Raw genomic sequence first — 113,267 nt, forward strand, 5'->3', positions numbered from 1 at the left:
GGCGGCGGGGCACGTCACGGTCGCCGCCGGCGGCCTCACCGTGGGCGCGCTGGTCGCCGACGTGCTCGCCCGGTGGTACGGCGAGCGCCGGGTGTCCGTCGCGTCGGCGGGCGTCTCCGTGGTCGGCCTGGTGGTGCTCGTGTGGGCGGTGGCGGCCGGCGCGGACGGCTCGCGCGACCTCGCCTTCACCGGCGGGCTGCTCCTCGTCGGGCTCGGCACCGGCGTCTTCCACCCGATCAACGTCAGCACCCTGATGCGCGGCGTCCCGGCGGACCGGGCGGGGTCGGTCAACGCGGTGCGGGTGACCCTCCAGAGCACCAGCCTGGCGCTGGCGTCGGCGGCGGCGCTCGCCTCGGCGGTGGCCTTCGTGGGGCCGGCCGCGGCGGAGGCGTTCGTCTCCGGTGACCCGGGCGGGCTCTCCCCGTCGGACGTCGACGGCATCGTGCTGGGCCACCAGGTCCTCTTCGCGACCTTCGCCGTACTCGTGGTGGCCGGCGCCGCGGTGACCGTCTCCGGGCGGCGCCCGGCGGCCACGCGGGCCGCCCTCGGGCCTCAGCCCCGGTAGTCGCGCCCGATCGCCTCGGCCGCGCGGCGGACCTCGGCCACCACGGTGCCGGGGTTGAACCGGGTCGCGGGGCCCGAGGCGGACACGGCGGCCACGGCGCGCCCGTCCGCGTCGAGCACGGGGACGGCCGCGCACACCAGCCCGAGCTGGATCTCCTCGCGGTCGTAGGCCACGCCCTCGGTGCGCACGCGGGACAGCTCCTGCAGGAAGCGCGCGGGGTCGGCGACCGAGTAGCGGGTGCGTCGCACCAGGCCGCCCTCGAGCACGGCGCGGATCGCGTCGCGGCCGCTGAACGCCAGCATCGCCTTGCCCAGCGCCGAGCAGCTCGCGGGCATCCGCCCGCCGACCGTGCTCGCGACCTGGATCGGGTCCTGGCCGTGGATCTTCTCCAGGTACACCACCTCGGTCCCCTCCAGGACCGCGAGGTTGACCAGGCGCTGGGTGCGCACGAGCAGCTGGCCCAGGTGCGGGGCGGCGACGTCGCGCAGGCCGCTCGGGCGGCAGATCGGCACGCTGTTGCCGAGCTCGAAGAGGTGGCGGCCCAGGCAGTAGTCGCGGCCGATCCGCTCGACGTACCCGCCCTGCTCGAGGTGGGTGAGCAGGCGGAAGGCGGTCGACTTGGGCACGCCGGCCCGACGGGCGATCTCGCTGACGCCCAGGATCCCGCCGCCCACGCCGCCGAAGGCGTCGAGCAGGTGGAGCGCCTTCATCACCGAGGGCGTGGCGGCCTGCTGGTCGCCGGTGTCCGCCTCGGGAGCGAGCGTGGTGGTCATGGGCCCTCCTGCCTCGCGGTCGTGACCGCGATCACCGTGTGGTTGCGATCACTGTAGTGATCACTACGGAGATCGTCCAGCGTTTCGCTCGGGTTGGGTGGCGTCGCTCCAACGGCGGTCTCCGAGTGCGTAGTGATCACTCCACGACGGTGGTCCTTCTGGCGTCCGGCCTGCCGACGCGGCGAGGGGCCCGGGGAGCGGCCGAGAGGGGCCGGGGGCGTCCGGGGCTAGGAGCCGAGGGCCGCGGCGGCGGCCTCGGCGCAGGCGACGTCCTGGTCGGGGTGCGCGCCGCTCACGCCGACGGCGCCGACGCTCCGGCCGCCGAGCGCCAGCGGCACGCCGCCGGGCAGGGTGGTGAACCGCTGGGGGAGCTGGTCGTCGACGAGGTCGGCGAGCTCGGGGTACGCCGTGCGGAGCTCGCGGAGGGCGGCGGTGGGCGCGCCCATCGCGGCCGCGGTGGCCGCCTTGGCGCGGGCGACACCGGGGGTGAACCACGCGGCGCCGTCGTCGCGGAGCACGACGACGTCGGCGCCCCGCTCGTCGACGACGGCCACGCTGACCCGGACCCCGGCGGCCCGCGCGGCGTCGAGCGCCGCGGCCGCGACCGCCTCCGCAGCGGCCCGGTCGAGCCGGGTCACCCGGCGCTCGCGGGCGTCGAGGCGGGGGAGACGTCCGGCGGGGAGGTCGAGGCGGCGTCGAGCATCGTGACGAGCAGCTCGGTGAAGACCTCGGCGTCCCAGGTCGGCTCGTCGAGCTGGTAGGAGAAGAACAGCCCGTCGGAGAGCGCCATGGTCAGCAGCGCCAGCGTGTCGGCCGTCCCCGCGGGGGCGTCGGCGCCGAGCACCTGGGCGAACCACTGCTCCTGGACCAGGCGCGCCTGTCGCCGCACGCCGACGAAGCGGACGCGGGCGGCGGGCGGCTGGTCGCGCCGCAGCAGCAGGAGCATGTGGCCGATGCGGAGGAAGAGCGGCCGCTCGGCCAGGCTGCGCAGGCTGACCGCGAAGTGGTCGCGCAGCTCGTCCTGCCAGCGGGTCCCGTCGGCCGGCGGCAGCCAGGCCGGCTGGGCGACGTACCACTCCTGGTAGGAGTGCTCGATGGCCGAGGCGAGCAGGTCGTCCTTGTCCTTGAAGTGCCAGTAGAGCGAGCTCGGCGGCAGGCCGGCCTGCTCGCAGATGCGCGAGATGCTGGCGCCGTCGTAGCCGCTGGCCGCGGCGACGTCGGCGGCCGCGCGCAGCAGCTTCTCCCGGCCGGAGTCGGGCTCGGCGACGACGAGGCGGACGGGCGGCACGCGCCGGCCGGTACGTCGTGGGCGCGGCGTGTCCGCGACCAGGTGGCGAGCCGCGGCGGCGAGGCCGTGGGCGAGCGCCCGGACCATCGGCTCGAGGTCCTCCTGGACGTCGGACTGGTGAGCCAGGAAGACGCCGTCGGTGCCGGAGACGGTGAGCAGGGCGAGGGTGCGTGCGTGGGCGCCAGTCGGGTCGTCCGCGCCGAGCTCGTGGCGCCACCACGTCTCGAGCCGCGCGATGGCCTGGCCGCGGACGTCGAGGAACCGCTCGCGCGGCGCGTTGCCCACGGCCGGGCCGGTCTCGAGCGCGATCAGCAGGCCCATCCGCCAGAAGCCGGGCTCCTCGTCGAGGGCCCGGGTGGTGGCGAGCAGGTGGTCGAGGACGCCCTCCTCGAGCGGCCGCTCGTCGGCGTGGTGCAGCCAGCGGGGCTGCTCCTCGGCGTAGCGGCGGTACCCGTGGTCGAGCGCCTCGGCCAGCAGCTCGTCCTTGTTGCGGAAGTGCCAGTAGACCGAGCTCGCGGGCAGGCCGCTGGCCTTGGTCACCTTGGCCATCGTGGTGCCGACGTAGCCGCGCTCGCCCGCGATCTGGAGCGTCGCGTCGAGGATCGTGCGCCGGGAGGCGTCGCCCTGCGAGTGCTGACGGGTGGTCTTGCGTGCCATGGCTCCGCTCCGGGTGGGGGCTGCCGCGCGGCGGCGGCGCCAGTCTAGTGAGCGCCGGCCGGCCGGGCGTCGGCGGCGAGGCGGGGCAGGATGACCAGGACCAGCGCCAGCAGCGCGCTGACGCCGGCGGTCGCCATGGTCGCGCCCATGAGCGTCCCCGACACCCCGCCGACCGACACGAGCGGCGGGACGGCCGCGCCGAGGAGGAACTGGCTCGCCCCCAGCAGGGCCGCGGCGGACCCCGCGTCGGCGGCGTGCGGCACCAGCGCCAGCGCGGTGCTGTTGCCCATCGACATGCCGAGCCCGGCGAGCACCAGCCACAACGGGACCGCCACGACCGCCAGCGGCGCCTCGAGGGCGAGGGCCACCGCGGACGCGACGGACGCGCCGGCGACGAGCAGCACCCCGGCGCGCAGCAGGGCGGCGGGGCCGACCTGCCCGACCAGCCGGGCGCTCACCTGGCTGCCGACGACCATGCCGGCGGCGTTCGCGCCGAAGACCCAGGCGTAGGCGACCGGGCCGAGGCTGTAGTCGCCGCGCAGCACGAACGAGCTCATCGAGATGTAGCCGAACAGCACGACCCCGAGCAGCGCGCTCATCACCATGAAGCCGCGGAACCGGGTGTCCGCCACGAGCCGGCGCAGCGCCCGCCGGCGCACCGGGGCCTGGCTGCGGACGTCCTCCGGCCGGGTCTCGTGCAGCACGAGCCAGCACGCCGCGGCCAGCAGCGCGCCGACGAGGCCGAGGAAGACGAAGATGCCGCGCCAGTCGGTCACCGCGAGCAGCTGCCCGCCGAGCAGCGGGCCGAGCACGGGCGCCAGGCCCATGACCAGCATCAGCTCGGAGAAGACCTTCGCGGCCCGCGCCCCGTCGTACACGTCGCGCACGATCGCGCGGGCGACCACCATCGCGGCGGCGCCGGCGAGCCCCTGGACCAGGCGCAGCGCCAGGAGGACCCAGACGTTCGTGGCGACCGCGCACAGCAGCGAGGTGACCGTCAGGACGACCACGCCCCAGCGCAGCGGACGCATCCTCCCGACCCGGTCGCTCCAGGGCCCCGCGACCAGCTGGCCCAGCGCCAGGCCCACCAGGCACACCGACATCGTCAGCTGCGCCATCGCCTCGGAGGTGCCCAGCGAGCGGGCGAGGTCGGGCAGCCCGGGCAGGTAGAGGTCGGTCACCAGCGGCGCCACCGCGGTGAGCGCGCCGAGGGTCACCAGCACGGTGCGGGACAGCTCGGCCGCAGGTGTCGTGGTGTCCCGGGAGGCGGAGTCGGTGGGAGAGACGGTCACGGCCGCATCGTCCCGGCTCGCCCGGCGACGTACGACGGCGGTGTGCCTGTCCGCGGCACGGGTCGGCGCGCGTGGCGGGCGGTCCGCAGAGCGGCACGCCGCGCTGTGTGACGCGTGCCACGACGATCCAAGGTCGGCAGGTCTCGGACGACCACCACCCACCGGCCCACGAGGCCGATGCACGGCAAAGGACTACCCCATGTCACCTCATCGTCACACCGCACGGCGGGGCGCGGCGCTGCTCGCGTCCGCGGCGCTCGTGAGCATGCTCGGCGCCTGCGCCCAGGACAGCGTCAAGGCGGAGACCGGCGGCAGCGCGGAGGACAGCGCGAGCGGCATCGCGCAGGCGAAGGAGGCCGTCGAGGCCCTGCGCGCGGCGGTCACGGAGTATCCCGAGGAGCCGGCGCTGTCCTCGACCCCGGACCTCGCGGGCAAGAAGGTCACCGTCATCCCGCTCGGCGACAACATCCCGGTCATCCACGGGGTCGCGGTCGGCATCCAGGACGCGATGGAGGCCGTCGGCGCGACCGCCACGATCTGCGACGGCAAGTTCACCCCGACCGCCGTGGCCGACTGCCTCAAGCAGGCCGGCGACCAGGGCGCGGACGCGGTCGTCTCGCTGTTCATCGACTACGCGATGGCCGGGACCGCGTTCGACGCGCTGGCCGACCGGGGCGTCCCGGTCCTCATCGGCGGCGTCGAGCCGACCGGCGGCCGCGAGTCCGACGAGACGCTCGCCTTCTACGACAACACCGGTCGCGTCGGGAAGCTGTACGACGCGATGTCGATGTCCGCGCTCGCCCAGGGCGGCGAGGACACCAACGTCCTCTGGCTGCGCCTGATGGACTCCACCACGACCCGCGAGGCCAGCGAGCAGGGCGTGGCGACGTTCGAGGAGCTGTGCCCGACCTGCGGCATCGCGACCGCAGACTTCACCACGGCCAACCTCGACAAGCTCCCCTCCGCGGTGAGCGCCGCGATGGTCGCCAACCCCGACACCAACACGCTGATCGTGCCGGTCGACAGCTTCGTGCCGCCGGCGATGCAGGGCCTGCAGAGCTCCGGCAAGGCCGACCAGGTGCGGGTCTTCTCCTCCAGCTCCGACCTCGCCGGCCTGCAGCGGGTCCGCGACGGCCAGCAGGCCTCCGACCTCGGCACCCCGGTGATCTACGAGGGCTGGAAGTACGCCAACGGCCTGATGCAGCTGCTCGCCGGCGACGAGGTCCGGCCCGCCGACGCGATGGTCACCCGCGACTTCGTCGCCGACAACGTCGGGGACCTCGAGCTCACCGACGACGCCTACTTCACTCCCGACTGGTTCGGCGACGACCGGTTCAAGGACGCCTTCCTCGAGGCCTGGGGCGTGGAGCAACGATGACCGACCTCCCTCGGCTGGAAGCCCGCGGCGCCAGCAAGACCTTCGGCCCCAGCACGGTGCTGCAGGACGCCCACCTCGTCGTCCGGCCCGGGGAGATCCACTCGCTGGTGGGTCAGAACGGGTCCGGGAAGTCGACGCTGGTCAAGATCCTCACCGGCTACCACTCGCCCGATCCCGGGATGACCCTCGAGGTGGACGGGCAGCCGTTGGCGCTGCCCGTCCGCTGGCAGGCCGCGCAGGCGGCCGGGCTGTCGGTGGTCCACCAGGACATGGGCCTGCTCGACCACCTCACGGTCAGCGAGAACGTCGGCATCGGCGGCTTCGTCCGGTCCCGGCTCACCGGGCGGATCGACTGGCGCCGGCAGGACGAGGTCGCGGCCGAGATCCTCGCCCGCCTCGAGATCCCGGTCCACCCGCGCACGCTCGTCGGCGACCTGGCCCCGGCCCACCGGGCGGGCGTCGCGATCGCCCGCGCGCTGCGCGGCACGGTGCCGGGGGAGGGCGTGATGATCCTCGACGAGGCGACCCGCGCCCTGCCCCGCGAGGACCTGGCCCGCATGCACGACCTCCTCGGCCGCGTCGTCGGCTCGGGCACGGCGGTGCTGATGGTCAGCCACAACCTCGAGGAGGTGCTGACCCTCAGCCACCGGGTGACGGTGCTGCGCGACGGCCGGGTCGCCGGCGCCGGGCTGCCCACCGCCGAGCTGGGGGAGGCCGACCTCGCCCGGCTGACGCTCGGCAAGACCGTCGACGCGGTCACGCGTACGCCGTCGGTGCACCCGCCGACCGACGAGCCGGCCGCCGTGGTCAGCGACCTCGCGGTCGACGGCCGGCCGTTCTCGGTCACGGTCCGCCGCGGCGAGGTCGTCGGCCTGACCGGCCTGCCGGGCACGGGCTTCGAGAAGGTGCCGTACCTCCTGGCGGGCGCCACGCCCGCCGCCTCCGGCACCGTCGTGACCCCGACCAGCCGGGTGGACCTGACCCGCGCAGGCGTCGCGGAGACGCTGCGTGCCGGCATCGCGCTGGTGCCCGAGCGGCGGGTGCGCGACGGGCTCGCGGTCGACCTCAGCGTGCGCGACAACCTGGCGCTGCCGAGCCTGCGGCGCCGGGGGAGTGCGTGGCTGGTGCGCCGCGGCTGGCAGGACGAGCTGACCGCCGAGTCCGTGCGCCGGCTCGGGATCAAGGCCCGCTCCGGCGACGACCTGGTCAAGGAGCTCAGCGGCGGCAACCAGCAGAAGGTCCTGTTCGCCAAGTGGCTCTCGACCGACCCGGACCTGCTCGTGCTCCACGAGCCGACCCAGGCCGTCGACGTCGGTGCCCGCGCGGACCTGCTGCGCGCGATCGGTGACGCGGCCGCCGCCGGCCGCGGCGTGCTGCTCGTGAGCACCGAGCCCACCGACCTCGTCGAGATCTGCGACCGGGTCCTCGTGCTCCACCCGGGCCTCGAGCCGCGGGAGATGCACACCGACGACCCCGACGCCCTGCTCGAGGCCGTCTATTCCGTCCCCACGACCACCGGAGCCACGCATGCCTGAGACCACCGTCGACCACCTCGTCAGCGACGACGAGACCGCGCAGCGGATCCTCGCCGACGACGGCTCGGTCGCCCCCGCGCCCGTCCAGGGGGAGTCACCGCGACCCGGCGGCGCCGGCGGCCTGTTGCGCACGCTCGCCTCGAAGTACGCCCTCATCGGCGTCTGGGCGCTGATGGCGCTCTACTTCTACTCCCAGGTGCCGGACACCTTCGGCACGAGCGGCACCTTCTCCTCCATCTTCGGCTCCCAGCAGGTGCTGGTGTTCCTGGCGATGTCGGCGCTCGTGACGCTCGTGGTCGGCGAGTTCGACCTGTCGGTCGCGGCGATGATGGGCATCACGGCCACCGTCATCCCCGTCCTCGCCGGCGTGCACGGGATGGACATCGTGCTGGCCTGCCTCCTCGGCGTCGGCGCCGCCGTCCTCGCGGGTGCGGTCAACGCGTTCTTCGTGGTGGTGCTCGACGTCTCCTCGTTCGTGGTCACGCTCGGCATGGCGACCCTGCTCACCGGTGTCGCCCAGCTCGTCTCGGGCTCGACGATCGTCTCGGTCAGCAGCCCCGGCCTGGCGAAGATCGCGATCGGCGACGTGCTCGGCATGCCCGTGTCGTTCTGGTACGGCATCGCGCTGGCCCTCGTCATCGCCTACGTCCTCGCGTGGACCCCGCTGGGGCGCGCGATGGTCTTCGTCGGCGCCAACGCCGAGGTCGCCCGCCTGGCCGGCATCCGCGTCCACCGCGTCCGGTTCGGCGCCTACGTGACCGCTGGCCTGCTCGCCGGCCTCGCCGGCCTGGTCCTGGTCGCGACCGTCGGCGGGTTCGACTCCTCGACGTCCAACAGCTACCTGCTGCCGGCGCTGGCCGCTGTCTTCCTCGGCACCGCCGTCGTCCAGCCGGGCGCGTTCAACCCGATCGGCACCATGGTGGCGATCTACTTCCTGACCACCGGCATCTTCGGCCTCCAGCTGCTCGGGTACGCCGGCTGGATCCAGAACGTCTTCTACGGCGCCGGCCTCGTCGTCGCCGTCGCCCTCGCGAAGGTCGTCCGCGACCGCTCGCGCGCCAGCTGACGGCCGGTCCGACGAGCCGGCCCCCGCCTCCGCCGCCGCGTGCCGGTCCCCGGCACGCGGCGGTGGTGGCTCAAGTCACACCTTCCTACCGTTCCCGTAGTGATCGCTACAGCGAAGGCGAGCGGTCGCCCCCGAACCCCGCGGCCCCGGCCGCGCAGCAGAGATGAGGAACCCATGCACGAGGTGGTGGAGAGAGTCCACAAGGCCGCCGACGTCCTCCGCGAGGAGGCCGTGCCGAGCGACCGGCTGGGCCGGCTGACCGACCGCACCGTCGAGGCGATGAAGGAGTCGGGCCTGGTCCGGCTGCTCCAGCCCGTCGAGCACGGCGGTCACGAGGCCACGCTGGCCGACTTCCTCGAGGCGGCCATGTCGGTCGGCGCGGCGTCGCCGTCGGCCGGCTGGGTCGCGGGCGTCGTGGGCGTCCACCCGTGGGAGATCGCGATGATGGACCCGCGCGTCCAGGACGAGATCTGGGGCGAGGACCAGGACACGTGGACCGCGTCGCCGTACGCCCCGATCGGGCGCGCCACCCGCGTCGACGGCGGCTTCCTGTTCACCGGCCGCTGGCCGTACTCCACCGGCACCGACCACGCCGGCTGGGTGATCCTCGGCGGCATCGTCGTCGGCGAGGACGGCCAGCCGGGCATGCCGCCGGACGTGCGCCACTTCGTGATCCCGCGCGCGGACTACGAGATCATCGAGGACTCCTGGAACGTCATGGGCCTGCTCGGCACCGGCTCCAAGGACGTCGCGATGACCGACGTGTTCATCCCCGAGCACCGTGTCGTGGAGGCCGGCACGATGTCGGCCGGCGGCTACGAGCACCGGCAGGAGGGCAAGCCGCTCTACCGCCTGAAGTTCCCCGTGGTGTTCTCCGCCGCGGTCGCGGCCGCCACCCAGGGCATCGCCCAGGGCGCGCTCGGGGCGTACCGCGACTACCTCGCCGGCCGTGTCTCCGCCGACGGCATCGTCGGCAGGACCGACCCGACCCAGCTCACGACGTACGCCGAGGCGGCCGCCGACATCGCCGCCAGCCGCTGCCACCTGCTGACCTCCGCGGTCGAGCTCCAGGAGCACGTCACCAAGGGCGGCGAGATCAGCCGCGCCCAGCGGCTGACCTTCCGCCGCGACCAGGTCCGAGCCTCGCGGCGGGCAGCCGACGCGATCGACCGGCTGTTCAAGATCAGCGGCGCGAGCGGCATCCGCACCGACTTCCCGAACGAGCGCTACTGGCGCGACCTGCAGGTGGGGCTCAGCCACATCTGCAACGTCGCGGAGAACGTCTACACCGGCTGGTCGACCGACGACCTCGGCGGCGAGGCCAGCCCGGCCCTGTTCGTCTGACCCCAGCGTCCACCTGGCTGCACCCACTCAACACATCAGGAGAACCAGCATGATCACTTCGCTCGCCTACCTCGGGGTGAACTCTCCCCGGTCGGAGGACTGGCGCAGGTTCGGGGAGGGCTTCCTCGGCGCCGAGCTCGCCGCGGACGGCCCCGACGGCTCGGTGCGGCTGCGCGTCGACGACGCCGCCTGGCGGATCCAGGTCCACCCCGCCGAGCAGGACTCGGTGGCCTACTTCGGCTGGGCGGTGGACCACGAGGAGGACCTCGACGTCGTCCTCGAGCGGCTCGCCGCCGCCGGCGTGGCCGCCGAGCGCGGCTCAGCGGAGCTGGCCGAGGCCCGCTCGGTCAACCAGCTCGTCACCTTCACCGACCCGTGGGGGTTCCCGCACGAGGTCAGCTGGGGCCAGCACTTCTACCCCGCGACGTTCCGCCCCGGCCGCGCCATCTCCGGCTTCGTGACCGGCACCCAGGGCCTGGGCCACGTGCTGCTGATGATGCCCGACATCGAGGCGGGCCACCGGTTCTTCCACGACGTCCTGGGCTTCAAGCTGTCGGACAAGATCATCGTCCCGGGCTCGCTGAACGCGCGGTTCTACCACGTCAACGAGCGCCACCACACGCTCGCGCTGGGCCAGTGCCCTCCCGGCGTCGCGGTCTTCAACCACCTGATGCTGCAGATGGGCTCGATCGACGACGTGGGCTCGGCCTACGACATGCTCGAGGAGTACGACGTCCCGATCACGCTCAGCCTGGGTCGCCACACCAACGACAAGACGTTCAGCTTCTACTGCGCCACCCCGTCGCTGTTCAACGTCGAGGTCGGCTTCGACGGCATCGAGGTCGACGAGGAGTGGGTGCCCTACACCTACGGCGCCGCCGCCATCTGGGGCCACAAGCTCGACCCCGAGGCGAAGAACCGTCCGCCGGGCATCGTGCACCCCCTGGCCGACTGATCCTCGGCTCCGCTGCTCGACCGGCAGGCATCGGCCGGTCGGGCAGCGAGCGTCGTCGAGACGTGCCTCGCTCGCGCGGTCACGTCGGACGCCGCAGGCGGAGCAGCGTCAGCGCCGCGATCGACTTCGCGTCGACCAGCCGACCGGACCGGACCATCTCCACGACCTCGGCCTCGCTGAACCACGCCGACCGCATGTCCTGCTCGCCGGCGTCGCGCTGCGTCGCGCCGGCCGAGAGACCGGTGGCGAGGAAGACGGTGCAGCGGTGGGCGACCAGGCTGGGCGTCACCTCGAGCGTCCCGAGGACCACCAGCTCGGCCGCCTGCAGGCCGGTCTCCTCCCGCAGCTCCCGGCGGGCCACGGTCTCCGGGTCCGAGCCGTCGGACGCCTCGGCGCTCCCGGACGGGAGCTCCCACCGGCGGCCCGCGACCGGGTGCCGATACTGCTCGACGAGGTGGAGCCGCTCTCCGTCCCACGGCACGACCACCGCGATGTCGGCGGTGTCCACGACGGCGTACCGGCCGGTCGAGCCGTCGGCGCGACGTACGACGTCCTCGCGCACCGACAGCAACGGGTTGTCGTACACGCGCTTGCTGGCGAGCGTCTCCATCGCACGAGTGTGCTGCAGCGCGGCCACGACGTGCCTGCATCGAGGTACGGCGGCTCTCGACGATCGGAAATGCTGGCGACGGCTGTCGGCGCGGCAGGGGAGAATCAGCCGCGATGCTCACCGCACTCCGCACCTACGTCACGCCCCCGTCCACCCTCGCCGGCCGCCTGTCGGTCCAGTCGCTGCTCTTCGCCACGGGGGAGGGCGCCTTCCTGGCGGGCTCCGCCGTCTACTTCGGCGTCATCCTCGGGCTGTCGCTGGGCCAGGTCGGCATCGGTCTGACGGTGGCGGCGATCGCCAGCTTCCTCGTCGCGGTGCCGGCCGGGAAGCTCGTCGACCGGTTCGGCCCCAAGCGGATGTGGTCGCTGAGCGCCGTGCTCCAGGGCGCGCTGTTCCTCGCCTGGCCCTGGATCGACAGCTTCCCGCAGTTCATCGCGCTCGCGGTCGTGATGGAGCTGGCGGGCAGCCTGGGCGGGGCGGCCCACGCGGCGTACGTCCTCGACGTGCTGCCGCCTGCCGAGCGCGTGGAGTCCCGGGCCTACATGTACTCCGCGCTCAACGTGGGCTTCAGCATCGGGGCGTTCCTGAGCGGCGGTGCCATCGCCTTCGGCTCCGACGTGCTGCGCTGGGCGCCGATCCTCACCGCGGTCCTCTTCCTGGTGAACGCGGCGGCGATCCTCCGGCTGCCGAACGCTTCCCACGACGTCCGCTCGAGCGAGCCCCGCCGCAAGCCCGAGGGGCCACCGGCGATCCGCAACCGGAGCTGGCTGGCGGTGACCTTCCTGACCGGCGTGCTGTGGTCGAACCAGGTGCTGCTGCACACGGTGATCCCGCTGTGGCTGGTCATCGAGACCGACGCTCCCCACGAGCTCGTGGCGCTGCTCTTCGCCACCAACACCGTGATGTGCATCGTGCTGCCCCGGCTCACCTCGCGCGGCATCCGCGACGTCGACACCGCCCTGCGTGCCGTACGCCTCTCCGCGATCTTCTTCGCGCTCACCTGCCTCGTCACGCTGGCCACCCACGAGACCGTCGGATGGGTCACGATCGTCCTCTTCTTCGTCGGCCACATCGTCCTGACCTGGGCCGAGCTCTACCTCTCCGCCTCGGGGTGGACCTTCGAGGCCGAGCTGATGGACCCCCGCCGCCGCGGCGACTACCAGGGCGTCTCCGAGCTCGGGAACACCCTCGGCCGGTTCTGGGCGCCGGCCGTCTACGGCTTCCTGGCGATGGAGTGGGGCGCCTTCGGCTGGCTCACCATCGCCGCCATCGTGGGCGCCGCGGCCGCGGCCATGCACCCGGCGACCCGCGCCGGCCGGCGCTACCTCGAGCAGCACGTCCCGGCCGACGTCCTCGCCGACGCCCGCGCCGGTGCCCCCGAGGACGCGCCCCCGCCCCCGACCACCCTGACCGAACCGCTCGACCCCGGCACCACCGTCACCGACACCCCGATGCCGCGCTGAGCCGTCCCTGATGGTCACCGTGGGCGCCCGCGCGCCATCCGTTCACTGCGTCGGCGGCGAACCAAGGACATGAGCCAGCCCGACACCATGTTCGCCAGCCGCACCGTCGGCCGGCACCTCGTCCGGGGAGCGCTGGGCCTGCCGATGATGGTGGCGGCGTTCGTGCTCGTGCCGTGGGTCGGGCCCCTGGCGCTCCTGCTCGTCGTCCCGGCCGCGGTGCTGCTGCGCGGTTGCCCGACCTGCTGGGCCCTCGGTCTCGCCCAGACCTGCGCGCTCAACCCTCGTACGTCCGCGGGTGGGCCGCCCGCTCGGCGCTGAGCGTGCGCAGCGACCGAACAATTGCGGAGCGCGCAGCGCGGAAGATCCGGTCGTCGCCAGCGTCCAGTGAAGCCGGTATGACGCGCCGTTTCCACGCGTCGTTTCGGGTCAGCCGTTTCAGGTGCGTCGCTACGGGTGCGTTGCCTTGGATGATCCTTCACTGCTCACGGGCGCGTGAAGGTCACAGGGACGAAGACTTCCAATCTGAACAGTAACTTCGCTAGCGAAGCCAATGTGGTGCCGCCCAGGTGATCACGAGCGTAAGGAAGGCAGCCACGCCGAAGGTGCTGAGTCCCCAAGCCCACGTTCGGAAGCCGGGCAGATATCGGAGCGGCTCGAATGCACCGGCATCAGCAGGCTGTCTGTTGCGGCGCGCCTGCCACGTCGTTCCATGCACAATATCAATGCCGTCGCTGGAGCTAGCCTCGAACTCAGCCAGCCACTGAGCGTCTGTGATCTCCGCTTGCCTATGCCGAGTGAAGATCTGCACCGTTAGGAAGCTGGTCACCATCGACAGCAGACAAGCCACGCTGCGCGAGTACTTGGTGCCCCCGTCGCTAAGGGCGATGGTGAACAAGAACGCCTGAGCAGTGAGGCTTAGGACGGGAACCTGCCACAGCAGATTGTCAAACTGTGTGCGGCGGGCTGCTAGGGCAGCGTACACAGCGTCGACGCTGACCGATGGTTTGGCCGAGTGCGCCTCGGGATCTGAGGAGCGGTCGCCAGTCATGCCTCGACTTTAGAAGATCACAACCGACCTTCCGCGCGCCGCTGACCACTTGAACTTGGGGCGTGCGACCTGTTCGCGGCGGCGCGACCGCCATGCGAACGCGGCCGACGCCTATTCAACACGGGTCGCGAATGCGGACACGTCGGGAAGGCTCGAGATCACCACCGGGCGGGAAGGGCGCCGGGCCAACTAACTGATGCGCATGCGGCGGAAAGAAGCACCCGCCGCGGGTCCGCACGAGGTCGCTTGCTGGCGTTGTGCGGGGGACCGGTGTTCCTGACACAGTCAGTCAGGAGCACCGGTATTTGTCCTAGGTGGTGGGTGTCGTTCCGCCGTCGATGACGTATTCGGCGCCCAGGATCGAGGACGCGCGATCAGAGACCAGGAAGCCGATGAGGTCCGCGACCTCCTCGGTGGTGGCGAACCGCCCGAGCGGAACCCCTCCCAAGGAGTCGAAGATCATCTGCTTCGCCTGCTCGGGCGTGACGTCGTTGCCGCCGGCAAGCCGGTCGACGAAGTCGTCGTACCCCTCGGTCTCGATGCCACCGGGGCTGACGGTGTTCACCCGGATGCCGCGGGGCGCGAGCTCGTTGGCCAGTCCCTTGCTGTAGGTGCGCAACGCGCCCTTGGCGGACGCGTAGGGCAACGTCGCGTCGTGCAGCGGCATCTGGCCTTGGATCGAGGTGACGTGGACGACGGCTCCGGCGCCGGCCTCGACCATGGCCGGCAGCAGGGCTCGGTCCAGTCGGACGGCCCCGAGGAGATTGAGGTCGAGCTCGGCAAGCCAGTGTTCGTCGGATGCTGCGGTGAAGCCGCCGGGTGGGGTCGAGGAGCCGCCGGTGACGTGCACCAGGATGTTCAGCGGGCCTTCCTCGGCGATCCTGGCGGCGATGGTCTTCACGCCGTCGATGGTGGAGGTGTCGGCCTGGATGAAGCGGTCGGGGAGCTCGTAGCCGGCCGGCATCGTGCGGGCTGTGGTCCACACGTCAGCGCCCATCTCGCGCAACCGCCGCACCACCGCCTTGCCGGTACCTCTCGACCCGCCTGTCACGAGTGCGCGCCGGCCGTCGAGGCGGTCGCGGTCTTGCATGGTCATGTTGTCCTCCTGCCGACGTTGTGTCGGGCTTCTTGGCGTCGGACGTCAGGGCCTCGTGCACGGGCACTAGGGAGTCAAACGGTGATCTCCAGCTTCCGGATCGCGCCGTCAGCGAGGGTGAAGCGCATGCGGAGATCAACCTCACCGCCGGGGAAGTTCCCCGAGAGGTGGGTGCCCACCTCCCACACGTCGGCGGCCGGCCTGGACACCGCCATCAGCCTGGTCTCGACGTCGTAGTCATTCGCTGACTTGTCGAAGGCCTTGAGCGTCTCCTCGCGCCCCTCGAGCACGTGACCGTCGTCGATGACGATGACGTCCTCGGACAGGTGGGTCATGGCGGTGGCGTATTCCTGGACGATGTGGGCGCGGAGGTACTGCGCCACAATCTTCGGGAGCTCGTCCCAGGGGAAGGTGGGGTTCTCTTCTGTCGTGGTGTTGGTGGTCATGCCCTCACGATGTGGCGTTCCTCCGCGGCAGGGTCAAGGACGGGACTCTCCCCCAGGGGGAGGGGGCAGACTGCCGCCATGCTGGCCATCGGTGAGTTCTCGCGCCTGACGCACCTGAGCGTGAAGACCCTGCGTCGCTATCACGAGGCGGGTTTGCTCGTCCCTGCCGCGGTCGACCGAGCCACGGGTTACCGCTCCTACGACGCAAGTCAGATCCCGACCGCACAAGTGATCCACCGCCTGCGAGAGCTCGACGTCCCCCTGGCGGACGTCCGACGCATCATCGAGTCGACCGACGCCGGCAGCCGTGCCGCGCTCGTGTCTGACCACCTGGCGCGGCTGGAGGCCGAGCTGGACCGCACCCGCGCTGCCGTCGTGTCGCTGCGCCGACTGCTCGATCCCGATCCAGTGCCGCTGCGCGTCGAGCTGAGGGCGGTGCCCGAGGTGACGGTGGCTGCGATCGAGGCTGATGTCGACAGCGACGCGATGGGCGCGTGGTACGCCGGTGCGCTGGCCGAGCTCGAGGCCGCGGTCGACGTCCGCATGGGCCCCGCGGGAGGGGTCTACGACAACGTCCTCTTCGAGGAGGGCCGGGGCCACGTGATGCTGCACGTGCCGACCCCGGACCCGCCCCGCCGGGGACGCGTGCACCCCGTGACCCTGCCACCGGTCGAACTGGCCGTCGCGACCCACGTCGGACCGCACGACGACGCCGACGTCACCTACGGCGAGCTCGGATCGTGGGTCGTTGCCAACGCCCTCGCCGTCTCGGGCCCCGTCCGTGAGACCTACCTCGTCACACCCACCGAAGACCCCGACCCGTCCGCCTGGCGCACGGAGATCGGATGGCCCATCTTCAGGATGTCCTAAGCACGCGGGCGGCCGCCCGGTCGTTACCCGGACCACCACCCATCGACAATTTTGGGGTGCCCCCGACTTGCGGCGGGGTGTCGCGCGTAGCACGTCAGCTCGAATCCCGCAGATGTGCTTCCGTGCCTCCACAGCACCGGTCGCGACGCGAGCGGGTGCTGTGTGGGACGTGGAGGGGCGCTCCAGTCAGTGACGGGGCCAAGCGAACCGCCTGCGAACTAGGTCGCGTGCCTGTTCCGGCGTCTCCTCCGCAGGCGGATCGCGAGCTCCGCGCAAGCGAGCGCGACGCAGGCGCCTGCGAGAGCGAGAACTGCGACAACCATCCCGGCCAGACCGGCGAGGTCGCACTCGCCGTCAGGCGCTTCCTCGGCGCACCTGCTCGCCTCGGTGTTGAAGCCGTACGCGTAGGCGAGCAGTCCGACGACCGCGAGGATGACGGCGTAGACGACAGCGCGGCGCGCATCCGCAGGCTAGGACCCGCGAAGCGGCCGGCCCCGAGCGCCTCGCCCGTGCGGCGGGCCGGCGTTGCGCTTTCGCTGGTCGGCAGGCGACAGCCAGTCTCAGGCCGGTGACGCCTTGTCCTCAGCGGATCGCACCCCGTCACATCGGGAAGTCGGCCTCGTACCAAGCGCGGTAGTCCGAGGCGCGGTCGGCGCCGCCGCCGGTGGCGAGGTCGCGCTCGACGCAGCGCGCGGCGGTGCGGACCCTGTCGATCCAGCCGGTGACGACGCGGCCGGGGACGCCGGTGGGGAGCTGGGTGGCACGCAGGACCATCGCGACCCGGCCGTCGGGGCCGTGGACGGGGACGACGACCGCGCCGACGTCGTACGTCTCGTCGGGCAGGACCTCGACGTCGTCGAAGAAGTGGCGGGTCTGGGCGAGGACGGAGCGGACGGCGCGCTCGCGGGCAGGGGTGAGCTCGCCGGAGGCGTACTCCGCCAGGGCGTCGTGCATCCGGTCGTAGTCGGCCCGGGCGCCGGGGCCGACCATGCTGAGGGCGACGCCGTTGGCGGCGACGGTGTCCAGGCGCTTGCGGTAGCAGGCGACGAGCTCGGGGTCGTGCGGGGTGACCTTGGCCAGCCAGCGCTCGACGACGTCGGGGGCCGCGCCGGCGACGTACGCCTCACCGATCGGGGGGATGAGCGGGATCCGCTGGCCGAGCGGCTCGACCATGGTGGCGGTGCCGCCGTACGCGCTCACCGCCGTGGTCAGCTCGTCCGGGCTCACCGCGACCAGCGCCGCCGCCTCGCAGCCGAGGGAGGTCGCGAGCCGCTCGACCTGGGTGCGCGCCCGGTCGCCGAGCCGGACGGCGGCGATGAGGTCGCCGTCGCCGCGGGCGGCCATGCCGGTGGGGGAGAACCCGCCGTACCCGCCCTGGAAGAACAGCAGCGGCGTCGCCGGCCGGGTCACCTCCATCGCGTCGACCGCGCACAGCACGATCCAGTGGTCGCCGGCCTCCATGACCGACGCGGTGCGGCAGTGCACGTGCGCGACGGCGTCGGCCAGCACGGGGGCACCGGTGGCGGAGGGGGACCACGCGACGTCGTCGAACTTGTCCGGCTTCGAGACCGCCATCGTCCGGCACAGCGCGAGCTGGTCGTGGGCCAGGACGTTGACGCAGAGGGCGTCCGCGCCGGCCAGCCGGTCCCAGGTGCGCGACCCGACCTGCGGCATGAACGCCACCAGCGGCGGGTCGATGGAGACGCTGCTGAACGTCCCGACGACCATCCCGACCGGTTCGCCGTCGACCGTGCCGGTCACGACCGCCACGCCGGTGGGGTAGTGGCCCATGACCTCGCGGTAGTGGGCGGGGTCGATGACGGTGCGCTCTGCGGTGTCCACCACCTCACGGTGCGCCCGCGCGGGCCGGTTGCTCAAGGAGGGCATGCCGCACCCCGGCACACGAGGACGCCGCCGCCTCGGGGAGCGTCAACCGGTGCGCAGGGCACCGCCGCGTCGACGCGCGAGCGTGCTGGCCAGGGCGGTGGCGGCGGCGCGGAGGGCGGTCTCGTGCGCATCGGGCCGGAACCGCCCGACCGGCCCGGTGACGCTGATCGCCGCGAGCGCGGTGCGGCCGTCCGGGTCGAGGACGGGCGCTGCGATGCACAGCAGCCCGACGGTCGACTCCTCGCGCTCGTGGGCGATGCCGGTCTCGAGCACCCTGGACAGCTGGCGGCGCAGCAGGCCGGGTGCGACCACCGTGTGGGGCGTACGCCGCTCGAGCTCGCCGCCGAGCACGTCGTCGCGGACCTCGTGGACCGCGTGCGCGAGCAGCACCTTGCCGATCGCCGTGCAGTGCATCGGCATCCGCCCGCCGGTCCGCGAGGGAGACCGGGCCTGCCGGTGGCCGCCGATCTTGGCGACGTACACGACCTCGCTGCCCTCCTGGACGCCGAGGTGCACGGTCTCGTGCGTGCGCTCGTAGAGGTCCTGGAGGAACGGCATCGCCAGCTCCAGCAGGGTGCGCTCGGTCGCCGCGCGCATGCCGAGCTCGAACAGCCCGCCGGAGAGCCGGTAGCCGTGGGGCGTCTTGTCCAGCAGCCGGTGCTCCACCAGGTCGCCGGCGACGCGGTGGGCGGTGCCCTTCGGCAGTCCCGTGCGGCGTACCAGCTCGGCCAGCGGCAGCACCGTGTCCTCGACGCGGAACGCGCGCAGCAGGGCGACCGCCTTGCCGAGCACGGTGTCGAGGGCGACGCCGGGCCCGGGGTCGGTCACCCGCGACAGCGTACCGGTGAGTGGAACGCCGGCATGGGCCACGGACGCCCCGCGGGCCGAGGGTGGTGCCATGACCGAGACCGTCACCAGCGTGAGCACCGCGGCCCTCGACGCCGCCGCGGAACGGCTGCGCACCGCCGACCGCTCCGGCGTACCGGGTGTCCCCGTGCGCGACCTGATCGGCCGCGACGACGTCGCCGCGGCGTACGCCGTCCAGCAGCGGCTGGTCGCCGAGCGCGTCGCCGCCGGCGCCCGGGTCGTCGGCCGCAAGATCGGGCTGACCTCGGCCGCCGTGCAGGCCCAGCTCGGGGTGGACCAGCCCGACTTCGGCGTCCTCCTCGACGACATGGCGTACGCCGACGGCGACACCGTCCCCGTCACGAGCGTGCTCCAGCCGCGCGTCGAGGCGGAGGTCGCCTTCGTGCTCGGCGCCGACCTCGCCGACGGCCCCCTGGACCGCGAGCAGGTCCGCGGCGCGATCGCGTCGGCCGTCGCGGCGCTCGAGATCTGCGGCAGCCGCGTCGCCGACTGGGACATCAGCTTCGCCGACACCGTCGCCGACAACGCCTCGGCCGGCGCCTACGTGCTCGGCAGCGAGCCGCTCACCCTCGAGCAGGTCGAGCCGCGCGAGGTCACCATGAGCATGACGATCAACGACGAGGTCGTCTCGACCGGGTCCGGCGAGGCCTGCCTCGGCGACCCGCTCGAGGCGGTCGTGTGGCTGGCGCGGCAGGCCCGCGACTTCGGCGAGCCGCTGCGCGCCGGCCAGGTCGTGCTCTCCGGCGCGCTCGGCCCGATGCGGCCGGTCGGCCCGGGCGACCGCGTCACCGCCACCATCACCGGCCTCGGCGCCGTCAGCGCCACCTTCAGCGAGCAGTGAGGACTTCTCCCATGACCAGGACCAAGGTCGCCGTCATCGGGTCGGGCAACATCGGCACCGACCTGATGATCAAGGTGATGCGCACCAGCAAGCACCTCGAGATGGGGGCGATGGTCGGCATCGACCCCGACTCCGACGGGCTCGCCCGCGCGAAGCGCTTCGGGTTCGCCACCACCCACGAGGGCGTGCAGGGGCTCGTCGACCTGCCCGGCTTCGACGAGATCGAGATCGTCTTCGACGCCACCTCGGCCAAGGCCCACCAGCACAACGCGGCGCTGCTCCAGCCGCTCGGCAAGCGGATGATCGACCTGACGCCCGCGGCCATCGGCCCGTACGTCGTCCCGGCCGTCAACATCGACGACCACCTCGACGCCCCGAACGTCAACATGGTGACCTGCGGCGGCCAGGCGACGATCCCGATCGTGGCCGCCGTCTCCCGCGTCGTGCCCGTGGCGTACGCCGAGATCGTCGCGTCCATCGCCTCGAGGTCGGCCGGACCCGGCACGCGCGCGAACATCGACGAGTTCACCGAGACCACCTCCGCGGCGATCGTCGAGGTCGGCGGCGCGGCCGCAGGCAAGGCGATCATCATCCTCAACCCGGCCGAGCCGCCGCTGATCATGCGCGACACGGTCTTCGCGCTGGTCCAGGCGCCCGACCCGGCCGTGCACGACGAGATCCGCGCGTCGGTGGAGAAGATGGTGGCCGACGTGGCGGCGTACGTGCCGGGCTACCGGCTCAAGCAGCAGGTGCAGGTCACCGAGCTGCCCGCCGACCAGCCGGTCCGCACGCTCGTCGGCGAGACCGCCGGCCGCCCGACCCACCAGGTCTCGGTGTTCCTCGAGGTCGAGGGCGCCGCGCACTACCTCCCGGCGTACGCCGGCAACCTCGACATCATGACGTCCGCGGCCCTCCAGATGGCCGAGCGGATCGCGGCCTCGAAGGCAGGGAGCTGACCCATGACCACCTCCATCTTCGTCCAGGACGTGACCCTGCGCGACGGCATGCACGCCGTGCGCCACCGGATCACCCCCGAGGACGTCACGCGGATCGTCGCCGCCCTCGACGCCGCCGGTGTCGACGCCATCGAGGTCGCGCACGGCGACGGCCTCGCCGGCTCGTCGGTGAACTACGGCCCCGGCTCCCACACCGACTGGGAGTGGATCGAGGCCGCGGCCTCGGTGCTCCAGCGGGCCCGGCTGACCACGCTGCTGCTGCCCGGCGTCGGCACGATCCACGAGCTGAAGCGGGCCCACGACCTCGGCGTCCGGTCGGTGCGCGTGGCGACCCACTGCACCGAGGCCGACGTGTCCGCCCAGCACATCGCGGCCGCCCGCGAGCTCGGCATGGACGTCTCGGGCTTCCTCATGCTCTCCCACATGTCCTCGCCCGAGGACCTCGCCCAGCAGGCGCGGCTGATGGAGTCCTACGGGGCGCACTGCGTCTACGTCACCGACTCCGGCGGCCGGCTCACGATGAACGACGTCGCCGCCCGCGTCCGCGCCTACCGCGACGTGCTCGACGCCGACACCGAGATCGGCATCCACGCCCACGAGAACCTCTCGCTCTCGGTCGCCAACTCCGTGGTCGCGGTCGAGAACGGGGTACGCCGTGTCGACGCCTCGCTCGCCGGCCACGGCGCCGGCGCGGGCAACTGCCCGCTCGAGGCGTTCATCGCCGTCGCGGACCTGTCCGGCTTCGAGCACGGCTGCGACCTGTTCGCGCTCCAGGACGCCGCCGACGACATCGTCCGCCCGCTCCAGGACCGGCCGGTCCGGGTCGACCGCGAGACGCTCACCCTCGGGTACGCCGGGGTCTACTCCAGCTTCCTGCGGCACGCCGAGGCCGCCTCGGAGCGGTACGGCGTCGACGTACGCCAGATCCTGATGGAGTGCGGCCGTCGCCGGCTCGTCGGCGGCCAGGAGGACATGATCATCGACATCGCGCTCTCCCTGCAGGAGCCCGCTGCCTGAGGCCGGCTGCGCTGCGGGCCTTCCGTTTCCTGCGCCACGAAGCCCCGACCGCGGTGCGGTCGGGGCTTCGTGCTGCTCGAGAGGTGTCAGCGGAGGACGGGGAGCTTCTCGACGAGGCCGGTGCTGGCCCAGGCCTTGCCGAGGCCCCAGGTGTCGCCGGCGGCGAGGGCGCCGAGGACGACGAGGGTGGCGGCGCCGAGGAGGTGCTCGTCGAGGAAGGGGTGGTTCTCCGGGGGCAGCACGACGGTCCACATCAGCACGTAGAGCAGGGCGCCGGACGCGGCGGCGACGCGCATCCCGATGCCGAGGGTGAGCGCGAGGCCGATGCCGAGGAGGCCGACCATGAAGAGGGTGTCGGCCCACCATGCGCCGGCGATGCTGTTGTAGAAGCCCTGGAAGGGGCCGTCGGCGCCGAAGGCGAGGAATCCCTCGGTGGGGCTGCCGCCGTTGATCCAGGCCGCGTCGCCGAAGCGGTCGAGGTGGCCGGCCTGGTCGTAGCCGGTGTGGAAGCCGAGCGCCAGGAGCTTGTCGAGGAAGGCCCACAGGAAGGTGAGGCCGAAGCCGATGCGGGTCACGGCGAGGGCGCGGGCGGCGAAGGTGGTCACCGTGACCGGGCCCTCGGGCCGCTCGGCGACGTCGTGACGGGTGTGGGTCGGGCGGTGCGCGATGGTGGTCATGTCGGTGACCTCCTTGTCTGTCGGTGGTGCTGGTCTGGTTGACGTCTCCAGACTGTCGTCCGCCGACGGGCGGGTGCAGAGTCCGCGGTCCCGACTGTGCGCGGGCCTTTGGTCCCGACCTCCCTGCCTCGAGTGAGGCGTCCTGCACGGTCAGGCGGCCGGACCCTCCGCGGCGTCGACGGCGGGGTCGATGAAGAAGTTGTCGCGGAACAGACCGCTGGGGTCGTACCGACGCTTCAGCTCCCGCAGCCGCGCGAGGTGCGCGGGCGGGAAGGCACGCTCGAGCCAGAGCGGGCCGGTGCCGGTCTCGAAGCTGAGGTAGCTGCCGGACAGGTGGGGGACGAGCCGCTCCCAGGCGGCGTCGAACGACGAGCCGGCGCCGAAGCCCGCGAGGGCGAACGCCGCGCTGCGACCGGCGTACGCCGTGGCGGCGCTCGGCACGTCGGCGACGGCGCCGCCGACCGCGCGCACGGAGAAGAAGTGCGACGTGCCGGTGTCCAGCAGCGCCGCGACCTCGGCCGCGAGGGCGGGGGAGAGGTGGTCGGCCAGACCGGAGTGCGAGCGCGGCTCGCCACGGCCGCGCTGCGGCTCGTCGCTGCTGAACGCGCCCATGACCTGGTCGAAGGTGGTGAGCACGACCTGCTGCTGGAGGAGCGGCGCCACCTCCGCGATCGGCTGCAGGCGCTCGACGACGGTGTCGGGCTCGTCGGCGTCGACCACCAGCATCGCCTGCGCGGTGCGGGCCCCGCCCCGACCGCCCCCGAGGATCACCTGGCCGGTGACGCTCCGGTCGGCGGCCTCCAGCTCGCGTCCCCAGCGCTCCAGGAAGGCGGCCGTGTCCGCGACCTCGAAGGCGAGCTGGGCGAAGGCGATGGTGCCGACGCGGGCGGCGGTCAGCTCGAAGGACGTCGCGACGCCGAAGTTGGCACCGGCGCCCCGGACGGCCCAGAACAGGTCCGGCTCCTCCTCGGCGCTCGTGCGCACCACCCGGCCGTCGGCCAGCACCACCTCGACCGCGGTCAGGTGGTCGATCGTGAGCCCGTGGCTGCGCGCGAACCAGCCGACGCCGCCGGCCGTCGCGAGCCCGCCCACGCCCACACCGCCGTAGTCGCCGCTGCTGATCGCCAGCCCGTGGGGCGCGAGCGCGCGGGCGACGTCGACCCACCGGGCGCCAGGCCCGAGCCGGACCCGGCCCGTGGCGGCGTCGACCACCTCGACGGTGTCGAGCGCGCTGACGTCGAGCACGAGCCCGCCCCGGTTCAGCGACCGGCCGGAGATGCCGTGACCCGCGCTGAGGACGCCGAGCGGCAGGTGGCGGTGCTCGCGGGCGACCGCCACCGCGGCCTGCACCTCGGCGACGGACCGCGGCCGCAGCACCAGGCCGGGCGCGCCGCCGCGCAGGTAGCTCGAGGTGTAGCGGCCGTACGCCGGGTCGCCCGGCTCGACCGCACGCTCGGCGAGGGCCGCGGGCAGCGCGTCGTAGCCGATCCCCGGGAGCCGCCGCGCGAGCGCCGACGGGCCGCGCACCCGTCCTCGCTCCGGCACACCGGCACCCTCGCGGGCCTCGGCGACCCGTGCGCGCACCTCGTGGGCCAGGCCGGCGAAGCGGCGCAGCCCGCCCTCGTCGTCGCCCATCACGACGAAGGTGCTGACGCCGTCCTCGACCGCGAGGCGCACCAGCTCGTCGACGCCGGTGTCGGGCGTGACGTTGAGCAGCCGGACGACCTCGGCCGGGTCGCGGCCGGCACCGCGGGCGGCCTCGTCGATCACGCGCATCCCGCGCTGCAGGTCGCCCGGCTGGAGGTAGGGCAACGAGGGCAGCCACCCGTCGGCCGCCCGGCCGACGAGGCGGAGCATCCGCGGCTTGAGCGCCCCGAGCCAGATCGGCACCTCGTGGGCGGGGGCGGGACCGCGCTTGGCCCCGTGGACGCGGTGGTGGTCGCCGTCGACGGCGAGCAGCGACCGGTCGGAGGCGTCCCAGACACCACGGATGATCGCGATCGCCTCGTCCAGCGCGTCGACGGCCTCACCGGGCTGCAGGCGGGTGCCGCCGTAGGCCTCGATCGCGTCCCAGAACCCCCCGGCGCCGAGCCCGAGCGCGACGCGGCCGCCCGAGAGCAGGTCGAGGCTGGCCACCGCCTTCGCGAGGACGGCCGGCGGGCGCAGGGGCAGGTTGAGCACGTTGCCGGCCAGGTGGATCCGCTCCGTGCGCGCGGCGGCGTACGACATCAGCGTCCAGGTGTCGAGGAACGACGGCTGGTAGGGATGGTCCTGGAACGTCGCGAGGTCCAGGCCGAGCTCCTCGCTGAGGGCCGTGAGGGCGACCGGCCGCTGGGGCGAGGCGGCCGACGGCGTGATGAAGGATCCGAAGCGCAGGGGGTGGCCGTAGTCGGGCATGCCTCCAGCATCCGCCGGTCGGTGGCCGCGTGCCAACCGTGAGTAAGCAGGTTACGATGAGTAAGTGACCACCCATGACGCCCGCCCCGCTCGTCAGGCTCGGCACGAGGTCATCGACGACGCCACCTGTCGCGAGGCGACCGTCGGCCTGGAGTTCGTCGGTCGCCGCTGGACGGGCGCCATCATGCTCGCGATCGGCCGGGGTGCCTCCCGGTTCGGTGAGATCCAGGCGGCCGTCGACGGCCTGTCCGCGCGGCTGCTCACCGCCCGGCTCCGGGAGCTCGAGGAGCACGGCGTCGTGGAGCGCGAGGTCATCCCGACCACGCCGGTCTCGGTCCGCTACCGCCTGACGCCTCGCGGCCGCGACCTGCTCGGGGCCATCCAGCCGCTCGTCGCCTACCACCTGCGCTGGGAAGCCTGACAGGGAGCGGACCCTGGCCACCGTCGCCGCCGGCGGTGCTCGCGGTCGATGCCCGGAGGGTCGGTGCAGCCCCCGGTCGCGTGCATGGCGCTGAGGGCTGCACCCGGCGCCGGCGGGAGTCGCATCCCCGACGAGCGGTCCCTGCACGGGCGCCGAGAGCAGTTCGGAGGCGGCGCCCGGCCGGATGGGTGGAAATGGGACCGCCCCCGACGCGAGGCGCGTCGGGGGCGGTCGAGTGGAGCTGAGGCGGTCAGGCCTGGCGGGCGCTCCGGTCGGTCTGGTCGTCGTCGTAGAAGTCGCGGCTGCCGGACTTCGCGAGACCGCGGCTGACCATGTAGCCGATCGTCAGCAGCGTGACGTAGAACCACGCCTCCTGCGTGCCGAAGTCCGAGGTGTCGGTGACGGCGGACGCGATCAGCACGCCGATCACGACGACGACGTAGGCGATGAGCTCCGTCGTCTTGACCGACGCCTTGGTCTCGGTGCTGATCCGGCGGCGGGTCGGGTGGACGACATCGTGGTCGTGGTGTGCAGACATGCGTGTGTGCTCCTTCAGGGTGTGCCTCGGTCCGCTGACCCCATGCACGTTCAGCGGGCGGCGGGCACTCGGGGGAAGCCGCGCAGGCGCGGCTTCTCGTCCAATGCCCCTTGCCGATCGGCCCAGCCACACCCGTTCGGGTGTAGTTGCTCGACACGGTCGTCTGCGGCGACGGCCCGGGTCGCTGCAGGTGGCTGAGGGTCCGTGTGACGCAGGCGTCCTGGTCCGCCGGCTGTCGGCGCCCGGGTGGCAGGATCGCGGCATGGCGATCAACCCGCGCGGCTCGGACCTCAAGCGATACCTGCAGGAGGACCCCGGAGGTCCGGTGGTGATGCTGAACCTCCTGCGCTTCGCCGAGGACGGGCGCGCGTCCTACGAGCAGTACGCCCGCGCCCTCGAGGAGACGTTCCTGCCCCGGTACGGCGCCGAGGTGCTGTACGCCGGCGACGGGTCGACCTCGCTCGTCGCCGAGCACGGCCAGGACTGGGACGCCGTGCTCCTCGTGCGCTACCCCTCGCGCCAGGCGTTCAGCAAGATGGTCGCCGACCCGGAGTACCAGGAGGTCACCGCGTTGCGCACCGCCGCGCTGACGGAGGCCGTCCTCCAGGCCACCGTTCCCTGGACCTGACGGCCGTCGGGCGCCCGCGCCCGCGGCTCAGGCGGTGTGCCGGTAGCCGGGGTAGTCGAGGTAGCCCGCGCTGCCGCCGCCGTAGAAGGTCGCGGGGTCGGCCTCGGCGAGCGGCAGGCGGAGGCGGAGCCGCTCGACGAGGTCGGGGTTGGCCAGGTAGGCGCGGCCGAAGCTGACCAGGTCGGCGCCGAGGCCGAGCCAGTGCTCGGCGGACTCGCGGTTGGTGGGCACGGGGCCGTAGGGGGACTCGCCGCGCTGCAGCCAGGTGCTTGGGTTGACCATGAAGGTGCCGCTCCAGCGCCGGCGCAGACCGACCATGGTGGGCTCGTCGGTGGTGGCCTCGAGGTGGACGTAGGCCAGGTCCAGGCGGTCGAGCTCGTCGAGCAGGGCGCCGTAGACGGCGGGCACGTCCTCCTCGACGACGCCCCAGAGTCCGGCGCCGGGGGAGAGGCGGATGCCGGTCCGGTCGGCGCCGATCGCGTCGGCGGTGGCCTCGACGGCCTCGACCGCGAAGCGGATGCGGTTGCGGATCGAGCCGCCGTAGGAGTCGGTGCGCAGGTTGGCGTTGGACGACAGGAACTGGCCGATGAGGTAGCCGTTGGCGCCGTGGAGCTCGACGCCGTCGAAGCCCGCGTCGACGGCGCGGGAGGCCGCCTCGGCGTACGACCTGGCCTGCTCGGGGACCTCGGCGGTCTCCAGGGCGCGGGGCACCGGCGCGGACTGGGGCCCGGCGGGGGTGAAGACCGTGGCGTCGACGGCCACGGCGGAGGGGCCGACCGGCTGCAGGCCGCTGACGGACTCGTGCCCGACCCGCCCGCCGTGCATCAGCTGGGCGAAGATCCTCCCGCCGTTGGTGTGCACGGCATCGGTGACCGGCCGCCAGGACGCGGCCTCCGCATCGGTGCGCAGACCGGCCGCGCCGGGGTTGGCGGTGCCGACGCGGTTGGGCTGGATGGCGTCGGAGATGAGGAGCCCGGCGGTGGCGCGCTGGGCGAAGTACGTCGCCATCAGGTCGGTGGCGTACCCGTCGGCGGTGCCGCGGATGCGCGACATCGGTGCCATCACGACCCGGTTCGGGAGGAGGAGCTTGCCGAGCTGGTGGGTGTCGAAGAGCGAGGTGGTCATGCCGCGACGGTAGGACCTACCATTGACGTCAGAGGCAAGTCGACGACCGTCGGTGTGAGCCGGTTCACGAGGGGTGCGGATGAGGATCGGCGAGCTGGCCGAGCGGTCGGGGGCGAGCGTCCGGTCGCTTCGCTACTACGAGGAGCAGGGGCTGCTGACCTCCGAGCGCAGCGCGTCGGGTCAGCGCCACTACGACGAGGACGCGGTCGAGCGGGTGGCGCTGCTGCGGAAGCTGTACGCCGCCGGCCTCACCAGCCGGGTGATCACCGAGCTGATGCCGTGCGTCCACGCGCCGAGCCTCGAGACCAGCGACGTGGCGTTCGCCCGGATGCTCGCCGAGCGCGAGCGGCTCGAGGCCCACATCGCCGAGCTGACCGCGACGCTGCGCGCCCTCGACGACGTCATCGCGATCAACCGCCGCTGGCGTGCGCTGGAGGCCGACGGGGCCGGCGCGACGACCTGAACGGCGGGGTCCCGGTCCGGTGCGTCACCCGTTGGGGTGCGGCTGGATCCGCGAGGTGGGAGCACCGGTGCGGGACGACGCTCAGCAAGCGGCGTCACCGACCCGTTGTCGCAGAGGTGCTCGACCATGCGCCGATCCCAGCCCCTTCCGCTCGCCGGTCTCGATGGCCAGTGCGCCACCCACCAGTTCATCCGGGTCCACGGCCGTCGCCCGACACCCGAGGAGCTCGCTCGCTGCCGGCAGCTGTCCCCGTCAGCCGCGGCTCGACCGCCGGGCCGCCCCGTCCCGGCATGGTCGCCCGGCGGGGTCGCCGGACTGGTGCGCCGGGAGGTGGCTCGCCTCGTCGCTCGCCTGTAGCGCGCGCCGGCCCCGCGACGCCGGCCCACCGGAGGACCGCCGGGCTCCCTCGACCACGGTCCGGCGGCCGACGCCGGCGGCGTCAGGAGTCGACCGGGAGGCTGACGGTGACCGTGGTGCCGACGCCGGGGGCCGACACCAGCTCCACGGTGCCGCCGTGGGCCCGGGTGAGCTGCTGCACCAGCGTCAGACCCAGGCCGGATCCCTGGATGGCCCGTTGCTGGGCCTCGTGGGCTCGGAAGAACGGCTCGAAGACCCGCTCCTGCTCGTCGCGGCCGATGCCGATGCCGGTGTCGCGGACGACCACCTGCACCCCGCCCGACGCACGGCGCACGCTCAGGGTGATGCCCTCGCCGTCCGGGGTGTACTTCGTGGCGTTGGTGAGCAGGTTCTCGATGATCCGCTCGATCTCCACGGCGTCCCCGCGGACCGACGCCGGCCGCGACGGCAGGTCGAGGTGCATCGCGAGCTCCCGCCCGACCAGACGCGGGCCGAGGGACTCCCACGCCTGCCGGGCCGCCTCGGCGACGTCGACCGTGCGCCAGGCCGGCGTGTACTCGTTCGCGTTGATCTGGGAGAGGGTCAGCAGGTTCGCGACGAGCTCGAGCAGCCGCTGGCTGTTGCGGCTCACCCGGTCCAGCAGCGAGTGCTGGCGGTCGGTCATGGGGCCGCCCTCGCCGTCGGCGAGCAGCTCGGTGTAACCGATGATGTTGGCGACCGGCGTGCGCAGCTCGTGGCTCGCGGTCGCGATGAACTCGTGCCGCGCCCGGTCGAGCACCTTCATCTGCTCCACGATCGCCTCCTGCTTGTGCAGGGCGTCCTTGAGCAGCTTCTCGGCGCGGTGGCGTGCGCTCACGTCGTCGCAGATGAGCATGGTGCCCGTTTCGGTGCCGTCGTCGGCGCGGACGGTGGTACGCCGCACCGACACCACGCGCTGCTCCCCGGTCGCGTCGGTGAGCAGCCAGTCCTCGGCGCCGTCCGGCGTACCCCGTCCGCTGACCGGGTGCCACGCGTGCGTGAGGTCGTCCAGGTGCAGGTCGGTGAGCAGGCCGGGGTCGAGCCCGAGCAACGAGCCGGCACCCCGGTTGACGAAGGTGACGATCCCGTGGCGGTCGGCGGCGATGATCGCGGTGCTGGTGTTGTCCATGGCGCCGCGGACCGCCCCCTGCACGCCGTGCTGCAGGCGCTCCGCGGCGGCTCGGCGCACCCGGTGCGCGATGTCGGCCTCGAGGATCTCGGCGAGGTCGGCGAGCGCCAGCAGGTCGCCGGGCGTCCAGTCGTGCGGAGCGGGGTCCGCCACGCAGATGGTGCCGATGACGGTTCCGTCCGGGTGCCGGACGGGGTGCCCGGCGTAGGCGATGACGTCGTTCTCGAGGACACCCGGGTGACGCGCCAGCTCGGGGTGCGTCCTGGCGTCGGTGACGACGAGCGGAGCGTCGTTGGCGACGACGTACTGGCAGAAGGAGTGCGACAGCGGCGTCTGTCGTGCTTCCTCCAGCGCCCCGGCGAGCCCCTGGGCGCTGGCGAACACCTGACGGGTCGGCTCGACGACCGTGACGAGCGCGACCGGTGCTCCGGTGCTCTGACCCGCCAGGCGGGTGAGCCGGTCGAGCACGGGGTCCGTGCGGAGCTCGGTCAGCCCGGACTCGCGGAGCGCGGCCAGGTGCGAGGCGGACTCGAGGCGCCCGACGGGCACGCTGAAGGAGAAGCCTCGGGACGGCTCCATGAGGACACTCGTTTCGGGGGAGGGGTGTGCCGGGGATGCACGGGGGTGCACGGGGGTCGCCTCACCATCCGACCACCGGCCGGCTCGCCGTGCACGACGAACGCCATCCGAGTGGCCAAGGCAACAGACGCCACGAGGGCCCCGGCGGTGCCGGGGCCCTCGTGGACGGAACGGGGTTCGCGCGCGGTGCGCGCCGACGATCAGCTGCCGACGATCAGATGTCGTAGTAGAGCTCGAACTCGTGCGGGTGCGGACGCAGCTGCACGGGCGCGATCTCGTGGGTGCGCTTGTAGTCGATCCAGGTCTCGATCAGGTCGGGCGTGAAGACGTTGCCGACGGTGAGGAACTCGTGGTCCGCCTCGAGGGCGTCGAGGACCGCACCGAGGCTGGTCGGGACCTGGTCGATCTCGGCCATCTCGTCCGGCGGGAGCTCGTAGATGTCCTTGTCGATCGGCGCGGCCGGCTCGATCTTGTTCTTGATGCCGTCGAGGCCGGCGAGCATGAGCGCGGAGAACGCGAGGTAGGGGTTCGCCGACGGGTCGGGGAACCGGGTCTCGATGCGCTTGGCCTTCGGGTTCGAGCCGGTGATCGGGATGCGCACCGACGCGGAGCGGTTCCGCGAGGAGTACACGAGCGAGATCGGGGCCTCGAAGCCGGGGACGAGACGGTGGTAGGAGTTCACCGTCGGGTTGGTGAAGGCCAGCAGCGACGGGGCGTGGCGCAGGATGCCGCCGATGTACCAGCGGGCCATCTCCGAGAGGCCGCCGTACCCGGTCTCGTCGTAGAACAGCGGCTCGCCGTTCTTCCACAGCGACTGGTGCACGTGCATGCCCGAGCCGTTGTCGCCGAAGATCGGCTTCGGCATGAAGGTGACCGACTTGCCCTGCTCCCAGGCGGTGTTCTTGATGAGGTACTTGAACTTCATGACGTCGTCGGCGGCACGGAGCAGCGTGTCGAAGCGGTAGTTGATCTCCGCCTGGCCGGCCGTGCCGACCTCGTGGTGGGCCCGCTCGACGAGGAGGCCGCAGGCCTCGAGGTTCTTGACCATGTCCGCGCGCAGGTCGCTGTAGTGGTCGTAGGGCTCGACGGGGAAGTAGCCGCCCTTGAGGCGGGTCTTGTAGCCGAGGTTGTCGTCGCCCTCCTTGCCGGAGTTCCACCAGCCCTCGACGGAGTCGATGTGGTAGTAGCCCTCGTTGACGCCGGTGGAGTACCGGACGTTGTCGAAGATGTAGAACTCCGCCTCCGGCGCGAAGAACGCGGTGTCGGCGACGCCCGTGGTCTCGAGGTAGGCCAGCGCCTTGCGCGCGATGTTGCGCGGGTCGCGGGAGTAGGCCTCGCCCGTGATCGGGTCGTGGATGAAGAAGTTCAGGTTCAGCGTCTTCGACTTGCGGAAGGGGTCGATGTACGCCGTCGTCGGGTCCGGGAACAGCGACATGTCGGACTCGTTGATCGCCTGGAACCCGCGGATGGAGGAGCCGTCGAAGCCGAGGCCGTCCTCGAAGACGCTCTGGTCGAACGACGAGACCGGCACGGTGAAGTGCTGCATCACTCCCGGCAGGTCACAGAAGCGGACGTCGACCATCTCGACGCCCTCGTCCTTGATGTACTTGAGCAGCTCGTCGCTGTTCTGGAACATTCGTCCTCCTGTGGCTGCGACTGGGCCGCGAGCCGGCGAAATCTCTCGGGTCGTGCCGGCCGGGGCGGCTCTGCACCGGACGACTGCCGCCACCCTCTCCGGGGGCGGTTTCTCGACCATATCCGCATTGTTTCAGGCGTGTAACAGGTGTCCCCTCGTCCAGCCCTCCGCAGCGCCCGCCTAGGCTCTCGTCCGTGACGACGGCAGCCCCCGGCCCCCGCTTCGAGACGGCCTCGTGGGCCCGCCGCATCGCCGCGCTCGCGGTCGACTGGCTGGCCTCGACCCTCGTCGTCATCGCCTTCATCGGGCTCGACGCCTACACCGAGACCGGCAGTCCCGCGCCGGCGTACGTCCTGGCGGTGTACGTCGTGGAGTCGGCCGTCCTCACCTGGCTGGTCGGCGGCAGCTTCGGCAAGGTCGCCACGCGGCTGCGCGTGGTGCGGGCCGACCTCGGCACCCGGCCGCTGAACCCGCTGGTGCTGCTGGCCCGCCAGGTCGGGATCGCGCTGGTCGTCCCGCCGCTCGTCTACCGACCCGACGGCCGCGGCCTGCACGACGTCCTGGCCGGCACCGCGACCGTCACGCTGCAGGTCTACCGCTCGCTCGGCCGCTGAGCCGGGCCCGCGCCGCAGGTTTGGCCGGCCGGGGCCGCGGGACATGCTGGGGGAGTCAGCACCGCGAACCCGAAAGGCACGACGTGACCCGTCCGCTCCGCACCCGCCGCCTCCTCGCCGCCATCGCGGTGGCGCCGCTCCTGTCGACCGCGCTCGTCGCGTGCGGCGGTGACGGCGACAGCGACGAGGCGAGCGACCCCGCCACGACGACCAGCGCCACCGCCGAGGCCGACCCGACCGAGGAGGAGGCCGACGACGCCGCCGAGGCCACCGACCTCGAGGAGGGCCAGGACGTCCCGGCCTCGCAGTTCGTCGACATCATCGCCGCCGGCGTGGAGGCGTCCACGACCGCGCGGATGACCACCACGTCGTCCTTCGGCGGCCAGCAGTCGACCAGCGAGGGCGTCGTCGACTACACGACCAGCCCGCCGTCGATCTCGATGACGACCACCATCCCCGGCGGTGGCCCCGAGACCGAGGTCATCTCCGTCGACGGCATCAGCTACGTCTCGCTGGGCCAGCTCAGCGGCGGCAAGTACTGGAAGATCGACCCCTCCGACCCGAACGGCCCCCTGGCCGGACTGGGCATGGACCAGCTGCTCAAGCAGAGCGACCCGCTCTCCTCGCTGCAGGCGATGGAGGACGGCATCCAGCAGGTGACGTACGTCGGCGAGGAGGACGTCGACGGCCGCGACCTCGACCACTTCGAGATGACCGTGGACCTCAGCGCGTCGCTGGAGAGCCTCGGCGCCGAGCTGCCGAAGCAGGCGCTGCAGGGCATGCCGAAGACCATCTCGTACGACGTGTGGCTCGACGAGGAGGGCCGGTTCGGCCAGATGGTCATGGAGCTGCCGGTGATGGGGCAGACCACGACCACCGAGATGACCGTGGACGACTGGGGCACCGACGTGACGATCGAGGCGCCGCCGACCGACCAGGTCACCGACATGCCCGACCCGAGCCAGATGATGCAGCAGATGCAGCCCACCCCGGCCGCCTGAGCACCGGCAGGACACCAGGAAGGCACAGCACCCGCACGCAGGAACAGGCACGCCCCCGGCCGATCGGCCGGGGGCGTGTCCGTCGTACGGGCAGCTGGGGGGATGCGGGTCAGCGACCGCGCAGGTTGCCGCGCATCCCCTTCATCGAGGTGGGGACGGGGCCCTTCGGCAGCGGGATGTTCGAGCGGGTGGCGTCGAGCGCCTTGAGCCGGCTGAGCACGTCGGTCATCTCGGCGGGCTTGACCTGGCGGCCGAGCTTCTGCACGTGGCGCACCAGCTTCGGCAGCGGCACCTGGCCCTCGCCGTTGCCGCAGACGACCTCGTGGATCGGCACGTCGGCGGCGACGCGCTCGTGCTTGCGGTGCTCGGTGACGAGCAGCTGCTTGATCCGGTTGGGGCTCGAGCCCTCGCCGACGAGCACGATGCCCGGAGGGCCGACCACGCGGTGGACGACGTCCTGGTTCTTGTTGAACGCGATGACCGGGTCGGCCTTCCAGCCCCGGCGGAGCATGCGCAGGGCGGCGGCCGCGGCCCCGGGCTGGCCCTCCATCTGCTGGTAGGCGGCGTTCTGGGCGCGCCGGCCGAAGACGATCATCGCGGCCAGGGAGCCGGCCAGCAGGGAGCCGACGACGGCGAGGGCCCAGCCGATGATGCCCTCGCCGGGCAGCAGCCAGAAGACCAGGAACCCGAGGAAGCCCGCGACGAGCGCGGCGCCGAAGGTGTAGAGGCCCACCCGCTTGTCGTTGCGGCGGGTCATCTTGTAGGTCTCGACCAGCTGCTGCCGACGGTTCATGTCGGCGGCCGAGGCGGGGGCCGAGGTCGTTGCGGCGGTCTTCTTGGAGGCGTCCTTGGCCATGGGGGTCGTTCGTGCCCTTTGCTGTCGTGCCGAGGTGAGCGGGACCGCCGGTCAGGCGGTGGCGACGCCCGCGCGGGCGTCCATGGCCCGACGGTACAGCCGCCCGGCGCGGTAGGACGAACGCACCAGCGGGCCCGAGAGGACGCCGGAGAAGCCGATCTCCTCGGCCTCGGCGGCCAGCTCCACGAACTCCTCGGGCTTGACCCAGCGCTCCACGGGGTGGTGGCGCACCGAGGGGCGGAGGTACTGGGTGATGGTGATCAGCTCGCACCCGGCCTGGTGCAGGTCGCGCAGCGCCTGGCTGACCTCCTCGCGGGTCTCGCCCATGCCGAGGATGAGGTTGGACTTGGTGACCAGGCCGAAGTCGCGGGCCTGGGTGATGACGTCGAGGGAGCGCTCGTAGCGGAACGCGGGGCGGATCCTCTTGAAGATCCGCGGCACGGTCTCCACGTTGTGGGCGAGCACCTCGGGGCGGGACTCGAAGACCTCGGTCAGCAGGTCGGGCCTGCCGTTGAAGTCGGGGATGAGGTTCTCGACGCCGGTGTCGGGGTTGAGCTCGTGGATCGCGCGCACGGTCTCGGCGTACAGCCAGGCGCCGCCGTCGGGCAGGTCGTCGCGGGCGACGCCGGTGATCGTGGCGTACCGCAGGCCCATGGTCTGCACCGACTCAGCGACCCGGCGCGGCTCGTCGCGGTCGAGCGCCTGCGGCTTGCCGGTGTCGATCTGGCAGAAGTCGCAGCGGCGGGTGCACTGGTCACCGCCGATGAGGAACGTCGCCTCGCGGTCCTCCCAGCACTCGAAGATGTTGGGGCAGCCGGCCTCCTGGCACACGGTGTGCAGTCCCTCGGACTTCACCAAGCCCTGGAGGTGCTTGTACTCCGGCCCCATCTTCGCCCGGGTCTTGATCCACTCCGGCTTGCGCTCGATCGGGGTCTCGGCGTTGCGGACCTCGAGGCGGAGGAGCTTTCTTCCTTCAGGGGCGGGAGCCTGCGTCACTCCTTCACTGTACGCCGCCGGGCGGCACGGACCCGTACCGGCGGGGGAGCCCGGCGAGGGCGCCCGCCGCGGGTGCACGATGGGTGCATGCCCGCTCCCACCGGCCGCGTCGTCGGCGGCACCCTGATGCTCACCCGCCACCTCCCGCTGCCCGCCGCCGAGGTCTGGGCCGCGGTGACCGAGCCCGAGCGGCTCGAGCGCTGGATCGGCACCTGGACCGGCGACCCGGCCGAGGGGTCGGTCATGTTCACGATGACCGCCGAGGGCGAGCACGCCCCGACCGAGCAGATGACGATCAGCGTCTGCGAGCACCCGCAGCGGCTGGTGCTGGTCTCCCGCGTCGGCGACGACTGGTGGGACCTCGAGCTGGAGCTCGGCGCCGCGACCGACGGCGGCACCCTGCTCACCTTCAAGCAGCCCGGCATCGACCCTGCGGCGGCCGAGAGCGTCGGCCCGGGCTGGGAGTACTACCTCGACCGGCTCGTCGTGGCGGCCACCGGCGGCGACGTGGCGGCGGTCGACTTCGACCGCGACTACTACCCGGCGATGGCCGAGCACTACCGCCGGATCGGCTGAGCGCGGCGCCGACGGGCGGCAGCGGTCAGGGCACGTCGCGGCGGCGGAACGACAGCACCGACGTCGCCCCGACCAGCAGCAGGCCGGCGCCGAGGTAGGTCGCCCCCTGCCAGCCGGGCAGCTCGCGGGAGTCGTCACAGGTCGAGCCCTCGGCCGGGCGGGTCGGCTGGGGCTGCTGGTAGCACGACGGTGGGACGTCGACGTAGTAGGACGAGCCGTTGCGCAGGACCGCCGCGGCGTTGTCGAGCGGCTCCCACTCGCCGCTGATCGGCAGCGCGTCGACGAGGAACAGCGAGGCGAACCCGAGGGCCAGGACGACGCCGAGGGTCGCGACCGTGCTGCGCAGGAGCATGGTGAGCGCGTAGCAGCCGAACGCCGCGCCCGCCGCGATGCCGGCGCCGCGCAGGCCCTGGGCGAGCGAGTCGGTCAGCGAGCCGTCGGCGACCGGCAGGTCCCGTGCGCGCATCGCCGCCCAGATCGTCAACCAGTACGCCGTGCTGACGACGGTCGCCACCACGGCGGCCAGGCCGGTGACCGCGACGGCCTTGGCCACCCAGACGCGGACCCGTCGCGGTCGGAACAGCAGCTGGTTGCTCATCGAGCCGCTGTTCCAGTCGTGCCCGGCGAAGGTCGTGGCCGCCAGCATGAGCAGCACCACCAGCACGCCGGTGACGCCGACCCCCGCCCCCGCGCGCTCGCCGGCCAGGCTGAGGTCGCGCCGGGAGGTCTGCCAGCCGACGACGACCTCGGCGCACCGGGTCTCCGCGCGCGCCGGCCGGACGCCGTACTGCCGGGGCCTGCGCTCGCACCGCTCGATCTCCTGCGCCGACGCCGCGCGGACGGCCGCCTCCTCCTCCGCGGAGACCGGGCGGGTGTCCCACAGCGTCGCCGCGGTGATGAGCGCCGGGACGACCAGGCAGGCGAGCAGCAGCAGGAGCACGGCCCGGCGCCACCGCAGCCGGGTCAGCTCGACGCGGACCAGCGAGCTCATCGGGCCGCCTCCTCGGTGGTCGCGGGCCGGCCGGGGGCGTCGTCGGCGGTCAGCTGCAGGAAGATCGACTCCAGGTCGGGCCGCAGCGGCGTCAGCTCGCTGAGCCAGATGTCGCGTGCGGCGAGCAGCCGGGTCACCGCCGCCGGGTCCTCGGTCTCCACGCGCAGCACGCCCGGGTCGCCGTCGTCGGCGGTCACCGGCACGCCGGCCCGCTCGAGCGCGGCGGTCGCGGCGGCCGGGTCGGGGACGACGAGGCGGTGCACGGTGCTGCCGCCGAGCAGGTCGTCGACGGTGCCGGAGGCGAGCAGCCGGCCGTGGCCGACGATCGTGGCCGAGGTGCAGACCTGCTGGACCTCGGCGAGGATGTGCGAGCTGAGCAGGACGGTCACGCCGGCCTCGCCGAGCCCGCGGATCGTCTCGCGGATCTCGCGGATGCCGGCCGGGTCGAGCCCGTTCGTCGGCTCGTCGAGGATCAGCAGCGCCGGCTCCTTGAGCAGGGTCGCCGCGATCGCGAGGCGCTGCTTCATGCCGAGGGAGAAGGCCTTGTACCGGTCGCGCTCCCGCCCGGTCAGCCCGACGGTCTCCACCGCGGCGTCGACCCGGGCGTCGGGCACGCCGATCGAGCGGGAGAGGAGCAGGAGGTTCTGGCGGCCGGTGAGGTTCGGGGAGAACTTCGGGGACTCCACCACCGCGCCGACCCGGTCGACGACGTGGGGCAGCCGGTCGGGCACCGGCTGGCCGAGCACGCGCATGGTGCCGCGCGTGGCCCGGGCGAGACCGAGCAGCATCCGGATCGTCGTGGTCTTGCCCGAGCCGTTGGGACCGAGGAAGCCGTGCACCCCGCCGGCGGGCACGGCCAGGTCGAGGTCGGCCACGGCCACGCGCACGCCGCGGCGGGTCCGGAACTCCTTGCGGAGCCCCTGGGTCTCGATCGCGAGGTCGGGCACGCCCCGATCCAAGCAGCGGACCGGGGCGGCGCGGGTGGGGGCGCGCCGGGGCGGGCCCTACCGCGGGGTGACCAGCTCGATGCGGGGGCCGCGGCCCGGCTCGGGCCGCGCGTCGTAGTCCGGCGTGGCGGCGTACGGCTCCCAGGCGAGGTACGTCGCCAGGTGCCGCTCGACGAGGGGCAGGACGTCGGCGGTGGTGACGCGGCGGCCGAGCTCCGCGGTCAGCGTGGTCACCCCGGCGTCGGCGATGCCGCAGGGGACGAACCGGTCGTACCAGCCGAGGTCGACGTCGCAGTTGAGCGAGAACCCGTGCATGGTCACGCCGCGGCTGACCCGGATGCCGATAGCCGCGATCTTCCGCTCCGGGCCGCGGTCGTCGGCCCGCAGCCACACGCCGCTGCGGCCGGGGACGCGGGCGGTGGTGACGCCGAGGTCGGCGCAGACCGCGATGAGCGCCTCCTCGACCCGGCGGACGTAGTCGACGACCTTGACGTGGTCGGGGAGCGTGACGATCGGGTAGCCGACCAGCTGGCCGGGGCCGTGGAAGGTGATCTTCCCGCCGCGGTCGACGTCGACGACCTGCGCGCCGCCGGGGTCCAGCGGTCGCTCGTGCGGGTCGGTGCGCTTGCCGGCCGTGTAGACCGGCGGGTGCTCGAGCAGCAGGACGGTGGGCGGCGCGGTGCCGTCCGCGACCTCGGCGTGGACCTCGCGCTGGAGGTCCCAGGCGGCGAGGTAGTCGAGGGCGTCGTCCCCGAGGCCGACCGTGCGGAACGTCAGCGTGCTCACCCGTTCGACTCTACCTGTGGACGAGCGGCCGCGGCCCCCGCCTCGTGGGTAGGTGAACGGGGTGCGCCGACCCCTCCTGCTGCTCGTCTCCGTCCTCGCCACCGCGGCGCTCGTCGTGCCCGGGGTGCTCCTCGCGGACGGCCCGGCGCCGCCGCTGCGTCCGGTCGCGGCGCAGGGTCCCGACGCCCGCGCGGTGCTGGCCGCCTGGGACCGGCGCCGGTCGGCCGCCTGGGCGGCGGGTGACCGCGCCGCGCTGGGGCGGCTCTACACCCCGGGCTCGGCGGCCGGTCGGCACGACCGCGCGATGCTCGGGCGGTGGGCCGGGCGCGGGCTCGTCGTCGAGGACCTGGGGCTCGCGCTGCTCTCGGTGGACGTGCTGGAGGCCGCCACGCACCGGCTGGTCCTGAGGGTGACCGACCGGATGACCGGCGGCCGGGCGGTCGGGCGCGGGCTCGACGTGCGGCTGCCCGAGGACGGCCCGAGCACGCGGACGCTGACGCTGGTCCGGGTCGGCGAGGCGTGGCTCGTCGACGAGGTGCGGTGAAACCCGTGTGACGGGTGGGACGGGTGCCTGGGAGGATCGGGGCATGACCGAGCTGCGACTGCGACCCCTGCGGACCGAGGACGAGGCGGAGGCCGTGCGCGCGCACCACGAGCTGGTCGCCGACGACTTCGAGCTCCTCCTCGGCTGGTCGCCCGAGCGGCCGTGGGCGGACCTGCTGGCCCAGTACGAGCGCGAGCGGCTCGGCACCGACCTGCCCGAGGACCGGGTGCCGGCCGCGTTCCTCGTCGCGGAGGTGGGCGGCGAGCTGGTCGGCCGGACGTCGATCCGCTTCGCGCTCAACGACTGGCTGGCGACGTACGGCGGGCACGTGGGGTACGGCGTCCGGCCGGCGCACCGCCGACGCGGCCACGCCACCGAGATCCTGCGCCAGTCGCTGGTCGTGGCGCGGGCGGGCGGGGTGGACCGGGTGCTGGTCACCTGCGACGACGACAACGTGGCGTCCGCCGCCACCATCGAGCGCTGCGGCGGCGTGCTGGAGGACCGCGTCGAGCAGCCGGACGGCGGCCCCGTGAAGCGGCGGTACTGGATCGACTGAGCCCCGCCGCGCCAGGATGCGGCGTGGACATCTTCGAGGAGATCGCCGACGAGCGTCGCACCCTGGCCGCCCTGGTCTCCGGGCTGACGCCCGAGGAGGAGGCGACCCGCAGCCTGTGCACCGCGTGGAGCGTGCGCGAGGTCGTCGCCCACCTCGTCGTGCCGCTGGAGGTGGGCCTGGCGGGGTTCGCGGTCGCCATGGTGCTCACCGGCGGCAGGTTCGACCGGGCCAACGTCCACCTGGCCCGCCGGCACGCCCGCCGGTCCACCAAGGAGCTCGTCGCGGTGCTGCGGCAGCGGGCGGACTCGCGGTTCACCCCGCCGGGCATGGGGCCCGAGGCGCCGCTCACCGACCTGCTCGTGCACGGGATGGACATCCGCTGGCCGCTCGGGCTGCACCGCGACGTACCGGCGGAGCGGGTGCGGACCTCGCTGGACTTCCTGACCAGCGCCGCCGGGCGCGGCCTCGTGCCACGGGGGACCTCCGACGGGCTGCGGTTCGAGGCCGACGACGTCGGCTGGGCCCACGGCGGCGGGCCGACGGTGCGCGGCGCTGCCGACGCGGTGCTGCTGGCGCTCGCCGGGCGGCCCGCGGCGCTCGACCACCTCGCGGGCGACGGCGTGCCGACGTTGCGGGACCGGCTCAGCGCAGCCCGGCGGTGAGCACCGCGGTGACGTCGCGGTCGGAGAACTCGAAGCCGGCCGCCTCGAGCGCCGCCGGGCGCACGTTGAGCGAGCCCAGCAGCTCCGGCGCCATCGCGCCCGCGCCCAGCCGCAGTGCGACCGACGGCACCGGCAGCACCGCCGGGCGGTGCACCGCCCTGGCGAGGGCCTTCGTGAACTCCGCGTTCGTCGGCGTCTTCGGGCAGGTGAGGTTGACCGGCCCGCTGACGGTCTCGTGCTCGGTGAGGAAGACCACCGCGTCGACCCAGTCGCGCAGCGAGATCATCGGCATGTGCTGGCGGCCGCTGCCGAGCCGCGCGCCGAGGCCGGCGCGGAACAGCGGCGCGAGCAGCTTCAGCGGGGCCGCGCGCCGGTCCATCACCGGCGCGGTGCGCAGGTAGCAGACCCGTGCGCCGGCCTCGACCGCCGGCTGCGCGGCCGCCTGCCAGTCGCGGGTCACGTCGGTGAGCAGCGCGTGCCCGCGGCTGTCGGAGTCCTCGGTGAGCACCTGGTCGCCGTGGTCGCCGTAGTAGGAGATGCCGTTGCCCGCGAGGTACGCCGGCGGGCTGGCCGCCTCGGCGACCGCCCGGGCGAGCACCCGTGTGGAGGCCACCCGGCTCTCGCGCAGCTCGCGCGCCCACTGCGCCGAGTGCGGGTTGCCCAGCGTGGGGGAGCCCGCGAGGTTGACCACCACGTCGGCCCCGTGGACCGCGGCCCGGTCGTAGGTGCCGGACCCCGGGTCCCACGCCGCCTCGTCGGGCGCGGTCGGCACGCGACGTACGAGCCGGGTGACGTCGTGGCCGCGGTCGTGCAGCGCGTCGACGAGGTGGCTGCCCAGGAAGCCGGAGGAGCCGGCGATCACGATCCGCATGCCGCGAGCCTCCCAGGACGCACAAGGGCCCGGGACCTCGTGGTCCCGGGCCCTGGCGCCGTCAGCGACTCAGACGTCGAAGACGCCGGCCTCCAGGCGCTTCTTGACGTCCTGCAGGAAGCGGCCCGCGTCGGCACCGTCGACCAGGCGGTGGTCGTAGGTCAGCGCGAGGTAGACCATGTGGCGCACCGCGATCGTCTCGCCGAGGTTCGGGTCGTCGATGACGACCGGGCGCTTGACGACCGCGCCCGGGCCGAGGATCGCGACCTGCGGCTTGTTGAGGATCGGGGTGTCCCACAGGGCGCCCACGCTGCCGAGGTTGGTGATCGTGAAGGTGCCGCCGGACAGCTCGTCGGGACCGATCTTGTTGGTCCGCGTGCGCTGCGCGACGTCGGCGATCTTCTTGGCCAGGCCGGCGATCGACAGGTCGCCCGCGTCCTTGATCACCGGGGTGATCAGGCCCTTCTCGGTGTCCACCGCGATCGCGAGGTTCTCGCGGTCGTAGTAGGTGACCTCACCGGCGTCGGTGTCGATCCCGGCGTTGAGCTTCGGGTGCTGCTTGAGCGCGTCGATCGAGGCCTTGGCGAAGAACGGCAGGTACGACAGCTTGACGCCCTCCCGCGCCTGGAAGTCGTTCTTCACCGACTCGCGCAGCCGCGCGATGTTGGTGACGTCGACCTCGACCACCTGCGTGAGCTGGGCGGTGGTCTGCAGCGAGTCGACCATGCGCTCGGCGATGATCTTGCGCAGCCGGCTGATCTTCTCGGTCGTCCCACGCAGCGGCGAGGGGGTGACCGACGGGGCCTGCTGCTGGCTCGCGGCCGGGGCCGCCTGCTGCGCCGCGGGCTGGGCGGGGGCCTGCTGGGCCTGCTGCTGGGCCTTCGCCGCGTCGAGCACGTCCTGCTTGCGGATGCGGCCACCCACGCCGGTGCCCTCGACCGTCGACAGGTCGACGTCGTGCTGGGCGGCCAGCTTGCGGACCAGCGGGGTGACGTACCCGGCGCCGTCGGCGGTCTTCTCCGAGCGCGCCTGCTCCTTGTCGCCGGAGGTGTCGCTCGAGGAGCGCTCGCCGGTGCTCGGCGACTGCGAGCTGGGGGCGGGTGCGGTCTCCGCGGCCGGCTCGTGGTCCTTCTCGGGCTCGGGCTGCTCGGTGGCGGCCTCGCCCTCGTCGGTCGGCTGGCTCGGCTTGGTCTCCTCCTCGGCCGGGCTCGGCTCGGCGGGCTTCTCCTCGGCCTGCGGAGCGGGCTTCTCCTCGGCCTGGGCCGGGGCGGCGCCCTTGTCGCCGATGATCGCCAGCTCGGCGCCGACCTCGACCGTCTCGTCCTCCTCGGCCTTGATCTCGAGCAGCGTGCCCGCGACCGGCGAAGGGATCTCGGTGTCGACCTTGTCGGTGGAGACCTCGAGGAGCGGCTCGTCGACGGCGACCTCGTCACCGACCGACTTCAGCCACCGGGTGACGGTGCCCTCGGTGACCGACTCGCCGAGCGCCGGCAGCGTGACCGGCGTACCGCCGCCACCGCCGCCCGTCCCGCCGCCACTGTCACCGCTGTCACCGCTGCCGCCGGACGCGGCGGGGGAGTCGGACTTCTCCGCCTCGGGGGTCTCGTCGCCGGGGGGCAGGTCGCCGGTCTCGTCGGCGATCTCCTGCTCCTGCTCGGCCTTCTTCTCCGCCTGCTCCTCGTCCTTCGGCTGCGCCTCGGGCTCGGCGGAGCCGGACGCGTCGCCGGCGGACTCGCCCTCGTCGCCGATGACCGCGAGGACGGCGCCGACCTCGACCGTGTCGTCCTCCTGCGCCTTGATCTCGAGCAGGGTGCCCGCGACGGGGGACGGGATCTCGGTGTCGACCTTGTCGGTCGAGACCTCGAGCAGCGGCTCATCGACGGCGACCGAGTCACCCACGGACTTCAGCCAGCGGGTGACGGTTCCTTCGGTGACGGATTCCCCGAGGGCCGGGAGGTTGACTTCGGTGGCCATGAGTTCCTTCGCTCTTCGTGGTTGCGGTGATCAGGAGTGCGCGTGCAGGGGCTTGCCGGCGAGGGCGAGGTGGGCCTCGCCGAGCGCCTCGTTCTGCGTGGGGTGGGCGTGGACGAGCGGGGCGACGTCCTCCGGGTACCCCTCCCAGCCGTAGATGAGCTGGGCCTCGCCGACGAGCTCGCCGACCCGCTCGCCGACCAGGTGGATCCCGACGACGGGACCGTCCACGCGGCGTACGAGCTTGACGAAGCCCTGCGTCTTGAGGATCTGGCTCTTGCCGTTCCCACCGAGGTCGTACGTCGCCGTCGCGATGCCGTCCGCGCCGTAGCGCTCGGCGGCGGTCCGCTCGTCGAGGCCGACCGAGGCGACCTCGGGCGAGGAGTACGTCACCCGGGGGATCGCGGTCTCGTCGACCGGCCGCGGGTCGAGCCCGGCGATGTCCTCGGCGACGAAGATGCCCTGCTGGAAGCCGCGGTGGGCCAGCTGCAGGCCGGGGACGATGTCGCCCACGGCGTACACGCCCTCCACGTTGGTGCGGCAGCGCTCGTCGGTCAGCACGAACCCGCGCTCCATCGCGACGCCCTGCTCGTCGTACCCCAGCCCCTCGGTGACCGGCCCGCGGCCGACCGCGACGAGCATCAGCTCGGCCTCGACGACGCTCTGCTCGCCGGCCTCGGTCTCCACGGTCACGGCGACGCCGTCGTCGGTGCGCGCGACGGACTGGAAGCGGGTGCCCGTGCGGAAGGCGATGCCGCGCTTGCGGAACGCACGCTCCAGCGCCTTGGAGCTCGCCTCGTCCTCGGCCGCGACGAGCCGGGGCAGCGCCTCGACGATCGTCACCTCGGCGCCGAAGCTGCGCCACACGCTCGCGAACTCGCAGCCGATCACGCCGCCGCCGAGCACCACGACGCTGCTCGGCACACGGTCCAGGCGCAGCGCGTGGTCGGAGGTCAGCACGCGCTCGCCGTCGACCTCCAGGCCGGGGAGGCTGCGGGCGTGGGAACCGGAGGCCAGCACGACGTGCCGGCCGGTCACCGTGGTGTCGCCCACCGTGACCTGCCGGGGGCCGGTCAGCCGACCCTCGCCCTCGAGCACGGTGATCCCGCGGCTCCTCACCAGGCCGGTGAGGCCCTTGAAGAGGCGGCTCACGACGCCGTCCTTGTAGGCGTTGACGCCGCCCATGTCGATGCCCTCGAGCGTGGCGCGGACGCCGAACTGCTCGGCGTCGCGGGCGCTGTCGGCGACCTCCGCGGCGTGCAGCAGCGCCTTGGTCGGGATGCAGCCGACGTGCAGGCAGGTGCCGCCGACCTTGCCCTTCTCGACGAGTCCCACGGTCAGCCCGAGCTGCGCGGCGCGCAAGGCACACGCGTAGCCGCCGGAGCCCGCACCGAGGATCAGTACGTCGTAGTCGGCGTCGGCCACCTTGGTCCTTCCCTGAGTCGGCCTCGGCTCCTCTGGATCGCAGGGGAGCGCCCGACCATCTTTGCACCCTTTCCGGGCGTGTCCACACCGGGTCGGGCCGGCCCCGGCAGACTGGTGCCATGGCATGGACCGACCGTTTCCGACGACGCCCGCGGACGAGCAAGCCCGCCGGCGATGGCTACCGCACCGGCTCCACCCGCGTGCGTGCGTCGGACAAGGTCGACGAGCAGCACCTGCGCACCTGGGTCGAGGTACGCCGCGGTGTCGAGGGGTTCGTCGAGCCCCGCACCGCCGTCAGCGACGTGACCCTCCTGCTCGTCGCCCACGACGGCGAGTGGACCCGCCGGCGCGTGCCGTCGGTCGAGTGGGCCCACCGCTTCTGCAACAGCCACCAGATCCCCTCCTACGACGCCGCCGTCGTCGGCATCCCGCAGCGCATGCGCGACTTCAACCGTCGCCGCAAGCAGCAGGGGCTGTAGCCCGGTCCGCCGGTCGGGCAGGAGGTGCCCGGCGCCGGCCGTCGACACCCGGCACGGGGCTCGGCCGGCCGCGACGGGGGAGGGTCAGCTCCCCAGGTCCACGACGACCACCGACCAGTTGTCCGGGGCGCCTGCGGCCACGACGGCGTCGGCCACCGCGTCGGCGACGGCTGCGGCGTCGACGTCCGCCGCGAGGAGGCCGGCCAGCTCGGCGGGATCGAGCACGGAGTGCACCCCGTCGGTGGTGAGGACCAGCCGGTCGCCCGGCTCGGTGACGCGGACGGCGAGGTCGGCGTCGGCGGAGGTCTCCGCCCCCAGCGCCCGGTTCAGCACCACGCGCCGGTCGTCGAGCCGGGCCTCGTCGGCCGAGAGCCGTCCCTCGTCGACGAGCGTCTGCACGACGGTGTGGTCACGGGTGAGCCGTTCGAGCCGTCCCTGGCGGACGAGGTGGGCACGGGAGTCGCCGAGGTGCGCGAGCAGGACCTCGCGTCCCTCGACGACGACCGCGGTGATCGTCGTGCCGTCGTCGGGGGTCCCGGCTGCGGCGACGACGGCGTCGGCGGCCCGGCGTACCGCCTCGTCCAGCTCGGTGACGGAGCGGGGCGAGCCGAGGGCGGCCAGCGCCGCCTCGGCGACCCCCGGGGTGCGGCCGAAGCCGTCGGCGACGGCGAGGAGCCCGCCGTCGGCGCGGACCGCGTCGAGCTGGACGTCACGGCCGCCGGTGCCGGTGCGGGCGGCGCTGGTGAAGGGCGTGGTGGGTGCGTGGGACATGGGTTCCTCCTCGGTGGACAGCTCCTCGACGAGGTCCGCCACGATGCGGCGGGCGGTGGCGGTGTCCGCCTCGACCTGGCGCCAGTACGACGTCAGCTCGGCCGCCGCGGCGAGCGGCGGCAGGTCGGCCACGACCCGGATCCGGGCCAGCGGCATGCCGGCCAGCCGGAGCCGGGCGACCAGCCTGGCCCGGTCGAGCTGGTGGCGCGCATAGCGCCGGTAGCCACTGGCCGGGTCCACCTCGACGGGGACGAGCAGCCCCATCTCGTCGTAGAGCCGCAGCGCCTTGGGCGTGAGCCCGCTGGCGCGCGCGAAGTCGCCGATCGGGAGCAGTGCTGCGTCCGCCATGTCGCCTCCTCGTCACCGGCGCGGGTGCGCCGGTGACGGCACCGTGGTGCCTGCCCCAGGGGCAGGGTCAAGCGTCCCGGCTCAGCCCTTCGCGACGAGCGCCCGGGCGTAGTCGACGAGGGTCGCGACGGCGACGCCGGTGCCGCCGGAGGTGACGTGGCCCGACGGTCCGCCGGAGGCGAAGGCCGGCCCGGCGATGTCGAGGTGGGCCCACGGCAGGCCGGCGGTGAACTCGCGCAGGAACGCGGCGGCGTACAGCCCGCCGCCCCAGCGGATCCAGTCGTGCTGGGCGAGGTCGGCGATCTTGCTGGAGGTGATCCGTTCGCGCATGTGCTCGGGGATCGGCATCGGCCAGAACTCCTCGCCCGCGGTGACCGCGGCGTCGAGCACGTCCTGGACGACCGTCTCGCTCCCCATGACGCCGGAGACCTTGTCGCCCAGGGCGACGACCATGTGGCCGGTCAGCGTGGCGACGTCGAGGATCGTGTCGGGCTGCTGCTCGGTCGCGCGGACGATAGCGTCGGCGAGGACGAGGCGGCCCTCCGCGTCGGTGTTGAGGATCTCGACGGTGGTGCCGCCGTAGATGCGGAGGACGTCGCCGGGGCGGGTGGCGTTGCCGGAGATCATGTTCTCGGCCATCGGCACGAACGTCGACAGCTTGATCGGCAGCCCGAGCGCGGCGATCGCCAGCGTCGCCTGCACGACCGCGGCGGCTCCGGCCATGTCGGACTTCATCTCGTGCATGCTCTGCGCCGGCTTGATGGACAGGCCGCCGGAGTCGAACGTGATGCCCTTGCCGACCAGCGCCAGGTGGTGCTTGGCGCCGCGCGGCGCGTAGGTCAGCTCGACGAGCCGCGGCGGGGCGTCGGAGCCGGCGCCCACGCCCAGCAGGCCGCCGCAGCCGAGCTCCGCGAGCGCAGCCTCGTCGTGGACGGTGACGCCGATCTTGGGGGCGCCGCGGCCCTTGGTGGCGGCCTTGGTCGCGGCGACGACCGCGTCGGCGAAGGCCGGCGGCCGCAGGTCGCCCGGGGGAGTGTTCACCCAGTCGCGGGTCGCGGCGACGGCGTCGGCCACCACCTGCGCCTCCTCCAGTGCGGCCGTGGCCTCCTTGCGGCGGGCCGCGGGGGTCAGCACGACCACGTCGGCGGGGGCGGACTCCCGGGCGTCCTTCGCGTCCTTCTTGTACGCCGTGAACGCGTAGCCGCCGAGGCGGTGGCCCTCGACGACCGCGCGGACCAGCTCCGGCGTGCCGGCGGGCAGCGCGACCGCGACCGAGGCCGCGTTGGTCACCGCGCGGGCGGCGGCACCGGCGGCGCGACGTACGCCGGCGGGCGTGGCCTCCTTGCCGAGCCCGACCAGCACCAGCAGGGGAGTGGCGACCGTGTCGGCGGTCGGGACCTTGACGACCTCGCCGGCCTTGCCGGTCACGCCGAGCGTGGAGAGCAGCGGACGCAGCTTGCGCCCGTAGGCCTTCGCGACGTCGTCGCCGCCGTCCGCGAGCTCGGGGCCGTCGGCGCCCTGCAGGACACCGACCACCACCGCGTCGGCCTTGGTCTTGGCAGGGCTGGCGTTGCGCAGCGTGTACGACGTCACCCGAGGAAGGATAGACAGTCGCTGGGGTAGGTTCCCCGGCATGGCTGGAGACCCCACCCCGGACCCCTCGCTGCTGCGGTCGCCGCTGCACGAGCGCCACGCGGCGCTGGGCGCCAAGATGGCCGAGTTCGGCGGCTGGTCGATGCCGCTGGAGTACGCCGCCGGCACGGTCAAGGAGCACACGGCCGTGCGCGAGGCGGTCGGCCTCTTCGACGTCAGCCACCTCGGCAAGGCGCTCGTGTCGGGGTCCGGCGCCGCGGCGTACGTGGACGCCACGCTGACCAACGACCTCGGCCGGATCGCGCCGGGCAAGGCGCAGTACACGCTGTGCTGCGACGAGGAGACCGGCGGCGTGGTCGACGACCTCATCGTCTACCTCCACGACGACGAGCAGGTCCTGCTCGTGCCGAACGCCGCGAACACCGCCGAGGTGGTCCGCCGCCTCGAGGCGCAGGCGCCCGACGGCGTGGCCGTCGAGGACCAGCACCGCGACCACGCGGTGCTCGCCGTCCAGGGGCCGCTCAGCGACGAGGTGCTGTCCGCCGCGGGCCTGCCGGTGGGGCACGACTACATGTCGTTCGTGGTGGCGCCGTTCGAGGGCTCCGAGGTCGTGGTGTGCCGCACCGGGTACACCGGTGAGCGCGGCTACGAGCTGATCGCGCCCGTCGGGGTCGCCGTCGCGCTCTGGGACGCGCTCGTCGCCGCGGGCGAGCCGCACGGCCTGCAGCCCTGCGGCCTGGGCTCCCGCGACACGCTGCGCACCGAGATGGGCTATCCGCTGCACGGGCAGGACATCTCGCTCGACGTCACGCCCAACGAGGCGCGCCTCGGGTGGGCCGTCGGCTGGTCGAAGCCGGCGTTCTGGGGCCGCGACGTGCTGCTCGCCGAGCGCGAGGCCGGTCCCAAGCGCGTCCTGCGCGGGCTGGTCGCCACCGGTCGCGGCATCCCGCGCCCCGGCATGAGCGTCTCGTTGACCGCCGACGTGCTGCTCGGCGAGATCACCTCGGGGACCTTCTCGCCGACGCTGCGCAAGGGCATCGGGCTGGCGCTGCTGCCGACCTTCGTGAACCCCGAGGCGGAGGTCGGCGTCGACGTGCGTGGCCGCCGCGAGATCTTCCAGCTCACCAAGCCGCCGTTCGTCCGCACCAACGTCCGGAGCAGCGAGTGAACCTCCCCGAGCAGCCCACCACCTTCCGCGCCCCCCTGCCGGCCGAGCGGCCGTGGTGGTGGCGGCTCGAGAACGCCGCCGGCGAGGAGGTCACCGTCGAGGGCGACCTCGGCTCCGAGCGCTTCGCGAGCCAGTCCGACGCCGAGTCGTGGGTCGGGGAGGTGTTCGCGGAGCTCGCGGCCGAGGGCGTCGACGCCGTCACGCTCTTCGAGCTCGAGCGCCGCGTCTACGGCCCGATGTCGCTGCACCCCTAGCGTTCCCGGGCGAGGGCGGGAGGGCGGATGCGCGCGGACGACTTCCCCGACTACCTCGCCGCCCGCTGGGTCCCGCTCGTCCGCGTCGTCGTCCTGCTCGGCGCCAGCCCGGCGCTCGCGCACCGGGTCGTCGCCGTCGCGCTCGGCTCCGCCCGCCGCGACTGGCGTGAGCTGAGGACGGTCGGGGACCTCGACGGCGACGTGCTCGGCGCGGTGCTGCGGACGCTCGCCGACGCCCGCAAGCAGGGCCTGGACCGGACCGGGCCGGACGAGGCGCCCCACGAGCCCCACGAGCCCGACGTGCTGCGCGAAGCGCTTGCCGCGCTCGGCGCGCTGCCCGAGCGCGAGCGGACCCGTCTGGTGGTGGCCGCGCTGCTCGGCCGAGGGACGACCGACCACCCCGCGCTCCTCGACGGCGTACGCCGCGCGGCCGCGACGGTGCGCGTGGGCCCGGCGCCGGCGCCGGAGGAGCTGCCGACGCGGCTGGGACCCCGTCGCAGCGGCCGGCTGGTCGCGCTCGGGCTGGCGGTCGTGCTGGCGCTGGTCGCGGCGACGTACGCCGTCGGGGCGGTCCGCTCGCCGGACGAGCCCGAACCCGGGCCCGACCGGCCGGGGGAGCGGCTGGGCCCGCTGGGCGTCGTGGACGTCGAGAACCCGGTGCCGGTGACCTGGTGGGTCGACGGCGTCCTGCACCTGCCGTCCGGCCGGACGGACCTCGCCGGCGTCGTGGACCTGGTGGCCGTGGGCGGCGGCGTGGTCGTCGCCGACGAGGAGCAGCGGGTGGTGCACGTGGACCGGGAGGGGGCCCGCACCCTGCTCGGCACGCAGGCTCCGGGCACCGGCCTGGCCGCCCAGCACGACAGCGCGCTCGTGGCCTGGGTCGAGTCCGACGGCACGGTGGTGCTGCACGACGTGCTCGCCGGGGACGACGTGGACCGGCAGCGGCTCGACATCTTCGAGGAGGCCACCGGGGAGGTCGTGGCCGTGGACGGCAGCGTCGTGCACCTCGCCTCGGCCTTCGGCGACGTCCGCTGGGCCGCCGGCGACGACTCGACGACGGTGGCCCAGCCGCCGGTGCTCCTCGACCGCGCGGCCGGCACGGTGCTCGCGCGGCAGGGGCCGACCAGGGTCCGGGTCGAGCAGCCGTTCTTCAGCGTCGGCCACGACCTGCCGGGCCGAGGCGGGTCGCTCTCACCCGACGGCGAGGTGGTCCTCACCAGCGTCGCGGACGAGCGGTCGGCCTACGGCACGGTTCGGCTCCACGAGTCCCGCACCGGTGACCGCCTGCCCACCGGGCTCGGCGCCGAGGACGTCGTGCTCGCCTCGGCCTTCGGCGGGGACGGCACGGTCACCCACGTGGTGGCGCGGCTGCAGGACCTCCCGCGCACCGACGACTACGTCCGATCGTCGTTCTCCGGGCGGCTGGAGCTGCGCACCTGCCGGCTCGCCGACGGCCGCTGCCGCACCGACGCGACGGTGCCGGCGAGCGGGGGCGTGCCGCTCCTCGCCGCGCCGTAGGGTCGGCGCGTGCCCGTGCTGTCCTTCCGCCAGGTCGACGTCTTCTCCACCGAGCCGCTGCTCGGCAACCCGGTGGCCGTGGTCCACGACGCCGACGACCTCACCGACGAGCAGATGGCCGCCTTCGCGCGCTGGACGAACCTGTCCGAGACCACCTTCCTGCTCCGGCCGCTCGACCCCGCCGCTGACTACCGGCTGCGGATCTTCACCCCCGGCGGCGAGCTGCCGTTCGCGGGCCACCCGACGCTCGGCAGCGCCCACGCGTGGCTCGAGGCGGGCGGCGCGCCTGCCGGCGACGGCATCGTCCAGGAATGCGGCGCCGGGCTGGTGACGCTGCGCGGGGAGGACGGTGTCCTGGCCTTCGAGGCGCCGCCGCTGATCCGATCCGGCCCCGTCGACGAGGCCGACCTCGCGGCGGTCGCCACCGCGCTGCGGCTGCCGCGCGAGGACCTCCTCGACGCGGCGTGGATCGACAACGGCCCCGGCTGGGTCGGGGTCCTGCTCCGCGACGCCGCGGCCGTCCTCGCCCTGGCGCCCGACTTCGCGGCCTTCGGCGACCTCAAGATCGGCGTCGTCGGGACGTACGCCGACGGGCCGGTCGCGGTCGAGGTGCGCGCGTTCTGCCCGCAGTACGGCGTCCCGGAGGACCCGGTCACCGGAAGCCTCAACGCCGGGATCGGCCAGTGGCTCGCGGGCACGCGCCTGCCGGCGGCGTACGTCGCGGCGCAGGGGACCGCGGTCGGCCGGCGCGGCCGCGTCCACGTCACCCGCACCGGCGACGTCGTCCACGTCGGCGGCGCCACGCGCACCACGATCACCGGCACCCTGGACCTCCGACGCGACGTCGGCGCGGACGACTAGGCTCGGGCCCGTGCAGCAGTACCTCGATCTCCTCCGCCGCGTGCTCGACGAGGGCGTCGAGAAGGGCGACCGCACCGGAACCGGCACGCTCAGCGTCTTCGGCCACCAGATGCGCTTCGACCTCAGCGAGGGCTTCCCGCTGGTGACGACCAAGAAGGTCCACACCCGCTCGGTGTTCGGCGAGCTGCTGTGGTTCCTGCGCGGCGACACCAACGTGCGCTGGCTGCAGGAGCGCGGCATCAGCATCTGGGACGAGTGGGCCGACGAGCAGGGCGAGCTCGGCCCGGTCTACGGCTACCAGTGGCGCTCGTGGCCGACCCCGGACGGTCGTCACGTCGACCAGCTCGCGCAGGTCGTCGAGCAGATCAGGCGAGACCCCGACTCGCGCCGCCACATCGTCTCGGCGTGGAACGTCGCCGACATCCCCGACATGGCGCTCGCGCCGTGCCACACGATGTTCCAGTTCTACGTCGCCCCGCAGGCCGACGGCCCCGGCCGGCTGTCCTGCCAGCTCTACCAGCGCTCGGGCGACGTCTTCCTCGGCGTGCCGTTCAACATCGCCTCCTACGCGCTGCTGACCCACATGGTCGCCCAGGTGACCGGGCTCGAGGTCGGCGACTTCGTGCACACCCTCGGCGACGCGCACTTGTACCTCAACCACCTCGACCAGGCCCGCCTGCAGCTGACCCGCGAGCCGCGGCCGCTGCCCCGCCTCGTGCTCGACCCGACCGTCACCGCGCTCGACGCCTTCGAGCTCGAGCACATCGAGGTCGCCGGCTACGACCCGCACCCGGGCATCAAGGCCCCGATCGCGGTATGAGCCGCCGGACGAGCCGTCCGATGAGCCGCCCGTGACCCCCGGCGGCACCCGCGTCGTGCTCGTCGCCGCCGTCGCCCGCAACGGCGTGATCGGCGACGGCCCGGACATCCCGTGGCGGGTCCCCGGCGAGCAGAAGCGCTTCAAGGAGCTGACCTGGGGCCACGTGCTGCTCATGGGCCGCACGACGTACGACTCGATCGGCCGGCCCCTTCCCGGCCGCACCACCGTCGTGCTGACCCGCGACCCGTCCTGGTCCGCGAAGGGCGTGCTCGTCGCCCACGACCTCGACGAGGCGCTCGCGCTCGCGGACGGGATCGAGGGCGACCTGATGGTCGCCGGCGGAGCGCAGGTGTACGCCGCCGCACTGGCCGTCGCCGACGAGCAGGTGCTCTCCGAGGTCCACCTCGAGCCGGCCGGCGACGTGTACTACCCGGCCTTCGACCCGGGGGAGTGGCGCGAGGCGTCCCGCGAGCCCGCCGAGGGATACGACGTGGTCCGCTGGGTCCGGCGTACCCCTCCCGCTCGCTGAGGGCCGTCCTCCGGCTCGGGAACCACCCTCGCTTTCGCAGCGTCCTAGCGGCTTGAGGATCCTCGCCACCCCGGCTCTCCTGCTCGCTTCGCTCCTGGTGCACGGGTGCACCGAGGACGGTGCGCCCGAGTCCAGACAGCCCGAGACCGCGGTCGCCGAGACCAGCGGGGTGCCCGTCGATCCCGTCGACCTCGTCGCGCGCTACGAGACGAGCCAGTTCCAGACGGTCGTCCAGCTGCTGGGGTGCCCGACCGATGAGCGGCGCTTCTTCTCCTACGACCGGTCGGCACCCGCTCCGGACGCCACGGTCGAGGACGCGCTGGGGAGGGCGGCCACCTCCGCACGGGTCGTCGAGCTCTCGCCGACCGAGGTGCTCGCGCTCGTCACGACGACGGGACGTGTCAGCGACGTCCTGGTCGTCGCCCGGTGGGGCAACGGCGGCTGGGCGGTGGACAGCGGAGCCCGCTGCGCCTCCTAGCGCCGGCGCCCCGGGGTACGCCGCCGCATCGACCGACGTTTCATCGGCCGGCCGACAAAACTCCCGGTGGGCCGATGAAGTTCCATCGGCCCACCGGGAGCTTCAGCGGCCGGCCGATGAAACTTCCCGGCCGTCCGTCGTCGATGCGCAGCGTGGCGACCTCGACGTACCGGCTGAGTCCGCGGGCGACCGGAACCCACCGACAACAGTGCCGCTGCAGAGCACGCGGGCGGCGTGTGGAGCGACAGCAGTGCCGCTGAAGACAGGCCCCCGGGGCCCGAACGAGCCCGGAACGAGCCCGGCAGTCACAGTGCGGAGCGGTAGACCTCGAGGTCGGCGGCGTAGTGCTCCTCCAGCCGCGCGCGCAGGCGCGGGGAGACGTCGAGCTCGCGGGCGGGCGAGGCGTTCGCCCGGGCCGGTGCCGGTAGGTCGACGCCGAGGCGGTCGGCCATCCACGCGCTGGCCTGCTCGAGGTGCTCGTAGCGGTAGATCCGCTCGACGATGACGCGGCCGTCGACGTCGGAGACGAAGGTGGCCGAGCTGCCGAGGTTCACCTCGCCGGCGAGGATCTGCTCGGCGAACTCCTCGAACGACATCCCGCCGGTGTAGCGCGGCTTCCCCTCGAAGCCGGGGCGGGCGCGGTAGCGCCACCACGACGCCGCCCAGTCGACCGGCTCGCGCACCAGGCAGACGAGCTCGTAGCTCTCGCGCGGGAAGCCGTAGGCCTCCAGCGTCGGCGCGACGAGCCGCTCGAACGTGCGGGCGCGCATGTGCTTCATCGTCGGCGGCTTGCGGACGACCAGCTGCGCCTGGGCGTCGAAGCGGCGCTGGATCGCCGTGGAGCCGGTCTTCGTCATCGACAGGAACACGAAGCCTGCGTGCGCCATGGCGAGCATGGTGCGGACCCTATCCGGCGGGCTGGCAGGCTTGCCACCATGGAGCTGCGCATCTTCACCGAACCCCAGCAGGGCGCGACGTACGACGACCTGCTCGCCGTCGCCCGGACCACCGAGGAGCTCGGCTTCGGCGCCTTCTTCCGCTCCGACCACTACCTAGGGATGGGCACCGAGGGGCTGCCCGGCCCCAGCGACGCGTGGATCACGCTGGCCGGCCTGGCCCGCGACACCAGCACCATCCGGCTCGGCACGATGATGACCAGCGCGACCTTCCGCCACCCGGGTCCGCTCGCGATCAGCGTCGCGAACGTCGACGCGATGAGCGGCGGCCGGGTCGAGCTCGGCATCGGCGCCGGCTGGTTCGAGGCCGAGCACACCAAGTACGGCATTCCGTTCCCGAGCACCGGTGAGCGCTTCGACCGCTTCGAGGAGCAGCTCGAGGTCATCACCGGCCTGTGGGCGACCGAGGGGGGCTTCGACTTCGCCGGCGAGCACTACGCGGTCAGCGACAGCCCCGGCCTGCCCAAGCCCGTGCAGACCGGCGGGCGCCGCGGCGGACCGCCGGTGCTCATCGGCGGCCTCGGCAAGAAGCGCACGCCCGAGCTCGCCGCCCGGTTCGCCGACGAGTTCAACCTGCCGTTCGTCGACGAGGCGACGACCGAGGCGCAGTTCGCACGCGTCCGCGCCGCCTGCGAGGCGGCCGACCGCGACCCGGCGACGATGGCGTGGTCGAACGCGCTCGTGCTGTGCGTCGGCGAGGACGAGGCGGAGGTCGAGCGCCGCGCGGCGGCCATCGGCCGGGAGAAGGACGAGCTGCGCGAGAACGGCCTGGCCGGCACCCCGCAGGAGGTCGTCGACAAGATCGGGCGGTACGCCGCGCTGGGCGCCGAGCGCGTCTACCTCCAGGTCCTCGACCTCGGTGACCTCGACCACCTCCGGCTGGTGGCGCGCGACGTGATGCCCCACGTCGGGCGATAACCTGACCCTCATGACCGCCTCGACCCCCGCAGCGCCCTTCGGGCACGTCCTGACCGCGATGGCGACCGCCTTCACCGCGGACGGGTCGGTCGACCTCGAGGCGACCCAGCGGATCGCCCGGCACCTGGTCGAGCACGGCCACGACGGCCTGGTCGTCTCCGGCACGACGGGGGAGTCGCCCACGACCACCCCCGACGAGGACGGCGACGTCCTGGCCGCGGTCCGCGACGCGGTCGGCCCCGGGGTCCACCTCGTCGCCGGGGTCGGCACCAACGACACCCGCACGTCGTTGGGGCTGGCCAAGCAGGCGAAGAAGAACGGCGCCGACGGGGTGCTGCTCGTCTCGCCGTACTACAACAAGCCCGGCCAGCGCGGCATCCTCGGGCACTTCCGGCAGGTCACTGCCGCGGCGGAGCTGCCGGTCATGCTCTACGACGTCCCGGGCCGCACCGGCTCGACGATCGCCCTGGAGACCTACGAGCAGGCCGCCGCCTGGGACGAGGTCGTCGCGGTCAAGGACGCGGTCGGCGACTTCGCCCGCGGCGTACGCATCCGCGAGCTCGGCTACGCCGTCTACTCCGGCGACGACGAGGCCAACCTCGGCTGGCTCGCCCACGGCGCCGTCGGGTTCGTCAGCGTCGTCGGACACGCGGCCGGAGACCAGCTCAAGGCGATGGCCGACGCCTACTGGGCCGGCGAGCAGGGCACCGCCCTCGAGATCTACGCGCGGATGCTCCCCGCGATCGACGCCGTCATGGGCGTCGCCAACTACGGAGCGACCACCGCCAAGGCAGCACTCCAGCTGCTCGGCGTCCTCGACAACCGGCGGGTCCGGTCGCCCCTCGTGGAGCTGGACGACGACGAGGTCGCCGCGCTCCGCGCGGGCCTCCTGGCCGCCGGCCTCCTGACGTAAGGAAACGACCGGCTTGAGCCACCCGCACCCCGAGCTGTCCGAACCGCCGGCACTGCCCGAGGGAGGCCTCCGGGTCATCCCCCTCGGCGGGCTCGGCGAGGTCGGGCGGAACATGACCGTCTTCGAGTACGACGGGCGCCTGCTCATCGTCGACTGCGGCGTGCTGTTCCCCGAGGACCACCACCCCGGCGTCGACCTCATCCTCCCCGACTTCGGTCCCATCCGGGACCGCCTCGACCGGGTCGAGGCGCTCGTGCTCACCCACGGCCACGAGGACCACATCGGCGCGACGCCGTACCTCCTGCGCGAGCGCGGCGACATCCCGCTCGTCGGCTCCGAGCTCACGCTGGCGCTGCTGGACCCCAAGCTGCGCGAGCACCGGCTCAAGGAGACGGTGCACCACAAGGTCAAGGAGGGCGACCGGCTCTCCCTCGGCCCCTTCGACCTGGAGTTCGTGGCGGTCAACCACTCGATCCCCGACGCGCTCGCGGTCGCGATCCGCACGGGCGCGGGGATGGTGCTGCACACCGGCGACTTCAAGATGGACCAGCTGCCGCTGGACGGCCGGATCACCGACCTGCGTGCGTTCGCGCGGCTGGGGGAGGAGGGCGTCGACCTCTTCCTCACCGACTCCACCAACGCCGAGACGCCCGGCTTCACCCCGGCGGAGACGTCGATCACCCCGGTCATCGACCGGGTCTTCCGGGAGTCCTCCCAGCGGATCATCGTCGCCTGCTTCGCCTCCCACGTGCACCGCGTCCAGCAGGTGCTCGACGCAGCGCACGCCCACGAGCGCCAGGTGGCGTACGTCGGCCGCTCGATGGTCCGCAACATGGCCATCGCGCGTGACCTCGGCTACCTCAAGGTCCCGCCGGGCACGCTGGTCGACACCAAGGACCTCGCCGACCTGCCGCCGCAGCACCAGGTGCTGATCTCCACCGGTTCCCAGGGCGAGCCGATGTCGGCGCTGAGCCGGATCGCGCAGCGCAACCACAACTTCGTGCACATCGAGGAGGGCGACACCGTCCTGCTCGCCTCGAGCCTGATCCCCGGCAACGAGAACGCCGTCTACCGCGTCATCAACGGTCTGGCCCGCTGGGGCGCCCGCGTGGTGCACAAGGGCAACGCGCTCGTGCACGTCTCCGGCCACGCCAGCGCCGGCGAGCTGCTCTACTGCTACAACATCGTCCGGCCGCGCAACGTGCTGCCCGTCCACGGCGAGATGCGGCACATGCTCGCGAACCGCGACCTGGCGAAGGCGACCGGCGTCGAGAATGTCGTCGTGGCCGAGGACGGCGTCGTGGTGGACCTCGTCGACGGCGTCGCGTCGATCACCGGCAAGGTCGACTGCGGCTACGTCTTCGTCGACGGCTCCTCGGTCGGTGACATCACCGAGTCCGACCTCAAGGACCGCCGGATCCTCGGCGAGGAGGGCTTCATCTCGGTCATCGTCGTCATGGACTCCGTCAGCGGCAAGGTCTCCGCCGGACCCGAGATCCACGCCCGCGGGTTCGTCGAGGACGCCGTGGACTTCGAGGAGATCAAGCAGCCGATCATCGACGCCCTCGACCGGGCCGTCGCCGAGGGCAACACCGACACCTACCAGCTCCAGCAGACCGTACGTCGCGTGATCGGCCGCTGGGTCAGCGGCACGCACCGCCGCCGCCCGATGATCATCCCGGTCGTCATCGAGTCCTGACCGACGGTCCGGTCCCGCCGGGGCGCCGCCCCAGGAGTCCCACCGGCACCACCTACCGGGGTGGTCCTGCACTTCTCAGGGGAGATCTGCCCCGATATGTGCAGGGGTCCCCGGTTAACCGGGGACTCCTGCACCCGTCGGTCAGCCCGCACAGCAGCAGGCCCCGCCCGGATCGCTCCGGACGGGGCCTGCTTGGTCGTGCTGGGTGGTGCGGGTGGGTCAGCGGACGTCGGCGGTCTCGCGCCGCGCCTTGCCGCCCTTCTTCTTGTCCTTGCACACGACGACCTTCACGTCGTCGACGTACCAGCCGTCGACGCCGCCGCAGCCGTCACGGCCGAGCTCGAAGCGGATCTTGATCTTGTCGCCCTTGCCGGCGCCGGCCTTGGCGAGGTCGACGATCGAGGTACCCCACGAGCCGTTGACGACGCCGCCGTCGGTGCCCGAGAAGCCCTCCTCGCCGGCGAGCGGGTTGGTGCTCTCCTCGGCCGCGGTCGTCAGCGTGGTGTTGGGCTTGTTGAAGACGTAGGCCTTGGCGGGGATGACCTTCCACTTGCCGCCGTTGACCTGGATCTTCACGTTGCCGCCGTCGTAGCCGGCCTCGGTCGCCACGTAGTGCTTGAACTGCAGCCGGCGCTTGAGGCCCGCCTTGAGCGCGATGCCGGGGCTGGTGATGGCGTTGGCGCTGGACTTGTCGCCCTCGCCGTTGGTGCACTGGCCGACGTCACCGGACGGGTCGTAGGCGACCTTGTTGCCCTTGCGGCCGGGGGCCTTGGAGGTGGCACGCCAGTCGATGCCGGAGCCGCCCTCGAAGACGACCCGCTCGGACAGCTTCCACTTCTTCAGGCCCTTGCTGAAGTCGTCGCCCCAGACGACCTTCGAGCTGGTGCCCTTGCCGCAGGTGCCCGGGGCACCCTTGGCCAGCAGCGGCTTGAAGTTGCACTGGGTCGGCGGGGTGGTCAGCTCGGTCGCCTGCGCGGCGGCGTCCACCGCGGCGCAGTCGGTCGGGGTGACCGGCTCGGCCACCTCGGGCGTGGCGTTCTCGGCGACGCTCACCTTGTTGATCGGCTTGCCGACCAGCTCGGTGCAGGAGGCGGCGAGGCCCTCGGCCAGGTCGGCGAAGTCCGACGTGGGGCCGAGCTTGGTGGACTGGGTGCGCCAGAAGATGTTGGCGGCCTTGTCCAGCCCGATGCCCGGCACGGTGACGTCGTTGGAGGTGCCGCCGTCGACGAGCAGGGCGTAGGTGTGGTTGACCACGCCGGAGTTGCTGTGCACGCCGCCGGAGTCGTCGGTGGAGCACTTGTACTCCGCGTCGCTCACCTTGCCCGGGTCGCCGTAGCAGGTCGGGTTCCACATGTCGCGGATCGCGCCGCCGAAGGCGGCGTCACCCTCGCCGGAGAGCCAGCGGTAGGACTCGAACCGCTCACCGGCGGCGTCGACGATCTCGACCTCGACGGTCTCGCCAGCGGCGAGCGCGGCCCGGATCGCCTCACGGTCGGTCAGGCCGATCGACACGGTCGGCGGGAGGGTCGTGTCGGCATCGGAGAAGCCGACCGGCGCGTCCTCGCGGTTGCCGATGATGACGGCCTTGGCACCCTCGGCCTTCGCGACCTGGGCCTTCTGCACGAAGGTGCACAGCCCGCGGTCGACGAGCACGATCTTGCCGGTGACGTCGGCGGGGGAGGTGTACTCCGTGCAGCCGTCGGTGGCGGTGCCGCCCTCGTCGACGGCGTCGGTCGGTGCGACGACCTGGCCGATGACCGGCTCGTCGAGCTCACCGAGCGTGCCACCGGTGACGCACTCCTTGGCGATGCTCTGCGGGGCGGTGATCGTCAGCACCGGGATGGCGCCGCTGAACGACGAGCACAGCCCGTCGGCCCGCTTGGGGTCCGGGGTCTGGTTGCCGCGGGTGTTGATGATGTCGACGGTCTCGCCCCAGATGTCGGAGAAGGCCTCGTTCATCGCGCCGGGCTGCCACTGGTAGATCAGGCCGGAGGTGTACTCGGTGTAGGCGTGGCCCCACTCGTGCGCGACGGTGTCGTCGGAGGTGACGTCCGTGCAGTAGTTGGTGGTCGTGCCGTTCCAGTTCGCGTTCGGGCACTCGATGCGCGGGTCGTTGTTGACGGTGCGCATGACCGCGCCCTTGCCGTCGTAGGAGTCGCGGCCGAAGCTGTTCTTGAAGAACCAGTACGCCTCGCCGGTGCCCTCGACCAGGCTGCGCTGGTCGGCGTCGAGCCCGCCGGGGAAGGGGTCGCCCTCCTTCCAGATCGGCTCCTCGAGGCCGCCGATGGTGTCGTCCTCCTCGTCCTCGGGGGTGCCGTTGTCGTCGAGGAAGGCCTCGTAGAGCTCGCGCTCGAGGTTGCCGTGGACGAGGGAGTAGCGGTTGAGCAGCTTGCCGGTCGTCGCGTCGACGAAGACCTTGTCGCGCAGGCTCTTGGTCGCGTTGGCGACCTCGACGACGTACGCCAGGACTGCCTCGCCCTCGATGCCCCGGATCGCGCCGGTGCGGTAGACGGTCAGGTCGGTCGCGACGGCCTCGAGGCCGCGCAGGTCGGCGCGGTGGTCGCCGGTCTGGTTGACCCGGACGGTCGCGACGGCGCGGCGCGCGGCGTCGGCCTCGCCCAGCCGCGGCGTGGTGCCCAGCCGCAGGTCGGGGGCGACGTACCCGCTGACCGCGGTGAGGTCGCCGTCCTTGTCGACGCTCGCCTTGAGCTGGGCGCCGAAGACCGGGAGCCCGCCGTACTGCTGGGTGTAGGTGACGGTCCAGCCGAGCGGGTCGGCCACGACGCCGCTCTCCCGGAGCTGGTCGGCCGGCGCGCCGAACGCGGCGGCGTACCGGTCGAGGTAGGCGGTGGCCTTGGCTGCCGCGCCCGTGGCCGAGGTGGCCTGGACGGTGGGCAGGAGGTCGCCGTTGCGGGCGGCGCGGGCGAACCCGACCTTGCCCGTCGCCGGCTCGGTGGCGAGCCGGACCGCGCCCTGTGCCTCGCCCTTGAGGCGCTGCACCAGGGACTCGCCGGCCACGGGCGCGGACTGCTCCGCCGCGGTGGCCAGCTGGCTGGGGACGGCGGCGATGCCGGCTCCCAGCAGAACGAGGCTGAGCCCCGTCTTCAGGATCTTCACGTAGATACCCCTCCGAGTGTGGGTGAACGTCGGCCCCGTGTTCGCAGCCGACTCGCGCACCCTAAGGACGCCCGTGCGGCGAGGTCCATAGCAGCGGGAAAATTCCCCGTTACGTCCGGCGACAGCCGGAAGGCGTCCCCCGGGTCGCGGCGCGCTCGGGCACGACACGCAATCGTGTGGTCCCTGTGACTGGAGTGACGGGGAAGTAGGTTGACGACCATGGCGACCCGTACGTCTTCCCCGCCGGGGTCGCGGAGCAAGAGCACGTCCACAGCCAGGTCCCGCAGCAGTGCGGGCAGCGGCCGTGGGGGTTCGAGCACCCGATCCCGGAGTACGCCCACCCGACGACCAGCCGCGAGCGCGAGCAAGAAGCGTCCCGCGACGCGCAAGCCTGCCCGCGGCGGTGCTCGTCCGGCTCCCCGGGCGGTGCGCAGCGGCACCGGACCGGTCGCCCTCTTCTTCCAGGCGCTCGCGCGCGGGGTCGTGGCCGTCTGGCTCGGCATCGCCCACGGCGTCGGCGCGGTCGCCCGCGGCATCGGCCACGGCGCCCGTGACATCGACCCCGAGCACCGCCGCGACGGCGTCGGGCTGCTCCTCCTCGGCGTCTCGCTCGTCGTGGCCGCCGCGGTGTGGTTCCAGGTCCCCGGTGGGGTCATGGACCTCACCCGCACGGCGGTCTCCGGCACCGTCGGCAAGGTCGGCTGGTTCGTGCCGATGGCCGTGGCGTACGCCGGCGTGCGCACCATGCGCGACCCGGTGCGCAACGGCCCGGCCGGCCGGCAGGTGGTCGGCTGGACCGCGCTCGCCTTCGGGGTGCTCGGCATCGTCCACATCGCCAACGGCAACCCGCAGCCGGTCGCCGGCGACGCCAGCGACCTGCAGGGCGCCGGGGGAGCGGTCGGCTTCGTGGTGTCCTCGCTGCTGCTCGACCTGCTGCGCACGGCGTACGTCGTCGTGCCGCTGCTGCTGCTGGTGGCCGTCTTCGGGGTGCTCGTCATCACCGCGACGCCGGTCTACCTCGTCCCCGAGCGGCTGGCCGACCTGCGCGACCGCCTGCTGGGCCGTCAGGTCGACGAGCACGGCGACCCGGCGCCCTCCCGTCGCCGCGGCGCCCTCGACGACGACGAGATCGACCCCGAGATGGGGGACCCGGCGTACGACACCCCGGTCCTCGAGGACCGCGAGGTCAAGAAGCGCCGCGGCCGGAAGGCCGCACCGGTGGAAGAGGAGACCGACGCCGGCATGGAGGTCTTCGACCCCTACGCCGACGAGGTCCCGGACTTCCCCGACCTCGCCGACCCGGACGCGACCGTGCTCACCGAGGCCGTCGCGGCGGAGACCGGCGAGCTCGCCAAGGGCGACATCCAGCCGCCCCCACACACGCCGCTCCCCGAGCGGGCCGAGCAGCTCGCCATCTCCGGTGACGTCGTCTACTCCCTGCCGGGCAACGAGGTGCTCAAGCCCGGCTCGGTGCACAAGGCCCGGTCCAAGGCGAGCGACGCGGTCGTCGACCGGCTCACGCAGGTCATGGAGGAGTTCAGCATCGACGCGCAGGTCACGGGCTACACCCGTGGCCCGACGGTGACGCGCTACGAGGTCGAGCTGGGCCCCGCGGTGAAGGTCGAGAAGGTCACCGCGCTGTCGAAGAACATCGCCTACGCGGTGGCCTCCGCCGACGTGCGCATCCTCAGCCCGATCCCGGGCAAGTCCGCGATCGGCATCGAGATCCCGAACGTCGACAAGGAGATCGTCTCCCTCGGCGACGTGCTCCGCTCCGGCACCGCCCGGGGCGACCACCACCCGATGGTCGCCGGCCTCGGCAAGGACGTCGAGGGCGGCTTCGTGGTCGCGAACCTCGCGAAGATGCCGCACCTGCTGGTCGCGGGTGCGACCGGCTCGGGCAAGTCGTCGTTCATCAACTCGATGATCACCTCGATCCTCATGCGGGCCACGCCCGACGAGGTCCGGATGATCATGGTCGACCCCAAGCGGGTGGAGCTGAACGCCTACGAGGGCGTCCCGCACCTGATCACCCCGATCATCACCAACCCGAAGAAGGCCGCCGAGGCGCTGGCCTGGGTCGTGCGCGAGATGGACCTGCGCTACGACGACCTGGCCAACTTCGGGTTCCGCCACATCGACGACTTCAACAAGGCTGTCCGGGCGGGCAAGGTCGAGGTGCCGCCGGGCAGCGAGCGCGAGCTGGCGCCGTACCCCTACCTGCTGGTGATCGTCGACGAGCTCGCCGACCTGATGATGGTCGCGCCGCGCGACGTCGAGGACGCGGTCGTCCGGATCACGCAGCTGGCGCGCGCGGCCGGCATCCACCTGGTGCTCGCCACGCAGCGGCCCTCGGTCGACGTGGTCACCGGCCTGATCAAGGCCAACGTGCCCTCGCGGCTGGCGTTCGCGACGTCCTCGCTGGCCGACAGCCGGGTCATCCTCGACCAGCCGGGCGCCGAGAAGCTCGTCGGCCAGGGTGACGGACTGTTCCTGCCGATGGGCGCCTCCAAGCCGGTCCGCGTGCAGGGCTCGTGGGTCACCGAGGCCGAGATCGCGCAGGTGGTCAAGCACTGCAAGACCCAGCTCGAGCCGACGTACCGCGAGGACGTCACCGCGCCGGCCGCGGCCAAGCGCGAGCTCGACGACGACATCGGCGACGACATGGACCTGGTCATCCAGGCCATCGAGCTCGTCGTCTCCACGCAGTTCGGGTCCACCTCGATGCTGCAGCGCAAGCTCCGGGTCGGCTTCGCCAAGGCGGGCCGGCTCATGGACATCCTCGAGAGCCGTGGGGTGGTGGGTCCGAGCGAGGGCTCCAAGGCCCGTGACGTGCTCGTGAAGCCCGACGAGATCGACGGCGTCATCGCGACCCTGCAGGGGGAGATGTGAACGGATCGGCCCGGAACCAGTCAGCACTGCTGGACCACGACGACCAGGGCTTCGCGCCCGACGACCACGAGGAGCTCCCGGACGAGGAGCTCTCCACGGCGCCCGAGGAGGGCCTGGTCGTACGCCGCAACGCCGCGCTGTCCGCGGCGGTCGGCGGCCTCGCCTCGGCCGTCGCCATCGCCTACCTCGCCCGCGCGAGCGGTTCGGGCGCCTGGCTGGACTGGGTGCTCTTCGTCGTCATGGGCCTCTTCGCGGCCGGGCACCTGCTCGCGCTGCTGGACTCCCGCGGCCCCCTGTTGGTGGCCGACGGCCACGGCGTGCGGATCCGCGAGGGGCGCGCGTGGCACGGGATGACGTGGGACTCGCTGCTCTCCATCGAGCACCTGCCGCGTCGCGGGCTGCTCCGCGACGGACGGCTCGACGTCGTCACCGCCGGGCCCGGCGGTGAGGAGCAGGTGCTGTCGGTGCCGCTGTCGATGTCGACCCGCGTCACCAGCGACGACCCCGACCTCACCTCCGCGCTGCTCACGCTGACCGACGGCCGCACCGAGGTCGTCGAGCTCGACCCCACCCTGCCGCTCGACGACGAGGAGCCTGTCGAGGCGCCGGCCTCCGAGGAGCCGGTGGTCGCCGAGCCGGTCGTCGAGTCGGTCGTCGAGCCGGTCGTCGAGCCCGTGTCGGAGGAGCCCGTCGACAAGCCGGTGTCCGAGGAGCCGGTGTCCGAGGGGCCGCTGTCCGGGGAGCCTGGCGGCCCGAGGATCCCCGACCCGCGCCCCGCGCTGGCCCGCGGCATCGGCGCGGTCGCGGCGCGGCTGTCGCGGCGTCGCGAGACCGCCGAGCCGATCGAGGCGGCGGACGAGCCGCTGACGGCGTACGTCGAGGAGGCGAGCCCGACCCCGAGCCCGCTGCGGATGCCCGTCACGGCCGTCCGCGCCGAGACCGTGCACGACGGCCTGGCGGCCGGCGCCGTCCAGGGCGCGACGGCGCTCGACCTCGGCGACGGCGCGCGCCCGGTCGCGCGCAGCCTGCCCGAGGCGCGGGAGCTGCGCCGCCCCGGCAGCGTCGACCTGGTCGAGGACACCGAGACCTGGGGCGCACGTCCCGACGCGCCCCGGACCCCGGTCGTCATCGACGGGTTCGCGATCGAGGCGCCGGTGCAGCCGGCGGTCGACCCGGTCATCGGCCCGCAGCTGACGGCGGCGCGCGAGCGCATCGGCCTGACGGTCGACCAGCTGGCCGACCGCACGCGCATCCGTCCGCACGTCATCGAGTCGATCGAGGTCGACGACTTCGCCCCGTGCGGCGGCGACTTCTACGCCCGCGGCCACCTGCGCACGCTGGCGCGCGTGCTCGGCATCGACGTGGCACCGCTGCTGGCGGCGTACGACGAGAGGTACGCCGACGCCCCGATCGACCCGCGCCGCGTGTTCGAGGCGGAGCTGGCCACCGGCGCGAACGGCTCGATCCGCGGCACCCGCGGCGGCCCGAACTGGTCGGTCCTCGTCGCGGCCGTCATGGCGCTGGTCCTGGCCTGGTCGGTCGCGCGGCTGGTGATGGACAGTCCGGTCGACCTCAACGGCGACGCGCTCGTCCTCAACGGCTCGCGCGGCATCGACAACGGCAGCACCGAGGTCGGCAAGCCGGTGCCCGTCCTGCTCACCGCCTCCGGTGGCGGGACGAACGTCGTGGTCCGTGACGGCTCGAACGAGATCGTGTTCTCCGGGGACCTCGCCTTCGGTGAGTCCAAGGAGCTGCGGGTGGCCCCGCCGGTGCGCGTGCAGTCCTCCGACGGCTCCCTGGAGGTCGGCGTCGCCGGCGGCGAGCCGGAGGCGGTCGGCGAGACCGGCCAGCCGGCCACCGGCACGTTCGTGGCGCCCGCGGAGTAGCCGCCCGGGCCGGGCCCTCCGGCCCGCCGTCCTCAGCAGTGGGTCCGTGTGCCCCACGACGCGCCCGTGCGCGTCGTGGGGCACACGACTTTCCCGGGGACCTGGCGCCGCCCGCGGCGGAGGCCGCCGCCACCGCCCCGGCCGCGCATCCCTAGGGCGCGGACCCCGCTGTGACGGTGATCGTCGTGCATGCCTGGTCTGCGGCGTTGGCGGTGCACAGCCGGTAGTCGCCCGGCGCCGTGACGTCCGGGACCACCACCCGGTCCGGCCCCGGGCCGCCCACGCCGAGGTCCGGGACCAACCCCGCACCCCATGTCGGTGTGCCGCCCGAGCCCGCGTCGGAGGTGAGCGAGAAGTCCGGCCCCGACGACGCCGGCCGGCCGGCCGAGGTCAGCGAGAACCCGACGCCGCGGAGCTGCTCGGAGGGGAAGTACAGGTCGACCGAGCCGCCGGGCGTGGTCGACGCCGGGACGGCCACCATCGGTTCCGGGCCGGCGAGCGCCAGCGACACCGTGGAGCCGGCAGCGACGACCGACCCCGCGTCGGGGTGGCTGCCGAGCACGGGCGTCCGGCCGGAGCCGAAGGTCCCCTCGCCCTCCCGGGCCACCTCGAGGCCGGCGCCGAGGAGCCGGTTCCCGACGCTGCCGCTCGGCTCCATCCAGGCGATCGGTGGCACGGTGGTCCAGCCGTCGGGCAGGAGCCGGGCGGACCCGAGGACCGCGTCCGCCACCTCGCCGGCGCGCGGATCAGCCGTCCGCAGCCGGAGGAAGACGTCCTCCTCCGGCACGACGAGGGTCGTCGTGCACCCGGTGACGCGTTCGCCAACCCCTCCCGCCGCACCGTCGTCGGTGCAGCCGGACCGGGACCGGTAGCCGACGACGCCCTCGCCGAGGTCGACGCGCTCGCCGTCGTCGACCAGCTCGGCCAGCTCGGCCAGCTCGGCCACGGACCCCTCGGGCTCGCCGAGCCTGCCGATGCGCAGGGAGTCGTAGCGGTCGTCCGGCGCGTCGCAGGTCGGCTCGGGGACCGACGGGCGGAAGTACACGGTGTCCGCGGCGGGCGAGCCGCACGCGAAACGGTTCGTGTCCCACACGGCCGGCACCGCCACGACGACGCGGCCGAGGCCGACGTACCGCGTGCCGGGCGGGGGGACGGGGCCGTCGACCGGCGCCGGCCGGGGGGTGGTGGGGCTGTCGGTCGCCACCTGCACGACGCCGACCGTGCCGAGCGTCGTCAGGGCCGTGGCGGCGACGGCGCCGACCACGACACGACGAGTACGTCGCCGACGGGCCCGCCGGGCCGCGGCGAGGACCCGACCGACGGGCGCGTCACCGGGGTCGGCGGACTCGGCGAGCCGGGTGACCTGCTCGACGGCCTCGGTCTCGTTCATCGGGCACCGTCTCCTTCGGACGCGGGGCCGAGCGGGGTGAGGTGGGCGTTGGTCGAGAGCCGCCGCAGCGCCCGGGAGAGCCGACTCTTCACGGTCCCCGGCCGCACCCCCAGGACCTCGGCGATCTGGGTCTCGCCCAGCTGCAGGTAGAAGCGCAGGAGCACCACCTCGCGGTGGTCGGCGCTGAGGTCGGCCAGCGCGCGGGCGACCGCGTCGGCCTCGCCGGCCGCCGTGCCGTGGTCGGCGACCGGGACGTCGGGCAGGACCTCGGTCGGCCGCTCCCCGTGCCAGCGCCGCCGGCGCCGCTGACGGTGGGCGTTGACGAGCACGCGGTAGACGTAGGCGTCGCGGTCGTCGGCCGCCGCCACCCGGGGCCAGGCGAGGTAGCACTTCACCAACGTCGTCTGCGCCAGGTCCTCGGCCTCCGCCAGGTCGCAGCCGAGCAGCAGGCCGGCCCGGACCAGCGTCCGCCAGCGCGCGGCCACGAAGGCCGTGAAGTCGTCGTCGTCGTCGGTCACCCTCGCCCGTCCTGTCTCGCCGTCATGGGACCAGATGACCGAGCGCGAGGGATCGGTTCCCTCCCGCGGGGTGCCGTGTCCTCGAGCCGGGTATCGGTGACGCGACCGTGCCCCCACCCGACGGGAGTCTCTGTGGAGATCCTGCACTCCGCCGTCGCGATCCTTGCCGCGATCGTGCTGATCATCCGGTTCAAGATCGACCCGGTGATCTCGCTGCTCGTCGCGTGCGTCTACCTCGGCCTGGCCACCGAACAGGGCGCGGACGGCACGGTCGGTGCGATCACGGGCGGGTTCGGCGAGATCATGGCCGAGGTCGGTCTGCTGATCGGCTTCGGCGTGCTCATCGGCGCGCTGCTCCACTCGATGGGGACGTTCCGCGACCTGGTCGACCTGCTGGCCCGGCGGGTGGGGCGCAAGCTGCCGTACGCGATGACCGCCGCGCTCTCCACGATCTTCCCCTCCATCTACGTCGACGTGCAGGTCGTGCTCGCAGCGCCGATGGCCAAGGAGTCCGCGGCCGCCGTCGACCGGCGGCACGGGCTGCCGTGGCTCGCGGGCGCGATGGGGATCGGCATCTTCTCCGGCTACGTGTTCGTCGTCCCCGGGCTCGCGGCGGTCTCCGTCGCGGGGCTGATGGACGTGCCGCTCGGCACCTACCTGCTCTACGGCCTGCCGATCGGCCTGCTCACCGCTCTGCTCACGACGTTCCTCTTCCGCCTGCTGCTCGGTCGTGGGCTGTGGTCGGAGGACTCCGACCTCGACGCGGACGCGGCCGCCCGTCGCGAGGACACCGCCGAGGCCGACGACGTGCCGTACGCCGACCGCGCCGCGCGCCTGCCGCTCGGTGTGCGGCTGCTGCCGATCCTGGTGCCGCTCGTCCTGATCGCGGCCGCTGCGATCGTCGACGTGGCCGGCGACCTGCCCGCGGTCCTCGCCTTCCTCGGCGACGCCAACATCGCGCTCTTCCTCGGGCTCCTCATCGCGGTCGCGATGGTGCGCCCGGGGCTGGGCGCCGACGGGACCGGACAGGTGCTGACCGCCGGGTTCCGCACGACCGGCGAGATCCTGCTCGTCACCGGCGTCGGCGGCTCGCTCGGCGCCGTCATCGGGGGCAGCGGCCTGGAGGACACGCTCGCGGACCTGTTCTCCGCGGACGAGGGCGCGCCGGTGGTGCTGAGCGTGCTGCTCGCCTGGTGCATCGCCGCGGTGCTGCACTTCGCGATCGGGTCGGTCTCCGTCGCCGCGATCACCGCGGCCGGCATCATCGCCCCGGTCGTCGGGTCGCTCGGCGTGGACCCCGTGGTGATCGCCCTCGCGATCGCCTCCGGCGCGATGTTCGCCCTGCACGTGAACAGCAACTTCTTCTGGATGTTCACCACGCTGCTCGACCTCTCCACCAAGGGCAGCCTGAAGACCCTGACGCTCGCCACGTCGTTGGGCGCGGTCGTCTCGCTGCCGCTCGTCCTGCTCGCCGGCCTGGTCGCGGCGGCGACGTAGACGGCGCTACGGTCGCGACGTGGCGGCTGTGCGCGAGGTCCAGGTGACGTTCGACTGCGCGGAACCCGAGCGGGTCGCGCGCTTCTGGTGCGCGGTGCTGGGGTACGTCGTGCCCCCGCCGCCCCCGGCGTTCGACTCCTGGGCGGCGTTCAACGCCGCCCTGCCGCCCGAGCGCCAGGACTCGGCCTTCGCCTGCGTCGACCCGACCGGTGCCGGACCGCGGCTGTTCTTCCAGCGGGTCCCGGAGGGCAAGGCCGCCAAGAACCGCGTCCACCTCGACGTGCGGGCCGGCACCGGCCTCGTCGGCGACGAGCGGCTGGCCACCCTCGAGGCCGAGCGGGACCGGCTGGTCGCGCTCGGCGCGACCCATGTGACGACGCTGCACGCCGACGGCGTGCACGAGTCCTGCATCGTCATGCAGGACGTCGAGGGCAACGAGTTCTGCTTGGACTGACCGCTGGTCGAGGGTGCTGCACGACCGGTGGCACGACCGGGTCGCTCCATGGTGACGGCGGCCGGTGGTGACGCCGAGCTGCTCCGTCGACACACCGCGCTCGCGCGCCTCCGGGGCAGCGGCCAGACACCGTCGTGCCCGCGGCCGAGGACGGAGCCGTTGACGAGGCGTACGGGGCGCTCGTCTCCTCGCTCCCGCCGCCGGCCGGTCGAGGGCCCGCAGTCGGCGTCGTCCACCAAGCCTGTGGACAGCCGTTCGCCGCTGTCCCCGGCAGCGCCTAGCGTCACCGCCGTGGTCGAGCCGACGCCTCCCAGAGCCGGGATCCTGCGCGCCTCGACGATCGACGACCTCCGGGCCGCGCTGACCGCCGCGCTCGACGTGCCCTCCGGGCTGGACGACGCCGCACGGGTGGAGTCGATCACCGCGCTCGAGGACCTCGTCCGGGTCGCAACCGCCGCCCAGGCCGCACTGGCACGTGAGCTGGACGCCTCCCAGCGGGCGGTGCAGGCAGGAGGAGGATCGGCCGCCGCCCGCCGGGGCCGGGGGGTCGCGGCGCAGGTGGGGTTGGCGCGCAAGGAGTCCCCTCACCGCGGCCAGCGGCACCTCGGCCTGGCCAAGGTGGTGACGGCTGAGATGCCCTCGCTGTGGGCGGCGTGGCGCAGCGGGAAGGTGACGGAGTACGCCGTGACCCTCGCGGTCCGCGAGACCGCCTGCCTGGAGGTCGACGACCGCCGGGAGATCGATCGCCTCCTGGCGGCCGACAGCGAGGCGCTGGACCGGATGAGCGACCGCGACGTCGCCTCGTTCTGCCGCCGTCACGCGGCGCGCCTGGACGCGGCCTCGGTGGTGCGCCGCCAGCGGCAGGCACGGTCGGACCGCCGGGTCACGATCCGGCCGGCTCCGGACGCCATGGTCTACCTCACCGCCCTGCTCCCGGTGGAGGAGGGCGTGGCGGCGTACGCCGCGCTCGTCAAGGCGGCGGATGGTGCCCGGGCCGACGGCGCGGACGCCCGGGGCAAGGGCCAGGTCATGGCCGACACCCTGGTCAGCAACGTCCTGGGCGGCCACGAGGCCACCAGCGGTCCCCGCATCGAGCTGGGCCTCGTGATGTCGGACCAGGTGGTCTTCGGCGAGTCCGACGAGCCGGCCCACGTGGACGGCTTCGGGTGGGTCCCGGCCGAGCTGGGCCGCGAGGTCCTGGCCGGTGCGCTGGACGCCGGTGACGAGGTGTGGCTCCGCCGGCTCTACGCCAGCCCCGTCACCGGCGAGCTGGTCGCGATGGACTCCCGGGCACGCACCTGTCCGCGCGGGCTCGCCCGCTTGATCCGGCTGCGCGACCAGGTCTGTCGAACGCCCTGGTGCGGCGCCCCGATCCGTCACGACGACCACGCCACACCCGTCGCGGAGGGCGGAGAGACGACCGGCCGGAACGGGCAGGGCCTGTGCGAGTCGTGCAACCACGCCAAGCAGGCACCCGGCTGGGACGCCGGGCCCGCAGCCGACGGCGCGGTGGAGACCACCACGCCCACCGGTCACCGACATCGCAGCCGCCCACCGACCCTGGTGATGATCCATCGGGGACCACCCATCCGCCTCGACTACGTCCTGGCCACCTGACTCGGCGACCCGACGCCGGCGCGGTCCCGGAAGTCGCGCGAACCGGACCGGGCGGCGGTGCGTCGTACCGCGCGTGAAGAGACACCCCGCCTCCGCCTCCGCCGCGGCCGCCGCCCTGCTGTGCCTGCTCACCCTGCTCGTCGTGCTCGTCCCCGGACCGGCGCCGGCGGCCGAGGGCGACAGCCCGGAGATCCGTGGGAGGGCCGTCGATGCCCAGGGTGCTCCCGTGCCAGGCGCGACCGTGGCGCTGGTCGACGTGTCGGCCTCGGACCCCCTGTCCGACCCCGAACCCGGTCAGGCGTCCCACGGCGCGACCGCCGGTGAGGACGGCACCTTCGTGCTGCCCGCAGCGTCGGTCAGGAGCGACCGCTACGTCCTCGCGGTCTGTCTGAGCGGCGCCACGCAGTGGGACAGGTGCTCGAGGGACGACGGCGATCTCGAGCTCCTGCCGACGTACGTCGGGACCGACGGACCCCACTCGAACCTGCTCGCCGTGGGCGGCTACTTCGGTGGCGCCGAGTCGACGGCGCCGATTGACCTCGGCGACGTCCGCTTGGAGGAGCCGTCCGTCCTCCGCGTGGTGATGGGCTCGACAGCAGCCGAGGCCGTCTACATCACCGCACTCGGGTCGCCGAGCGGGTTCGGGCTCAGCGAGCCGGTGGTCGACGGGGTCGCCACGTTCGCATCGATCCGCCCCGGCGGCTACCAGCTCCAGGCCATCTGGCCGTTCGGCTACAGCCTCTCCGGGCACCCCACCGTCCGTGTCGGTCCGGGCGTGACCACCGTCGACCTGTCCGGCGCAGACCCCACGGTGAGCGGGACCGTCCGCGTCGACGGCGAGGCGGTGGCGGACGTTCCCGTCACGCTCGTCTACCAGAACCCGGCCCGGCCGCATGACATCTGGGCCCAGTCGCGGTACAGCATGCGCACCGACGCGGCCGGGCGCTACGCCTTCGTCGGCGTCGCACCGTCGTCGAGCCCCTACCTCGTCCGGTTCGGTCGGCAGAGCGGCCGACTGGACGACGACGGCCCCGTGCCGTACGCGCGGCAGGTGCTGGTCGAGGACCGGGACGCCGACGAGCGGTTCGACCTCGACGTACGCAGCAGCCGGCTGGGCGCCGTCACCGGCAGCGTCCCGTTCCGTGCCCCGCGGGTGCGCCTGCACGACGCGAGCGGCGCGCTGATCGGTCTCCGCGGGACGAGCGCCCCGCGCCGTCGGTTCGCCGTGCCTCGCCTGCTGCCGGGCACCTACCTGCTCGAGGCTCAGGGGGAGCCCACCGAGAGCGGCGTGACCCGCTTCGCGCACCGCAGGTTCGAGGTCCGACCGGGACGGACCACCCGCCTCGGCGTGCTGAAGGCCGCGCCGAGGACCGGGAGCGTGACGGTCCGAGCGCCTCGCGGCACGACCGTGCAGATCGAGGGCGGTGCCCCGCCCTGGGCCGAGCAGCCCCGCACCCAGCACCGCCGGGTGTCGGGCCGGCCGGTGACCTTCCGGCACCTGATCCCCGGCACCTACCGGGTGGCACTGACCTCCGACCTCTCCTCCCGCCTGCTTCCCCCGGCCCGCGAGGTCCGGGTCGGGCGGGGCGAGACGCGTGTGCGACTGCGGAGCGGGCAGCCTGCGGGGTCGCTGCGCGGCCTGCTGGTGGACGCCCGCACCGACCTGCCCTGGCCCTGGCAGGACGGGTTCGCCCACATCGTGTGCGCGGCCGCCACCGACGGCCGCGAGTACCGCGCACCGGTGGTCCGCAGCCCGGACGGGCCCCGCTTCAAGCTCGCCACGATGCGTCCGGGCCGCTACACGTGCCGGGTCGACATCTCGGCGCTGCCGTGGCACACCCTTCCGTACCACCTCACGATCGCCGAGCAGTACGACGTGCGGGGGGACGCCATCACCGAGGTGCGCATGCCCGTGGGGCTCACGAGCGGGTGACCGCCATGTGGTGCCGGCCGATCGGCAGCATGAGCGGGCGGCCCGAGACCGGGTCGGTGATGACCGAGCAGTCCAGTCCGAAGACGGCGCGGACGGTCTCCTCGGTGAGCACCTGGTGCGGGTCGCCGGCGGCGTGCAGCCGGCCGCCGGTGAGGGCGACCAGGTGGTCGGCGTACCGCGCGGCGAGGTTGAGGTCGTGCAGCACCATGACGATCGTCGTACCGCGGTTGCGGTTGAGGTCGGTGAGCAGGTCGAGCACCTCGACCTGGTGGCTGACGTCGAGGTACGTCGTCGGCTCGTCGAGCAGCAGCACGTCGGTCTGCTGGGCCAGGGCCATGGCGATCCAGACCCGCTGGCGCTGACCGCCGGACAGCTCGTCGACGGGCCGGTCGGCGAGCTCGACGGTGTCGGTCGCCTCGAGCGCGGCGGCGACGGCGGCGTCGTCCTCGGTGCTCCAGCGCGACAGCAGCCCCTGGTGCGGGTTGCGGCCCCGGCCGACGAGGTCGCTGACGGTGATCCCCTCCGGCGCGGTGGGCGCCTGGGGGAGCAGGCCGAGCGTGCGGGCGAGCTCCTTGGCCGGCAGCCTGTGCACCTGCTTGCCGTCCAGCAGCACCTGTCCGGTGCGCGGGCGCAGCAGGCGCGACATCGAGCGCAGCAGCGTCGACTTGCCGCAGGCGTTGGCGCCGACGATCGCGGTCACCCGGCCCGGCGGCAGCACCAGGTCGAGGGAGTCGATGACGGTGCGCTCGCCGTACCCCAGCTCGAGGTCGTGGACAGTGAGGGTGTGGTCGGCGGTCACAGCGAGCCTCCGGCGCGGTTGGTGCGGACGATGAGGTAGACGAGGTACGGCGCGCCGAGCACGCCCGTGACGACCCCGACGGGGTAGCGGTGGTCGAACGCCAGCTGGCCGGCGAGGTCCGCGACCAGCACGAGCAGCGCCCCTACCAACGCCGACGGGACGAGCAGCGAGGCACCGGGCCCGACGATGCGCGCCGCGATCGGTCCGGCGAGGAACGCGACGAAGGCGATCGGGCCGGTCGCGGCGGTCGCGAAGGCGACGAGCCCGACGGCCGCGACGATCACGAGCACGCGGGTCTGCTCCACGCGAACGCCGAGCGCCGAGGCGGCGTCGTCGCCGAGCTGGAGCATGTCGAGGTCGCCGGCGCGCGTGAGCAGCAGCCGCCCGAGGACCACGAGGGCGAGGAGCGTCGGCAGCACGTCGTCCCAGCTCGCGCTGTTGAGGCTGCCGGTCAGCCAGCGGGTGGCCTCCTGGAGGTCCCAGGCGGCGGCCGTGCTGAGCACGTAGGCGATGACGCTCTCGAGCATCGCGGCGATGCCGATGCCGATGAGGATCAGCCGGGTGCCGGCCACGCCGTCGCGGAAGGACAGCACGTAGATCAGCAGCGCGACGCCGAGCCCGACCACGATGGCGAGGAAGGACACCGCGGTGCCGGAGAGCCCGAAGGTGACGATGGCGACCGCGGCCGCGGCGCTCGAGCCGGCGCTGATGCCGATGATGTCGGGGCTCGCGAGCGGGTTGCGCAGCATGGTCTGGAATGTGACGCCGGCCAGGCCGAAGCAGAGCCCCGCCAGCAGGGCGAGCACGGCGCGGGGCAGGCGCAGCCGCCCGACGGTGAACGAGGCGCCCGGCACGTCCTGCCCGCCGATGACGCGGAGCACGTCGCCCGGCGGGTAGAACGTGCGACCCACCATGAGGCTGAGGGCGAGGACGCCGACGACGAGCAGCACCAGCACGACGACGACGCCACGACGCCGGGCCGCGCGGCGGCTCCGCCCGCGCGCGACCCGCTCGAGCGTGGAGGACGCGGGACTGCTGGTGAGCGAGGCGGTCACAGGGCGCGCACCTTCTGCCGGCGGACGACGTGGATGAAGAACGGTGCGCCGACGAGCGCGGTGATGATGCCGACGTCGATCTCGCTCGGCCGGGCCACGACGCGCCCGAGGACGTCGGCGGCGGTCAGGAGCGCGGCGCCCGTGACGGCGGAGAACGGCAGCAGCCAGCGGTGGTCGACGCCGACCAGGAGCCGGCACAGGTGCGGCACGACGAGACCGACGAACCCGATGGGGCCGGCGACGGCGGTCGCGGCGCCGCACAGCAGCACCGCGCCGACGGCGGCGGCGCCGCGCGTGAGCGCGACCCGCTCGCCGAGGCCCGCCGCCACGTCGTCGCCGAGAGCCAGCGAGTTGAGCCCGCGCGCGGAGGCGAGGCACACGAGCAGCCCGACGGCGAGGAAGGGCAGCACGAGGGTGATGGTGTCCATGGACGCCCCGCCGACGCCGCCGATCTGCCAGGACCGCACGCCGCCGGCGATGTCGTTGCGGGGCAGGACCACCGCGGTGATGAACGAGGCGAACGCCGCGGAGGTCGCCGTGCCCGCGAGCGCGAGCTTCAACGGCGTCGCCCCGCCGCGCCCGAGCGACCCCACGGCGTACACGAAGACGGCGGAGAGCGCCGCCCCGGCGATGGCGGCCCACACGAAGCTCGCGGGGGCGGTCAGCCCGAACCAGGCGATGCCGGTGATGACGGCCAGCGAGGCGCCCATGTTCACGCCGAGGATGCCGGGGTCGGCCAGCGGGTTGCGGGTCACGCCCTGCATCACCGCGCCGGCCAGCCCGAGCGCGGCGCCGACGAGCACGGCGAGGAAGGTGCGGGGGATCCGCTTCGTGACCGCCGCCCGGTCGAGCGTGTCGCTGGAGCCGCCGAGCGCCGCGAGGATGTCGTCGAGGCCGACGTCGCGCGAGCCGACGGCGACCGAGAGCGCCATCAGCCCGACCAGCACGAGCAGGCCGCCCAGCAGCCAGACGGCGCGCAGCCGCCTCGGGCGCCGCACGGCGGCGGCACCCGAGGCGGGCAGCGGGGGAGCGAGGGTCATGCGGGGGTGCGGGTCACTCGACGCCGGCGGCCTTCGCGAGCATGCCGACGTAGTCCTCGAGGACGTAGGAGATCGACAGCGGCGTCGGGTTCGCGGCGGTGCCCAGCGGGGTGTTCGGCAGCAGCACGATCGCGTCGTTCTCCACCGCCGGCATCTTCGAGAGCAGCGGGTCGGCCTTCAGCGCCTCGACCAGCTCCTCGTCGCCGTAGGTCACGATGACCTCGACGTCGTCGAGCTTGTCGACCTGCTCGGCGCTGAGGGTGCCGGAGAACTGGTCGGACTCCTGCGAGGCCTCCTCGATGCTCGCCGGGGTGGCCAGGCCGAGGTCGGTGAAGAACTTCGCCCGGGTGTCCTGGGTCGTGTAGTAGCTGACCTCGCTGAGGTCGCTGGTGTCGACGTGGGTGAGGAACATCGTCTTCTTGCCCTCGAGCCCGGGGTGGGCGGCGACGGCCTCGGAGATCTCGGCCTCGAGGTCGGCCACCATCTGCTCGCCCTCGTCGGCCATGCCCATGGCCTCGCTGCTCTGCAGGATCATGTCGCGCCACTCCGTCGACCACGGGGCCTCGGGGTAGGCGACGACCGGCGCGATCTCGCTGAGGGTGTCGTAGTCCTCCTGGGTGAGGCCGGAGTACGACGCCAGGATCAGGTCCGGCTCGGTGTCGGCGACCGCCTCGAAGTCGATGCCGTCGGTCTCGTCGAAGAGGACCGGCGTGTCGGCGCCGAGCTCCTCGAGCTCGTCGGCGACCCAGGGGAGCAGCCCGTCGCCGTCGTCGTCGCCGAAGTTGGCGGCGGCCATGCCCACCGGCACGACGCCGAGGGCCAGGGGCACCTCGTGGTTGGCCCAGTTGACCGCGGCGACGCGCTCGGGCGCGTCCTCGATCGTCGTGGTGCCGAGCGCGTGCTCGATGGTGATCGGGAACTCCGCCGACGACGAGCCGCTCGAGGACTCGGAGGCGGAGGGGGGACGAGAGGTGAGGCTAACCTAAGTCCTCCGTTCGATGTCGAGGAGGGTTCGTGCACGGACAGGTGGAGTCGACGACGTGGGTCACTCCCGCGATGGTGCGGGTGGTCCTCGGCGGTGAGGGGCTGGCGGGGTTCGCCATGCCCGACAGCACCGACGCCTACGTCAACCTCGCGATCGCACCCGAGGGCGCGCCGTACGGCCCGGTCTTCGAGCCGGCCGAGGTCAAGGCGGCGTACGACGCGCAGTGGTGGCCGGCGCGCCGGCGCTACACGGTGCGTGCCTGGGACGGTGAGCGGCTGACCATCGACTTCGTCGTCCACGGGGACACCGGGGCCGCGGGCCGGTGGGCGTCGAGCGCCGCCGCCGGCGACGTGCTGGTGCTCGAGGGGCCGGGGGCCGGCTACCGCCCCGACCCGGAGGCCGACTGGCACCTGTTGGTCGGCGACGAGTCGGCCCTGCCGGCGATCGCCGCCTCGCTCGAGGCCGTGCCCTGCGGCCGGCCGGTCGTGGTCCGGCTCGTCTGCGACGACGCCGCCCACGAGGTCCCGCTCACGACGCCGGGCGACCTCGACCTGCGCTGGCTGCACCGCGCCGGCGACGACGACCCCGCGACGCTGCTGCTGCGGTCGCTCGAGGAGCTCGCGGCGCCGGCCGGGCGCGTGCACGCGTTCGTCCACGGCGAGGCCGAGGAGGTCCGCGGCATCCGCCGCCACCTGCTCGCCGACCGCGGCCTGACGCGGGCCGACATGTCGTGCTCGCCCTACTGGCGCCGGACGATGACCGACGAGGCGTGGCGGCGCGTCAAGGCCGACTTCGTCGCCGCCATGGAGGCCGACGTCTGAGCCCGCTCCGGGTGGACGACTAGGCCGCCGCGGTGCCGGCGCGGCGCCGGTCGAGCAGCGCCCACAGGCGCAGGAGCACGCTCAGCACGGCCAGCACCGACACGCCGATCGCCGCCGAGGCGACCAGCGGCGCCGCCCGGTCCGCGGCGTACCCGCCCGCGTCGAGCAGGCGCGCCACCACGACCGCGGTGCCCGCGAGCGCGGCGATGATCGCCAGCGCCATGAGCGCCTGCTGGCCGACGACGGCCCAGCGCTCGCGGCTGCTGCGGCCACGGGCGGTGAGGTAGAGCTCGCGCACCGGCATGAGGAGCGCGAGCAGCACGTAGAGCAGTCCGCCGAGGCCGGTGCCCGGGAGTCCTGCGGTCATCTCAGTGGCCCTTCTCGTAGACGAGCAGCGGACGGCGCAGCACGACCTCGCTCCACAGCGCGCGGAGCATGAAGACGCCGTTGACGGTGCGCAGCACCAGGAAGGCGGGGATCGACGCGAGCGCCTTGCCCACCTCGCCGCGCCGCCGCGCGGCCAGCAGGACCGGCACGAGGATGGCTGGGACGTCGACGACGTACGCCGCCAGCACCCACGGGCTCACCACGACCGCCAGCACCGGCAGCACGAACAGGTAGACCAGCGAGGCGACGAGGGCATCGATCATCGCGACGCCGACGACGGTGCTGAGGAACGGCAGGGGGAGGATGCCGCGCCAGTGCAGCCGCACGTTCTGCACGAACCCGTGCGACCAGCGCTTGAGCTGCTTGCCCATGAAGTCCAGGTCGTGCGGCTCGATCGGGTAGCAGACGGCCTCCGGCACGAAGCGCACCCGGTGCCCGCGCTGGTAGAAGGTCCAGGTCAGGTCCATGTCCTCGGCGCGCGTGCGCTCGGACCAGCCGCCCGCCTCGCGCAGGACCTCGGTGCGGTACGCCGAGAAGCAGCCGGACGCGATGAGCGGCTTGCCGTAGTAGTCCTGCGTGGGCTTGTAGAAGGTGAACGACAGCAGGTACTCGACGTACCGCCCGCGCTCCCAGACGCTGCTCACGTGCCGCGGGACGACGAAGCCGCAGGCGGCGGCGACCGACTCGTCCTCGGCCAGCGGCGCGAGCAGGAGCTCGATCGCGTCGGGCGCGAGCGTGGTGTCGGCGTCGATCGCCATCGTGTACGCCGTGGTGACCTGCGCGAGGGCGAGGTTCTGCGCGCCAGCCTTGGAACCGGTGTTCTGCTCCGGGCGGATCACCTCGGCCCCGGCCGCCCGGGCGAGCTCGCCGGTGCCGTCGGTGGAGCAGTCGTCGATGACGATCACCCGCGCCGGCGGCGTGGTCTGGCCGAGCACGCTGCGCACGGTGTCGGCCACGGAGGCCGCCTCGTCGTAGGCGGGGATGACGACGGTGAGGTCGTCGGCGGGGACCCGGTCCCGGCGGTGCCGGCCCGGCCGCTGCGCGGGCCGGTCCCGTCGGTCGCGGGTCAGGTCGTGGGTCAGGCCACGGGTCGGGTCGTCGGCGCGGTCGCGCTCCACGTGGGGGTGGACCGAGGTCGTCACGGCGGCTCCTGTTCTGTCGTCGTGCCGCACCGCTGGTGCGGCGCCGGGACGGCGCGGGTGCGTGCCGTCCCGACCACGACCTGTCGCCAGGAGGGTCCGGTGTTACATCCGGGACCGGACCGGGGGTCCTAGGCGCCTGAGGGCACCGGCTGGACGACGCGCTCGAGGAGGCCCTCGCGACGCGCCACCACCACGACCGCGGCGATGGTGGCGGCGACCGTCAGCCCGTTGAGGGTCGGCGCCGTGACCGTCTTGACCAGCACGAACGTGTCGAGCGGCTGGGACTCCAGCAGCCACAGCGTCCCGGCCGCCTTGGCTGCGCCGATCGCGCCCCAGAGCAGGGTCAGCCGTCGGAAGAGCCTGCGGACGCCGGGGCGCAGCGCGAGCTCGTCGTCGAGGGGGTAGAAGTCGCCGGCGAGCCGTGCGACGACCGGTCGGGCCGTCGCGAGCGAGGCCAGGAACAGCGTGGCGATCGCCGCGTCGGTGACGATCGGCTGCAGGAAGTAGAGGTAGGTGCTGTCGAGCGCGACGGAGACCAGCGTGCGCACGGTCATCACGGCGGCGGTGAGGTACAGCAGGCCGGAGGGCCGCCGGCGGGTGACCACGCGCCACGCGATCGCGCCGTAGGACCAGCCCAGGGCGGCGGCCATCGCCACCCACACGTCGGTGAGGCGGAAGCAGGTGTAGAACAGCGCGGCCGGGACCACGCAGGCGACCAGCAGGCTCACCGAGACCCGGCGCAGCACCGCGCCGAGGCGCGGCCGGACGACCGGCGGTACGCCGTCGGCGCAGTCGTCGGCCCGGTCGTCCAGCGGGGCGAGGAGCGCTTCGTCGACCGGGGCAGGGAGCTGCGGCATGGCGGGCCCTCCCGGGCCGGCGGCCCGTGGGTTCGTCACCGCGGCGGACGACGTCGTGCCGTCGTCGCGAGTCTCCCCGGCGTCCTCCAGCGTAGGTGGCGGGTGGGCGTGGGGCTCAGCAGGGCAGCGTGACGGTGAAGGTGCTCCCGCGACCGGGCTCGCTCTCGACGGTGATCGACCCGCCGTGCGCGGTGACGATCGAGCTGGTGATCTCCAGGCCGAGGCCCGTCCCGGGGATGTGCCGGGCCAGGGCGGCGTCGCCGCGGAAGAACCGGTTGAACACCTCGCCGAGCTCCTCGGCCGCGATGCCGATCCCCGTGTCGGAGACACGCAGCTCGACCGCACCGGCGGTCAGCTGCAGCGTGACCGTGACCGAGCCGCCCGGCTCGGTGTACTTGATGCTGTTGGAGACGAGGTTGTCCACGACCTGCCGCACCCGCTGCTCGTCCACGCGGACGACGAGCCGGTCGGGGGTGCGGACGTCGAGGTCGAGGCCGGCTCGTTCGGCGCTCGCCCGGGCGGCCTCGACGGCATCGCGGACCACCCGGACGAGGTCGGTGTCGGTGCGCCGCATCTCCAGGCCGACCTCGCCGGCCCGCGCCACCAGCAGGACGTCGGAGACGAGCGAGCGGAGACGGTCGGCGTTGCGACGTACGACCTGCAGGCGCTGGACGACGTCGTCGGGGAGCGTCTCGTCCTCGCAGAGCATCTCCAGGTGCCCGAGGACGGCGGTCAGCGGCGTGCGCAGCTCGTGGGAGACCGAGGAGACGAACTGGTCCTTGACCCGCAGCGCGCGCAGCAGGTCGGTGATCTCCTGGTAGGCGAGGGCCGCGCCGAGCCGCTCGCCCGAGGGTCCCCGGACCTGGCGGGCGGAGGTGGTGAAGGCGGCCCGGGTCAGCGGGTCGTCACCGACCCAGTAGCGGTAGTCGGTGAACTCCTCGCCCTGGGTCGCACGGTACGACGGCATCTCCTCGCGGGTCAGCGGCGTGCGGCCGTCGAGGCGGTAGACGTGCCCGAGCTGGCCGGCCGCGCCGGCGTGCCCGTCGGGGAACGGGAGGTTCATGGTCTCGCGGTGCCGCCGGTTCATCCGCTGGTAGCGGCCCTCGGCGTCGATGAGCAGCAGCCCGACGCCGACGGTCTCGAAGACCGCCTCGAGGGTCTGCCGCTCGCGCTCGATCTCGGCGACGGCGACCGCGAGCCGCTGCTCGGTCTCGTGCTGGTCGGTGATGTCGAGGACCTGGGCGATCACCTGCTGGGCGGCCCCGGCGTCGTCGCGGACGACGCCGACGGCGAGGTCTGCCCACACGATCGACCCGTCGGTGTGCAGGTAGCGCTTGCGCATCCGGTAGGAGTCGGTCTCGCCGCCGACGGCCCGGCCGAAGCGGGCGACGTCCTCGGCGATGTCGTCGGGATGGGTGATCTCGGAGAAGTGCATCCCGCGCACGTCCGCGGCGTCGCGGCCGATCATCTCCGCGAACGCGCGGTTGGCGAGCAGCACCCGACCGGTCAGGTCGACCAGGGCCATGCCGACGGGGGAGTGCTCCAGGGTGATGTTCCAGAGCGCGGCGGCGTCGGCCGTCGCCCCGTCCCCGGTGCCGGCTCCCATCGGCTCCTCCTCGCCGTCCCTCCTGCGGTGCGTGCTCACCGTAGGCGAACCGGGGCCCGGCCGTCCCGGTCCGGCGCAGACCTACGTCGCCCGGTACCGCCGCTCGGGGCGCCCGGTCCCGCCGTACCGCAGCCGGACCGTGGCGTTGCCCTGGTCGACGAAGTGCTCCAGGTAGCGCCGACAGCTCACCCGCGAGATGCCGACAGCCTCGGCGGCCTCGGTCGCGGAGAGCTCGCCCGCCGCGCCGAGCGCGGCCAGCACGGCGTCGGCGGTCTCGGGGCTCAGCCCCTTCGGCAGCACGGTGCGGGCCCGGCCGATCGGTGCGAAGACCGCGTCGATGTGCTCCTGGTCGGGGGCGACGACGCCCTGCAGCGCGGCCTGCGCGGCGCGGAACGCCTCGAGCCGGGCCAGCAGGTCCTCGTGCTCGAACGGCTTGACGAGGTAGTGCGCGGCGCCGGCCGCCGCCGCGGCGCGGACCGTGTCGACCTCGCGCGCCGCCGTCACGACGATGACGCCGACGTCGTCCCCGCGGCCGCGCAGCCGGCGCAGCACCTCGATCCCGCTCAGGTCGGGGAGGTGGACGTCGAGGAGCACCAGGTCGGGCCGCAGCCGCTCGACCGCCTCCAGCGCCTCGGCACCGGTGGCGGCGCGGCCGGCCACGACGAACCCGGGCGCGCGCTCGACGAAGCGCGCGTGGATGGAGGCGACCATGAAGTCGTCGTCGACGACGAGCACCCGCAGGTCCTCCGGACCGCCGTCCCGCTCAGGCATGCTCGCTCCCTCCTGCCGGCAGCCGGGCGGTGAACACCGCGCCGGGCCCGTCCTCCCGGTCGCGCACGGACACCGAGCCGCCGCGGCGCTCGCAGACGACCTGGACCAGGGCCAGGCCGATCCCGCGCCCGCTGGCGTCGCTCGGCTTGGTGGTGAAGCCGCGCCGGAAGACCGCGTCGACCTGCTCGGACGGTACCCCCGGCCCGGTGTCGGCGACCTGCACCACGGCGGTGCCGTCGCCCTCCACCACGAGCCGTACGTCGACGCGTGCCCGTCGTCCGGCGCGACCCGTGGCCGCGACCGCCTCGACCGCGTTGTCGACGAGGTTGCCGAGGACCGTGCCGAGGTCGGCCGACAGCTCGTGGTCCAGCCGGGGGAGGCGGGTGTCGTCGGTCAGGCCGAGCCAGGTCTGCCGCTCGGCCGCCGAGCTGGTCTTGGCGATGAGCAGGGCAGCGACCGCGGGGTCCGCGACGCGGGAGGCGACCGCGTCGCTGATGGCCGCCCGCCGGCGGGTGAGCGTGCTGATCACCCGGCCAGCCTCCTCGTGCTCGCCGAGCTGCAGCAGGCCGGAGATCGTGTGCAGCTGGTTGCTGAACTCGTGGGTCTGCGCGCGCAGCGTCTCGGTGACGCTCTGCCGGGCGCTGAGCTCGCTCTGCAGGGCGAGCAGCTCGGTCCGGTCGCGGACGGTGGTGACCGTGCCGGTGGCGCGGCCGTCGTGCCGGACCCGGTTGCGGTTCGTCACCAGGACGCGGCCGGCGACGACCAGCACCTGGTCGCGGACCTCCGCTGCCCCGCTCAGGAGGTCCCGCACGGCGGGCTCCAGGTCGAGGTCGGCGACCCGCCGGCCCGAGGGGTCGGCCGGGAGCGCCAGCAGCTCGCGCGCGCTGTCGCTGACGACCGTCAGCACGCCGGACTCACTGACCGCGACGACGCCCTCGCGCAGCGAGGTCAGCAGCGCCTCGCGCTGGTCGGCCAGCGCGGCGATCTCGCTCGGCTCCAGGCCGCGGGTGCGGCGCTTGATGAGCCGGGAGAGCAGGAAGGACCCGGCCACGCCCAGGGCCAGGCCGAGGGCGAGGAAGGTGACGAGGTCGTCGAGGGTCCCGCGCAGGCGCTCGGGCCAGGGTGGGTAGCGCTCCACCACCGCCACGACGCCGACCAGCTCACCGGCCGGCGGGGCGTCCTCGCCGCCGGCGCTGAGCACCGGCACCTGCGCGGCGATCGCCGGTCGACCGGCGTCGTCGACGTCACCGGTCCACGACCGCCCCGCCAGCACGTCGCCGGGGCCGAGGTCGATCCGCTCGCCCTCGCGGGTCGGGTCGGTGCTCACCAGGACGCGGCCCTCGGGGTCGCCGAGGTGGACCACCGAGGCGCCGACGTCGCCGGCCCGCTGCTGTGCGTAGAACGCCAGCGCGTCCCGTCCGGTCCCCGTGCCGAGCGCGTCCTGCACCGCGTCGGTGCTCGCCAGGCTCTCCGCGGCCGAGCGCAGCCGCGCCCCGCGGTCGTCGCGAAAGGTGGCCTCGGCCTGCCGCACCGAGACCACCCCGGTCACCAGCACCACGGCCAGCAGCACCAGCAGCTGCAGCGCGAGGAACTGACCGGCGAGGCTCAGGTGCCGCCGCCGGCCGCGCGGACCGCGAGGCCCGGGTGGTGACCACAAGTTCCACAACCTCCGTTGCTTTCCCAAGGGTGACGGCCGCCACAACCGGCGGCGATGCTCGTCCTCGCAGGGCTCTGCTCGTAGAGCCTCGCAGAACCGGACAGGAGCGACATGGTGGGAGCAGCACGGGCGCTCGCGGCGGTGGCCGCCGCGCTGGCCGTCACGGTCTCGGCGACCGGGTGCGGGGTCACCCGCGGCGACGACGACCGGGACCTCGCGATGTGGATCCCGAACAGCCCCGGCGGCGGCTACGACCAGACCGGCCGGGCCGCGGTCGGCGTCCTCGAGGGCGAGGACATCACCGGCGGCTCGTTCGAGGTCACCAACATCCTCGGCGCCGGCGGCTCGGTCGCGCTGACCCGGCTCATGGGGGAGGAGGGCAACGAGCACCTGCTCATGACCGTCGGGCTCGGCGTCGTGGGGTCGGCGTACTCCTTCGGTCTCGAGCACGGTCTGGGCGACGCCACCCCCGTCGCCCAGCTGATCGAGGACTACGAGGGCGTGCTCGTGCCCGCGGACTCGCCGTACGAGACCATCGACGACCTCGTCGACGCCTGGAAGGCCGACCCCGGGTCGGTCGTTGTCGGCGGCGGCTCGAGCCCCGGCGGCCCGGACCACCTCTTCCCCATGCAGCTCGCCGAGACGGTCGGCATCGACCCCCGCGAGGTCACCTACGTGCCCTACGACGGCGGCGGCCCGCTCACCAGCGCGCTCCTCGGCGACAAGATCCAGGTCGGCTTCTCCGGCCTGGGCGAGTTCGAGGGGCAGATCGCCAGCGGCGACCTGCGCGTCCTGGCCGTCTCCGGCGACGAGCGCCTCCGCGGCGAGACCGTCAAGGACGTCCCGACGCTGCAGGAGTCCGGCATCGACCTGGTCTTCACCAACTGGCGCGGCGTCCTCGCCCCGCCCGGCATCTCCGAGGAGCGCCGCGACGAGCTGGTCGCGCTGCTCGAGGAGATGCGCGCGAGCCCGGAGTGGGAGGAGCAGCTGGAGAAGAACGGCTGGATCGACCGCTTCGTCACCGGCGACGACTTCGGTGACTTCATCGACGAGCAGGACGCGCGCGTCGCGTCGACCCTGGAGGAGGTGGGCCTGCTGTGAGCACCCTGGTCCCTGACGCCCACGAGGCCGCCCCGAGCGGTCCTGCGGCGCCCCGCCGCGACCTGGCCCAGCTGGGCCTCGCCGCCGTGCTCGCCGTCGTCGGCGGGCTCACCGTGTACGACGCCACGACGCTCGGCACCGGCTTCGCCGACCCGGTCGGCCCGCGGGTCTTCCCCTACGTCATCGGCACCGGCCTGGTCGTCCTCGCGGTGCTGCTCGCCGTGGCGACGCTGCGCGGTGACGTCCCCGAGGCCGAGGGCGGCGAGGACGTCGACCTCACCAGCCCTGCTGACTGGCTGACCGTCGTCAAGCTCGTCGCGGTCCTGCTGTTCACCATCGCCACCGTCGACCTGCTCGGCTGGGCGATCTCCGGAGCCGTGCTGTTCGCCGGCGCCGCCTGGTCGCTCGGCAGCCGCACGCTGCTGCGCGACGTGCTCGTGGGCGCGGTGCTGGCGGTCGCCAGCTGGTACGCCTTCTACGTCGGCCTCGGGATCCCGCTGGCCCCCGGCATCCTGGACGGCATCCTCTGATGGACTCCTTCGACCTGCTCTGGGGCGGCCTCTCCGCGGCCGTCACCCCCGAGAACCTCATGTACGCCGCGATCGGCGTCCTGCTCGGCACCTTCGTCGGCGTGCTGCCCGGCATCGGCCCGGCCATGGCCGTGGCGCTCCTGCTCCCGGTGACCTACGGCCTGGAGGCGACTTCGTCGTTCATCATGTTCGCCGGCATCTACTACGGCGGCATGTACGGCGGGTCGACCACGTCGATCCTGCTCAACACCCCCGGCGAGTCGGCCTCCGTGATGACCGCGCTCGAGGGCAACCGGATGGCCAAGCGGGGGCGGGCCGCGCAGGCCCTGGCCACCGCCGCCGTCGGGTCCTTCATCGCGGGCACCATCGGCACGCTGCTGGTCGCCTTCTTCGCCCCGGCGCTGGCCTCGGTCGCGGTGGACATCGGCGCCCCGTCGTACTTCGCGATCATGGTGCTGGCGCTCGTCATGACCGCCACGGTCATCGGCGCCTCGGTGGTCCGCGGGCTGGTCGCGCTGTTCGTCGGCCTCACCATCGGGCTGGTCGGCCTGGACCTCAACACCGGCCAGCCGCGGCTCTCCTTCGGCGTGGCGCAGCTCAACGACCGGCTCGACATCGTCGTCGTCGCGGTCGGCATCTTCGCCCTCGGCGAGGCGCTGTGGGTCGCCGCCCACCTGCGCCGCACCCCGCTGCGGGTGATCCCGGTCGGACGTCCGTGGATGGGCCGGCGCGACCTGCGCCGCTCGGTCGGCCCGTGGCTGCGCGGCACGGCGTACGGCTTCCCCTTCGGCGCCATCCCCGCCGGTGGCGCGGAGATCCCGACGTTCTTGTCCTACGTCACCGAGAAGCGGCTGGCCCGCGGCAAGGGCGGCGAGCCGTTCGGCGAGGGCGCCATCGAGGGTGTCGCCGGGCCCGAGGCGGCCAACAACGCCTCGGCGGCCGGCATGTTCGTCCCGATGCTCGCGCTCGGCATCCCGGTCACCGCGACCGCCTCGGTGATGCTCGCGGCGCTGCAGGGCTACGGCATCACGCCCGGCCCGCAGCTGATGACCGAGCAGTCCGACCTGGTCTGGACGCTGCTGGCCAGCCTGCTGATCGGCAACCTGCTGCTGCTGGTGCTCAACCTGCCGCTGGCGCCGATGTGGGCCAAGCTGCTGCGCATCCCGCGGCCACAGCTCTACGCGGGCATCCTGTTCTTCGCCTGCCTCGGCGCGTACGCCACCAACCTCGACCCGTTCGACGTCGGCCTGCTCCTCGCCTTCGGCCTGCTCGGCCTGGCGATGCGCCGCTTCGGGCTGCCGGTGCTGCCGCTGATCCTCGGCGTCATCCTCGGCCCGCTGATGGAGACCAAGCTCCGCGAGGCGCTCACGATCTCCGACGGCGACGCGAGCGCGCTGGTGAGCGAGCCGCTGGCGGTCGTCGTGTACGTCGTCATCGCGCTGGCGCTGCTGGCCCGCCTGCTCCGCCGCCGCCCGGCGGCACCGACCCACCCCGAGGAGACCGACCGCCGTGACGAGGAGCTGGTGAACCGATGAGCGCAGGACGGATCGTGGTCGGGTGGACCCCCGACGAGTTCGGGGCGGTCGCCCTCGTGCACGCCCTCGCCGAGGCGCGGCTGCGCGGGCTCGGCGTCGTCACCGTCAACGTCAGCCGCGGCGACGCGCTGGTCGACGACCACTTCGCCCACCCCGAGGCGCTGGACCGCCTCGAGGCCGAGCTGGCCGCCTCCGGGCTCGAGCACGAGGTGCGCCAAGCGGTGGCTCCCGACGTGGCGGCGGAGATCCTCCGCGTCGCCGAGGAGGTGGGTGCGGCGCTCGTCGTGCTGGGCCTCAAGCGGCGCACGCCGGTGGGCAAGCTGCTCATGGGCAGCGTCGCCCAGCGCGTGATCCTCGACGCACGCTGTCCCGTGCTCGCGGTCAAGCCGGGCGACTGAGCGCGCCCCGGCCGCTCGCGGGTTCGCCGCCGGGGCGGGTCGACGGCCATACTCGGTCCCGACCATGACTGCAGCAGACACCCGCCCCGGACCGACGACCCCGCTCTCGGTGGCGCTGCTGACCCTCGGGTGCGCGCGCAACGAGGTCGACTCCGAGGAGCTGGCCGGCCGGCTCGAGGCCGACGGCTTCCGGCTCGTGGAGGACCCCGCCGACGCCGACACGGTCGTCGTCAACACCTGCGGCTTCGTCGAGAGCGCCAAGAAGGACTCCGTCGACACGCTCCTCGAGGCGGCCGACCTGAAGACCTCGGGCGAGGGCCGGACCCAGGCGGTCGTGGCGGTGGGCTGCATGGCCGAGCGCTACGGCAAGGAGCTCGCCGAGTCGCTGCCCGAGGCCGACGCCGTGCTGGGCTTCGACGACTACCCCGACATCGCCGCGCGGCTGCGCTCGATCGTCGCGGGGGAGACCCACCACCCCCACACGCCGCAGGACCGCCGCCGGCTGCTGCCGATCTCCCCGGCGGAGCGCTCCGCCTCGACCCTCGCCGTCCCGGGGCACGCCTCGGTCGCCGCGACCACCGAGATCGGCCTCGGCGCTCCCGCCACCGGTCCGCGCGCCGTACGTCGCCGGCTCGACGGCGGGCCGACCGCCCCGCTGAAGCTGGCGTCGGGCTGCGACCGGCGCTGCTCGTTCTGCGCGATCCCGGCCTTCCGCGGCTCCTTCGTCAGCCGCCGGCCCAGCGACGTGCTGCAGGAGGCCCAGTGGCTGGCCACCCAGGGCGTGCGCGAGCTGTTCCTCGTCAGCGAGAACTCCACGTCGTACGGCAAGGACCTCGGCGACCTCCGGCTGCTCGAGACAATGCTCCCCGAGCTGGCCGCCATCGACGGCGTCGACCGCGTCCGCGTCTCCTACCTGCAGCCGGCCGAGACCCGGCCCGGGCTGGTCGAGGCGATCGCGACGACGCCCGGCGTCGTGCCGTACTTCGACCTCAGCTTCCAGCACGCCAGCGCCACGGTCCTGCGGCGGATGCGCCGCTTCGGCGACCCGGAGAGCTTCCTCGGGCTGCTCGAGCAGGTGCGCGGCCACGCGCCCGAGGCGGGCGTGCGCTGCAACGTGATCGTCGGCTTCCCCGGTGAGACCGAGGAGGACCTGCAGACGCTGTGCGACTTCCTCGTCGCGGCCCGCCTCGACGTCACCGGCGTCTTCGGCTACTCCGACGAGGACGGCACCGAGGCGGCGACGTACGACGGCAAGCTGGACGAGGACGAGGTCCGCGCCCGCGCCGAGCACGTCACCGCGCTGGTCGAGGAGCTCACCGCCCAGCGGGCGCTCGAGCGGCTCGGCGAGACCGTCGAGGTGCTGGTCGAGTCGGTCACCGACGAGGACGGCGAGCTCTCCGTCGAGGGCCGCGCTGCCCACCAGGGACCCGAGGTCGACGGCTCGACCTTCCTGCTCGGCTGCGAGGCGCGGGTGGGCGAGATCGTGACCGCCACCGTCGTCGACGCCGAGGGCGCCGACCTCTACGCCGAGCCGATCGTGCAGGAGGCGCGCGCATGACCGAGACCCAGCCGCAGGTGTCGAACCTGAACCTCCCCAACGTGCTGACCACGCTGCGGATCGTGATGGTGCCGTTCTTCGGCTGGGCGCTGCTGGTCGAGGGCGGCGACTCCGTCCTGTGGCGCTGCGTGGCCTACGGGCTGTTCGTGGTCGCGATGATCACCGACAAGATCGACGGTGACATCGCCCGCGCCCGCAACCTCGTCACCGACTTCGGCAAGATCGCCGACCCCATCGCCGACAAGGCGATCACCGGCATGGCCTTCATCGGCCTGTCCGTCACCGGCGACGTCTGGTGGGCCTTCACCATCGTCGTGCTCGTCCGCGAGTGGAGCGTGACGTTCCTGCGGCTGTCGGTCGCGAAGCGCGTCGTCATCGCGGCCGCGGACCTCGGCAAGCTCAAGACGACGGTCCAGGCCCTGGCGCTCGGCGGTCTCGTGCTCCCGCTGCGCGACGGCGACCTGCCCGGCGCGCTGCAGACGCCCGGCGAGGTCCTCTGGTGGGTCTTCCAGGCCTGTCTCGTCGTCGCGGTGGCGCTGACGCTGTGGTCGGGCTGGGAGTTCTACCGCGACCTGTGGAAGCAGCGCGACACCCTGCGCGGGCGCTCCGGCGCCGCGTCCCGCTGACGCGCATTCGTCACCAGATCGTCACCTGGCGGCGACGCTCGGGACCGGCCCGGCCGTATTAGGGTGACCGCGGCCTCATCGGCCTCCGCCCCTCGTGCCGGAAGGTATCCGCTTGCTCGCGTTCGTCTCGGGACGCCGTCGTACGACGGCGATGACGCGCGCCGCTGCCCGCATCCGGGGCCGTCATCGGGCCACCGCCCGTCATCCCCACCAGGAGTTCGCCTACATGCCTGCCACCCCCACGCGGTTCGTCGCGCCCCTCGGGCTCGCCGTCGCCGCCACGACGCTGGTCCTCGTCCCGGCGCCCGCACACGCGGCCACGGTCGACATCACGCTGCTGAACATCAACGACTTCCACGGTCGCATCGACGCCAACACCACCAAGTTCGCGACGACCGTCGAGCAGATCCGGGCCGAGGCGGGGGACGAGAACACCCTGCTCCTCTCCGCCGGCGACAACATCGGTGCCTCGCTGTTCGCCTCCTCCAACCAGCAGGACCAGCCGACGCTCGACGTGCTCGACGCGCTCGAGCTCGCCGGCTCCGCGGTGGGCAACCACGAGTTCGACCGCGGGTTCGCCGACCTCGAGGGCCGCGTGCAGGCTGCCGCGGACTTCGACTACCTGGGCGCCAACGTCTACAAGAAGGGCACGACGACGCCCGCCCTCGACGAGTACGCCACCTACGAGGTCGGCGGCGTGACCGTCGGCGTCGTCGGCGTGGTCACCGAGGAGACCCCGTCCCTGGTCAGCCCGGCCGGCATCTCCTCGCTCACCTTCGGCGACCCCGTCGAGGCGGTCAACCGGGTGGCGGCGGAGCTGACCGACGGCGTCGACACCGCCGACAACGGCGAGGCCGACGTGATCGTGGCGGAGTACCACGAGGGCGCCGGTGCCGGCACCCCCGACGGCTCCACCCTCGAGGAGGAGGTCGCCGCCGGCGGCGTCTTCGCCGACATCGTCACCAAGACCTCGCCCGCCGTGGACGTCATCTTCACCGGCCACACCCACAAGCAGTACGCCTGGACCGCCGACGGCCGTCCGGTCGTGCAGACCGGCTCCTACGGCGAGAACGTCGGCCGCGTCGACCTGACCGTCGACGACGCCACCGGCGAGGTCACCGTCGGCGCCATGGAGAACGTCGCCCGCGCGGCCACGGCCGACCTGACGCTGCCCCGCGTGGCCGCCGTCGACGCGATCACCAAGGCCGCGCTCGCCGACGCCGCCGCGGTCGGCAACCGTCCGGTCGCGCAGATCACCGCCGACATCACCACCGCGTACGCCGACGGCAAGCGCGACGACCGCGCGTCGGAGTCCACCCTCGGCGGCCTGGTCGCCAACGCCCTGCGCGACGGCCTGTCCGACATCGGCCAGCCGGACCTCGGTCTCACCAACCCCGGTGGCCTGCGCGCCGAGCTGCTCTTCGCCGGCGCCCCCGCGGACAACCCGGCCAACACCGACGGCGTCGTCACCTTCGCCGAGGCGAACGCGGTGCTGCCGTTCAACAACACCGTCGCCCTGGTCAAGCTCACCGGTGCCTCGCTCAAGAAGGTCCTCGAGCAGCAGTGGCAGACCAACGCCGACGGCACCGTGCCCTCGCGGCCGTACCTCCAGCTCGGCATGTCCGACAACGTCCGGGTGACCGCCGACCCGAGCAAGCCCGCGGGCGAGCGGATCACCTCGGTCCGCATCGACGGCGTGCCGCTCGACCCGGCGAAGACCTACACCGTCTCCACCCTGTCGTTCCTCGCCACCGGCGGTGACAACTTCCGCGCCTTCACCGAGGGCACGTCGACCGACACCGGCCTGCTCGACGCCGAGCTGTGGCGCGACTACCTCGCCGCCAACTCCCCGATCAGCCCCGACTTCGCGCGCCAGCAGGTCGAGGAGTCCGGTCTCCCGACCTCCGTCTCCGCGGGCGACGCGGTCTCGTTCACCCTCGCCGACCTCGACCTGACCTCGCTCGGCAGCCCGGCCAACACCACGGTCGAGGTCTCCCTCGTCCAGGGGCGGCAGACGGTCCCGGTCGGTGACTTCCCCGTCACCGCCGGTGCCGCCGAGGTCTCCTTCACCGTCCCGGCCGGCCTCGACGGCGCCTGGGGCGTCGCGGTCGTCGCCCAGCCGTCCGGCACCGTCGTCGGCGCCGAGCCGGCCCCGGCACGGGTGAAGGCCGAGGTGACGGCCACCGAGAAGGGCAAGGCCACGGTCGGCGAGAAGGTGACGATCAAGGTCGCCGTCGCCGCCGGTGAGGACGCCGCCGCCGGCAAGGTCAAGGTCTTCCGCTTCGGCAAGGCCACCACCGTCAAGCTGAACGCCGACGGCAAGGCCACGGTCAAGCTCGCGGCGTACGGCACGCCGGGCCAGAAGAAGGTCCGCGTGAAGTACCTCGGCAACGACACCACGAAGTCCGACACCCAGATCGTGAAGTTCTGGGTCAGCAAGAAGTGATCCGCCCGCGGGGCCTGCCGATCGGCAGGCCCCGCGGTCTTCCTCCCCGCACCACCCCCACCCCCTTTCTCGGAGGTCTCGTCATGCCCTCATCCGGGCGTTCCCCCCGCAGGCTCCTCGCCTCGCTCTCCGGTCTCGCCGTCGCCGCGACCGGTCTCTCCCTCGCGCCGCTGCCCGCCCACGCCGTCAGCCCGAACCTCGTCATCAGCGAGGTGTACGGCGGCGGCGGCAACGCGGGCGCCACCTACACCCACGACTTCATCGAGATCCACAACCCGACCAGCTCCGACGTGTCGGTCGACGGCTGGTCCGTGCAGTACAGGTCGTCGGGGGGCACGTCACCCGGTGCCGTCACGACGCTCTCGGGCACCGTGCCGGCTGGCGGCAACTACCTCGTCCAGCAGGCGAAGGGCAGCGGCGGGACGCAGCCGCTGCCGCCGCCGGACGCCACTGGCGACATCGCGATGTCAGGCAGCGCCTTCACCGTTTGGCTTTCCAACGGCACCACAGCTCTGAACCCCACGCCGGGTTCGGTCACCGCTGTCCCGGGCATCGTCGACCTCGTCGGCGTCAACAGCAACACCTTCGAGACCACGAAGGCGGCGGGCACCGCGAATGCCACCTCGGCCTCACGGACAGCTCCCGACGCGGACAACAACGCCGCCGAGTTCACCGTGGGTGCGCCGTCGCCCGAGAACAGCGGCACCGCCGCCCCGGTCGCCCTCGAGGGCACCGCCCCGGGCCCGCAGACCGCGACGGTCGGCGTCTACACCGACCGGCCGCAGCTGAAGGCCACCGGCGGCGAGGCGCCGTACACCTGGACGGCGTCCGGCCTCCCCGCCGGCCTGACCATCGCTCCCGACGGGACGGTGTCGGGCACGCCGACGACGCCCGGCACCTCGTCGGTGACCGCGACGGTCACCGACGGCACCGGCGCGACGGACACCGTCGACTTCACCTACACGGTCCAGCCGGCCCCGGCGCCGACCACGATCGCCGAGATCCAGGGACCGGGGGGTGCCTCGCCGGTCGCCGGCGGTGTCGCCCGCACCCGGGGCGTGGTCACCGCGGTCTACCCGACGGGTGGGCTCAACGGCTTCTACCTGCAGACCGGCGGCACCGGCGGCACGGCCCCCGACACGACGGCGGGCTCCGACGGCATCTTCGTGTACGGCGGCCCGTCCGGCTTCGCGACGTACCCCGAGGTCGGTGACTCGGTCGAGGTGACCGGCCGCGTCGCGGAGTTCCAGCAGACCGTCTCGGGACAGACCTCGAGCCTGACGCAGCTCACGAACGCCTCGTTCGTCGAGCTGGAGGCGGCGCTCGCGCCGGTGGCCCCGCGGACCACCGCGTGGTACACCAGCGACGCCGAGCGCGAGGCGCACGAGGGCGAGCTCCTCGTGCTCACCGACGAGCTGACCGTCACGAACAGCTACGCGACGTGGCAGTACGGCGAGATCGGCCTGGCCACCGGAGGCCGGCCGCTCGTCCAGCCGACCGAGGTCGAGGACGCCCAGACCGGCGACGTCCAGGGCGTCGCTGCCGACAACGCCAGGCGCGCGCTCACCCTCGACGACGGCAAGTCGCTGAACTTCGGCGGCGCGGCCAGCGGGGAGCCGATGTCGTGGCTGGACGCCGACCACAGCGTCCGCGTGGGCGCCGCGGCGACGCTCGCGGGCGCGGTCGTCCTCGACCACCGCAACGGCCTCTACAAGGTGCAGCCGACCGCTCCGGTCCAGGGCCGGGGCACCGACGTCGCGCAGTTCGAGGACACGCGGGCCGAGAACGCCACGCCGGCCGACGTGGGCGGCGACAACCGCCTGGCGACGTTCAACGTCCTCAACTACTTCCCGACGACGGGCGAGGAGTTCGTCGCGGGCGGTGGCTCGTGCAGCTACTACCAGGACCGCACCGGCGAGCCGGTGACGACGGACTCCTGCAACCCGAACGGTCCTCGCGGGGCCGCCGACGTCGAGGACTTCGAGCGGCAGGAGGCCAAGATCGTCACCGCCATCAACGGCCTCGGCGCCAGCATCGTGTCGCTGGAGGAGATCGAGAACTCCGTCCGGCTCGGCAAGGACCGCGACTTCGCGGTGCGGACCCTCGTTGCGGCGCTCAACGAGCGCGCCGGCGCCGGCACGTGGGACTACGTCCCGTCGCCTCCCGCGACGGAGCTCCCCGCTCCCTCGCAGGAGGACGTCATCCGCACGGCGTTCATCTACCGGCCCGCCAAGGTCGAGCCGGTCGGGGCGTCCGACGTCCTCCTCGACGAGGTGAACTTCGACAACGCCCGCGAGCCGCTGGCGCAGGCGTTCAAGGCCGTGGGCGCGGCAGACTCCGAGGCCTTCGGCGTCATCGTGAACCACTTCAAGTCCAAGAGCTCCGGGCCCGACGACGGGACCGGCCAGGGCGCCTCCAACCAGGACCGCATCGACCAAGCCGAGGCCCTCGACGCGTTCGCGGACGACTTCGCGGCTGCCCGCGGCATCGAGGCGGTGTTCCTCACCGGCGACTTCAACGCCTACACCGAGGAGGACCCGGTGCAGGTGCTGGAGGAGAGCGGCTGGACGGCGCTCGAGTCGACCGACGACGCCGACGAGGAGTCGTACTCCTTCCAGGGCCTCTACGGTTCGCTCGACCACGTCTTCGCCAACGCTGCGGCGCAGGCGCTGGTCACCGGCGTCGACATCTGGCAGATCAACGCGAACGAGTCGGTGGCCTACCAGTACGGCCGGTACAACAGCAACGTGGTCGACCTCTACCGGCCGCACCAGTTCGGCGCCTCGGACCACAACCCGGAGATCGTCGGGCTCGACCTCGTCGACGAGCCGACGTTCCCCGGTCCGGTCGACCCGCCGACCCCGGGTCCGGTCGACCCGCCGACCCCGGGCCCGACCGACCCGCCGACCCCGGGCCCGACCGACCCGCCGACCCCGGGCCCGACCGACCCGGAGCCGACGCCGGAGCCGGTGACCCCGACGATCAAGGCCTTCTGGTTCCCGCAGGAGGTCGTGGCCGGGCGCACGCGGGTCACGCTCACCGTCAAGGTGGTCGCCGAGGGCGAGGCCGCGGACGGCTGGGTCCGGGTGTCCTTCCCGGGCAAGAAGACCAAGGTCGTCAGGCTCGAGGACGGGGTGCTCAAGGTCAAGCTGTGGAAGTTCGGCGGGGCCGGCGACAAGACGGTGACGATCACCTACAACGGTCGCGGCGACGTCGGAGCCAAGACCGTCGAGCGCGTTGTCACGGTCGTGAAGCGCTGACCGGAGGCGAGCTCTCCTGACCCGCGGCGGGGGTCGGTCCTTCGGGGCCGGCCCCCGCCGTCGTACGCAGCCGTCGTACGCAGCCGTCGTCAGCGCTGGTCGGCGTCCGCGAGCACGAGCGCGGCCTGGACGAGCGTGAGGTGGCTGAAGGCCTGCGGGAAGTTGCCGGTCATCCGGCAGGCGACCGGGTCGTACTCCTCGGCCAGCAGGCCGACGTCGTTGGTGAGCGAGACCAGGCGGTCGAAGAGCGCGTGGGCGTCGTCGAGGCGACCGGCGAGGGCGTAGGCGGAGACGAGCCAGAACGAGCAAGCGAGGAACGGGTGCTCGTCGCCGGCGAGCCCGTCGACGCCGGTCTCGGTGCGGTAGCGCAGCAGCAGCCCGTCGCGCATGAGCTCGCGCTCGACCGCCTCGATCGTGCCGAGGACGCGGGGGTCGTCCCCCGGGAGGAAGCCGACGAGGGGCAGCACGAGCAGCGAGGCGTCGACCTCGTCGGTGTCGTAGTGCTGGGTGAAGGTGCGCTTCTCCTCGTTCCAGCCGCGGGTGAGGACCTCGTGGCGCACCTCGTCGCGGATCCGGCGCCACTCCTCGACCGGGCCGCGGAGCCCGTGGACCTCGACCGCCCGCACGGCGCGGTCGAAGGCGACCCACACCATCGCCCGGGAGTGGGTGAAGTGCCGCGGCTCGCCGCGGATCTCCCAGATGCCGTGGTCGGGCTCCTGCCAGTGCTTGGCGAGGTCGTCGACCAGCGCGCGCTGCAGCGCCCACGCGTCGTCGTCGGCCCGGCCGCGGGCGGTCCGCACCCGCTCGAGCGCGTCCATGACCTCGCCGAGGACGTCGTGCTGCTGCTGCACCGCGGCGCCGTTGCCGATCCGCACCGGGAGCGAGCCGGCGTACCCCGGCAGGTGCGGCAGCTCGTGCTCCGGGAGCCGGCGGGCGCCGTCCACCGCGTACATGATCTGCAGGTCCTCGGGGTCGCCGGCGACCGAGCGCAGCAGCCACGCCCGCCACAGCATGGCCTCCTCGGTGTAGCCGGCGTCGATCAGCGAGGCGATCGTCAGCGCGGCGTCGCGCAGCCAGCAGAAGCGGTAGTCCCAGTTGCGCTCGCCGCCGAGCTCCTCGGGCAGCGATGTGGTGGGCGCGGCGACGATGCCGCCGGTCTGCTCGTGCGTCATCAGCCGCAGGGTCAACAGCGAGCGCCGCACCACGTCGGCGTGCGGGAGGTCCTCCCGGCACGACCGGGCCCACAGCTCGTCCTCGTCGATGCTGCGCGTGACCCGGTCGCCGAGGTCGTCGAGGCCGTCGAGGTCCACGTGCGAAGGCAGCCAGGTCATGGTGAACGTCAGCTCGTCGCCGGGGCGGACCTCGAACTCGTCGTTGTGGCTGTGGTCGCTGGCCCGGGGGAGCCGCGGCCCGCGGAGCACCAGCTGGTCGGGCCCGGCGATGGCGACGATGACCTCCTCGCCGTGGATGTGGTGCCGGCGGACCCACGGGTGCACCGCGCCGTAGTCGAGCCGGATGCGCCACTCGTGCCGCATCCGCACCGTGCCGCTCACGCCGGTGACGCGGCGTACGACGTCGGCCCGGCTGTCGCCGCGTGGCATCAGGTCGGTCAGCCGCACCACGCCCTGCGCCGTGGTGAACGTCGTCTCCAGGACCGCCGAGGCCCCGACGTAGCGCCGCTCGGTGCTGTAGACCCCCTCGGGGACCAGCTGCCAGTGGCCGTGCTCGGGGGTGCCGAGCAGGCCGGCCAGGCAGGCGGGGGAGTCGAAGCGGGGGAGGCAGAGCCAGTCGATGGAGCCGTCGGTGCCCACCAGGGCGGCGGTCCGGCGGTCGCCGATGAGCGCGTAGTCCTCGATCGGCAGGGCCATGGCGCGAGGCTAGCGGGGAGGGCTCGCCCCCGGGCCGCCCACCGCGCCCGACCGGGGAGGTCCTAGCATCGGGCGGGTGATCGACGTCGCCGCCCGGGTCCACCTGCTGCTGCGTGCCAGTGGGCACACGATCGCCTCGGCCGAGTCGCTGACCGGCGGCCGGCTCGCGGTGAAGCTGACCGAGACGCCGGGCGCGTCGGAGACCTTCCTCGGCGGTGTGGTCACCTACGCCACCGAGCTCAAGCACAGCCTGCTCGAGGTCTCCGAGGAGATCATCGACGAGCACGGCGTCGTCTCGCCGGAGTGCGCCCGGGCGATGGCCACCGGCATCCGCAAGCTCACCGGCGCGACGTACGGCGTCTCCACGACCGGCGTCGCCGGGCCGGGCGAGCAGGAGGGCAAGCCGGCCGGCACGGTCTTCGTCGGGCTCTCCGGCCCGGGGCTGCTCGAGGCGATCGAGCTCGAGCTCGGTGGGGACCGGGTGGCGGTGCAGGACCTCACCGTCCAGCAGGCACTGTCGGCGCTGGAGGACATGCTGGGCACGGAAGAAACCGCGATCGGGTAGCGTTGACGAACCGACCAGGAAGGGGAACCCGCATGGTGCTGTTTCGTCGGCTTCTCGGCGACGTGCTCCGCGAGCGCCGCATGCAGCGCGGGATGACCCTGCGGCAGGTCTCGGCCGAGGCTCGCGTCAGCCTCGGGTACATCTCCGAGATCGAGCGCGGCCAGAAGGAGGCCTCCTCCGAGCTGCTCGCCTCCCTGTGCAGCGCCCTGGACGTGCCCCTGAGCGACGTGCTGCGCGACGTCTCCCACGCGGTCGCCGTCGAGGAGGCCGCGCTGGCCCCCATCCCGATCACGGTCAGCAGCAAGGTCGCCGCCCGGCGCGGCGCCGGCGACGTGGTGGCCTCCGCGGCGTAGCCGTCCTGCCTGGTCGTCCCGCGGCTCAGGCCCCGGCGGTCGGCTCCGGCTGGCACGCCGGGCACCAGTACGCCGCGCGCTCGCGGCCCGCGGGCCCGGTCATCGCGACCCGGACCGGCGTGCGGCACCGGCGGCACGGCGACCTGTCCCGGCGGTAGACCCACATCCGTTCCCGCTCGCGCAGGTCGCCGGTCGTGGACTGCACGGCCCGCTCCTTGTTGAGGTCGAGCATCTGCTTGCCGCGGCGCACCAACCGCGGCAGGTTCGCGACGGCGCCGACCGGCGTGAAGGGATGGACGCCGGAGACGTAGCAGAGCTCGGCCATGTACATGTTGCCGATCCCGGCGAGGTTGCGCTGGTCGAGCAGCGCCTCGCCCACGGGCCGGTCGGGGTCCGCGTGCAGCCGCCGCAGCGCCTCGTCCTCGTCCCAGTCCGGCCCGAGCAGGTCAGGGCCGAGGTGGCCGACGACCGAGTCCTCCTCGGCGGTGGGCAGCAGCTCCACGATGCCGAGGGAGAACCCGACGGCGACGCGGTCGTCGGTGGTGAGCACGACGCGCGCCTGGTGGGCCGGGCGCTTCCACGGCTCCCCGGGCCGGTGCACGCGCCAGGCGCCCTCCATCTTCAGGTGGGTGTGCAGGGTCCACGCCCCCTGGTCACCGGAGATCCGGGTGAGCAGGTGCTTGCCGCGCGAGAGCGTGCGCACCACCGTCGAGCCCGCCAGGTCGGCCGTCGCGTGCTGGGGCACCCGGAGGTCGGTGCGCTCGAGCACGTGCCCCGAGAGCGTGCGGTCCAGCAGGCGCGCCGCGCGGTAGACGGTGTCGCCCTCAGGCACCGGCACCTCGCAGGCGCAGCCCCTTGGGCGTGGAGACGAAGCCCGCCGCGGTGAGAGCCTCGCGCAAGGGGGTGGAGCCCGAGCCGAGCAGCTGCTCGCCGTCGGCGCGCTCGACGGTCAGCCGGCCCAGCGAGCCGCGACGAGCCGCCTCTGCCAGGGCGTGGGCCGCCGGGACGAGCCGGTCCTCGTCGTCAGCCCAGGTGAGCAGGGTGCGGCCGCCGCGCTCGACGTACATCGTCAGCACGCCGTCGACCAGGACGACCATCGCGCCGGCCTTCCGCCCGGGGCGGTGACCGGCGGCGGACTTGCCGTCGCCCGCGTCGCTCTCGACGACCCGCTCGGGCCACGGCAGGGCGGCGCCGTACGGGTTGGCCGGGTCCGTCGCGGCCAGCGCCACCGCGACCGGCTTGGCGTCCGGTGCCACCTCGGAGAACGTGCGGAGCCGGTCGATCGCGCCGGAGGTGCCGAACTGCGCGGCGCCCAGCCCGTCGACGAAGTAGCCGCGGCGGCAGCGACCGGAGTCCTCGAAGACCGACAGCACCTTGTACGCCGCCGCGAACCCGCCCGGCAGCCGCTCGCTCACGACCGCGCCGCGGATGACCACCCCGTGCCGGTCCAGCAGCCGCTCGGCGGTCGCGTGCGCGCGGCGGGTGGGGTCGTCGTCGATCTCGGGAAGCACGGCCCACCGGCCCGCGGTCTCCGGCGGGCCGGTGCGCGCCGGCATCCGCCCGCGGGTGGTCTGCGACATCCGCACCCGCGGAGCGGCCCGCTTGGTCCGGTGGCTGGCCGACCCGGCGCGGACCAGCGCGCGCAGCGGGGTGAGGGTGTCGTTGCTGATCCGGCCCGCCCAGACCAGGTCCCACAGCGCCGCGGAGACCGCCGGGTCGGGTGTGCTGCCGACCGAGGCGGTGACGGTGTCGGCGAGCTGGCGGAAGAAGTAGGCGCCGCCGGGCGCGAGCGCGTCGAGGATCGCCTGGTGGAGCTCGCTGTGCTCGAACGGCTCGTGCTCGGGCAGGGTCAGGTGGGCGGAGTCGGCCAGGTGCAGCGACACCCAGCCGTCGGAGCCGGGCAGGGCGCCGTGCCCGGCCCAGAGCACCTCGCCGGAGGCGGTCAGCTCGTCGAGGTAGGACGACTCGTAGTCGCGCACGCGCGCGGAGAGCACGAGCGGCTCGAGCGCCGAGGCGGGGACCGGGCAGCCCGCGAGCTGCTCGACCACGGTGAGCACGCCGTCGACGCCCCGGGGTCCGCGGCCCGAGCCGACGTCGACGTGCTGCCAGGCGGTGAGGAACCGGCCGAGGGCGGCCGGCTCGACCGGCTCGACCTCCTTGCGCAGCCGGGCCAGGGAGCGGCGGCGCAGGCGGCGCAGCACCTCGGCGTCGCACCACTCCGAGCCCGAGCCCGAGGGGCGGAACTCGCCGTCGAGCACCCGGCCCTGGCCGGCGAGGCGCTGCAGGGTGTGCCGGACGACGGCCTGGCCGAGGCCGAGGCGGTCGGCGCACTGGTCGGTGGTGAACGGGCCGTGGGTGCGGGCGTAGCGCGAGACCAGGTCGGCCAGCGGGTCCTCCACCGGCTCGGTGAACACCGAGGGCGTCCCCGGCGGCACGGCAACGCCGAGCCCGTCGCGCAGCCGGCCGACGTCCTCGATGGCGGTCCAGCGCTCGGCGCCGGCCATCCGGACCTCGGTGACCCGCCGTGCGTCGGCGAGGACGCCCAGCCAGGCGGTCACGTCCGCGCCCGCGACGCACCGCTCGGCGACCTCGGCCGTCGAGAGCGGGCCGAGCCCACGCAGCAGGTCGGCCACGCCCTCGGCGTCGCGGGCGCGCCGGTCGGGGTGGACCCGCTGGAGCTCGGCCTCGACCTCGGCGAGCACGTCGGGGTCGAGCAGCTCGCGCAGCTCGGCTCGGCCGAGGAGCTCGGCGAGCAGGCCCTGGTCGAGGGAGAGGGCGGCCGCCCGGCGCTCGGCGATGGGCGAGTCGCCCTCGTACATGAACTGCGCGACGTACCCGAACAGCAGGCTCCGGGCGAATGGCGACGGGGCGTGGGTGGAGACGTCGACCACCCGGACCTCGCGGCGGTCGATGCTGCGCATGAGGGCGACGAGGGCCGGCAGGTCGTAGACGTCCTGGAGGCACTCGCGGACCGCCTCGAGGACGATCGGGAACGAGGGGTACTTCGAGGCGACCTCGAGCAGCGCGGCCGAGCGCTGCCGCTGCTGCCACAGCGGGGAGCGACGGCCGGGGTCGCGCCGGGGGAGCAGCAGCGCCCGGGCGGCGCACTCGCGGAACCGGGACGCGAACAGCGCCGAGCCGCCCACCTCGGTGGTGACGAGGTCCTCGACCTCCTCGGCCTCGAAGACCACCACGTCGCCGCCGGGCGGGTCGGCGTCGGTGTCGGGGATCCGGATCACGATGCCGTCGTCGGAGGCGACCGCCTGGCCGTCGACGCCGTACCGCTCGCGGAGCCGGGCGTTGATCGCCAGCGCCCAGGGCGCGTGGACGGGGATGCCGAAGGGGGAGTGGAGCACCAGCCGCCAGTCGCCCAGCTCGTCGCGGAACCGCTCGACGACCAGCGTGCGGTCGCTCGGCAGGACGTTGGTCGCCTCGAGCTGCTCGTGGAGGTAGGCGACCAGGTTGCCGGCGGCGTACGCGTCGAGGCCGCGGTCGCGCGCGACCTGCTCGGCCTTCGCCGGCGGGAGCGCCCCGAGCTCGCGGGTGAACGCCCCGATCGCCGCGCCGAGCTCGGCGGGACGGCCGGGGGCGTCGCCCTTCCAGAACGGCAGCCGCCCGGGGATGCCCGGCGCCGGCGTGACCAGCACGCGGTCGTGGGTGATGTCCTCGATCCGCCAGCTCGTCGCGCCGAGGGCGAAGATGTCGCCGACGCGGGACTCGTAGACCATCTCCTCGTCGAGCTCGCCGACCCGGCGGCCCGGCCCCTCGCCGCCGACGAGGAAGACCCCGAAGAGGCCGCGGTCGGGGATCGTGCCGCCGCTGGTGACCGCCAGCCGCTGGGCGCCGGGGCGGCCGGTGAGCGTGCCCGTGACCCGGTCCCACACGATGCGGGGGCGCAGCTCGGCGAACTCGTCGGAGGGGTAGCGCCCGGCGAGCAGGTCCAGCACGGCGTCGTACGCCGAGCGGGGCAGCTGGGCGAACGGCGCGGTCCGCCGCACGAGGTCGTAGAGCTCGTCGGCCTGCCACGGCTCCATGGCGGTGGCGGCGACGACCTGCTGGGCCAGCACGTCGAGCGGGTTGGCCGGGACCCGCAGCGACTCGATCGCGCCGCTGCGCATCCGCTCCACCGCGACGGCGGTCTGTGCGAGGTCGCCGCGGTGCTTGGGGAACAGCACGCCGCGCGACACCTCCCCGACCTGGTGACCGGCGCGGCCGACCCGCTGGAGCGCGGAGGCGACGCTGGGCGGCGACTCGATCTGGACCACGAGGTCGACCGCGCCCATGTCGATGCCGAGCTCGAGGCTGCTGGTGGCGACCACGGCGGGCAGGCGGCCGCGCTTGAGGTCGTCCTCGATGAGGGCCCGCTGGTCCTTGGAGACCGAGCCGTGGTGGGCCTTGGCGACGATCGTGGCGTAGGGGTCGTCGGCCGAGACCGGCCGGGAGGAGCCCGACTGCGCCATCACCTGAGCCGGCGGGCCGGCCGGGCCGCCGCCGGTCTGCCGCTCGAGCGCCTCGGGCGCCGGCGCCGCGCGGTCGGTCGCGATCTCGTTGAGCCGCGCGGTCAGCCGTTCGGCCAGCCGCCGGGAGTTGGCGAAGACGATGGTGGAGCGGTGCTGCTCGATGAGGTCGACCACGCGCTCCTCGACGTGCGGCCAGATCGACTGCGCGCGGGCCGGGTCCTCGGAGTCCTCGTCGTACTGCTCGGGCGCGGTCATGTCCTCGACCGGCACCACGACCTGCAGCTCCCACTCCTTCGACGACGGCGGCGCCACGATCTCCACCGGCGCCGAGCCGCCGAGGAAGCGGGCGACCTCGTCCAGCGGGCGCACGGTCGCCGACAGCCCGACCCGCTGGGCCGGGCGGTCGAGGAGCGCGTCGAGGCGCTCGAGGGTGAGCGCGAGGTGGGCACCGCGCTTGGTGCCCGCGACGGCGTGCACCTCGTCGACGATGACGGTCTGCACCCCGCGCAGCGACTCCCGCGCCTGGGAGGTGAGCATCAGGAACAGCGACTCCGGCGTCGTGATCATGATGTCGGGCGGGCTCGTCACCAGCTTGCGGCGGTCGGCCGCGGGGGTGTCGCCCGAGCGCACGCCGACCGTCACCTCGGGCACCGTGGTGCCGAGCCGGTCCGCGGTCTGGCGGATGCCGGTCAGCGGGGTGCGGAGGTTGCGCTCGACGTCGACGGCCAGCGCCTTGAGGGGGGAGACGTAGAGGACCCGGCAGCGCTTCTGCTTGTCGTCGGGCCGCGGCTCGCTCAGCAGCCGGTCCAGCGACCACAGGAACGCCGAGAGGGTCTTGCCGGAGCCGGTGGGCGCCACGACGAGGGCGTGCCGGCCCGCGCCGATCGCCGCCCACGCGCCCTGCTGCGCGGGCGTGGGCGCCGCGAAGGCCGCACCGAACCAGGTGCGGGTCGCGTCGCTGAAGCTCGCCAGCGCGTCGGTGGGGTCGGTCGGGTCGGGCACGTCGTCCATCCTCGCTCAGGGCACCGACAGTGCTGGCGGCGCTTGTGCGGACCGTTGCCCGGGTACGTGCACGGGCATGAGCGAGCACCACGACCACGACGCGGCGGACCAGTCCCGCATCGACCGCCGCGCAGAGCTCCTGCCCGAGGAGGAGACCGCGGGCAGCGCCGACCCCGAGGCCCAGGCCGAGGTGATCCTCGAGGAGTCCGACGAGCGCACGGCCGACCCCGAGGGCACCCAGGTGGAGTCGGAGCAGACCGGCCCCCGCACGTCCGAGCAGGCCAGCCACACCCCGACCGGCGCCTGAGCGGGCCCGCGCCCGCGGGCGGGCGTGACCGTCGTCGTACGCCGCCGTTGTACGTCGCGTGACGAGGCGGCTGAGGACAGTGCTGGCGACGGTGGTGGCGGTGGCGGCCGCCGGGGTGGCGACCCTGGCGCCGGTGACCAGCGGCGGGGGAGCCGCGCAGGCCGCCGCCGACCCGTGCGCGGCATGGATGGATCGCGGGAAGTCCGCCGACCAGCGCGCCCGCGCCCTGGTCCGGGCGATGGACCTGGAGCAGAAGCTCCACATGGTCACCTTCGACGACCCGCCGTGGTTCCTCTACTACGGCACCGCCGGCCACGTCGGGGCCACGCCGGAGCTGTGCATCCCCGACCTGGTGCTCAGCGACGCCGGCTCGGGCGTCGCGGGCCTGCAGGTCGCGACCACGACCTTCCCCTCGGGCGTCGCCCAGGCGTCCACCTGGGACCCCATGCTCCAGCGCAGGCTCGGCCGCGCGATCGGCGCGGAGGCGCACCGCAAGGGCATCAACGTGATGCTCGCGCCCGGCATGAACATCGCGCGGACGTCCTTCGGTGGCCGCAACTTCGAGTACTTCGGCGAGGACCCGCACCTCGCGGCCCGCACCGCCGTCTCGGTCATCGAGGGCATCCAGGACAACCCGGTCCTCGCCGACGCCAAGCACTTCGCGGTCAACAACCAGGAGACCGACCGGATGACGGTCGACGCACGGGTCGGCGAGCGGGCGCTGCGCGAGATCTACCTGCCGGCGTTCGAGGCCTCGGTCAAGGAGGCCCGGGTCGGGTCGGTCATGTGCGCCTACAACCGGGTCAACGGGCCCTACGCGTGCGAGAACGAGCCGCTGCTCACCGACGTGCTGCGTGAGGACTGGGGCTTCGACGGCTTCGTGGTCTCCGACTGGGGCGCGGTCCACTCGACCGCCCGCTCGGCGATGGCCGGGCTCGACCTGGAGATGAACGCGGTGGAGTCCCCGCTGCCCTCGACCGGGTTGTACGGCGCCGGGCAGCGGTGGTTCGGCGACGACCAGCTGCGCGCGGCGCTCGCCGCCGGTGACCTCACCCGGGCTCGGCTGGACGACATGGTCCGCAACATCGTGCGGCCGATGTTCGAGCACGGTCTCTTCGACGACCCGGTGCAGCCGGGCCCGCTGCCGTTCATCAGCGACGTCAGCACCGCCGAGCACCTCGCGCTGGCGCGACGCGTCGCCGCGGAGGGCACCGTGCTGCTCAAGAACCGGCGCGGGCTGCTGCCGCTGGACCGCTCCGGCGGCCGCACCATCGCCGTCGTCGGGTGGGCGGCCAACCCGGTCGGCGCGGCCAACGGCACCGCCGGCGGCGGCTCCTCCCACGGGTCGGGGCTCCCGCCGCGCGTGGTCTCGCCGCTGCAGGGCATCCTCGAGCAGGCCACCCGCAACGGCGACCGCGTGGTGTACGTCGAGGGCTCGACCGGCCTCGACGCCCGGCTCGCCGCGGAGGCGGCCGACGTGGTGGTCGTCGTCGCCACCGACGGCGCCACCGAGGGCTCGGACCGGCCCGACCTCGGCCTGCGCCCGAGCGTGTGCCTGACGGTCTTCTGCAGCGCGATCCCGATCGAGCAGGAGCGGATGATCGAGGCGGCCACGGCTGCGAACCCACGCACGGTCGTCGTCCTCGACGTCGGCGGTCCGGTCCGGATGCCGTGGCTGGAGGACGCCGGCGCGGTGCTCGTCCCGTGGTACGGCGGCCTCGAGCACGGCAACGCCCTGGCCGACGTGCTCTACGGCGTGCGCGAGCCCGGCGGCCGGCTGCCCCAGACGTTCCCGACCACCGAGCGGCAGGTGCCGTTCACGCGCACGCAGTACCCCGGCACCGCCGGCCGGGCGAAGTACTCAGAGGGGCTTCTCGTCGGCTACCGCTGGTTCGACGCGAAGCGGAAGCAGCCGATGTTCCCCTTCGGCTACGGCCTCGGCTACACCCGCTTCCGCTACGCCGACCTGACCGTGCGCCGCTCCGGTGCCGGGGCGGTCGTGGGCTTCCGGGTGACCAACACCGGCAGGCGCGCCGGCGCTGACGTGCCGCAGGTGTACGTCGCCGCGCCGGCCGGCCCGGGGGAGCCGCCCCGCCAGCTCCAGGGCTTCCGCAAGGTGCGCCTGGCCCCGGGGGAGTCGACCCGGGTGCGGCTGCGCCTGGACCGGCGCGCCTTCGCGCACTGGGACGTCCGGCGCGACCGCTGGGAGGTCGACCCCGGCCGGTACGGCATCCTCGTCGGTCCCCACTCGCGCGACCTGCGGCTGCGTGGCGCCGTGCGGATGGGCGGCTGATCCCCGGGCGCGGCGGCCGGTGTCCAGCGACCATCCGGCCGCTGCACACGCGGCAGGACGCGTGTGCAGCGACAACAGGGTCGCTGAAGATCCCGAGCCTGACCCGGGGCTGCGCGGCGGGTCTCCAGCGACCATCCGGCCGCTTCACACGGCGCAGGACGCGTGTGCACCGGCAACAGGGTCGCTGAACACCCCGCGGAACGCGGGGCCGGCGCTCACTAGGCTCCGGCCCATGGATGCGGTGGTGTACCGGGCGTACGGCGAGCTGCCGCAGGTCGAGGACGTGGTGGAGCCGGCCTGCCCGGCCGACGGGGTGGTGGTCGAGGTGGCCGCGACCGGGGTGTGCCGGTCGGACTGGCACGCCTGGCAGGGCCACGACCCGGTCCCGCTGCCGATGGTGCCGGGCCACGAGCTCGCCGGCACGGTCGCCGAGGTGGGCGCGGAGGTGGCGGGCTGGTCGGTCGGCGACCGGGTGACGGTGCCCTTCGTGGTGGCGTGCGGGCGGTGTGCGTGGTGCGCGGCGGGGGAGCAGCAGGTGTGCCCGGACCAGGTCCAGCCCGGGTTCACCTACCCCGGCTCGTGGGCCGAGCGGGTCGCCGTGCCGGCCGCGGACACCAACCTGGTGCGGGTGCCCGACGGGCTGGCCCTCGACGCGGCCGCGGCGCTCGGGTGTCGGTTCGCGACGTCGTACCGCGCCCTCACCGTGCACGGCGACCTCCGCCCCGGCCAGCACCTCGCGGTCCACGGCTGCGGCGGGGTGGGGCTGTCGGCGGTGATGATCGGCGTCGCCCTCGGGGCGCACGTGGTCGCCACCGACCTCGACCCGGCCGCACGCGAGGCGGCCCGGGCGCTCGGCGCGGAGGTCCTCGACCCGGCCGCGGTGCCGGTCGCCGACGTCGTGCGCGACGCCACCGGCGGAGGCGCCCACGTCTCGGTCGACGCGGTCGGCTCGCCGGCGACCGCTGCGGCCTCGGTCCGCTCGCTGCGCCGCCGCGGACGCCACGTCCAGGTGGGCCTGCTGCTCGGCGAGCACGCCGCGCCGCCGCTGCCGATGGACGTGGTCGTCGCCCAGGAGCTGGCGGTGCTGGGGTCGCACGGGATGGCGGCGCACGAGTACCCCGCGATGCTCGACCTCGTCACGGCCGGCGCGCTCGACCCCGCCACGCTCGTCACCCGGCGGATCGGGCTCGCGGAGGCGCCGGCCGCCCTGGCCGCGCTCGGCACGCCGGGCGCTGCCGGACCCGGCATCACGGTCGTCGTCCCCGGCTCGGTCTAGGGTGCGGGCCGTGGCGCCGGACACCTCGACCTCGATGATCTCCGCCCGCGGCCTGCGCAAGTCCTTCGGCGACTTCGAGGCCGTCAAGGGCATCGACGTCGACGTGCGCCGCGGCGAGGCGTTCGGCTTCCTCGGGCCGAACGGGGCTGGGAAGTCCTCCACGATGCGGATGGTCGCGGCGGTCTCGCCGGTCAGCGACGGCGAGCTGCGGATCCTCGGCATGGACCCCGCCGTCGACGGCCCCGCCATCCGCAGCCGGCTGGGGGTCTGCCCGCAGGAGGACACCCTCGACCTCGAGCTGAACGTCCGCGACAACCTCTACATCTACGGCCGCTACTTCGGGATGCCGAAGAAGGAGGTGCGCGAGCGGGTCGACGAGCTGCTGGAGTTCGTGCAGCTCACCGACAAGGCCGACGCGAAGGTCGAGGACCTCTCCGGCGGCATGAAGCGCCGGCTCACCATCGCCCGCTCGCTGGTCAACCGGCCCGACCTGCTCCTGCTCGACGAGCCGACCACCGGCCTGGACCCGCAGGCCCGGCACGTGCTGTGGGACCGGCTGTTCCGCCTCAAGCAGGCCGGCGTCACGCTCGTCATCACCACGCACTACATGGACGAGGCCGAGCAGCTGTGCGACCGCCTCGTCGTCATGGACAAGGGGCTGATCGTGGCCGAGGGCTCGCCCCTCGACCTCATCCGCGAGCACTCCACCCGCGAGGTCGCCGAGCTGCGCTTCGGGGTCGCCGCCGAGGGCGGCAGCCACGAGGCGGTCGCCGAGCAGGTCGCCGACCTCGGCGACCGGGTCGAGGTGCTGCCCGACCGGCTGCTGGTCTACAGCGCCGACGGCGAGGAGGTCGTTGCCAAGACGCTCGAGCGCGGGCTGCGCCCGGTCGCCACGCTGGTGCGTCGCTCCACGCTGGAGGACGTCTTCCTCCGGCTGACCGGCCGGACGCTGGTGGACTGAGTGGGCGCCTCGACGTCTCGCGGGACCCGTGCCGGCACGCCGGCCGACGGGCGCGGCGACCTGCCGCTGCTGGTGGGCATCGCCCGGCAGGCCGACTACTGGCGGACCGCCTACCAGCGCACCTGGCGCGGCTCGGTCGTCAGCTCGTTCCTCGCTCCGCTGTTCTACGTCGTCGCGATGGGCGTGATCCTCGGCGGCTTCATCGAGGGCGACCCCGACCAGCTCGAGGGCGCCACGTCGTACCTCGCCTTCGTCGTCCCCGGCCTCATCGCCGCCCACGCCATGCAGACGGCCGTGGGGGAGACGACGTACCCGGTGATGGGCCTGATCAAGTGGCAGAAGGTCTACGACTCGATGCTCGCCACGCCGCTGCAGGTGCCGCACCTGGTCGGCGCGACGCTGGCGTTCGTCGGGTTTCGGCTGGTCACGACGTGCGCGGTCTTCACCGCCGTGCTCGCGCCGTTCGGGGTCTACGCCTCCTGGTGGGGGCCGTTCCTCGCGTTCGGCGCCCAGGTGCTGACCGGCATGGCGTTCGCCGGCCTGGTCTACGGCTTCACCGCGCGGCTGCGCTCGGAGACGGCGTTCGGCGTGCTGTTCCGGCTCGGCGTCTTCCCGCTGTTCCTGTTCTCCGGGGCGTTCTTCCCCGTCGACAACCTCGGCGCCGTCGGGTCCTGGGTCGCTCGGCTCACGCCGCTGTGGCACGGGGTGAACCTGTCCCGGATGTTCGCCCTCGACAACGTCACCTGGTGGCTGGCCGGCGTCAACGTCGCCGTGCTGGTCGCGCTCTGCGTCCTCGGGTGGTTCTGGTCTGTCTCCGGCCTGCAGAAGCGGCTGGTCGCATGAGCGACGTCCTCGCCCCGCGCGAGCCGCTGCCGCCGCTGAGCGCCTGGCAGGCCCTGCGGTTGCTGGTGCTGCGCAACTACCTGGTCTACCGCGACGCGTGGAAGCTGTTCCTCACCGGCTTCCTCGAGCCGGTCTTCTACCTGTTCTCGATCGGCATCGGCGTCGGCCAGCTCATCGAGTCCTTCACCTTCAACGGCGAGGAGGTGCCGTACGCCGCGTTCGTCGCGCCCGCGATGCTCGCCGCGTCGGCCTTCAACGGGGCGCTGCTCGACAGCACCTACAACGTCTTCTTCAAGCTGAAGTACGACAAGCTCTACGCCCAGATCCTGGCGACGCCGCTCACGACCTCCGACATCGCGCGCGCCGAGATCGTGTGGGGCCAGCTGCGCGGCGGCAGCTACTCCGCGGCGTTCCTGCTCGTCATGCTCGCGATGGGGCTCATCGACTCGTGGTGGGCGCTGCTCGCGCTGCCGGCGGCGCTGCTCATCGGGTTCGCGTTCAGCGCGGTCTGCATGGCGCTGACGACCTGGATGAAGAGCTGGCAGGACTTCGACAAGATCACCCTCGTCCAGGTGCCGCTGTTCCTGTTCTCGGCCACGTTCTTCCCCGTGACCGCCTTCGACGGCTGGCTGCGGTGGGTCGTGGAGTGCACGCCGCTCTACCGCGGCGTCGTGCTCTGCCGCGAGCTGACCACCGGCGCGCTGTCGTGGTCCTCGGCGGTCTCCGTCGTCTACCTGGTCGTCATGGGGCTCGTCGGGCTGTACGTCGTCCGGAGGCGGCTCGACTCGCTGCTGCTGACCTGAGCCGGGCCGGGCCGGGCCGGGCCGGGCTGGTCGCTGGGCCCGCGCGTCGACAATCGCGCAATTGAACGACTGTGACGGGTTCCGGGCCGAGAAACCGGTCACAACGGCGCAATTGAACGATTGTCGACGCCCCGCCGGAGGCCCAGGCGCGCGTCAGAGCACCAGCTGCCACAGCTCGGTGTCGATCCAGCGCCCGTGCTTGAAGCCGACCTCGCGCAGCACGCCGGCCGGCTCGAAGCCGCAGCGGCGGTGCAGCGCCCGGCTGGCCGGGTTCGGCAGGGCGACGACGGCCAGCACGGTGTGCACCCCGTCGCCACGCAGCCGCGCCAGCAGGTCGTCGTAGAGCGCGCTGCCGACGCCCCGCCCGCGGGCGGCGTCGGCGAGGTGGACCGACACCTCGCGCGTGCGGGCGTAGGCGGGTCGCGGTCGGTACGCCGACGCGGCGGCGTACCCGAGCACGACGGCGTCCTCCTCCGCCACCAGCAGGTGGTCGCCCGGGCCGAGGCCGGCGAGCCGCTGCTCCCAGTACGCCGTGCCCTGCGGCTCGAGGTCGAACGTCGCGACGCCGCTGCGGACCTGGTGGTCGTAGACCTCGGCGATCGCGGGGAGGTCGGCGGCGAGGGCGGGGCGGACCAGGACGGGCGCGGACATGGCGGCATCCTGACGGACGTCGGCAGGAAGTCGGCGGCGCACCCCGGCGTCCGGGCGGGAGGATGCCGTCATGAGCAGCTTCCCCGCGGTCGAGCCGGACACCAAGGACTGGACGTGGGTGCTCGAGCGCCCCTGCGCGGACTGCGCGTACGACGCCGGGTCGGTCGACCCCGGCCGGCTCGGCGGCCTGGTCCGCACCAACGCCACGGGCTGGTCGGCCGTGCTGGGCGACCCGGCCGCGCGCGAGCGGCCGGCGGCGGGCACCTGGTCGGTGACGGAGTACGCCTGCCACGTCCGCGACGTGCACCGCGTCTTCGCCGAGCGGGTCGCGCTGGTGCTGGGCGAGGACGGCGTGCGGTTCGAGAACTGGGACCAGGACGCGACCGCCGTCGAGGACCGCTACGACCTCCAGGACCCCGCGACCGTCCGCGTCGAGCTGCTCGCCGCCGCGGAGGTCGCGGCCGCGGCGTACGACGCCGTGCCCGACGACGCGTGGGCGCGGCGAGGCGTGCGCAGCAACGGCAGCGCGTTCACGCTCGACACGCTCGCGCGCTACCACCTGCACGACCTGGTCCACCACCTGTGGGACGTGCGCGAGGCGGTCGCGCGGGCGACGGGGCCGCACGCCGCTGCACCTGCGCGTCGACGACGGTGACGGCGACGGCAGGCAGGGAGCGGTGACTGGTGGTGTTGGCCCGGCGGCGATGATGGGCCCATGCGACACACCGAGTTCTGGGCGCGGCTGGAGCGCGCGCTGGGTGCCGGCTACTACGAGGTCTGGGCAGACCAGTTCGTGATGGCCGACCTCGGCGGTCGCACCGCACGCGAGGCGCTCGACACGGGCGTGCCGCCCAAGGAGGTCTGGGCCGCCGTGTGGTCCGCGCTCGGCCTCCCCGCCAGCGAGAAGTAGCACCGGCGGGGCCTCGGGCGCGTCGGCCGGGCTCCGACCGGGCACCGTGGCGCCATGAGCACCCGCGCAGAGGTGGCCGTCATCGGCGGCACCGGCTTCTACTCCTTCCTCGACGACCCCGAGGAGGTCACCCTCGAGACGCCGTACGGCGCGCCGTCCTCGCCGCTGGCGGTCGGCACGGTCGCGGGCCGGCGGGTGGCGTTCGTGCCGCGGCACGGCGCCGACCACGCGCACCCGCCGCACGGCATCAACTACCGGGCCAACGCCTGGGCGCTCCGCTCGCTGGGCGTGCGGCAGGTGCTGGCGCCCTGCGCGGTCGGTGGTCTGCGCGGGACGGTCGCGCCGGGCGACGTGGTCGTGCCCGACCAGCTCGTCGACCGCACCCACCGGCGGGTGGGCAGCTTCGTGGAGAGCGGGGCGGTGCACCTGCCGTTCGCCGACCCCTACTGCTCGCGGCTGCGCGAGGCCGTCGTCTCGGCCGGGGAGCGGGTGCGCGACGGCGGCACCATGGTCGTCGTCGAGGGCCCCCGCTTCTCGACCCGGGCGGAGTCGCAGCACTACGCCGCCCAGGGCTGGGACCTGATCAACATGACCGGTGCCCCCGAGGCGGCGCTCGCGCGGGAGATGCGCCAGTGCTACACCGCGATCGCCCTGGTCACCGACATGGACGCCGGCGTCGAGACCGGCTCGGGCGTCGGGCAGGAGGAGGTCTTCGCGCTGTTCGAGGCCAACCTCGAGCGGCTCAAGGGACTGCTCACCGAGGTGGTCGGCGCGCTGCCGGACCCCGACGGCTGCTCCTGCAGCGCGTGGGCCGACGGCCTCGAGCTCACCTACGAGGTGCCGTGATGCGCGTCCTGCTCACCGGGTCGGCCGGGTTCATCGGCTCCGCCATCGGTCGTCGGCTCGAGGAGCGCGGCGACGAGGTCGTCCGCGTCGACGTCATGCTGCCCAACGCCCACGGCGAGGCCGACCCGCCCGACGGCACCCACCGCCTCGACGTCCGCGACGCCGCCGGCTGGACCGACCTGCTGCGCGGCACCGACGCCGTGTGCCATCAGGCCGCCCTCGTCGGCG

At 73.6% G+C, this 113,267-nt stretch carries 103 protein-coding genes (2 of these 103 running past the window's edge); 59 read left to right on the forward strand and 44 right to left on the reverse strand.

Annotated elements, in window-relative coordinates; translation table 11 throughout:
* Positions 1–565, forward strand: partial view of an MFS transporter gene (locus QWY28_RS13935; RefSeq protein ID WP_300953159.1) — the end only. 908 nt of this gene lie to the left of the window's left edge; the window shows 565 of its 1,473 coding nt (coding positions 909–1,473); its start codon lies beyond the left edge, outside the window; it ends in the stop codon at positions 563–565.
* Here QWY28_RS13935 and QWY28_RS13940 read toward each other — a convergent pair.
* From QWY28_RS13940 to QWY28_RS13955, 4 genes are all read right to left on the reverse strand, one after another.
* Positions 553–1,338 carry an IclR family transcriptional regulator gene (locus QWY28_RS13940; protein WP_300953160.1) on the reverse strand — a complete coding sequence of 262 codons (786 nt, stop codon included), beginning with the start codon at positions 1,336–1,338 and terminating at the stop codon, positions 553–555. The genes QWY28_RS13935 and QWY28_RS13940 overlap by 13 nt on opposite strands.
* 227 nt (positions 1,339–1,565) lie before the next feature.
* The gene (locus QWY28_RS13945) at positions 1,566–1,976 is read right to left on the reverse strand and encodes a heme-binding protein (RefSeq protein ID WP_300953161.1); all 411 of its coding nucleotides are present in this window, start codon (positions 1,974–1,976) and stop codon (positions 1,566–1,568) included.
* A complete protein-coding gene (locus tag QWY28_RS13950) occupies positions 1,973–3,283 on the reverse strand; it encodes a TetR/AcrR family transcriptional regulator (protein WP_300953162.1) in 1,311 nt (436 codons plus the stop codon). Before QWY28_RS13950 ends, QWY28_RS13945 begins: the two co-directional genes overlap by 4 nt.
* Before the next feature lie 44 nt (positions 3,284–3,327).
* Positions 3,328–4,575, reverse strand: coding sequence for a multidrug effflux MFS transporter (locus QWY28_RS13955; RefSeq protein ID WP_300953163.1), 1,248 nt, complete (start codon positions 4,573–4,575; stop codon positions 3,328–3,330).
* Between the two features lie 199 nt (positions 4,576–4,774).
* Here QWY28_RS13955 and QWY28_RS13960 point away from each other — a divergent pair, with 199 nt between their 5' ends.
* From QWY28_RS13960 to QWY28_RS13980, 5 genes are all read left to right on the forward strand, one after another.
* Positions 4,775–5,953, forward strand: a complete 1,179-nt coding sequence (locus tag QWY28_RS13960) for a sugar ABC transporter substrate-binding protein (RefSeq protein WP_300953164.1) — start codon at positions 4,775–4,777, stop codon at positions 5,951–5,953.
* A complete protein-coding gene (locus tag QWY28_RS13965; protein WP_300953165.1) occupies positions 5,950–7,488 on the forward strand; it encodes a sugar ABC transporter ATP-binding protein in 1,539 nt (512 codons plus the stop codon). Before QWY28_RS13960 ends, QWY28_RS13965 begins: the two co-directional genes overlap by 4 nt.
* Complete coding sequence (locus tag QWY28_RS13970) at positions 7,481–8,554, forward strand: ABC transporter permease (RefSeq protein WP_300953166.1); 1,074 nt, start codon at positions 7,481–7,483, stop codon at positions 8,552–8,554. The genes QWY28_RS13965 and QWY28_RS13970 overlap by 8 nt, the downstream gene beginning before the upstream one ends.
* 174 nt (positions 8,555–8,728) lie before the next feature.
* A complete protein-coding gene (locus QWY28_RS13975; protein ID WP_300953167.1) occupies positions 8,729–9,898 on the forward strand; it encodes an acyl-CoA dehydrogenase family protein in 1,170 nt (389 codons plus the stop codon).
* A 49-nt stretch (positions 9,899–9,947) separates the two neighbouring features.
* Entirely contained in the window at positions 9,948–10,853 is a 906-nt protein-coding gene (locus QWY28_RS13980) for a VOC family protein (protein WP_300953168.1), read from the forward strand.
* A 79-nt stretch (positions 10,854–10,932) separates the two neighbouring features.
* Here QWY28_RS13980 and QWY28_RS13985 read toward each other — a convergent pair whose 3' ends face one another.
* The gene (locus tag QWY28_RS13985) at positions 10,933–11,463 is read right to left on the reverse strand and encodes an NUDIX domain-containing protein (RefSeq protein ID WP_300953169.1); all 531 of its coding nucleotides are present in this window, start codon (positions 11,461–11,463) and stop codon (positions 10,933–10,935) included.
* Between the two features lie 113 nt (positions 11,464–11,576).
* Between QWY28_RS13985 and QWY28_RS13990 the strand changes: the two genes are divergently transcribed.
* Together QWY28_RS13990 and QWY28_RS13995 are read left to right on the forward strand one after the other, a co-directional pair.
* On the forward strand, positions 11,577–12,926 hold the full coding sequence (locus QWY28_RS13990) for an MFS transporter (RefSeq protein WP_300953171.1): 1,350 nt from the start codon (positions 11,577–11,579) through the stop codon (positions 12,924–12,926).
* 69 nt (positions 12,927–12,995) lie between these two features.
* A complete protein-coding gene (locus tag QWY28_RS13995; RefSeq protein ID WP_300953172.1) occupies positions 12,996–13,244 on the forward strand; it encodes a hypothetical protein in 249 nt (82 codons plus the stop codon).
* Positions 13,245–13,464: 220 nt separating this feature from the next.
* Here QWY28_RS13995 and QWY28_RS14000 read toward each other — a convergent pair whose 3' ends face one another.
* The 3 genes from QWY28_RS14000 to QWY28_RS14010 all read right to left on the reverse strand — a co-directional run bounded on the left by QWY28_RS14000 (position 13,465) and on the right by QWY28_RS14010 (position 15,516).
* Positions 13,465–13,974, reverse strand: a complete 510-nt coding sequence (locus QWY28_RS14000; protein ID WP_300953173.1) for a hypothetical protein — start codon at positions 13,972–13,974, stop codon at positions 13,465–13,467.
* A 310-nt stretch (positions 13,975–14,284) separates the two neighbouring features.
* The gene (locus QWY28_RS14005) at positions 14,285–15,070 is read right to left on the reverse strand and encodes an SDR family oxidoreductase (protein ID WP_336622417.1); all 786 of its coding nucleotides are present in this window, start codon (positions 15,068–15,070) and stop codon (positions 14,285–14,287) included.
* 74 nt (positions 15,071–15,144) lie between these two features.
* Positions 15,145–15,516 carry a hypothetical protein gene (locus tag QWY28_RS14010; RefSeq protein WP_300953174.1) on the reverse strand — a complete coding sequence of 124 codons (372 nt, stop codon included), beginning with the start codon at positions 15,514–15,516 and terminating at the stop codon, positions 15,145–15,147.
* A 78-nt stretch (positions 15,517–15,594) separates the two neighbouring features.
* On the opposite strand from QWY28_RS14010, the gene QWY28_RS14015 reads away from it, so the two are divergent.
* Positions 15,595–16,386 (forward strand): MerR family transcriptional regulator, encoded by a 792-nt coding sequence (locus QWY28_RS14015; protein WP_300953175.1) that lies wholly within the window; start codon positions 15,595–15,597, stop codon positions 16,384–16,386.
* 600 nt (positions 16,387–16,986) lie between these two features.
* Here the strand turns inward: QWY28_RS14015 and QWY28_RS14020 are convergent.
* Both QWY28_RS14020 and QWY28_RS14025 read right to left on the reverse strand, forming a co-directional pair.
* Positions 16,987–18,228 carry a flavin reductase family protein gene (locus QWY28_RS14020; protein WP_300953176.1) on the reverse strand — a complete coding sequence of 414 codons (1,242 nt, stop codon included), beginning with the start codon at positions 18,226–18,228 and terminating at the stop codon, positions 16,987–16,989.
* Between the two features lie 87 nt (positions 18,229–18,315).
* On the reverse strand, positions 18,316–19,101 hold the full coding sequence (locus tag QWY28_RS14025; RefSeq protein WP_300953177.1) for an IclR family transcriptional regulator: 786 nt from the start codon (positions 19,099–19,101) through the stop codon (positions 18,316–18,318).
* A 70-nt stretch (positions 19,102–19,171) separates the two neighbouring features.
* Between QWY28_RS14025 and QWY28_RS14030 the strand changes: the two genes are divergently transcribed.
* Genes QWY28_RS14030 through dmpG form a run of 3 tightly spaced genes read left to right on the forward strand, consistent with a single transcriptional unit; the run spans position 19,172 to position 21,954 of the window.
* Positions 19,172–19,981, forward strand: a complete 810-nt coding sequence (locus tag QWY28_RS14030; RefSeq protein ID WP_300953178.1) for a 2-keto-4-pentenoate hydratase — start codon at positions 19,172–19,174, stop codon at positions 19,979–19,981.
* Between the two features lie 11 nt (positions 19,982–19,992).
* Positions 19,993–20,937 (forward strand): acetaldehyde dehydrogenase (acetylating), encoded by a 945-nt coding sequence (locus QWY28_RS14035; protein ID WP_300953179.1) that lies wholly within the window; start codon positions 19,993–19,995, stop codon positions 20,935–20,937.
* Positions 20,938–20,940: 3 nt separating this feature from the next.
* A complete protein-coding gene (dmpG, locus tag QWY28_RS14040) occupies positions 20,941–21,954 on the forward strand; it encodes a 4-hydroxy-2-oxovalerate aldolase (RefSeq protein WP_300953180.1) in 1,014 nt (337 codons plus the stop codon).
* Between the two features lie 86 nt (positions 21,955–22,040).
* On the opposite strand, the gene QWY28_RS14045 is transcribed toward dmpG, so the two are convergent.
* The gene (locus QWY28_RS14045; RefSeq protein WP_300953181.1) at positions 22,041–22,631 is read right to left on the reverse strand and encodes a hypothetical protein; all 591 of its coding nucleotides are present in this window, start codon (positions 22,629–22,631) and stop codon (positions 22,041–22,043) included.
* A gap of 150 nt (positions 22,632–22,781) precedes the next feature.
* Complete coding sequence (locus QWY28_RS14050) at positions 22,782–25,028, reverse strand: LLM class flavin-dependent oxidoreductase (RefSeq protein ID WP_300953182.1); 2,247 nt, start codon at positions 25,026–25,028, stop codon at positions 22,782–22,784.
* A gap of 64 nt (positions 25,029–25,092) precedes the next feature.
* Here QWY28_RS14050 and QWY28_RS14055 point away from each other — a divergent pair, with 64 nt between their 5' ends.
* Positions 25,093–25,449: a winged helix-turn-helix transcriptional regulator gene (locus QWY28_RS14055; RefSeq protein ID WP_300953183.1), complete on the forward strand. Its 357-nt coding sequence runs from the start codon at positions 25,093–25,095 to the stop codon at positions 25,447–25,449.
* A gap of 250 nt (positions 25,450–25,699) precedes the next feature.
* Here QWY28_RS14055 and QWY28_RS14060 read toward each other — a convergent pair whose 3' ends face one another.
* Positions 25,700–25,987, reverse strand: a complete 288-nt coding sequence (locus QWY28_RS14060; RefSeq protein WP_300953184.1) for a hypothetical protein — start codon at positions 25,985–25,987, stop codon at positions 25,700–25,702.
* A 262-nt stretch (positions 25,988–26,249) separates the two neighbouring features.
* Between QWY28_RS14060 and QWY28_RS14065 the strand changes: the two genes are divergently transcribed.
* Positions 26,250–26,615: a DUF1330 domain-containing protein gene (locus QWY28_RS14065; RefSeq protein WP_300953185.1), complete on the forward strand. Its 366-nt coding sequence runs from the start codon at positions 26,250–26,252 to the stop codon at positions 26,613–26,615.
* A gap of 27 nt (positions 26,616–26,642) precedes the next feature.
* Here QWY28_RS14065 and QWY28_RS14070 read toward each other — a convergent pair whose 3' ends face one another.
* Complete coding sequence (locus tag QWY28_RS14070; RefSeq protein ID WP_300953186.1) at positions 26,643–27,740, reverse strand: alkene reductase; 1,098 nt, start codon at positions 27,738–27,740, stop codon at positions 26,643–26,645.
* 79 nt (positions 27,741–27,819) lie between these two features.
* Between QWY28_RS14070 and QWY28_RS14075 the strand changes: the two genes are divergently transcribed.
* Positions 27,820–28,203: a MerR family transcriptional regulator gene (locus QWY28_RS14075; RefSeq protein ID WP_300953187.1), complete on the forward strand. Its 384-nt coding sequence runs from the start codon at positions 27,820–27,822 to the stop codon at positions 28,201–28,203.
* A 439-nt stretch (positions 28,204–28,642) separates the two neighbouring features.
* On the opposite strand, the gene QWY28_RS14080 is transcribed toward QWY28_RS14075, so the two are convergent.
* Positions 28,643–30,286, reverse strand: a complete 1,644-nt coding sequence (locus QWY28_RS14080; RefSeq protein ID WP_300953188.1) for a sensor histidine kinase — start codon at positions 30,284–30,286, stop codon at positions 28,643–28,645.
* Positions 30,287–30,500: 214 nt separating this feature from the next.
* The gene (gene glnA, locus QWY28_RS14085) at positions 30,501–31,922 is read right to left on the reverse strand and encodes a type I glutamate--ammonia ligase (protein ID WP_300953189.1); all 1,422 of its coding nucleotides are present in this window, start codon (positions 31,920–31,922) and stop codon (positions 30,501–30,503) included.
* Between the two features lie 194 nt (positions 31,923–32,116).
* Here glnA and QWY28_RS14090 point away from each other — a divergent pair, with 194 nt between their 5' ends.
* Positions 32,117–32,536: an RDD family protein gene (locus tag QWY28_RS14090; RefSeq protein ID WP_300953190.1), complete on the forward strand. Its 420-nt coding sequence runs from the start codon at positions 32,117–32,119 to the stop codon at positions 32,534–32,536.
* A gap of 83 nt (positions 32,537–32,619) precedes the next feature.
* Positions 32,620–33,537: an SCO4651 family lipoprotein gene (locus QWY28_RS14095; protein ID WP_300953191.1), complete on the forward strand. Its 918-nt coding sequence runs from the start codon at positions 32,620–32,622 to the stop codon at positions 33,535–33,537.
* 109 nt (positions 33,538–33,646) lie between these two features.
* Here QWY28_RS14095 and QWY28_RS14100 read toward each other — a convergent pair whose 3' ends face one another.
* Positions 33,647–34,393 carry a DUF4191 domain-containing protein gene (locus tag QWY28_RS14100; RefSeq protein ID WP_300953192.1) on the reverse strand — a complete coding sequence of 249 codons (747 nt, stop codon included), beginning with the start codon at positions 34,391–34,393 and terminating at the stop codon, positions 33,647–33,649.
* 51 nt (positions 34,394–34,444) lie between these two features.
* A complete protein-coding gene (lipA, locus tag QWY28_RS14105) occupies positions 34,445–35,389 on the reverse strand; it encodes a lipoyl synthase (RefSeq protein WP_300953193.1) in 945 nt (314 codons plus the stop codon).
* Between the two features lie 87 nt (positions 35,390–35,476).
* Between lipA and QWY28_RS14110 the strand changes: the two genes are divergently transcribed.
* On the forward strand, positions 35,477–35,965 hold the full coding sequence (locus QWY28_RS14110) for an SRPBCC domain-containing protein (protein ID WP_300953194.1): 489 nt from the start codon (positions 35,477–35,479) through the stop codon (positions 35,963–35,965).
* A 25-nt stretch (positions 35,966–35,990) separates the two neighbouring features.
* On the opposite strand, the gene QWY28_RS14115 is transcribed toward QWY28_RS14110, so the two are convergent.
* From QWY28_RS14115 to lipB, 3 genes are read right to left on the reverse strand one after another with little or no spacing between them, the layout of a single operon-like run.
* Positions 35,991–36,956 (reverse strand): ABC-2 transporter permease family protein, encoded by a 966-nt coding sequence (locus QWY28_RS14115; RefSeq protein WP_300953195.1) that lies wholly within the window; start codon positions 36,954–36,956, stop codon positions 35,991–35,993.
* On the reverse strand, positions 36,953–37,903 hold the full coding sequence (locus tag QWY28_RS14120) for an ABC transporter ATP-binding protein (protein WP_300953196.1): 951 nt from the start codon (positions 37,901–37,903) through the stop codon (positions 36,953–36,955). The genes QWY28_RS14115 and QWY28_RS14120 overlap by 4 nt, the downstream gene beginning before the upstream one ends.
* A gap of 57 nt (positions 37,904–37,960) precedes the next feature.
* Positions 37,961–38,689 (reverse strand): lipoyl(octanoyl) transferase LipB, encoded by a 729-nt coding sequence (lipB, locus tag QWY28_RS14125; protein WP_300953197.1) that lies wholly within the window; start codon positions 38,687–38,689, stop codon positions 37,961–37,963.
* Positions 38,690–38,750: 61 nt separating this feature from the next.
* On the opposite strand from lipB, the gene QWY28_RS14130 reads away from it, so the two are divergent.
* The 3 genes from QWY28_RS14130 to QWY28_RS14140 are packed head-to-tail and all read left to right on the forward strand — an operon-like array spanning position 38,751 to position 40,451.
* Entirely contained in the window at positions 38,751–39,233 is a 483-nt protein-coding gene (locus QWY28_RS14130) for a hypothetical protein (RefSeq protein ID WP_300953198.1), read from the forward strand.
* A gap of 43 nt (positions 39,234–39,276) precedes the next feature.
* On the forward strand, positions 39,277–39,789 hold the full coding sequence (locus QWY28_RS14135) for a GNAT family N-acetyltransferase (protein WP_300953199.1): 513 nt from the start codon (positions 39,277–39,279) through the stop codon (positions 39,787–39,789).
* Between the two features lie 23 nt (positions 39,790–39,812).
* A complete protein-coding gene (locus QWY28_RS14140) occupies positions 39,813–40,451 on the forward strand; it encodes a maleylpyruvate isomerase family mycothiol-dependent enzyme (protein WP_300953200.1) in 639 nt (212 codons plus the stop codon).
* Here QWY28_RS14140 and QWY28_RS14145 read toward each other — a convergent pair.
* The 3 genes from QWY28_RS14145 to lpdA form a co-directional block, all read right to left on the reverse strand.
* Positions 40,432–41,322, reverse strand: coding sequence for a TIGR01777 family oxidoreductase (locus QWY28_RS14145; RefSeq protein WP_300953201.1), 891 nt, complete (start codon positions 41,320–41,322; stop codon positions 40,432–40,434). The genes QWY28_RS14140 and QWY28_RS14145 overlap by 20 nt on opposite strands.
* Before the next feature lie 69 nt (positions 41,323–41,391).
* Complete coding sequence (sucB, locus tag QWY28_RS14150; protein WP_300953202.1) at positions 41,392–43,296, reverse strand: 2-oxoglutarate dehydrogenase, E2 component, dihydrolipoamide succinyltransferase; 1,905 nt, start codon at positions 43,294–43,296, stop codon at positions 41,392–41,394.
* A gap of 30 nt (positions 43,297–43,326) precedes the next feature.
* Positions 43,327–44,718: a dihydrolipoyl dehydrogenase gene (gene lpdA / locus QWY28_RS14155; protein WP_300953203.1), complete on the reverse strand. Its 1,392-nt coding sequence runs from the start codon at positions 44,716–44,718 to the stop codon at positions 43,327–43,329.
* Between the two features lie 119 nt (positions 44,719–44,837).
* Between lpdA and QWY28_RS14160 the strand changes: the two genes are divergently transcribed.
* Complete coding sequence (locus tag QWY28_RS14160; protein ID WP_300953204.1) at positions 44,838–45,197, forward strand: hypothetical protein; 360 nt, start codon at positions 44,838–44,840, stop codon at positions 45,195–45,197.
* A gap of 84 nt (positions 45,198–45,281) precedes the next feature.
* Here the strand turns inward: QWY28_RS14160 and QWY28_RS14165 are convergent, their stop codons facing one another.
* Positions 45,282–46,316, reverse strand: a complete 1,035-nt coding sequence (locus tag QWY28_RS14165; RefSeq protein WP_300953205.1) for a MerR family transcriptional regulator — start codon at positions 46,314–46,316, stop codon at positions 45,282–45,284.
* 81 nt (positions 46,317–46,397) lie between these two features.
* The gene (locus tag QWY28_RS14170; protein WP_300953206.1) at positions 46,398–47,909 is read right to left on the reverse strand and encodes a leucyl aminopeptidase; all 1,512 of its coding nucleotides are present in this window, start codon (positions 47,907–47,909) and stop codon (positions 46,398–46,400) included.
* A gap of 40 nt (positions 47,910–47,949) precedes the next feature.
* Between QWY28_RS14170 and gcvT the strand changes: the two genes are divergently transcribed.
* From gcvT to QWY28_RS14205, 7 genes are read left to right on the forward strand one after another with little or no spacing between them, the layout of a single operon-like run.
* Entirely contained in the window at positions 47,950–49,077 is a 1,128-nt protein-coding gene (gene gcvT, locus QWY28_RS14175) for a glycine cleavage system aminomethyltransferase GcvT (protein WP_300953207.1), read from the forward strand.
* Positions 49,074–49,331 (forward strand): hypothetical protein, encoded by a 258-nt coding sequence (locus QWY28_RS14180; protein ID WP_300953208.1) that lies wholly within the window; start codon positions 49,074–49,076, stop codon positions 49,329–49,331. Before gcvT ends, QWY28_RS14180 begins: the two co-directional genes overlap by 4 nt.
* A 27-nt stretch (positions 49,332–49,358) precedes the next feature.
* Positions 49,359–50,849, forward strand: a complete 1,491-nt coding sequence (locus tag QWY28_RS14185) for a hypothetical protein (RefSeq protein ID WP_300953209.1) — start codon at positions 49,359–49,361, stop codon at positions 50,847–50,849.
* 9 nt (positions 50,850–50,858) lie between these two features.
* Positions 50,859–51,710 carry a PhzF family phenazine biosynthesis protein gene (locus QWY28_RS14190; protein WP_300953210.1) on the forward strand — a complete coding sequence of 284 codons (852 nt, stop codon included), beginning with the start codon at positions 50,859–50,861 and terminating at the stop codon, positions 51,708–51,710.
* A gap of 10 nt (positions 51,711–51,720) precedes the next feature.
* Entirely contained in the window at positions 51,721–52,530 is an 810-nt protein-coding gene (locus tag QWY28_RS14195) for a thymidylate synthase (RefSeq protein ID WP_300953211.1), read from the forward strand.
* A 31-nt stretch (positions 52,531–52,561) separates the two neighbouring features.
* Positions 52,562–53,059 carry a dihydrofolate reductase gene (locus tag QWY28_RS14200; RefSeq protein WP_300953212.1) on the forward strand — a complete coding sequence of 166 codons (498 nt, stop codon included), beginning with the start codon at positions 52,562–52,564 and terminating at the stop codon, positions 53,057–53,059.
* A gap of 52 nt (positions 53,060–53,111) precedes the next feature.
* On the forward strand, positions 53,112–53,537 hold the full coding sequence (locus QWY28_RS14205) for a hypothetical protein (protein ID WP_300953213.1): 426 nt from the start codon (positions 53,112–53,114) through the stop codon (positions 53,535–53,537).
* Between the two features lie 305 nt (positions 53,538–53,842).
* On the opposite strand, the gene QWY28_RS14210 is transcribed toward QWY28_RS14205, so the two are convergent.
* Positions 53,843–54,424 (reverse strand): sulfotransferase family protein, encoded by a 582-nt coding sequence (locus QWY28_RS14210; protein WP_300953214.1) that lies wholly within the window; start codon positions 54,422–54,424, stop codon positions 53,843–53,845.
* A 48-nt stretch (positions 54,425–54,472) separates the two neighbouring features.
* On the opposite strand from QWY28_RS14210, the gene QWY28_RS14215 reads away from it, so the two are divergent.
* Genes QWY28_RS14215 through QWY28_RS14225 form a run of 3 tightly spaced genes read left to right on the forward strand, consistent with a single transcriptional unit; the run spans position 54,473 to position 58,023 of the window.
* Entirely contained in the window at positions 54,473–55,411 is a 939-nt protein-coding gene (locus QWY28_RS14215; RefSeq protein ID WP_300953215.1) for an LLM class F420-dependent oxidoreductase, read from the forward strand.
* Between the two features lie 10 nt (positions 55,412–55,421).
* Positions 55,422–56,324, forward strand: coding sequence for a 4-hydroxy-tetrahydrodipicolinate synthase (dapA, locus tag QWY28_RS14220; protein ID WP_300953216.1), 903 nt, complete (start codon positions 55,422–55,424; stop codon positions 56,322–56,324).
* A 13-nt stretch (positions 56,325–56,337) separates the two neighbouring features.
* Entirely contained in the window at positions 56,338–58,023 is a 1,686-nt protein-coding gene (locus QWY28_RS14225) for a ribonuclease J (RefSeq protein ID WP_300953217.1), read from the forward strand.
* Between the two features lie 219 nt (positions 58,024–58,242).
* Here the strand turns inward: QWY28_RS14225 and QWY28_RS14230 are convergent, their stop codons facing one another.
* On the reverse strand, positions 58,243–61,140 hold the full coding sequence (locus tag QWY28_RS14230; protein WP_300953218.1) for a M4 family metallopeptidase: 2,898 nt from the start codon (positions 61,138–61,140) through the stop codon (positions 58,243–58,245).
* Between the two features lie 219 nt (positions 61,141–61,359).
* On the opposite strand from QWY28_RS14230, the gene QWY28_RS14235 reads away from it, so the two are divergent.
* Positions 61,360–64,032, forward strand: coding sequence for a DNA translocase FtsK (locus tag QWY28_RS14235; protein ID WP_300953219.1), 2,673 nt, complete (start codon positions 61,360–61,362; stop codon positions 64,030–64,032).
* Positions 64,029–65,918, forward strand: a complete 1,890-nt coding sequence (locus QWY28_RS14240; RefSeq protein ID WP_300953220.1) for a helix-turn-helix domain-containing protein — start codon at positions 64,029–64,031, stop codon at positions 65,916–65,918. The genes QWY28_RS14235 and QWY28_RS14240 overlap by 4 nt, the downstream gene beginning before the upstream one ends.
* Positions 65,919–66,069: 151 nt before the next feature.
* On the opposite strand, the gene QWY28_RS14245 is transcribed toward QWY28_RS14240, so the two are convergent.
* Both QWY28_RS14245 and QWY28_RS14250 read right to left on the reverse strand, forming a co-directional pair.
* Positions 66,070–67,308 (reverse strand): hypothetical protein, encoded by a 1,239-nt coding sequence (locus QWY28_RS14245; protein ID WP_300953221.1) that lies wholly within the window; start codon positions 67,306–67,308, stop codon positions 66,070–66,072.
* Positions 67,305–67,826 carry a SigE family RNA polymerase sigma factor gene (locus QWY28_RS14250; protein WP_300953222.1) on the reverse strand — a complete coding sequence of 174 codons (522 nt, stop codon included), beginning with the start codon at positions 67,824–67,826 and terminating at the stop codon, positions 67,305–67,307. The genes QWY28_RS14245 and QWY28_RS14250 overlap by 4 nt, the downstream gene beginning before the upstream one ends.
* Positions 67,827–67,958: 132 nt before the next feature.
* On the opposite strand from QWY28_RS14250, the gene QWY28_RS14255 reads away from it, so the two are divergent.
* The 4 genes from QWY28_RS14255 to QWY28_RS14270 all read left to right on the forward strand — a co-directional run bounded on the left by QWY28_RS14255 (position 67,959) and on the right by QWY28_RS14270 (position 73,327).
* The gene (locus QWY28_RS14255; RefSeq protein WP_300953223.1) at positions 67,959–69,323 is read left to right on the forward strand and encodes a GntP family permease; all 1,365 of its coding nucleotides are present in this window, start codon (positions 67,959–67,961) and stop codon (positions 69,321–69,323) included.
* A 19-nt stretch (positions 69,324–69,342) separates the two neighbouring features.
* Complete coding sequence (locus QWY28_RS14260; protein WP_300953224.1) at positions 69,343–69,777, forward strand: VOC family protein; 435 nt, start codon at positions 69,343–69,345, stop codon at positions 69,775–69,777.
* A gap of 291 nt (positions 69,778–70,068) precedes the next feature.
* Positions 70,069–71,394, forward strand: coding sequence for an HNH endonuclease (locus QWY28_RS14265; protein ID WP_300953225.1), 1,326 nt, complete (start codon positions 70,069–70,071; stop codon positions 71,392–71,394).
* Positions 71,395–71,467: 73 nt separating this feature from the next.
* Positions 71,468–73,327, forward strand: coding sequence for a carboxypeptidase-like regulatory domain-containing protein (locus QWY28_RS14270; protein ID WP_300953226.1), 1,860 nt, complete (start codon positions 71,468–71,470; stop codon positions 73,325–73,327).
* Here the strand turns inward: QWY28_RS14270 and QWY28_RS14275 are convergent.
* The 4 genes from QWY28_RS14275 to QWY28_RS14290 are packed head-to-tail and all read right to left on the reverse strand — an operon-like array spanning position 73,314 to position 77,134.
* Positions 73,314–74,126 (reverse strand): ABC transporter ATP-binding protein, encoded by an 813-nt coding sequence (locus QWY28_RS14275; RefSeq protein WP_300953227.1) that lies wholly within the window; start codon positions 74,124–74,126, stop codon positions 73,314–73,316. The two genes, QWY28_RS14270 and QWY28_RS14275, sit on opposite strands and share 14 nt — an antisense overlap.
* The gene (locus QWY28_RS14280; RefSeq protein ID WP_300953228.1) at positions 74,123–75,181 is read right to left on the reverse strand and encodes a FecCD family ABC transporter permease; all 1,059 of its coding nucleotides are present in this window, start codon (positions 75,179–75,181) and stop codon (positions 74,123–74,125) included. Before QWY28_RS14280 ends, QWY28_RS14275 begins: the two co-directional genes overlap by 4 nt.
* Positions 75,178–76,221, reverse strand: a complete 1,044-nt coding sequence (locus QWY28_RS14285) for a FecCD family ABC transporter permease (RefSeq protein WP_300953229.1) — start codon at positions 76,219–76,221, stop codon at positions 75,178–75,180. Before QWY28_RS14285 ends, QWY28_RS14280 begins: the two co-directional genes overlap by 4 nt.
* Positions 76,222–76,234: 13 nt before the next feature.
* Positions 76,235–77,134 (reverse strand): iron-siderophore ABC transporter substrate-binding protein, encoded by a 900-nt coding sequence (locus tag QWY28_RS14290; RefSeq protein WP_336622418.1) that lies wholly within the window; start codon positions 77,132–77,134, stop codon positions 76,235–76,237.
* A 101-nt stretch (positions 77,135–77,235) separates the two neighbouring features.
* Here QWY28_RS14290 and QWY28_RS14295 point away from each other — a divergent pair, with 101 nt between their 5' ends.
* Positions 77,236–78,027, forward strand: coding sequence for a siderophore-interacting protein (locus tag QWY28_RS14295; protein WP_300953230.1), 792 nt, complete (start codon positions 77,236–77,238; stop codon positions 78,025–78,027).
* Positions 78,028–78,046: 19 nt separating this feature from the next.
* Here the strand turns inward: QWY28_RS14295 and QWY28_RS14300 are convergent, their stop codons facing one another.
* The 6 genes from QWY28_RS14300 to QWY28_RS14325 all read right to left on the reverse strand — a co-directional run bounded on the left by QWY28_RS14300 (position 78,047) and on the right by QWY28_RS14325 (position 84,447).
* Positions 78,047–78,394, reverse strand: coding sequence for a hypothetical protein (locus QWY28_RS14300; RefSeq protein WP_300953231.1), 348 nt, complete (start codon positions 78,392–78,394; stop codon positions 78,047–78,049).
* 1 nt (position 78,395) lies between these two features.
* On the reverse strand, positions 78,396–79,556 hold the full coding sequence (locus QWY28_RS14305) for a glycosyltransferase family 2 protein (protein WP_300953232.1): 1,161 nt from the start codon (positions 79,554–79,556) through the stop codon (positions 78,396–78,398).
* 128 nt (positions 79,557–79,684) lie between these two features.
* Complete coding sequence (locus QWY28_RS14310; protein ID WP_300953233.1) at positions 79,685–80,413, reverse strand: VC0807 family protein; 729 nt, start codon at positions 80,411–80,413, stop codon at positions 79,685–79,687.
* A 115-nt stretch (positions 80,414–80,528) separates the two neighbouring features.
* Complete coding sequence (locus QWY28_RS14315) at positions 80,529–82,019, reverse strand: sensor histidine kinase (RefSeq protein ID WP_300953234.1); 1,491 nt, start codon at positions 82,017–82,019, stop codon at positions 80,529–80,531.
* An 81-nt stretch (positions 82,020–82,100) separates the two neighbouring features.
* Positions 82,101–82,790 (reverse strand): response regulator, encoded by a 690-nt coding sequence (locus QWY28_RS14320; RefSeq protein ID WP_300953235.1) that lies wholly within the window; start codon positions 82,788–82,790, stop codon positions 82,101–82,103.
* Positions 82,783–84,447 carry a sensor histidine kinase gene (locus tag QWY28_RS14325; RefSeq protein ID WP_300953236.1) on the reverse strand — a complete coding sequence of 555 codons (1,665 nt, stop codon included), beginning with the start codon at positions 84,445–84,447 and terminating at the stop codon, positions 82,783–82,785. The genes QWY28_RS14320 and QWY28_RS14325 overlap by 8 nt, the downstream gene beginning before the upstream one ends.
* A 114-nt stretch (positions 84,448–84,561) precedes the next feature.
* On the opposite strand from QWY28_RS14325, the gene QWY28_RS14330 reads away from it, so the two are divergent.
* From QWY28_RS14330 to QWY28_RS14365, 8 genes are all read left to right on the forward strand, one after another.
* Positions 84,562–85,548 carry a Bug family tripartite tricarboxylate transporter substrate binding protein gene (locus tag QWY28_RS14330; RefSeq protein ID WP_300953237.1) on the forward strand — a complete coding sequence of 329 codons (987 nt, stop codon included), beginning with the start codon at positions 84,562–84,564 and terminating at the stop codon, positions 85,546–85,548.
* Entirely contained in the window at positions 85,545–86,078 is a 534-nt protein-coding gene (locus tag QWY28_RS14335) for a tripartite tricarboxylate transporter TctB family protein (protein WP_300953238.1), read from the forward strand. The genes QWY28_RS14330 and QWY28_RS14335 overlap by 4 nt, the downstream gene beginning before the upstream one ends.
* Entirely contained in the window at positions 86,078–87,613 is a 1,536-nt protein-coding gene (locus QWY28_RS14340; RefSeq protein WP_300953239.1) for a tripartite tricarboxylate transporter permease, read from the forward strand. Before QWY28_RS14335 ends, QWY28_RS14340 begins: the two co-directional genes overlap by 1 nt.
* Positions 87,610–88,011 carry a universal stress protein gene (locus QWY28_RS14345; protein WP_300953240.1) on the forward strand — a complete coding sequence of 134 codons (402 nt, stop codon included), beginning with the start codon at positions 87,610–87,612 and terminating at the stop codon, positions 88,009–88,011. Before QWY28_RS14340 ends, QWY28_RS14345 begins: the two co-directional genes overlap by 4 nt.
* Positions 88,012–88,075: 64 nt before the next feature.
* Positions 88,076–89,569, forward strand: coding sequence for a 30S ribosomal protein S12 methylthiotransferase RimO (gene rimO / locus QWY28_RS14350; protein WP_300953241.1), 1,494 nt, complete (start codon positions 88,076–88,078; stop codon positions 89,567–89,569).
* Positions 89,566–90,195, forward strand: coding sequence for a CDP-diacylglycerol--glycerol-3-phosphate 3-phosphatidyltransferase (pgsA, locus tag QWY28_RS14355; protein ID WP_300953242.1), 630 nt, complete (start codon positions 89,566–89,568; stop codon positions 90,193–90,195). The genes rimO and pgsA overlap by 4 nt, the downstream gene beginning before the upstream one ends.
* A 226-nt stretch (positions 90,196–90,421) precedes the next feature.
* Entirely contained in the window at positions 90,422–92,641 is a 2,220-nt protein-coding gene (locus tag QWY28_RS14360) for a bifunctional metallophosphatase/5'-nucleotidase (protein ID WP_300953243.1), read from the forward strand.
* An 83-nt stretch (positions 92,642–92,724) separates the two neighbouring features.
* The gene (locus QWY28_RS14365; RefSeq protein ID WP_300953244.1) at positions 92,725–95,901 is read left to right on the forward strand and encodes an ExeM/NucH family extracellular endonuclease; all 3,177 of its coding nucleotides are present in this window, start codon (positions 92,725–92,727) and stop codon (positions 95,899–95,901) included.
* 89 nt (positions 95,902–95,990) lie between these two features.
* Here QWY28_RS14365 and QWY28_RS14370 read toward each other — a convergent pair whose 3' ends face one another.
* Positions 95,991–97,769 (reverse strand): glycoside hydrolase family 15 protein, encoded by a 1,779-nt coding sequence (locus tag QWY28_RS14370; RefSeq protein WP_300953245.1) that lies wholly within the window; start codon positions 97,767–97,769, stop codon positions 95,991–95,993.
* A gap of 76 nt (positions 97,770–97,845) precedes the next feature.
* On the opposite strand from QWY28_RS14370, the gene QWY28_RS14375 reads away from it, so the two are divergent.
* Positions 97,846–98,334 carry a CinA family protein gene (locus QWY28_RS14375; RefSeq protein ID WP_300953246.1) on the forward strand — a complete coding sequence of 163 codons (489 nt, stop codon included), beginning with the start codon at positions 97,846–97,848 and terminating at the stop codon, positions 98,332–98,334.
* 32 nt (positions 98,335–98,366) lie between these two features.
* The gene (locus tag QWY28_RS14380; protein WP_300953247.1) at positions 98,367–98,687 is read left to right on the forward strand and encodes a helix-turn-helix domain-containing protein; all 321 of its coding nucleotides are present in this window, start codon (positions 98,367–98,369) and stop codon (positions 98,685–98,687) included.
* Positions 98,688–98,712: 25 nt separating this feature from the next.
* On the opposite strand, the gene QWY28_RS14385 is transcribed toward QWY28_RS14380, so the two are convergent.
* The gene (locus QWY28_RS14385) at positions 98,713–99,519 is read right to left on the reverse strand and encodes a DNA-formamidopyrimidine glycosylase family protein (protein WP_300953248.1); all 807 of its coding nucleotides are present in this window, start codon (positions 99,517–99,519) and stop codon (positions 98,713–98,715) included.
* The gene (locus tag QWY28_RS14390) at positions 99,512–104,158 is read right to left on the reverse strand and encodes an ATP-dependent helicase (protein WP_300953249.1); all 4,647 of its coding nucleotides are present in this window, start codon (positions 104,156–104,158) and stop codon (positions 99,512–99,514) included. Before QWY28_RS14390 ends, QWY28_RS14385 begins: the two co-directional genes overlap by 8 nt.
* Before the next feature lie 67 nt (positions 104,159–104,225).
* On the opposite strand from QWY28_RS14390, the gene QWY28_RS14395 reads away from it, so the two are divergent.
* The 6 genes from QWY28_RS14395 to QWY28_RS14420 all read left to right on the forward strand — a co-directional run bounded on the left by QWY28_RS14395 (position 104,226) and on the right by QWY28_RS14420 (position 110,632).
* Positions 104,226–104,456 carry a hypothetical protein gene (locus QWY28_RS14395; protein ID WP_300953250.1) on the forward strand — a complete coding sequence of 77 codons (231 nt, stop codon included), beginning with the start codon at positions 104,226–104,228 and terminating at the stop codon, positions 104,454–104,456.
* 58 nt (positions 104,457–104,514) lie between these two features.
* On the forward strand, positions 104,515–106,749 hold the full coding sequence (locus tag QWY28_RS14400) for a glycoside hydrolase family 3 C-terminal domain-containing protein (protein WP_300953251.1): 2,235 nt from the start codon (positions 104,515–104,517) through the stop codon (positions 106,747–106,749).
* Between the two features lie 232 nt (positions 106,750–106,981).
* Positions 106,982–108,025: an alcohol dehydrogenase catalytic domain-containing protein gene (locus QWY28_RS14405; protein ID WP_300953252.1), complete on the forward strand. Its 1,044-nt coding sequence runs from the start codon at positions 106,982–106,984 to the stop codon at positions 108,023–108,025.
* A 10-nt stretch (positions 108,026–108,035) separates the two neighbouring features.
* Entirely contained in the window at positions 108,036–108,986 is a 951-nt protein-coding gene (locus tag QWY28_RS14410) for an ABC transporter ATP-binding protein (RefSeq protein ID WP_439117255.1), read from the forward strand.
* Positions 108,987–109,829 (forward strand): ABC transporter permease, encoded by an 843-nt coding sequence (locus tag QWY28_RS14415; RefSeq protein WP_300953253.1) that lies wholly within the window; start codon positions 108,987–108,989, stop codon positions 109,827–109,829. It abuts the gene before it with no gap.
* On the forward strand, positions 109,826–110,632 hold the full coding sequence (locus QWY28_RS14420) for an ABC transporter permease (RefSeq protein ID WP_300953254.1): 807 nt from the start codon (positions 109,826–109,828) through the stop codon (positions 110,630–110,632). Before QWY28_RS14415 ends, QWY28_RS14420 begins: the two co-directional genes overlap by 4 nt.
* Before the next feature lie 153 nt (positions 110,633–110,785).
* Here the strand turns inward: QWY28_RS14420 and QWY28_RS14425 are convergent, their stop codons facing one another.
* Positions 110,786–111,283, reverse strand: coding sequence for a GNAT family N-acetyltransferase (locus QWY28_RS14425; protein WP_300953256.1), 498 nt, complete (start codon positions 111,281–111,283; stop codon positions 110,786–110,788).
* Between the two features lie 70 nt (positions 111,284–111,353).
* Between QWY28_RS14425 and QWY28_RS14430 the strand changes: the two genes are divergently transcribed.
* The 4 genes in view from QWY28_RS14430 to QWY28_RS14445 are tightly spaced (at most 60 nt apart) and all read left to right on the forward strand, a layout consistent with a single transcriptional unit that may run on beyond the window.
* Entirely contained in the window at positions 111,354–111,938 is a 585-nt protein-coding gene (locus QWY28_RS14430; RefSeq protein WP_300953257.1) for a DinB family protein, read from the forward strand.
* A 60-nt stretch (positions 111,939–111,998) separates the two neighbouring features.
* Positions 111,999–112,193 (forward strand): DUF3046 domain-containing protein, encoded by a 195-nt coding sequence (locus QWY28_RS14435; protein WP_300953258.1) that lies wholly within the window; start codon positions 111,999–112,001, stop codon positions 112,191–112,193.
* A gap of 54 nt (positions 112,194–112,247) precedes the next feature.
* A complete protein-coding gene (locus QWY28_RS14440) occupies positions 112,248–113,039 on the forward strand; it encodes an S-methyl-5'-thioadenosine phosphorylase (protein ID WP_300953259.1) in 792 nt (263 codons plus the stop codon).
* On the forward strand, positions 113,039–113,267 hold the start of the coding sequence (locus QWY28_RS14445; protein ID WP_300953260.1) for an NAD-dependent epimerase/dehydratase family protein. Its footprint extends 827 nt past the window's final position; the window shows 229 of its 1,056 coding nt (coding positions 1–229); it begins with the start codon at positions 113,039–113,041; the stop codon falls past the right edge of the window. Before QWY28_RS14440 ends, QWY28_RS14445 begins: the two co-directional genes overlap by 1 nt.

Source organism: Nocardioides oceani (assembly GCF_030412965.1).
Taxonomy (GTDB): Bacteria; Actinomycetota; Actinomycetes; order Propionibacteriales; family Nocardioidaceae; genus Nocardioides; species Nocardioides oceani.

What these genes read in the sequence shown, in the direction of transcription:
- QWY28_RS14065 (WP_300953185.1), top strand. Translation starts at nt 26,250, where the DNA reads ATGGCGATCAACCCGCGCGGCTCGGACCTCAAGCGATACCTGCAGGAG.
- glnA (WP_300953189.1), bottom strand. Translation starts at nt 31,922, where the DNA reads ATGTTCCAGAACAGCGACGAGCTGCTCAAGTACATCAAGGACGAGGGC.
- QWY28_RS14110 (WP_300953194.1), top strand. Translation starts at nt 35,477, where the DNA reads ATGCCCGCTCCCACCGGCCGCGTCGTCGGCGGCACCCTGATGCTCACC.
- QWY28_RS13950 (WP_300953162.1), bottom strand. Translation starts at nt 3,283, where the DNA reads ATGGCACGCAAGACCACCCGTCAGCACTCGCAGGGCGACGCCTCCCGG.
- sucB (WP_300953202.1), bottom strand. Translation starts at nt 43,296, where the DNA reads ATGGCCACCGAAGTCAACCTCCCGGCCCTCGGGGAATCCGTCACCGAA.
- QWY28_RS14395 (WP_300953250.1), top strand. Translation starts at nt 104,226, where the DNA reads ATGAGCGAGCACCACGACCACGACGCGGCGGACCAGTCCCGCATCGAC.
- QWY28_RS14370 (WP_300953245.1), bottom strand. Translation starts at nt 97,769, where the DNA reads ATGGCCCTGCCGATCGAGGACTACGCGCTCATCGGCGACCGCCGGACC.
- QWY28_RS14135 (WP_300953199.1), top strand. Translation starts at nt 39,277, where the DNA reads ATGACCGAGCTGCGACTGCGACCCCTGCGGACCGAGGACGAGGCGGAG.
- QWY28_RS14320 (WP_300953235.1), bottom strand. Translation starts at nt 82,790, where the DNA reads ATGCCTGAGCGGGACGGCGGTCCGGAGGACCTGCGGGTGCTCGTCGTC.
- QWY28_RS14430 (WP_300953257.1), top strand. Translation starts at nt 111,354, where the DNA reads ATGAGCAGCTTCCCCGCGGTCGAGCCGGACACCAAGGACTGGACGTGG.
- QWY28_RS14185 (WP_300953209.1), top strand. Translation starts at nt 49,359, where the DNA reads ATGCGCGCGGACGACTTCCCCGACTACCTCGCCGCCCGCTGGGTCCCG.
- QWY28_RS14060 (WP_300953184.1), bottom strand. Translation starts at nt 25,987, where the DNA reads ATGTCTGCACACCACGACCACGATGTCGTCCACCCGACCCGCCGCCGG.
- QWY28_RS13975 (WP_300953167.1), top strand. Translation starts at nt 8,729, where the DNA reads ATGCACGAGGTGGTGGAGAGAGTCCACAAGGCCGCCGACGTCCTCCGC.
- QWY28_RS14115 (WP_300953195.1), bottom strand. Translation starts at nt 36,956, where the DNA reads ATGAGCTCGCTGGTCCGCGTCGAGCTGACCCGGCTGCGGTGGCGCCGG.
- QWY28_RS14050 (WP_300953182.1), bottom strand. Translation starts at nt 25,028, where the DNA reads ATGCCCGACTACGGCCACCCCCTGCGCTTCGGATCCTTCATCACGCCG.
- dapA (WP_300953216.1), top strand. Translation starts at nt 55,422, where the DNA reads ATGACCGCCTCGACCCCCGCAGCGCCCTTCGGGCACGTCCTGACCGCG.
- QWY28_RS14165 (WP_300953205.1), bottom strand. Translation starts at nt 46,316, where the DNA reads ATGGCGGACGCAGCACTGCTCCCGATCGGCGACTTCGCGCGCGCCAGC.
- QWY28_RS14440 (WP_300953259.1), top strand. Translation starts at nt 112,248, where the DNA reads ATGAGCACCCGCGCAGAGGTGGCCGTCATCGGCGGCACCGGCTTCTAC.
- QWY28_RS14070 (WP_300953186.1), bottom strand. Translation starts at nt 27,740, where the DNA reads ATGACCACCTCGCTCTTCGACACCCACCAGCTCGGCAAGCTCCTCCTC.
- QWY28_RS14035 (WP_300953179.1), top strand. Translation starts at nt 19,993, where the DNA reads ATGACCAGGACCAAGGTCGCCGTCATCGGGTCGGGCAACATCGGCACC.
- QWY28_RS13995 (WP_300953172.1), top strand. Translation starts at nt 12,996, where the DNA reads ATGAGCCAGCCCGACACCATGTTCGCCAGCCGCACCGTCGGCCGGCAC.
- QWY28_RS14435 (WP_300953258.1), top strand. Translation starts at nt 111,999, where the DNA reads ATGCGACACACCGAGTTCTGGGCGCGGCTGGAGCGCGCGCTGGGTGCC.
- QWY28_RS14005 (WP_336622417.1), bottom strand. Translation starts at nt 15,070, where the DNA reads ATGACCATGCAAGACCGCGACCGCCTCGACGGCCGGCGCGCACTCGTG.
- QWY28_RS14000 (WP_300953173.1), bottom strand. Translation starts at nt 13,974, where the DNA reads ATGACTGGCGACCGCTCCTCAGATCCCGAGGCGCACTCGGCCAAACCA.
- QWY28_RS14245 (WP_300953221.1), bottom strand. Translation starts at nt 67,308, where the DNA reads ATGAACGAGACCGAGGCCGTCGAGCAGGTCACCCGGCTCGCCGAGTCC.
- QWY28_RS14420 (WP_300953254.1), top strand. Translation starts at nt 109,826, where the DNA reads ATGAGCGACGTCCTCGCCCCGCGCGAGCCGCTGCCGCCGCTGAGCGCC.
- QWY28_RS14365 (WP_300953244.1), top strand. Translation starts at nt 92,725, where the DNA reads ATGCCCTCATCCGGGCGTTCCCCCCGCAGGCTCCTCGCCTCGCTCTCC.
- QWY28_RS13960 (WP_300953164.1), top strand. Translation starts at nt 4,775, where the DNA reads ATGTCACCTCATCGTCACACCGCACGGCGGGGCGCGGCGCTGCTCGCG.
- QWY28_RS14015 (WP_300953175.1), top strand. Translation starts at nt 15,595, where the DNA reads ATGCTGGCCATCGGTGAGTTCTCGCGCCTGACGCACCTGAGCGTGAAG.
- QWY28_RS14345 (WP_300953240.1), top strand. Translation starts at nt 87,610, where the DNA reads ATGAGCGCAGGACGGATCGTGGTCGGGTGGACCCCCGACGAGTTCGGG.
- QWY28_RS14360 (WP_300953243.1), top strand. Translation starts at nt 90,422, where the DNA reads ATGCCTGCCACCCCCACGCGGTTCGTCGCGCCCCTCGGGCTCGCCGTC.
- QWY28_RS14010 (WP_300953174.1), bottom strand. Translation starts at nt 15,516, where the DNA reads ATGACCACCAACACCACGACAGAAGAGAACCCCACCTTCCCCTGGGAC.
- QWY28_RS14030 (WP_300953178.1), top strand. Translation starts at nt 19,172, where the DNA reads ATGACCGAGACCGTCACCAGCGTGAGCACCGCGGCCCTCGACGCCGCC.
- QWY28_RS14145 (WP_300953201.1), bottom strand. Translation starts at nt 41,322, where the DNA reads ATGCGGATCGTGATCGCCGGCTCCTCCGGCTTCCTGGGCAGCCACCTC.
- QWY28_RS14080 (WP_300953188.1), bottom strand. Translation starts at nt 30,286, where the DNA reads ATGGAGCCGTCCCGAGGCTTCTCCTTCAGCGTGCCCGTCGGGCGCCTC.
- QWY28_RS13970 (WP_300953166.1), top strand. Translation starts at nt 7,481, where the DNA reads ATGCCTGAGACCACCGTCGACCACCTCGTCAGCGACGACGAGACCGCG.
- dmpG (WP_300953180.1), top strand. Translation starts at nt 20,941, where the DNA reads ATGACCACCTCCATCTTCGTCCAGGACGTGACCCTGCGCGACGGCATG.
- rimO (WP_300953241.1), top strand. Translation starts at nt 88,076, where the DNA reads ATGACTGCAGCAGACACCCGCCCCGGACCGACGACCCCGCTCTCGGTG.
- QWY28_RS14315 (WP_300953234.1), bottom strand. Translation starts at nt 82,019, where the DNA reads ATGGGAGCCGGCACCGGGGACGGGGCGACGGCCGACGCCGCCGCGCTC.
- QWY28_RS14210 (WP_300953214.1), bottom strand. Translation starts at nt 54,424, where the DNA reads ATGGCGCACGCAGGCTTCGTGTTCCTGTCGATGACGAAGACCGGCTCC.
- QWY28_RS14405 (WP_300953252.1), top strand. Translation starts at nt 106,982, where the DNA reads ATGGATGCGGTGGTGTACCGGGCGTACGGCGAGCTGCCGCAGGTCGAG.
- QWY28_RS14075 (WP_300953187.1), top strand. Translation starts at nt 27,820, where the DNA reads ATGAGGATCGGCGAGCTGGCCGAGCGGTCGGGGGCGAGCGTCCGGTCG.
- QWY28_RS13940 (WP_300953160.1), bottom strand. Translation starts at nt 1,338, where the DNA reads ATGACCACCACGCTCGCTCCCGAGGCGGACACCGGCGACCAGCAGGCC.
- QWY28_RS13985 (WP_300953169.1), bottom strand. Translation starts at nt 11,463, where the DNA reads ATGGAGACGCTCGCCAGCAAGCGCGTGTACGACAACCCGTTGCTGTCG.
- QWY28_RS13980 (WP_300953168.1), top strand. Translation starts at nt 9,948, where the DNA reads ATGATCACTTCGCTCGCCTACCTCGGGGTGAACTCTCCCCGGTCGGAG.
- QWY28_RS14160 (WP_300953204.1), top strand. Translation starts at nt 44,838, where the DNA reads ATGGCATGGACCGACCGTTTCCGACGACGCCCGCGGACGAGCAAGCCC.
- QWY28_RS14300 (WP_300953231.1), bottom strand. Translation starts at nt 78,394, where the DNA reads ATGACCGCAGGACTCCCGGGCACCGGCCTCGGCGGACTGCTCTACGTG.
- QWY28_RS14235 (WP_300953219.1), top strand. Translation starts at nt 61,360, where the DNA reads ATGGCGACCCGTACGTCTTCCCCGCCGGGGTCGCGGAGCAAGAGCACG.
- QWY28_RS14100 (WP_300953192.1), bottom strand. Translation starts at nt 34,393, where the DNA reads ATGGCCAAGGACGCCTCCAAGAAGACCGCCGCAACGACCTCGGCCCCC.
- QWY28_RS14215 (WP_300953215.1), top strand. Translation starts at nt 54,473, where the DNA reads ATGGAGCTGCGCATCTTCACCGAACCCCAGCAGGGCGCGACGTACGAC.
- QWY28_RS14285 (WP_300953229.1), bottom strand. Translation starts at nt 76,221, where the DNA reads ATGACCCTCGCTCCCCCGCTGCCCGCCTCGGGTGCCGCCGCCGTGCGG.
- QWY28_RS14390 (WP_300953249.1), bottom strand. Translation starts at nt 104,158, where the DNA reads ATGGACGACGTGCCCGACCCGACCGACCCCACCGACGCGCTGGCGAGC.
- QWY28_RS13965 (WP_300953165.1), top strand. Translation starts at nt 5,950, where the DNA reads ATGACCGACCTCCCTCGGCTGGAAGCCCGCGGCGCCAGCAAGACCTTC.
- QWY28_RS14045 (WP_300953181.1), bottom strand. Translation starts at nt 22,631, where the DNA reads ATGACCACCATCGCGCACCGCCCGACCCACACCCGTCACGACGTCGCC.
- QWY28_RS14380 (WP_300953247.1), top strand. Translation starts at nt 98,367, where the DNA reads ATGGTGCTGTTTCGTCGGCTTCTCGGCGACGTGCTCCGCGAGCGCCGC.
- gcvT (WP_300953207.1), top strand. Translation starts at nt 47,950, where the DNA reads ATGGCTGGAGACCCCACCCCGGACCCCTCGCTGCTGCGGTCGCCGCTG.
- pgsA (WP_300953242.1), top strand. Translation starts at nt 89,566, where the DNA reads ATGACCGAGACCCAGCCGCAGGTGTCGAACCTGAACCTCCCCAACGTG.
- QWY28_RS14310 (WP_300953233.1), bottom strand. Translation starts at nt 80,413, where the DNA reads ATGCCGCAGCTCCCTGCCCCGGTCGACGAAGCGCTCCTCGCCCCGCTG.
- QWY28_RS14425 (WP_300953256.1), bottom strand. Translation starts at nt 111,283, where the DNA reads ATGTCCGCGCCCGTCCTGGTCCGCCCCGCCCTCGCCGCCGACCTCCCC.
- QWY28_RS13990 (WP_300953171.1), top strand. Translation starts at nt 11,577, where the DNA reads ATGCTCACCGCACTCCGCACCTACGTCACGCCCCCGTCCACCCTCGCC.
- QWY28_RS14340 (WP_300953239.1), top strand. Translation starts at nt 86,078, where the DNA reads ATGGACTCCTTCGACCTGCTCTGGGGCGGCCTCTCCGCGGCCGTCACC.